Raw genomic sequence first — 115,074 nt, forward strand, 5'->3', positions numbered from 1 at the left:
GACCACAACGTCACCCCCTTCATGGTCATCCAAGCCGCCCTCGCGACACTGCTCACCCGCCTCGGCGCCGGCACCGACATCCCCATCGGCACGCCGATCGCCGGACGCACCGACGACGGGCTGACGTCTCTCATCGGGTTCTTCGTCAACACCCTCGTGCTCCGCACCACCACCCACGGCAACCCGACCTTCGCCCAACTCCTGCGTCGCGTCCGCGACACCAACCTCACCGCCTACGCCCACCAAGATTTGCCCTTCGAACGACTCGTCGAACACCTCAACCCCACCCGCAGCCTCGCCCACCACCCCCTCTTCCAGGTCGTCCTCAGCCTGACGACGAACGAGGTCCCAGCGGTGCCGCCACGGCTGCCGGGCGGCCTCACCATGAACCGGATCGACCCGGGCGGCGCGGTGGCCAAGACGGATCTGGGCTTCGCCCTCACCGAACGCCGAGGGCCGAACGGCGCTCCCCTCGGCCTGGCCGGTGTCCTGGACTACCGGACCGACCTGTTCGACCGGGAGACCCCACAATCCATCGTGGACCGGCTGGTTCGCGTGCTCGAGGCCGTCACCGCCGACCCGCGCCGGACGCTCGGCACTGTCTCCATCCTCGACGCCACCGAGCGCGACAGGCTCGTTGCCGAGTCCTGGCGGGCGACGCGGACGGCACCACCGGAGACACTGCACCGGTTGTTCGAGGAGCAGGTCGCCCTGCGCCCCGACGCGCCGGCCGTCACCGACGGGTTCAGCACGCTCGACTACGCCGCGCTCGACGAGCGGGCGGATCGGCTCGCGCGCCAGCTGGCCGCCCGGGGCGTCGGGCCGGGCAGCCTCGTCGGGGTGGCGCTGCCCCGCTCGATCGACCTGGTCGTCACGATTCTCGCCACGTCAAAGGCCGGGGCCGCCTACCTGCCGCTCGACCCGGAACAGCCGGTCGAGCGCCTCGCCGGAATCCTGGCCGACGCCCGGCCGGCCCTCGTCGTCACAAGCGTGGCGTACGCCGACGGGCTGCCGGACGACGGCCTTGACCGCCTGGTCGTCGACGCCGCCGAACCGCTCCCGGAGTCCGCCGGAGTCCCGCTGCCGAGCGTTGACGTGCGGGACGCGGCATATGTCATCTACACGTCCGGCACGACCGGCCGGCCCAAGGGTGTGGTCGTCACCCATGTCGGTCTCCGCGGCCTCGCCGCGATCCACCTTCGGCACTGCGGGGTACGCCCCGGTAGCCGGGTGCTGCACCACCTCTCCCCCAGCTTCGACGGCTCGATCTGGGAGATCACCATGGGCGTGCTCACCGGATCGTGCCTCGTGATCGCGCCGCCGGGGCTGATGCCCGGCCCGGACCTCTCCGCCTTCCTCGCCCGGCACCGCGTCACCCATGCGGCAGTGCCGCCGGCGATGCTGGCGCTGATGCCGACGGACGGCGTGCCCGCCGGCACCACAGTGGTGATCGCGGCCGAGGCGTGCCCGCCGGAGCTGGTCGAACAGTGGTCGCGGAATCGACTGCTGGTCAATTCGTACGGGCCGACCGAGGCCACGGTCTGTGCCACGATGAGCGATCCGCTCTCGGGGCGCGCCGTGCCGCCCATCGGTCGTCCGGTCGACGGTGTCGGCGTGCGGGTCCTGGACGCGTGGCTCTCCCCGGTACCGCCCGGTGTGGCCGGGGAGCTCTACGTCACCGGGGACGGGCTGGCGCGGGGTTACCACGAGCGGCGTGCGTTGACCGCCGAACGATTCGTCGCCGACCCGTACGGGCAGCCGGGCGACCGGATGTACCGGACGGGCGACCTCGCCCGCTGGAACCGCGACGGTCAGCTGGAGTACCTCGGTCGCACCGACCATCAGGTCAAGATCCGGGGGCAGCGTGTCGAGCTGGGCGAGCTCGAGAACGCGCTGACCCGGCATCGCGCTGTCGCGCAGTCGTGCGTCCTGCTACGGGTGGATCGTCCTGGCGACCAACGCCTCGTCGGCTACTACGTGGCCCGGGAGGGCGACGACGATCCCGGCCCGTCCGAACTGCGGCGGCACCTCGCCGGTCTGGTCCCCGGATACATGGTGCCGAGTGCCCTCGTCCGGCTCGACAGCCTGCCCCTCAACCGGAACGGCAAGATCGATCGTGGTGCGCTGCCCGAGCCCGTGCACGAGGCCGGCCTCGGCCGTGCCCCGCGGACCAGGACCGAGGAGGAGCTCTGCCAGCTCTACGGCGAACTCCTCGGCGTGCCGCGGGTCAGCATCGACGACAGTTTCTTCGACCTCGGTGGCCACTCTCTGCTCGCCACCCGGCTGACCGCCTCGATCCGGGCCACGCTCGGCCTGACCGCGTCGGTGCGCGACGTCTTCGCCGCGCCGACGATCGCCGAACTCGCCACCCGGCTTGGCGGCGCCGCGCCGGACGTCGAATCACCGTTGCTGACGCCGCTGCGGGCCCGTGGATCCCGACCGCCGTTGTTCTGCCTGCCGCCGGGCTCGGGCATGAGCTGGTGCTACTCCAGACTCGTCGGCCACCTCCCGGCCGACCTGCCGGTGTTCGGGTTGCAGGCGCGAGGGCTGCACGACGATCGGGCGCTGCCCGGGTCGGTCGAGGAGATGGCCGGCGAGTACGTGGAGGCGATCCGGTCGGCGGTGCAGCCCAGTGGGCCGTACCGACTCCTCGGTTGGTCGGCGGGTGGCGTCCTCGCGTTCGCGATGGCCACCCAGTTGCAGGCGCTGGGCGAGAAGGTGGACCTGCTGGTCTTCCTGGACGCCTATCCGCGTACGGCCAGTGACCGGGCCCAGCAGCAACCTCCCGTCCACGAGGTGTTCGCACAGAACCTCCGGGACGCCGGTTTCCCGATCGAGGCCGACGACCTGGCGGACGAGCGCTTCCCGGTGGCCCGCTACCGGGAGTTCCTGCGCAGCCAGGAGGACCCGATGGCGGAGCTGGACGACCGTACGTTGCTCGCGGCGAAGCGGATCTTCGCGAACAACGCGTCACTGCTGCGGGACTTCGTTCCCGGCCGATTCGACGGCGACGTGGTAGTGGTCTCCGCGCTGCGCGGCCGCAACGCCGCGGATGACCGGGCCGAGGCCTGGCGACCGCACGTCACCGGCCGCATCGAGGTCGTCGAGGTGGACACCGACCACCTCGGACTCATCGGGGCCGAGCAGGCCCTGAGGCGGATCGGAGGTGCCGTGGCCGACCGTCTCTGAACCCTTCGTACCACCGAGGCAGCACCGAACCGGAACCGAGAAAGAGGTAGCAGCGTGACCAACCCGTTCGAAGACCCCGAGGGCACCTACCACGTCCTGATCAACGACGAGGGCCAGTACTCGCTGTGGCCGTCGTTCGTCGAGGTCCCCGCCGGCTGGTCCGTCGCGCTCCGCGAGACGGACCGCCAGTCGTGCCTGGACCACATCGACGAGAACTGGACCGACATGCGTCCCAAGAGCCTGATCCGGGCGATGGAGGGCGCCACCGTTGACGGCGCGGGGCGCGAGGAGTAGCGGATGACCTTCGTCGCGGTCAACGGTGTCCGGCTCAGCTACAACGAGACCGGCACCGGCGAACCCGTGCTCCTGATCATGGGTAGCGGCGCGAGCGGCCGGGCGTGGCACCTGCACCAGGTGCCCGCCCTGGTCGCGGCCGGTTTCCGCGTGATCACCTTCGACAACCGAGGCATCCCGCCGAGCGAATCCGGCAACGGGCCGTTCACCATCCTCGACCTGGTCGAGGACACCGCCGGCCTGATCGAGGCGCTCCGGCTGGGCCCCTGCCGCGTCGTGGGCACCTCGATGGGCGCGCAGGTGGCGCAGGAGCTGGCGGTCGCCCGCCCCGACCTGGTCACCCATCTCGTCCTGATGGCGACGCGGGGTCGCACCGACAGGTTCCGGGCGGCCCTGCGCCGCGCCGAGGCCGAACTGTACGACTCGGAGGCGAAGGTGCCCGCGACGTACACCGCCATGGTCCAGGCCCTGCAGAACCTGTCGCCGGCGACCCAGGCCAACGATCAGGCGATGGCTGACTGGCTCGAGCTTTTCGAACTCACCGCGCCATCCGGGCCGGGGTACCGGGCGCAACTGGAGGCCGACGCCATTCCCGAACGGCTGGCCGCCTACCGGGCCATCACCGCGCCGTGCCGGGTCGTCGCCTTCGCCGACGACGTAATATCTCCGCCCCATCTGGGCCGCGAGGTGGCCGACGCGATTCCGGGAGCCGATTTCGTTCTCGTTCCGCGGTGCGGCCACTACGGATATCTCGAAGACCCGGAAAGGGTCAACGAAAGCATCATCGAGTTGATCAGCCGTTGAATCCAGGATGCGGCGCGGTCGACGTGCCGCCGCGAGGAGTGTAAATGTTCCGGGAAATGCTGAAGTCCAAAATTCATCGCGCCACGGTCACCCAGGCGGACCTGCACTACGTCGGTTCGATAACTCTCGACCGCACCCTCATGGAACTCGCGGACCTGCTCCCCGGCGAGAAGGTGGACGTGGTGAACATCGACAACGGGGCGCGATTCTCGACGTACGTCATCGAAGGGCCGGCGGACAGCGGAGTCGTGGGCATCAACGGCGCGGCGGCCCGGCTGGTGAGCCCGGGCGACCTGGTCATCGTGATCTCGTATCTGTCCGTCGCGAACGAGGACGCGGCGAAGGTGCAGCCGGCGATCGTCTTCGTCGACGAGGCGAACCGGGCGGTGCACACCGGCACCGATCCGGCCGCCGCACTGGCCGGATCGGGCCTACGACGCGGCGACGACATCGCTGCCGCCGGCCGGCGTTGAGTCGGGGCGACGCGATGGACTTCAGCCTGTTGTACTTCGCCAACCGTGAGGTCACCGACGCGCCGAAGGAGTACGACCTGCTGTTCGACGCGGCAGCCTTCGCCGACGTCAACGACTTCACAGCGGTCTGGCTGCCGGAGCGGCACTTCCACCCGTTCGGCGGCGCGTACCCCAATCCGGCGCTGGCCGCCGCGGCGCTGGCCCGGGTGACGGAGCGGCTCCGGTTGCGGGCCGGCAGCGTCGTCTTGCCGTTGCACGACCCGCTGACCGTCGTCGAGGACTGGTCGTTCGTCGACAACCTGTCGCGGGGGCGGGTCGATCTGGCGATCGCCACCGGCTGGAATGCGAACGACTTCGTCCTCCAGCCCGACCGCTACCCGGACCGGCGGCAGCACACGCTGGATGCCGTCGGTGTCCTGCGTGACCTGTGGGCGGGCAAGTCCACCACGCGCCGCAACGGCCTGGGCGCCGAGGTCGAGGTGACCACGTTCCCCAGGCCCGTGCAGGCGGATCCTGGTCTGTGGCTGACCTGTTCGTCCAATCCGTCCGGCTTCGTGGAGGCCGGCGAGCTGGGGATGAACGTGTTGACCGCGCTGCTCTTCCAGAGCGTCGACGACCTGCGCACCCGGGTGCTCACCTATCGGGAGGCACGCGAGCGCCACGGGCTGGACCCGGCGACCGGGCGGGTGACACTGATGGTGCACACGTTCGTCGGTCCTACCGACGAGGCGGTGCGGGAAGCGACCCGCGAGCCCTTCCTGCGATACCTGGAATCGTCTGTCGACCTGTGGAAGAACCACTGGACGGACCTCGCCGGCCGGCTCGGTGGGACGAAGCTGCTGGAGTACGCGTTCGAACGGTACTTCCGCACCTCGGCGCTCCTGGGCTCGGTGGAGAAGTGCACAGCGTTCGTACGTGACCTGGCCGGCGCCGGCGTCGACGAGGTGGCCTGTCTGATCGACTTCGGCGCACCGGCACAGGCCACGCTCGACGCGTTGCCGTACCTGAACCAGGTGCGGCTCGCTGTGCGGGGCGACGCCTGACGGCATCGACGTCCTCCTGCGGTCCCCTCGACGTGGCCGCGGGAGGCGACGTCGTCGATCTGCACGGACAGTGCGCTCAGGAGGGTTTCCAGGTCCTGCTGGTCGCCGGCCCGGATCCGGCGGTGGGTTCCACCGTCGGGTCCGGGCCGGACAGCAGCGCGGCGTCGTCGTAGCGACGCTGCATCCAGGACAGCGCCGCCAGCAATCCGTCGGAGGTCATCCGGCGGTCGACCGCGCCCGTCGCCGGCAGCGCCATCCGTCCCGTGGCGGTCCATCGCAGGAGACCGTCGGTGTCGACAACCGCGGCGCTGCGACCGGCATTGTCCTCGTGCAGGCAGTAGGGCACGTCGAGGGCGCCGGTGCGAAACGCCCGCACCAGCGCCTCGCCCACGTCGTCGTGCAGCGCCAGGACGCTCTCCACCAGCGCGGTGGTCTCCGCCAGGATCCCGGTGTCTGCCGGGACGGATGCCGGGACGGATGCCGCCGCCGCCGCGTGCCGATGGGCCCAGAGCAGGGAGTCCACGTTCTCTTCGATGGTCGGGATCCGGTACGCCTCGGCCGGCGTCTTCACGATGAGACGGTGTGCGCCCCCGAAGACCGCCAGTTGGGCACTGTCCGCGATGAGCCGCAGCGCCCCGGCGGTCGTGCTGGGAAAGACGCCCATGTACGTGTAGAGCACGATGTGCCAGTCGGCCGGGCCGAAGAACCGGTGGGCCAGCACGGCCAGTGCGCGAAGCGCCTCCAGATCCTGCAGCGGGTTCGTCTGCTGCGCGTAACTGAGCGAGATGGTGGGCACCCCCCGACTCCGGAAGAACAGGCCCTCCAGAAGCGAGACCGCCAGCAGGAGGCTGGGCGGACAGAGCTGGCCGAGCATGCAGCCACCGAAACTCTCCAGATGGCAGTGCACGCCGTCGGCGGAGCGCTCGGCGAGCAGGTCGCAGGTGCGACGCCAGGCGTCGACCGAGGCGGCCAGCGGCACCCGCCCGTACGGCAGGCAGTAGGAGACCGGGCCACCTTCGGTACTTGTCAGCCCGGCGTCGAGCGCGGTGGCCACGATGTCGTACGGCGCGGCCGAGCCGTGCCGCACCTGCACCGGCAGGCCCGCCGCGACCAGGTCGGCCGTCATCGCCGCGGTGGTCACGGCGCCGTGGGAGACGATCGGAAACCCGTTGATCCGCCGGCCCTCACGCAGGGCGGCCCGCGCCGCGTCGTGGTCGCCGACCCGCGTGTAGCTGTCGACGGTCAGCGTGCCCACGGTGGGGAGTGGCAGGCTAGCGACGGCCCGCAGACCGGCGCGCATGGTGGTCGTGTCCGAGAAGCCCATCCGGGGCTGCACGACCAGGCCGCCTCGCGCGCGCACCTCCCGAACCAACCGGGCGAGCGGGTTCTCCCGGTCGGGCGGAACCGTCATTCCGCCGCCGCGACGCGGTCCGACGACGCGTTCTGCGGCATCCGGCGCAGGAAGGTGAGGAACGGCGTGACGTCGCTGCCCTCGTACACTCCCTGGAACCCGGCGGCGAGCAGGCGGTCGCGTTCGGCGGGGGTGAGCCGGCCCTGCACGCCCAGCTTGCCGCCGATCACCGCCGGCAGTCGACGCAACGCCGGGTCCTCTCGCAGCGCCCGCACCATGCGTGCGCCGTCGCGGGCGCCATGGCCGTTGACGGTGCTCAGCACGACCGCGACGGGCCCATGACGGCGGCACTCCCGCCGCAGCAGGTCGTCAGGGACGCAGGGACCGAGGTTGACGACAGCGAAGCCGGCCTCTTCGAGCAGGAGTTGGAGGTACACGAGATTCCACGTGTGCGCGTCGGAGGAGACGCTGGACAACACGATGGTGCCGCGGTGCCGGCCCGGCGCGTCGACCTCCGGGCCGGACTCGGTGGGGATGACAGCTACCCGATGTGCGTGCACACACGTCCCCTCAACGGAGTCCGGCCACGGTGGGGCGATCGTCGGTCAGTACAGCGTGCTCGCCGGCTGGCGGCCCTCCTTGACCGCCTTCGCGTCAGCGAGCTGTTCCTCGGTGAGCGCCGGCGATCCGAACAGTCGCACCGCCTGGTAGTAGATCCAGGCGAGGCCGTTGCAGGCGTCGTGGGTGGCGCCCAGCGGGTAGGTGTCGCAGGCCCGTTGCAGGTCGGCGTAGAGCGCGCTGTCCAGGCGGGACTTGTTCGCGCTGAAGGTGCCGAGCGCCCGGTAGTTGCGGTAGCCGAAGTCGTGGCGGGCGCAGGAGGTCTGGAACGGGAAGCCGAGCGGGTTGTCCGGCGACGTCGTGCAGTAGTCAGTGGACCAGTCGAACGCGTAGGCGGCCCAGGCAGCCTTGTTGTTGTTGGCCGCGAGCCAGGCGTTGTAGCTGGTCACGCTGGTCTGGGTCCAGCTGGCCAGCACCGCTGGCTTGTCCGCGGGGGCGGCGTGCGCCGACGAGACCGGACCGACGACGACGGCGACCGCGGTGGCGGCGGCGAGCAGGAGAGAGCTGATTCTGGATCGCATGCCTGGCAGACCTCCGGACGGGGTTGCGGAGAGAGTGCGTGCCGGTGGGCTCGATGCGCTCGCTCCGCCCGGGTGGATGGTGCCAGCCTCGCCCGCCGGGCTATCGGCGACGTATCGGAATCATATCCATCGTCATTGATTCGCCGTCGATAGCCCGTCGATACTCGCGCTGGCTACGGTGGACGCCCCGACGAGAGGATCCTGATGTCTGTGCAGGACACCAGCGACGAGGCTCTGCTCGCGGTCGTCCGCGAGTTGGTGCCTGCCTTCTGCTCCAAGCAGACCATCCGCAGCCGCACGTCGTTCGTCCTCTGCGGCAGCGTGGACGGCACTGCGGCGGTGGCCAAGGTACGTCTGCCGGACTGGCGGCAGCACTGCCTGCGTGAGATCGAGGTCTATCGGCACTTCGCCGAGCGACCGGCACCGGTACGAACTCCGGCGCTGATCGCCGCGGACCCGGGCCGCGGGGTGTTGGTGGTGGAGCAGGTGCCGGCGAGCCCCCTGGACGGCGAGCGGCACCCGACCACGCCCCTCGCCGAGGACGACCTCACCGATCTGCTGGCGGCGCTGCGGCGCATCGCCACCTGGTCGCCGCCGGAGGGCACCGGCTGGTCGGTCGACTATCGGCCGTTGATCGCGCTGGCCCAGGAGCGGCAGATGCTCGACGATCACGACCGGGCCGCGATGGAACGCCTCGTCGAGCGGGCCGGGCCGGGTCGCGAGTTCGGCCACGGTGATCCGGCCCTGGCCAATGTGCTGCGGGCGGACGGCGAACTGTGGTTCATCGACTGGGCGTGCGCCGACGTGTTCCTGCCCGGTTTCGACCTGGCACAGCTGTGGGTGCTGCTCGGACGGGTCACCGGCGGCCGGGAGGCGATCGACCGGGTGATCGCGGCCGGTGGTACGGAACTCGCGCTCGGGTTCGTGGTGAACCTGACGCTGCTGATGGCGCGTGAGATCCGCGGGGTGAGTCGACGCGTCGATCGGTACCCGGACGACGCGGACGCCCGCGAGCGTCTCGTGTCACTACGCGGCGCGTGGAGCGGCGTCCTGGAGCGGATGCGCCAGGACGCCGCCTGAGCCGGACCGCACGGGGGGTGGACGGTCCGGCCGACTATGGCGCGGCGATGGCGCCCAGGACGTTGATCCGGGCGGCGCGCAGCGCGGGGAGGACCGCCGCGAACACACCGACGACGCCGGCTCCGGCGAAGTAGATCGCCATCTGCCCCCACGGCACGACGAGTTTGTTGATGCCCTGCTCCCCGAGGCCCTGCACGGCGGCGGCGCCGAGTCCGCCTCCGACGACAACACCGAGCAGTGCGCCGAAGAGCGAGATGATCACCGCTTCCACCATGATCATCTTGATCGTCTGTGTCCGGTTCAGGCCGACCGCCCGCAGCAGGCCGATCTCCCTCACCCGCTCGATGACCGACAGGGCGAGCGTGTTCACCACGCCCAGGATCGCGATGAAGATGGCGAGACCGAGCAACACCTGGATCATCAGCCGGATCTGGTCGAGCGAGTCGGTCTGCTGGTCGGCGAAGCTGGACAGGTCCACCACCGAGACCTCCGGATCGTCGGCGAGAAGCGCCTCGATCCGCGGCTTGACCTGATCGACAGGCACCTCGTCGGCGAGCTGCACGTACCCGAGAGAGATCGAAGGGCTGCTGAGATACTGCGCGGCGTCCGGTGGCAGGGCCATCCCACCGGGGAGGTCGGACTCCGGGTAGACGCCGGTGACCGTGTAGGTCCGCTGCTGCCCCTTGGCGAACTGGATGGCCACCGGGCTGCCCAGCGACAGCCCCATGTCGGTGGCGTGATCCTGGTCGATGACGATGTCGCCCGGCCCGAGCGTCCGCGGATCGCCCTGCACCGGGCGCAGGGAGAAGACCTCGGTCAGCGAACCCAGGTCGTTGACGACTGTCACGTACCGCTGATCGCCGTTGACGACTGCCTGGTCGCGGTAGACCGCGGCCGCCGCGCTCACTCCGGACAGCTTCGCCACCTCGTCGAACACCTCGGGACGTACGCCCGGCTGCTGCAGCCCGGTCTGTTCGCCACGCACCACCAGGTCGGCGCGCAGTGACCCGGATGCCAGGCCACGGATGCTCTCCGACGCCGAGCCGAGGACCACGCTGACCGCGGTGATCAGAGCAATGCCCACCATGAGCGCGGCCGATGTGATCGCGGTGCGGCGCGGGTTCCGGCCGGCGTTGAGCCGGCCCAACCTGCCGGGGATGCTGCCGACGAACGCCCGTCCGAGCAGGGCCACCGCGGGCCGGCTGAGCACTGGCGTGAGCAGCGAGACCCCGATGAACGAGGCGAGCACCCCGAAGAGCACGGCCACCATCGCGCCGGGCACCACGGCGGTGAGGCCCAGGACCAGCAGCACCGCACCGACACCGGTGATCACGGCGCCGACCGTCGCCAGCCGGGTGAGCGGCCGGTCCGGACCGGCGGAGTCCCGCATCGCGGCGATCGGCGGTACGCGGGAGGCGCGCAGCGCCGGCACGACCGCGGCGATCACCGTCACCACGACGCCGACTCCGAAGGCCGCGGCGACCGCCACCGGCGGCACACTCAACCCGGCCAGGGTGAGACCGCCGCTGTACCGGCTCACCAGATACGCGAGCCCGGCGCCGGCACCGACCCCGGCGGCCAGGCCCAGCACCGCGGCAATCAGACCGATGACAGTCGCCTCCCCCAGCACCGACAACATCACCTGCCGACGGCTGGCGCCGATCGAGCGCAGCAGAGCCATCTCCCGGGTGCGTTGGGCGGCGATGATCGAGAACGTGTTGAGGATCAGGAAGATGCCGACGAACAGCGCGACCGCGGCGAAGCCGAGCAGGATCTGACTGAAGAACGCCAACCCGTCGCGGAAGCCAGCGGCAGCTTCGTCGGCGAGCTCCGCGCCGGTCTTGGCCTCGTACCCGCCGCCGATCGCCTGACGCACCCGGTCCCGCAGCTCGGCCGGCTCGACCCCGTCCGCGGCCCGGACGTTCAGGCTGCTGAAGACGCCGGCGCTGCCGAGCATGAGGCGCTGCGCGACCGGCTCGGTGAAGGCGACGGACATGGTGCCACCGAGGGTGTCCCGATCGCCGCTGTAGCCGAAGACGCCGACCAACTTGAAGGAGCGGCGCGGCTCCAGGGTCAGCACGTCGATCGAGTCGCCCACCGCGAAGTCGCCGACGTCGGCGAGCGAGGCGTTGATGGCGACCTCGTCCGGCGCGCTGGGGCCTCGGCCCTCCCGCAACCGGATCAGCGCGCTCTCCCCGGTCCAGCTCTCGCCGACCCGCGGGGCCCCGACCGACGGGATGACCTTGCCGTCGCCACCGACGACCCGGACGCCGTCGACCGAGACGACGCCGGTCACCTGCGCGACGCCGGACACCGCCGCGACAGTGTCGATGAGCGACGCCGGCACGCTCGTCGGTGCTCCACCACCGTCGACCTCGGAGACCTCCACCTTCGCCGCGCCGGTCACGCCCACGTCGGTGTCCGAGTACACCGAGGAGAACATCGAGTCGAAGGAGCGGCCCAGCGTGTCGGTGAGAACCAGCGCTCCGGAGACGAAGGTGACCCCGAGGATGACCGCCATCGCAGACATGGCCAGCCGCAGCTTTCGGCTCAGCAGGCTCTTCAGGGTGGCCCGAAACATCAGTCGACTACCGCCGTCCGGTCGAGGTGTCATCGATGTGCGTCCCGGTGGGGTCCGGCGCGCCTCCAACCTATCCGCGCACCGCGAATCCCACGTCGACACTGCGGAGGATGTCGAACGTCCCGAAAGTGGGTCGCGGCATCAGGGGCAACCCTGACGCCGAAGCGACGGGCTCCGGCAGCACGGCCGGCGGCGGCGACACCGCTGGGGTGACGCCGGGCGGCGGGGTGGGGTCGCCGGGCTCGGCGGGACACGGCACCCGCGGGCGTACCGCCCGGCCGACGCGACCATGGCTCTCCCCGACGCAGTCCAGGGTGGACCGGCGCGCTGCCGCGCGCCCGACCGGTCCGGCCGTCCCGTGTCCGCGCCACCTGGGATGTCGGCCTCCCCCAGATGGTGTGCACAAACCCCCGCCATTCATCCGAGCGTCACGTGGGAGCAGGGCATATGCAAACTTCACGATGATTCAGGTGAACGTCCTGTGAACAGGATCGAAACGAAGGTCGAGTACGGCCGTCAATTTGGTGTATAGTCGCTCTGCCGGGGGGGCCGGACGTAGTCGCTGGCTTTTTTGCTTTTTCGCATCGCTCACATACTGATTTATACGCATGGCACTCGATGCCGCCCTGCGACCGTCCGGACTGCCTCCGCAACAACGGGGGAGGCACACATGCGGGGTTCACGCACGGGCATTTTGGACTTTCGAATGCTCTCGCCGCTCGAGGTCTATGCGGGTAGTAGACGCTTACCAATCGGTGGACCACGCCAACGGGCCATTCTGTCAATTCTACTCATTAACCGCAACCAGATCTCATCCGTCGAAGAGATCATCGACAAGGTGTGGCACGGCGCGCCACCGAGCACCGGGCGCACACAGGTCGCGATCTGCGTCGCCGCGCTGCGCAAGACCTTCCGGACGGCCGGCTGCGACGAAGACGTGATCGTCACCGTCGCGCCGGGCTACATGCTGTCCACCCGCGGCCACCGGGTGGACGCGGAGGACTTCCTCGAGCGGGTGGCGGAGGCGGAGTCCCTCGACCGGGAGGGCCAACCGGAGCGAGCCGCGCAGATCTTCGAGGGCGCGCTGCAACTGTGGCGCGGTACGCCACTCGGCGGCATCAACGTGCGGATGGTGGAGGACGCCGCCGTCCGGTTGATCGAGATGCAGATGAGCGCCGTCGAGAAGTACATGGCGCTACGCCTGCAACTGGGCGACTACCAGGCGCTCATCGGCGACCTCACCGCGCTGGTGCAGGCGCATCCCTTGCGCGACCGTCTCCGCAGCCTGTTGATGATGGCCCAGTACCGGGCCGGGCGACGTGCCGACGCGCTCGGGACGTATCACGACGGTCGGCGGCACTCGATCGAGGAACTCGGCCTCGACATGGTCGCACCGCTGCAGTCGCTGCACGAGGCGATCCTGCGCGAGGACGAGATCGCGCTCAACGATGCCGGCTGGTCGCCTCGACGGGCGGCGGCGGTCGTGCCGGCTCAGCTGCCGTCCAACGTGTTCGCGTTCTCCGGGCGACTCGACGAACTGCGGACGCTGAACAGGGTGCTCGACCAGCCGCCACGGGGCAACCATCCGGTACGCGTCAGCTTCATCACGGGCAGCCCGGGCATCGGAAAGACCAGCCTCGCCATCCACTGGGCCCACCAGCGAGCGGAGGAGTTTCCCGACGGCCACCTCTTCGCCGACCTGGGGGCGTATGGCTACGCGCGGGCGCCGGAGTCGCCCGAGTCGGTCCTGCGCCGCTTCCTCACCGCGCTGGGCCACCGCCCGGAGCAGATCCCCACCGGCCTCGCCGAAGCCACGGCGCTGTACCGCACCACCCTGGAGGGCCGCCGCGCCCTGATCGTCCTCGACGACGTGCACAGCTTCGGGCAGATCCGGCCGCTGCTGCCCGGCAACGGGCAGTGCCACGTGCTGGTCACCAGCCGCAACCAGCTCGAGGGCCTGCTGGACAACTACGACGCGCTCCGGCTGCAACTCGGCATCCTGCCGGTGAGCGCATCGACGGCCATCCTGCGGGATGTGGTCGGCCGGGAACGAATCACGTCGAATCCACAGGCCGCGCGGCGGCTCAGCGAACTCTGCGGCAACCTACCGATAGCGGTGCGGGTCGCCGCCGCCCGGCTCCTCGGCAAACCGCACTGGCGGGTCTCCGACCTGGTCGCCCGCCTGGAGGACCGGGACCGGCGGTTGGACGAGCTCAGCCACGGTGAGTACGACATCCGGCTGCGTTTCGAGACGAGCTGGCGGCAGTTGGATCCGCCGGTGGCGACCGCCTACAGCCGCCTGGCCCTGCTCGACGAGCCGCACTTCGACGCGTGGTGTGCGGCGAAGGCGACGGAACTGCGCGTGGTCGAGGCACAGGATCTACTGGAACGTCTCGTCGACCTGCAACTGCTCGACGTGGTGGGACGCGGCGAGGCTGGTCGGTTCGCGTACGGGTTCCAGGATCTCCTGCTGTTGTACGCCCGGGAGCGCGTGAACCGTGGGACCACCGTCGCGACCAGTTGCGCCTGAGCCCTCGCAACCGGGGGCGCTCCGGTACATCGCTTGCGTGATATGCGGTCGATAACCGTCCTGGCTAGCTTCGGGAGAGCATCGACCGCCGCTCGTCGGCGTCACCCGCGGTCGACCGTCGGCGCCGTCTTGTGGACGCCGACCGCCCTGGCCCCCGTGCTCATCAGTGAGGAGACCGCGCCGTGTCCATGTTGGTCGAGACCGATTCGATGGCGTCCGCGACAGCTGGCGAGGCGTTCCTCGCCGATGGGGAGGAGCGTCTGGTGATCGCGGAGGTCGCCGGCCGGCTGATGGCCTCCGGATCACAACAGATCGACGACCCCGAGTGGGTGGCGTTGGCCCGCGGCGCCTGGGAGGAGCTGCCGGACCGCCTGCGCGGCTCCATCCGCCGCTTCCGTCGCGACTCCGGGCCGTACGGCTCACTGCTCGTGAGCGGCCTGCCCGTCGGCGAGGAGGACCTGCCCCCCACCCCCACCATCGCCGGTTCCGTGCAGCGCACGGCCACGGTCCCGGCCTCGGTGCTGGCGATGGTCGCGTGCGGCCTCGGCGACCCGACCGCCTTCCGCGCGGAGAAGACGGGCGCCCTCGTCCAGGACGTCGTTCCGGTGCCCGGGATGGAGGCCTTTCAGGGCAACGCCGGCTCGGTCCGGTTGTCCTTCCACACCGAGAACGCCTTCCACGAGCACCGTCCGGACTTCGTGATGCTGCTCTGCCTGCGGGCGGACCCGGATCGGGTGGCCGGGTTGCGGCTGGCCTGCGTCCGCGCCTGTCTCCCCCGGTTGTCGGAGGCGGCCCGCGAGGCGCTGTTCAGCCAGTCGTTCGTCACCGCCGCGCCTCCCTCGTTCGGCGCTGGCGGCGCGAACACCACCCACGCCGTGCTGCGTGGGCCGGCCGGCGACCCGGACATGTGCGTCGACCTGGCGGCGACGTCGGCCACCACGGCGGCAGGTCGGCAGGCGCTGCTCGAACTGCAGCGGGTGTTCGAGGCGACCGCCCAGACGATCAGGTTGGTCCCGGGCGACCTGGCGATCGTCGACAACCGTGTGACGGTGCACGGCCGGGACGCGTTCACGCCCCGCTACGACGGCCGGGACCGGTGGTTGCAGCGCACCTTCGTGAGCGCCGATCTGCGCCGTTCACGCGACTTCCGGCCCGACGACAGCTACGTGCTGGACCGCTGAGTCACGGCTCGGCGCCACCCGGTCCGCCGCGACGAGCGCCGCGTACCAGCCGCCTCGGAGGAGCAGCTCGTCGTGGCCGCCGCTCTCGACGATCCGGCCCCGCTCCAGCACGACGATGCGGTCCGCGTGGCGCACTGTGGACAGCCGGTGGGCGACCATGATGGTCGTCCGCTCCGCGCTCAGGTGGTCGAGGGCAGCCTGCACCGCCTGTTCGGTCGCCGTGTCCAGGGCACTTGTCGCCTCGTCCAGGATCAGCACCGGCGCGTTGCGCAGCATGGTGCGGGCGATGGCGATGCGCTGCTTCTCGCCGCCGGAGAACCGGTATCCCCGCTCCCCCACCACCGTGTCGTAGCCGTCCGGAAGGGAGGCGATCAGGTCGTGGATTCGGGCCGCCCGCGCCGCCGCCACCAGGTCCTCGTCCGAGGCGTCCGGTCGGGAGAATCGCAGGTTCTCGGCGATCGAGGCGTTCAGGAGGTACGTCTCCTGCGACACGATGCCGACGATGCGTGCCAGCGACTCGAAGCTGAGGTCCCGGATGTCGACTCCGTCGATTGTCACCCGGCCCTGGTCGGGGTCGTAGAGGCGGGCCAGCAGGTAGGTCATTGTCGTCTTGCCGGAACCGGTCGCGCCGACGATCGCCAGCGTGCTTCCCGCCGGGACCTCCAGGGTGACGTCCTGCAGGATCGGCTCGCCGGGCTGGTACGCGAACGCGATGTTCTCGTACCGCACGGTCCCCTGGACCTGGCCGATCGTCACCGGATCCGCGCGCTCGACCACGTCGATCGGAAGGTCGAGGTACTCGAAGACGCGAGCGAAGAGGGCGAGCGACGTCTGGATCTGCACCCCGATCCGCATCAGCGCGTTGAGCGGACCGAACATCGCCGTCTGCAGCGTGGTGAACGCGATCAGGGTGCCCACGGAGATGCCGCTCCCGCCGCCGGTGAGCGCCAGCCCACCGACCAGGTAGGTGACGGCCGGCACGGCGGCGAACGCGATCGAGATCGTGGACTGCCGCCACCGGCCGGTCATCTCGACGCGCACCTCGAGCTCGACGAGGTGGTCGGAGGCGCGGGTGAACTGGTCCACCAGCGCGCCGGATCGACCCATGCCCCGACCCAGAAGGATCCCGCTGACCGACAGCGACTCCTGGACCTGGGAGTTCATCGCGGCGATCTGGCGCTGGCGGCGGGTGGCGATGCGGCGGCGTGCCGCACCGACCCGCCGACTGATGGCCACGGCGACCGGCACCAGGACGAACGACAGGAGCGCCAGCCGCCAGTCCATCGCGAGCATCGCCACGGCACTGGCCAGCACGACCGTCAGATTGGTGGCGAGCGCCGTGCCGGCGCTGGTGACGATCGCCTGCATGTCGCCGATGTCGCTGGCGATGCGCGACTGCACCTCCCCGGTCCGGGTGCGGGTGAAGAAGGCGAGCGACATGCGCTGCAGATGGCTGTAGACGGCGACCCGCAGGTCGCGCATGATGCGCTGCCCGATCAGGGTGGAGATCAGTGTCTGCACGACCCCGAGCAGCGCGAGAGCAGCCGCGCTGGCCAGCATCCCGAGCGCCAGCAGCGCCAGCAGGACCCGGTCACCGCTGGGGATGGCGTCGTCGATGATGCCCCGCAGGAGGAACGGCGCGGCCAACCCGACCAGGGCGGAGATGCCGATCAGGACAGCGAGCATGGCCAGCCGCGCCCGGTAGGGGCGGAACAGGCGCAGGAGGCGCCGCGGGTCGACGGGTGGGGCGTCGGCCGCCCGGTCCGGCACGAGAGACATCGCCACGCTCCTATCAGACAGAAGCTGAGTATGCCTCATTGTGTGTCTCATCAACAATAGGTCGGATCATGTTGGCCGTCGCTATGCTGACCCGATGGAGTCACTCCCCGGTGAACTCGCCGAACTGGTGCGTCAGCTGAGCAAACACATCCGCCGCAGTGCCCGCGACCGGCTGGCACCGCTGCGTCTGACACCGGAGCAGGGGCGTGCGCTGACCGTGCTGGCACACGCCGGACGCCCCCTGCGCATGGTCGAGCTGGCCGGTCACCTGCAGGTGGTGCCGCGCACGGTCACCGACCTGGTGGACCAACTGGAGGCCACCGGCCTGGTCATCCGTCGGGCGGACCCGGACAGTCGCCGGTCGGTGCTGGTCGCCATGACCGCTCGCGGAACGTCCACCATCGAGGAACTGGCAACGGCACGCCGACGGGCCGCCGAAGAACTCTTCGGCGGCCTCGGCGACGACGATCAGAAGCTGCTGCGGGAACTGCTCCGGGCCGCCCTGCCTACCGGCGCCGCGGTGGTACCCACGGTCAGGCCCGACCAGCTTGTCGACGGCGCATGACCGCCCAGGCGACCTCCATCAGCAGGCCGGCGACGACCGCGATCGCGGCACCGGCCAGTGGCGCCTCGGCGCCGATCAGCCGCAGTTGGAAGAACGTCTGCAGGAACGGCACCACCAACACCGTCACGAACGACAGACCCATGCCCAGCACCAGCAGGATCCGCCACCACGTATATGGGCGGGCGATGATGGCCAGCGCCCACAGCGCGACGAGGAACAGGGTCACTGTGGCGACCGAGGTCTCCGCGGGCAGGTCGTCCCCGTAGTACGACCGCGCGAACGCGTACGACGTGATCGTGGCGGTGGCCGCCAGGACCCCACCCGGGATCGCGAAGCGCAGCACCCGACCGACGAAATCCGGCCGGGCCCGCTCCGCGTTGGGCGCCAGTGCCAGTACGAACGCCGGGATGCCGATGGTGAGGGATCCGATCAGCGTCAGGTGCCGGGGCAGGAACGGGTACGGCACCTGCCAGATCACCACGATGATCGCGAGCAGCACCGAGTAGACCGTCTTGGTCAGGAAGAGGTTGGCGACCCGTTCGATGTTGCCGATCACCCGCCTCCCCTCGGCGACCACCGAGGGCAGCGTGGAGAAGTTGTTGTTCAGCAGCACGATCTGGGAGACGCCGCGCGCTGCGGCGCTGCCGGACCCCATGGAGATACCGACGTCGGCGTCCTTCAGCGCCAGCACGTCGTTGACGCCGTCGCCGGTCATGGCCACCGTGTGCCCGCGGGACTGTAGGGCGGCCACCATCGCCCGCTTCTGCTGCGGACCCACCCGACCGAAGACGGAGTGCGCCTCGACCGTGTCCGCCAGCGCCTCGGGATCGGTGGGCAGGTTGCGCGCGTCCACCGCCACGGCCGCGCCGGGCAGACCGACGCTGCGGGCCACCGCACCGACCGAGACGGCGTTGTCGCCCGAGATCACCTTCGCTCCGACGCCCTGGTCGGCGAAGTACCGCAGGGTGTCGGACGCCTCCGGACGGACCCGCTGCTCGAGCACGACGAGGGCGACTGGCGTGGTGGACGCCGGCACCGACGAGGGATCCGCCAGCGCCTCCGCCAGCGGACGCGAGAACTCGGCGAGCAGCAACACCCGCAGACCCTGTCGGCCGAACGCGTCCGCGTCCGCCAACGCCGGGTGCTCGGTGAGCAGCATCTCGGGTGCGCCCAGCAGCCAGGTCGCGGTTCGGCCGGAGGGTTCCACGAGCGTCGCGCCGCTCCACTTGCGCGCCGAGGAGAACCGCGCGGTCTGCTCGACACCCCAGTCCGGTAGACCGGGGTACCGGTCGGCGATGGCCTGCATGCTGGCATTCGGCCGCTCGTCGCTGGCGCCGAGGGCACCCAGCACCGCGTCCACCGGTACGCCGGGCACCAGCGACCGGACCTCCGCGACGTCCATCGTCGCCTCGGTGAGCGTGCCCGTCTTGTCCAGGCACACCACGTCGACCCGGGCCAGACCCTCGATGGCGGGCAGTTCCTGGACCAGGCACTGCCGCTGCCCCAGCCGGATCACCCCGATCGCGAAGGCGACCGAGGTCAGCAGGACCAGACCCTCGGGCACCATCGGTACGAGGCCGGCGACCATCCGGCGCGCCGCCTCGGGCAGGTCGTCGCGGTTGACGAGCAGCTGACTGATGATCAGCGCGATGCCGGCAGGAACGATCGCCCAGGTGACGAACCGCAGGATCCAGTTGATGCCGTTGCGCAGCTCGGAGTTGACAAGTGTGAAGCGCTTGGCCTCCTCGGTGAGCTGAGCCGCGTACGCGTCGCGGCCGACCCGGGTGGCGGTGCAGACGCCGCTGCCGGCCACCACGAAGCTGCCGGAGAGCACGTTGTCACCGACCGCCTTGACGACCGGGTCGGCCTCGCCGGTCAACAGCGACTCGTCGATCTCCAGCCCGTCGACGGCCACGAGCCGGCCGTCCACCACGACCTTGTCGCCGGGGCCCAACTCGATGACGTCGTCCAGCACGAGCTCCGACGACGCCAACTCGACAGTGTCACCACCGCGGCGCACCCGCGGGCGGGCGTCGCCGACGATCGCCAGGCGGTCGAGCGTGCGCTTCGCGCGCACCTCCTGGAGGATACCGATCAGGGTGTTCGCGACGATGACGCCGCCGAAGAGGCCGTCCTGGATCGGCCCCACCACCAGGATGATGGCGAACAGCACACCGATGATGGCGTTGATCCGGGTGAACAGGTTCGCCCGGACGATCTGCCAGACGCTGCGGCTGGTGCTGGACGGCAGGTCGTTGACCTGGCCGGCCGCCACCCGTTCGGCGACCTCGGCCACCGAGAGGCCCGACTGGGCGCGCTCCGCGGTGATCGGCGCGACGGCTGGCGTGGGGGGCGGGTCCGCCTCGTCCGCGACCGGGGTCCGCTCCACGGCACCGACCTTCTCCACGTTGCTGCTCCCCCCGATGATGAGCGAGGACGCGCCCGTACTGCGCGTCGCGCCGACGCTAGCCGGGAGCTGTGGGCAGCCGCCATGCACGAAAGACGCCAGTCAACCCTGACTTCTGTCGGGGTCGCCGGGTGCTTATCGGCCCGCCCCGGGCCGCTTGCCGATGGCGGACCAACCACGGAACAGCCCGGAGCGTCTACCCTTGGCGGCACCGTCAGACGTGTCGCCACGGGGGTTGATCAGCATGCCGGAAGACGAAGAGTGTCGATGACAGTCCGGGTGTTCGTGGTCGACGACCACCCGCTCTTCCGAGTCGGTGTACGGGCCGCACTCGAGGCGTTCGACCTCGACCTCGCGGGAGAGGCGGCGACCGGCGACGAGGCCGTCCGGTTGCTGCGGCAGCTCGACCCGGCCGTCGACGTGGTGCTGATGGACGCGCACCTGCCGGACGGGTCCGGCGTCACGGCCACGCGGATGATCACCTCCGAGGTGACGTTCCCCGAGGGCGCGCCCCGGGTCCTGATGATGTCCACCTCCGACCGGAACGAGTCCGTGGTCGCCGCGCTGCAGGCCGGTGCCCACGGCTACGTCGCCAAGAACACCAGCCTGGAGGAGCTGATCCGCGCGATCCTCACCGTCGCCGACGGCGGCGCCGTCTTCGGGCCGGCCATCGCCGGTCGACTCGGCAGCTACTTCACGGCGGTGCACCAGACGCCCGGCCAGGTGGCCTTCCCCGAGCTGACGAACCGCGAGTTGCAGATCCTCCGTCTGCTCGCCCGCGGCTACGAGAACCGCCGCATCGCCCGGGAGTTGGTGATCGCCGACAAGACGGTGCGCAACTACGTCTCGGCCCTCTTCACCAAGCTGCGGGTCAGCACGCGTGGCGAGGCCATGGTGCGGGCCCGCGACGCGGGTCTCGGCTGACGCCGGCACCGCGGGCCCGCCGGCGATCGGGCGACGTTCAGGCGCGCGCGGCGGTGCCAGGAAGCAGCGCTCCCAGCTCATGCTCGACGTCGTAGCGCCGGATCCAGTCGGCGTCCTCCCCGAGGTACGGCAGGATCTCACCGTCGGTCGTCGCCGTCGGCCGCATCCCCAACGAGCCGCCGCGTCGCGACTCCAACTGGACGCGGGCGGTGTGCGGTCGGCGGATCGCCTCGTAGCGCGCGAGAGCGGTGGCGATCCGGTCGGCGGTGACCGGCCGCCCGGCCGTTTCCTCGGCGAGGCAGTGCGCGACGGCCACCGCGTCCTCGATCGCCTGGCTGGGCTCCTGACCGTGGTACGGCAGCATCGGATGTGCGGCATCGCCGAGCAGGGTGACCCGTCCGCCGCCCCAACTGTCCAGCGGTTCCCGGTCGTGCAGTGCCCACCGCCGCGGCTGGCCCAGGGCATCGACGATCGCACCGACGTCGCGGTGCCACCCGGCGAACGTGTCGGTGATCTCGGGCAGGCCGCCCGTCGCGCTTCCCGATCCGACGTCGGTGTCCGGTACGACCGCCACGACGGTCAGCCGGCGTCCGCCGTCGATCGGGTAGCAGATCAGCCGTGCTGAGGGGCCGACCCAGACGAGGATCCGGTCCCTCGGCAGGTCGACACCGGCGACCAGCCCGCGGTAGGCGGCGTTGCCCGAGTTGACCGGGGGCGTCGGCGGGGACACCGTGCTCCGGACGACGGAGTGCACGCCGTCCGCGCCGACCAGGACGTCGGCGCGGGCGGTCGTCCCGTCGTCGAAGGTCAAGATCAGGACGTCCCCCTCGTCCCGGAGGTCGCACAGCCGGCGCCCGAGGTGGATGCTGCGCCGCGGCACCCGCCGGGCCAACGCGGCGTGCAGGGCGGCGCGGTGGATCGTGTAGTGCGGCGCACCGAACATGTCCTCCCACGCGGCACCCATCGGCTGCTGGGCGAGCGTCCGGCCGTCCCGGTGGTCGCGGGCCTCCAACGCCTCGGGCCGCACGGCCGTCGCGCGCAACGCGTCGGCCATGCCCCAGCGGTGCAGGATCCGACTGGCGTTGGGCCCCAGGTGCAGCCCGAGGCCAACCTCGCGGAGCTCGGCGGCCTGTTCGTAGATGTCGACAGCTATTCCGTGCCGGGACAGAGCGATGCCGGCCGCGAGACCGCCGATCCCGGCGCCGACGACGGCCACCCGGGGCTTCGATCGACTCACCGCCGTGCTCCTCCCCCGGTGGCCGCTCCGGCGGAAGCCGCCACCCGTGGTCCTGGATCGAACGTGGTCGCGGCCATCCGCCTCGACCGTAGGTGACCCGGTGTCCCGGGCACCCGGGACGCGGGTCCTGGCTCTGTCCCACCCGCCTGAACCAGGCGCCGGGAACCGGATCCGCGCTTCGCCGCGGGACGTACGAGCACCTCGCGGCGAGCCTGCTGGAGTGTCCTGGGCCGGCCCGTCGCCATCGCGGCGACGCCCCTACCCGGGAAGAACTGGCGTGGCAGTCGCCGGCAGGAGGGGCTGTCGATCGCCAGGTCGCACGTCCTACCGTTGGGCCCGTCGAGGCCGACGTACCGGGTGGACACCGGCGGGGGCGGTCGGAGCGACAAGAACACGAAGCTCCACCCCACGCTCGATGCCGTGGCTGTTGGGCCAGTCGAGCTGCACGTCCGGGTTGAGAAGCGCCACCTGGCCACTCCACCTCATGGTGTTCGGCGGCAGCAGACATGCCGACAGGTCCGTTCGGGTGTCGTCGGCGAACCGATCAAGTGCCTGCCGCCAGGAGGCTTCCGCCGCCGCGTCGGTGTCCATGACGACCAGGAGCTGATCCGTCCCCCGCCGAGCGTCGTGCCACCAGCGTCGAACCGTGCAGGCGGCGGCCGACCCGGTGCCTCCGCCGCCGCGACCACCGACGTGGGGTCGGTCCTTCGCGCGTCCGGTACGCGGGCGCCGTCCGCTGACCACCACCGCCGGTAGCTGGTCTCGCACACAGGCCAGGAGCCGGTCGTGCACGTCGCTGAACCCCCTGTGGTGGACGCCGTGGTCCGACGAGCGGGATTCCGCCTGCCCGACCAGGCGGAATCCGGACTCACGCAACAGTCGGGCGACCGTCCAGGCCGACGCACGATGGCGACGAGCGTTCAACTCCTCGGCGAGCGCCCTGGTGGAACGGGTCGTCCACTGCAACGGAGGCCGCGCCGCCCCGTGCGGCTCCATCAGATCGAGCAGCGCGGACAGCAGCGTCGGGTCGGTCTCCGTGAGCCTCTTGCGGCCGCCACCGGCACGCCGGACCCGGCCGGCCGCCCGACCGTCGGACGTTCGCAACTCCCGGATGCCCCTGGACACGGTGCTCGGGTGCACTCCCGCAGCCGCAGCGATCCGCCCGACCGCTCCCCGCCCCAGTGAGTCCGCCCGTGCGGCCAGCACCAGCCGTCGCTGCCTTTCGTCGAGATGGGGCTCCAGACGCCGGAACTCCCGAACGAATTCCTCGACGCGGTCAGTCGACAGATCGTCCATGGCGGAAGTATTACGGCGATGGCTATAAGCCTCCTATATCGGGCCGAAGGAGCAGCGACCTCATTCTCGTGCTCCGGGCACCCAGGAGAGCCAGCCACGCTCGGCGGCGCGCACCCCGGCCTGGAATCGGCTGCTCGCCCGCAGACGCTTCATCAGCTCGGCGACGGTCCGGCGGGCGGTCCGGACGGAGACGCCCAGCCTGCGCGCGATCACCTCGTCGGTGTACCCGGCGGCGAGCAGCTCGGTGACCGCGACCTCCTGCCGGGTCCGCCGTTCGTCGGTGGCAACGACAGGCTCGCAGAACGGATGCGCCTGCTGCCAGATGCCGTCGAACAGCGCGCACAGGGCGGCGACGGGACCGGGGCTGTCCAGAACGAACGAGCCCTCCTGCGGTCGCGCTTGATCGGCGTCAATGATCGCCACGCGCTTGTCGAAGATCGTCATGCTTGGCGGCAGGAAGGGAGCGGTGCGTGCCTGCGCGGCGGACGAGACCAACCGGCTCACTGCCGGCGCAGCCGCCTGGTCTTTGCGCACGCTGTCCAGGAAGACGTACCGAACGCTGATCTCGGGCGACAGGACCGCGGTGTCCAGGGTTTCCAGTAGTCGGCCCTCGGGCCTGGGAGTGAGGTCGGGGACGAGCACCGCCACGTTGCGCTCGCAGTCCCGCGACAGTCGTTCACTGTAGGCGTAGACAGCGTCCCTGCTCACCATCGCCCGGACACCGACCTGCTCACCGAGGGCGTGGCGGTCACGATACTTGACCAGCAGGTCGTTGACTGCGGCACGGGCGGCAGCCACCGCTCTCCGCCTTTCCAACAATTCCGCCTCACGCCTGTCGAGAAGCATTCCGAGACTAAGTTCCGGGTGAACTATCCGGTGCCTTCGGTGAGCTTCGAGAGAGGGCCGGACGAGCGACAGTTGATACAGTTCGTCGAGTGCACGATGAATTCGTTGCACCGTCCACGCCAGCTCGTCGGCCAACTGGGACGTGGTTAGTTCCGGATCCGACAGTAGTTTCCGGTAAACGGAATCGGCATCCGTACTCACGCCAAGACCAAGCAAGAGCATGCTTCCCCCATGAGTCCTCGGTCGCATGTACCGAGATCATTCTTCGCTACTCGTGGCGACGTTTCAAGATTGATATACTTCGCAAATCGTTAATGTCCCGTATATCATCTGTTAACACCCATGACCAAAATGGCGCCCATCGCCGGCGCGTCGACTGCCGCCCGAGTCGCCCTATTCACACCAATCCGGCCACATACGAGTAACCGGACGGCAACCCACTGCCACTGCAGGTTCCTGACAGCGGTGGAGGTCGGTCACCCAGCGGGATGTCCCCCAGAATCAGGTGCGTTCGCCATTCCATACGACGTCACGAGGGGGCCCACATTGGAGTTCACACTTCTGGGGCCGGTCGAATCCCGACTGGACCATGCAACCACAATCGCGCTTCCCGGGACGAAGATGAGCACGGTCCTTGCCGCACTCCTATTAGCGGAAGGAGGCGTGGTCCCCGATGAGAAAATTGCCGACCTGTTGTGGAGGTGGTGGCCACCGGACACCAGGACCGCGCAGATATATACGCACATCTCACGTCTGCGGAAAGTCTTCGGGAAGCGGATCGAAATCGTGCGCCATCCGCACGGATACGCCCTTCCACAGGGCGATTGGACAGTGGATCTTCTCCGCTTCAGACAGCTGAACGACAGGGGCCTGGCCGCTCTGGAGAACGAGCGACATGCCGAGGCTGTGAGCCAGTTCCGGGCAGCACTGAGCCTCTGGCGTGGCGAGGCTCTGTCGAACACGACGACCTTCATGCGGGAGCTTGAGGCACCCCGACTCGCGGAATACCGGGTGGCCACCACGGAGAACTACGCAGAGGCCGCCCTGGCACTCGGCGACCACCGCCAGCTCGTGCCCGAGTTGCTCGATCTGGTTGCCCGCTTTCCCATGTACGAAAGACTCCGGGCGCAGCTCATGACCGCTCTGCACCGCAGCGGCCGGCCCGGCGATGCCGTGCAGGTGTATCAGGAGGGCCAACGCATCCTCGCGGAGGAGCTCGGGGTCGATCCTGGCCTGCTGCTGGGACGAACATACCGGGCTCTACTCAACGGTGAATTGGATTCCGACGTCGTCGTCCTGCCGGACTTCCTGCGGGCGAGGCCCAAGCGGCGCGCCGTTGGCAGGGAAGCGGGACGCGCGGCCGAATCAGCTGACGTGCGCTGAAGGATCCGGCCGCGCCACCACCGCCTCGTCAGCTCGCGTCGGACGGTTCCGCCATCGCCACCGCGATACGGCGCGGCCCGGTATACGACTCCCGCGCATGCGCGGTAAGCATGTTGTCGACGATCAGCACGTCGTCGTACCGCCAGTCGAATCGGGTGGCCGCTGCCCGATAGGTCGTCCTCAGGTGGTCCAACACGTCCGACGGGATGCGACCGCCGTCGCCGTAGTACGTGTTCGTCGGCAGATCCTCCTCGGCGAAGAGTTCCCGCATGCCGTCCTGAATCTCCGGTGGGAGCGAGGTGATGTGGAAGAAGGTCGCGTGGTTGAACCAGACCCACTCGTCGGTGACCGGGTGCCGGCGTGCGACGGCCCGCACCGCTCGGGTGCGAAGGCCACCGTCGGGCCGCCACTGCCACTCCAGACCGTGGGAGTCGCAGTACCTCTCGACGTCACGACGATCGTCGGTACCGAACGTCGCGGGCCAGGCGACGCCGAATCGCTCCTGGAAGTTGCGGACCAACTGCCACCCGCGGCGCTCGAACTCCTGCCGTACCGACAGGTCCAGGTTTCGGTACACCTCCCGCACGTCGGCCAGGGGCGTCGCTCCCTGGGTGCGCGGCGGCTGCATGCAGTGGAAGAACAGGAGGCGCGGCCAGGAAACCTGGTAGGAACTCTCGTTGTGCAGCAGAATCTCCTGGTCGGCCGGATAGTCCGTGGAGGTGTAGACCTCGCCCTGGATCGTGCTGCGGGGTGACGACCGTTCCAGGTACGTCAAAGGCGCCGAGCCGGAGAAGGCCCGAACCGCACCATCGAGACCAGCCGCTCCCCCGACCCGGAATCCGCGCAGCAACAGCGCCCCGCCGTCGTGCAACTCCTCACGTAGGGCCGCGCGGTGCTCGCTCAGGTACGTCTGGACGTCGATATCGTTGCTGGGGGCTTCGTGAACGATCGCCAAGGACGTTGCGGTGCTGTCTGCCATCTCGGTGCGACTCCTGTCGTCCAACGCTTCAGTGGATCTCGGGCATCGTGATGAGTCGAGCCTGGGCTTCGACTGTCGTCGCGGAGAACAGTCCACGCAGGGCGAACCGCTCTCCCGTGGCGGCTCGCAGTCGGCTCGCCAACCTGGTCAGTTGCAACGAGTTACCGCCGAGATCGAAGAAATCGTCGAAGGCGCCCACCTTGTCGACCTCGAACAGGGCAGCCCAGGTGTCGGCGACCAGTTGCTCGGCGGCATCGCGCGGCGCGACGAAGCCGGCGCCGGACCGGGGCCGCTCGGGGACGGCCACCAGAGCCGCTCTGTCGATCTTGCCGCTGGGCAGGAGCGGAAACGCGTCCATCATCCGGAAGTGGGACGGCAGGTGGCTCTCCGGAAGCCGCTCCCGTAGGAACGCCCGCAACTCGTCGACGGAGACCGACCCGTCGACGACGACACTCGCCACGAGTCGCTTCTCCGTGGCACTGGGATCGGCGACGGTAACGACTGCGCCGGTGACCGCCCGGTGCTCGGACAACACCGCCTCGATCTCACCCGGCTCCAACCTGACCCCATTGACCTTGAGCTGGTGGTCCAATCGACCCAGATACTCCAGGGTCAGGTCATTGCGCCACCGCGCCGAGTCGCCGGTGCGGTAGAGACGGGAGCCAGGCGGGCCGTACGGATCGGGGACGAAGCGGTCTGCCGTCAGCTCCGGTTGACCCAGATACCCGCGTGCGACACCCACTCCGCCCAGGTGCAGCTCTCCGGGAACTCCGACCGGGACCGGCAGACCGCCCGGGTCGAGAACCAGCGCCCTCATCCCGGGCAATGGCGTGCCGATCGGGACCTGCCCGCGATCCAGGTCCGGGCCGACGACGTGCGCGGTGGCGTTGATGGTGCACTCGGTCGGCCCGTACTCGTTCCACACGGTGACGGGTCGGCCGATGCGGGCGCGCACCTGCGCCACCAGCTCGCCGGACAACACCTCACCCCCGGACAACAACACCCGCAGAGCCGTGCAGCCCGCCCATGCCTCCTCGGGTTCCTCGACGAGCAGTCGGAGCACCGACGGCACCACCTGGAGCACTGTCACGCCATGCTGGGCCACCGACCGCAGTACGGCCCGGGGGTCATGCTCGGCGCCCGCCGGTGCCAACACCACGGTGCCGCCAGCGACCAGGGGCGCGACGATCTCCCATACCGCAGCGTCGAAGCCGGCCGACGTACGGTGCAGGACGCGCTCGCCCAAACCGACGCCGACGGCGGAAATGATCCAGTCGACCAGATTCGCGACACCGGCATGGGTCACGCCTACGGGTTTGGGCAGCCCGCTGGAGCCGGAGGTGAAGATCGCATAGGCCAGGTTCTCCGGCGCTCCGCCGACAATCGTCCGCCCGGCTTCTGCCGCCGGACCGTCGTCCTCGACGACGCGCAGCACGCGGATCCCGCGTTGCCGGGCGGACGGCGCCAGGCTCGGCCCGGCGAACATCAGGGTTGCCCCCGCCTCGGCGGCCAACGAGAGGATTCGTGCCGGCGGGTTGTCGAGGCTGATCGGCAGGAAGGCGGCGCCTGCCTTCCAGGAGGCCAGCACCGCCACCACGAGCGCCACCTCGCGCGGGCAGCAGACGGCGACCACGGAGTCGAGACCCGCACCGGCCGCCCGGAGCAGGTCTGCGGTGCGGTCGACGGCCCGGCTCAGTTGGGCGTAGGTGACGTGACGGTCGCCGTCGATGATGGCCGTGGCGTCCGGTGTGCGGTGGACCTGAGCCGCGAAGCGCGAGACGAGCGACGTGGCCGACGCGTCACCGACGCCGGACACCTCGGCGAGCCCCGGATCGCGGCGCAGGCTCGACGGCTGCAGGTCGGTCCAGATACGGCCGATCTCGGTAAGGCACTCCGGGCGGGTGCCACGGTGTCCGGCGACGCGCCAACCGGCGGGCGGATCCCCCTCACCCGGCCACACCGAGTACTGGTCCTCCTCGTTCCGGACTACTGTGCAGATGCGGTCGTCGAAAGGCTCGCCGGCCATGCATGCTCCCATCGGCGGATCGGTGACCGGTTCCCGGTCAGCGGGTAGGACATCGTCGGTTGCGAACCGGGGGGCGCTACGAGTGCCGGGCAGCCGGATCACCAGATCCGAGCGCGAGCACGAACGCGAGGTCGCCCGTTCGCACCAGGGGAATCCGGGAGATCGGCACGTCCGGCGGAGTCAGCGAGGCCTCGATGATCCGCAGGTAGACTTCGGCGAGCCGTTCGACGGTGGTCGATTCGAACAGGTCCGCGTCGTAGCTGAACGACGTGGAGAAGACGTCCCCGCTCTGTTGCGTCTCCACCATCAGGTCCAGCTGCCCCTCCTGCTGAGGCACCGGGATGAGCTCCAGATCGAGCCCCAGGTGTCGGATCCGCCCGTCGGAGAGGCCGGGCACCGGCAGACGGTCGGCGACCGCAAAAGAGGAGATCACCGTCATCGCCTGTCGGCTGTCCACCAGGTCGGTGGGGAAGGCGGAGTGGGCGAGCCCCTCCACCATCTGCCGGTACGTCGCCCCGGCCACCGAGCGGAACGTGGGGTCGGTCCCCAGCTTCGCCCGTACCGGAAGGACGTTGACGTAGTAGCCGACATTGCGCCGAGCGTGGAGCGTCGACCGGGTGCTGACGGAGGATCCGATGAGGAACTCGGGCCCCGCGCCACAGCGGTGCAGCGCGACCTGCAACGCCGCGAACATCCAGGCGGACACCGTGACGTTCGCCTCGGCGGCGGCTGCGACCATTCGTTCGCCGACGTGCCCGGGGAAGGTGACCCGGTGGCTGCCTCCCCGCAGGGAACGCCTGGTCGGACGGGGCCGGTCGGTCAGCAACTGTGCCGCGCCGGCCGTGGCGTAGACGTCCTCCCAGTGCTTGCGGGCCATCTCACCTCGCGCCGACCCGACGAGGTCGCGTTCCTGTCGCACCTCGTCGTCCCACCGGACGGGCGTGCCGACCGGCACCTCCCGGTCCGAGACTGCCGCCGCGTACCGGCTCAGCAGCTCGTGCAGGATCAGCCACTGTGAGGTGGCGTCGGTGACGATGTGGTGCGCGGAGACCACCAGCACGGCGTCGTCTGCGCGTCTGCGCAGCAGCACCAGCCGGAACGCCGCGTCGACCGTGATGTCGAACGGTCGCAGTCCCAGCTCCGCGGCCATGCTGGCCAGCTCGGCGTCGTCGGCGTCCGGCAGCTCCCGGGTGTCCAGGGCGGCACCGCGCACGCCGTCGAGTCGCCGTTCCGGCCGGCCGCTCGCCGTCGCCGGGAAGCGCGACCGCAGGAGTTCGTGGCGTCCGACAAGACTCGTGAGCGCCCCCTGGATCAGGTCCGTCCGCAGCGGTGTACGGACCCGCACACCGAGGACGAGGTTGTATGCCCGGCTCCCCGGATCCAGCTGGTGGGCCAACCACAAGGCTTCCTGCCCCGCGGACATCAGCATCCTTCACTCATCTCTGCGGCTTCTCACCGCACCCGAACGGCGCTGTCGATGTCGTCTTCGGCCGTGGTCGGAGAATTCCGCGAATCCGGCGCTGCTGCCACCCTCACAGCATCTTCTATAGAATTCCTATACGACGCCCGCTCCGGCGCCTCGGGGCACGAAACGAGCTGATCGTGCGTCCGGACGCATCATCGATGCGTTTACTTATTTGCTTCCAGTCGCCCGCGGGGCAACACCCACAGTGACGCCGATCGAGGCCAGGATCGATCCCGGACGGCGCGATATCGCGGTGGGTCACTGCCTGGTGGAAATGCGGGAAAACAAATCGTTGCCGGGCATGTCGCCGCCGTGCTACCTACTTGGGACGTACAAGATTCCCAGTGTCGTGAAAGCGGATCCCCGCCGCCGCCCCGGACAACCCCGTCTCGGCGTGCCGCTGCGATTCGATGACCAACGCGGCGGATTGTCCAGTCTCATTCGGATGGTGAGTGGTTCACGCCATACGAGCCGCCGGCGTGGCCTCATGATCGAACGAACACCGAGGGAGGAAGTCGGAAGCCGTGGAAACAATCGACAACGACACCACTGCGAGGCGACCCCGCGCGGCCGCTGGTGGGCCGCAGCCGGTCACGTCTCCGACGAGGGCCGAGGTGCGTGGCGCCTTCGGACACCTGCGCACCGAGATCGACAACCGCATGTTCGCAGCGAAACTCCTGGTGTGGATCCTCTTCACGGTGGTGGGCGCCGTCCTGGCGCTGCGCGCCGGCGCGATACCTCGGTTGACCGGAGTGATCGTGCTCGGGTGCATGTTCGCCCATGCCGCCGAGCTGCAGCACCAGACGTTGCACAGCCTCGGGTTTCGTAACCGGCGGGCCAACCTGGTCGCCGGCGTCGTGCTCGGAGTGCCGATGCTCATCTCCTTCTCGGCATACCGGGCGACGCACATGCGGCATCATCGTGATCTCGGAACACCCGCCAACCGGGAGTTCTTCGACTACGGCGACCAGTACGGCGCGGGTGGGCAGCGGTCCCGGTCGCGCGTGGCGTGGGACTGGACGATCCGTTTCTCCATGCTGCACCACTACGGCTTGTTCATACAGAACTGCCTGACGGCCCTGCGCCGGTTGGACTACGACGGCGAGACGGCGACCGTCGCACGCCGGATCAGGCGGGACCACTACCTCATGATGGCGCTGCTGACGCTGGCCGTCGCGGTGTCCGTCTGGTCGGGGACCGCCTATGTCGTCTGGCTGTGGCTACTGCCACTGCTGCTGGTCGCCGGACCGGTCCACGCCCTGGTCGAGCTTCCCGAGCACTTCCGGTGCGAGACCCTCAACCAGGACGTGTTCGCCAATACCCGCACCATCCGCTCCAACCGGCTGATGATGTGGTTCACCAACGGCAACAACTTCCATGTCGAGCATCACCTGATGCCGAACCTGCCGATCGAGCAGCTGCCCGACCTCCACGTGGAGATCCGCGACAGCCTCCGCAACTTCCATCCCGGCTACGTGGACTTCTTCCGGAAGCTGGTACGGCGATGACGCGACCGTCCGCTCCGGTCGTGAGCTACCGCATCGCCCGCTCGGCGACCGACCGCGCCGCCGTGCTCCGACTCCGCGACGCGGTCTACGTCCGGGACCAGGGACGTCTCCTGGACGTGCGCGACACGGCCGACACGTTCGATCGCTTCGACGCCGCGGCCTCGTACATCCTGGCCTTCGCCGAGACCAATCCGATCGGCGCCGTCAAGGTCGTAGCGGACCTGCACGGTGGGCTGCCCTGTGAGGACATGCAGGACCTCCGGAGCCTGCGGCTGCCGGGCAACCGGCTCGTCGAGTTCGGCCATCTCATGACACTTCCGGAGGTCCGCAGCCGTTCGGTCGGCATGGGGCTCATGCGAGAAGCCCTGCGGCATGCCGTCACGCAATTTTCCGCCACGCACATCGTCGGGGATTTCTTCGCGGACGAGAAAGCCGGCGGGCTGCGTGACTTCTACTCGACCATCGGCTTCACGCCGGTCGGCGGATGCTACGCCGACCACCGTTTCGCCGGAAACCCACTCAGCATCGTCGGCGTGCTCGACATCCGTGCGGCGGTACGACGCACGATGGCCGACACCGAGCAGAAGAACCGATTACTCCAGTACTTCTTCGGTGATTACCACACGTACACCGCAGCATCCTGACGGCCATCATCAGCGAGGGAATATCATGACGCGTACCCGCCGTCAGTCGTTGGCCGAGGCCAAAGCGGCACACAACCACCCAGCGTATTCTCGGATGTCCTTCGTCATGGGTTGCGGTATTCAAGGACCCGGCGTCGGGAGTCACGTGGAGGACGAGAACGGCGAGCGTTATCTCGCCCTTTTCGACCAGTACGGTAACCAGTCCTTCGGCTACTCGCACGAGCGCATCATCGGCGCGATCGAGGAACAGCTGGCCAGCCGCAGGTTGAACAGCACCAAGATCATGTTCGAGGTGGAGCAGATCCGACTGAGCAGCAGACTCTCCGAGTTGACGGGAGGCCGGCTTCCCTACGCCTACCTGGCGAACGGCGGCGGGGAGAGCATCGACAACGCCCTGAAACTGGCGCGCGCGAGCACCGGTCGACCGGGTTTCGTCACCGCGATCGACTGCTTTCACGGCAAGACTCTCGCCGCCCTGAGCGCCTCCGGGCGCGCCGAGCACGCACGCCTGTTCAGTCCGTTCCTGGAGCACTTCCGCCAGGTGCCGTTCAACGACATCGCCGCGATGGAGGCAGCCCTGGACGGCGACATCGCGGCGGTGCTGCTCGAACCGGTGCTCGCGGAGGGCGGCGTCATAGTGCCCGACCCGGACTATCTCGCGGCCGTGCGGCGGCTGTGCACCGAAGCCGGTGCCCTGCTGATCCTGGACGAGATGCAGACGGCCTTCGGGCGATGCGGCACCTTCTTCGCCTTCGAGCACTTCGGCATCGCGCCCGATCTCGTCTGCATCGGTAAGGCGTTCGGAGGCGGCGTGCTGCCTCTGTCCGCCGTGCTGGGCACGGCCGAGGTCTGGGAGACGTTACGGGCGTTGCCGTCGACGTTCGGTTCCAGCCTCGGCGGCAACCCCTTGTCCTGCCGAGTCGGTCTGGAAGCGATCGAACTCGCCCGTGACTCGCAGTTCCAGGACGACGTGAGTGCCAAGGGAGAAATCATCGCGGAGCGGCTGGACGCCCTGGCGGCTCGCTTCCCCGAGCTCATCGCCGCCCACCGCGGCATCGGAATGATGCACGGTCTCGAATTCCACGACGAGTCGCTCGGCGGCATGGTCCTGAGTCTGCTGCTGCGCGAGCGCGTCACCTCGACGTACTCGCTGTACAACAACCGGGTCCTGCGGGTGCAGCCCCCGATGGTGATCTCGCGGACGGACCTGCTGCGCGGGCTCGACGTGCTTGAGCGGGTGCTGTCCCAAGTGGACCGTCGCCGCCGGGACTTCCCGCTGAACACCGTGCCGTCCTCGCCGGTCGCGGCCTCCCGCGTGGTGGCGCTTCCGCCCGCGGCGCTACGCGACCTGCTGCACCGCAGACCGCGCCTGTTGGATCCGTTCGCGGTGCGGCCGGACGACGAGACCGACGCGAACCGCCAGGAGGATTTCGTCGGCACCCTCGGCACCGACCCCGTCGTCTGGACCGACGAGATCGAGCGGCCGACGGACGGCATCGTCGTCCGGGCGGTGCCGGACTGGCTGTGGCACCGGCTGGACCGGGCGGTACGGGTCAGCGCGGTGCCGGGCGACGACGGCAGGTGCCGGGTCGACGTGCGGATCGACTGGGACACCGGCTCGCTGTCCTACGAGCCGATGCTGGCGGGCCACCTCGGTCCGTTCGTCACCGACCGGTTGACCGCCCTGCTCGATCATCTCGGCGAACTCGCCGCTGCCGCGGTGCAGCAGCGCCCGCCCTCGACAGTAGGGAGCTGACATGAAACTCACTGAGCTCGCCGACCGGTACCGCCGAAACACGACAGCCCGTCTCGTCGAGATCGACATGACGGGAACCGCTCGCAGCATCACCTACGCCGAGCTGGGCACAGCCGTCGACGAACGGATCAGCGACCTGCGCACCGCTGGCATCGGCGCCGGCTCGACCGTCGGCCTCCGGCTGGCCAACGGCATCGACTGGGTGATCTGGGATCTGGCCCTGTTGGAGGTGGGTGCCGTCCTCAAGGCCTTTCCCCACGACAGAACCATCGAGGACGTCGACGCCTTTCTCACCCGGCACGGCCTGGCACTGTTTGTCGACGGGGAGCGGACCCACCGGCCCGCCGTGGCGGTGCGGGCCGCGCAACCGGACGCAGACCTGCACAGCCTGGTCTACTCCTCCGGCACCTCCGGCCTGCTCAAGGGCCTGCGGGTCAGCCGCCGTGGCACCGAGTACGTCATCGACCGCTTCATCGAGAGCTTCTCCATCACCAGCGCCGACCGCCACGTCATCTTCCTGCCGCTTGCCAACTACCAGCAGAGGCTCTCGGTCTACTGCTGCCTCTGGACCGGGGCCGACCTCGTGCTCAGCCCGTACGAGCAGATCTTCACGGCGCTGCGGACCGAGTCGCCGACGTTCCTGATCGCACCGCCGGTCTTCTACGACGCCGCGCTGCAACTACACCGCCGGGCCGGCACCGGCGAGTCCCTGGCTGCCTTCTTCGGCGACCACATCCGCTTCATGATCACCGGCATGGCACCGATCCGGCGAATCACACTGGACGGTTTCTGGTCTGCCGGGATGCAACTGCTGGAAGCGTATGGCATGACCGAGAGCGGCATGATCGCGTGGAACACTCCCGACGCTCACCGGCTGGGCACCGTGGGTCGGCTCATCGACGCCGACGCGGTCACCTTCATGCCGGACGGCGAGTTGGTGATAAACCGGCCCACGCCGTTGAGCACCGGCTACTTCGACGTGGACGAGTCGGTCGCTGCCGAAACGTACCGGCCGGACGGAACGATCGCCACGGGCGACTTCGGGCGACTCGAAGACGGCTTCCTCACCCTCGTCGGCCGCAAGAAGGACATCATCACGTTGGGCAACGGCCGCAAGCTGCATCCGGCGACCATCGAGGCACGGTTCGCCGAGGTGGCCGGCATCGCCGAACTCGTGGTGGTGCAGACGGCCGGGCAGCGGGTGGGCGCCATCGTCACGCCGATGACGACCGACGATGACGCCAGAACCGCCGTGCGCGCCGCCATCAGCAGCACGAACGAAGGCCTGCCCAGCGACGAACGGATCGTGTCGCTGGTATTCCGTGACAGCCCACTGACCGGCGACCCCCGGTTCATGACAGCGAACCTGAAGATCAGCCGGGCCGCGGCCAGCGAGTACCTCGCCGAACAGTCCACGGCGCACCGGGGATCTGAGTCGAATGATCATTGATTCCCACGTCACCCTCGCCAGCGATCTGGTCATTCCACGGGAGTTCCTGCTGGCACAGGCGGCGAACGCCCATCACCGGCTCGCCGCGCACGGTGCCGATGTCTCCGCAACCGCCATCGCCGACCGCCTGCTGGCCATGCACCAGGACCACGATGGGGACCTCCTGGTCGCCGAGATGGACGCGGCGAACGTCGACTACGCCTTCCTGGTCGCCGCCGACTTCTCCCACGTCTCCACGCAGGCCCTGCCCCCCGTACAACTGGCTCAACTGCACCAGCGCATCACGCAGCGGCATCCGGGCCGGTTCGGGTACTTCTGGGGAGTCGATCCCCGGGCGGGCTCGGGAGGGCCGGAAGCCTTCGAGCACGGGATACACGAGTACGGGGCGGCGGGCATGAAAATCTATCCGCTGGCGGGCTACTCACCGAGCGACCGACGGCTCTATCCGTACTACGAGGTGTGCGCGGAGTACGGCCTGCCCGTGCTGACCCACACCGGACCCGGCTGGGCGCCGCTCGACTTCACCTACGGTCCCCCGCTGCTCGTCGACGACGCGGCACGCGACTTTCCGTCAGTCGACTTCATCCTCGGCCACGGCGGGGTGACCCACGTGGAGGAGGCGTCGTACCTCTGCGCCCACCGGCCCAACGTTCATCTGGACATCAGTCAGTTTCCGTCCATGTTGAGCGCGCAGGGCTGGGCGACCCCGCTCAACCTGCTGTTCCACAGCGGCATCAACCACAAGATTCTCTTCGGCACGTGTTGGCCGTCATTCCGCATGTCGACATCCCTCGCGGAGGTCCTGAAGGCCTTCACGACGGGCGAGGTCTTCGAGGGCGTGAAGCTGGCGGACCGAAGAATGATCATGTCAGGCAACATCCGCAGGCTCACGGGCGACTCCGCCCGGACACCGACCGTTGGAGGACAGCGATGACCGTCGAGGCGAACCCACTGCACGACGACCTGATCGCCTGGGTCCGGGAATGGAACGAGGGCGACGACACGGTGGAGTTCGACGTCGACACGCCGTTGCTGGCCAACGGGGTCCTGGACTCCATGGGACTGGTCGCCTTCATCAGCCACCTGGAGAAGCGGACGTCCACCCGGTTCGACTACGGCACCTTCGTGCCGGGGCCCTCGTCGACCATCCGTACCCTGCTGCGGCACTGTCTCAGGTGAGGATCCTCGACGGGCACTGCCACGTCGCCTCCACCCATTTCATCCCACTCACCTTCCTCGCGGACGTCGCGGCCGGAATGCACCGCAGACTCGCCAGCCGCACCACTCCCCCGCCGCTGGACGAGTTGGTCGCCTCCTACGTCGACCAGCACCAGGACCACCAGGCCGACGAACTCGTCTCGGAGATGGACGCGGCAGGCGTCGACCGGGCGGTCCTGCTGATCCCTGACTTCGGCCTGGTGATGCCGGAACAACCGAGCATGATGGACATGGCCCGGCGGCATCACGCGATCCGACTGCGCCATCCCGGTCGGTTCTGGGTCTACCTGGGAGCGGACCCACGCCGCGGTGAAGCCGGGGTCCGGGATGTCGAGACGGCCGTCGAGAGGTACGGCTTCGACGGCGTCAAACTGTATCCGCCGTGCGGATACTCGCCCTCCGACCAGGCGCTCTATCCGCTGTACGAGGTCTGCCGGCAGCGTCGCCTACCGGTCTTCGTCCACATCGGCCCGACCGCCCAGCGACTGGCCTTCACGCCAGCACATCCCCTTCTGGTCGACCAGGCAGCACGGGACTTCCCGGATGTGCAGTTCGTGCTCGGCCACGGCGGCGTCACCCACCTCGACGTCACGAGCTACCTGGCGGCGCATCGCCCGAACGTGTATCTCGACACCGGTGGCTTTGCCGGCGCCCGCGCCCCGGAGGGCTGGCCCACCCAGCTGAACCGGCTCTTCCGGATGGGCCTGAACCACAAAATCATCTTCGGCACCGACTGGCCGCTCAATCGCATGTCGGGTGGTCTGCGGAGGCTCGTCACGGAACTGGTCGACGGCGAACACGCCTTCGACTCGGTGCCGCGCGGCGACCGAGAGTTGATCCTCGGCGGGAACCTGCTGCGGGTGCTGCCGCCACACGCTCATGACGTCGGTGTGCGGACGGTTGCCGAGGTGACCCGATCGTGACCGCACCGGCACCGCCGATACTCCCCCTGCGCATCGACGGCGAGGGCGCCGCGCTCGTCTGCGTCCCGCCGATCTCCGGATCACCGTACGCCTACCCGCCCCTGGCCCGACACGTCCAGGGACGGCCGATGGTGGCGCTGGAGGCGCCCGGTTTCGATGACGACTCCGACCCGGTCGACTCCCTTCCCGCGTTGTCCACGGCTTTCATCCGTGCCGTGCGCACGGGCTGGCCCGCGGACCGTTACGTGCTACTCGGATGGTCGATGGGTGGGGCCGTCGCGTTCGACATGGCACATCGTCTACGGGCCGCAGAGGTGCGGATCCCCATGCTGATCCTGGTCGACGCCATCGCGCCGGGCCGGGTCCGGCATCCGACGGGCCGGGCCAGGGTGCGGCAGTTCGTCTCCGATCTCCTGGAGGGAGTCGGAATGCCGCTGTCCGGGATTGACGCCGCTCTGGCTGCCGTACCCGACGGCGTCGATGCCACCGGCACCCTCACAACCCTCATGGAATACGGTATCTTTCCCGAAGGTTTCGACGAGGCAACGCTGCTCGGTCGCTATCGAGTCTTTGATGCCCATGTCACGGCACTGAGTCGACACCGTGCCACAAGTGGTTACGACGGTCCGGTGTCAGTCCTGAGAGCGCGGGACTCCGATCCCGAGCTGATGTCGTGGGAGGGCCTCGCCACCGACGTCCGGGAGGAAGTCATTCCCGGCGACCACTATTCGATATGGAAGGGCGACGGGCTGGTGGCGTTGAGTCGCACGGTCCAGCGCGCCCTGGCGAACACCTGATTGCCCCGAAGGGAACGACCGACGGATGTCGTTTGATGTCGGACGCCGCGTGAGCGTCCTGCTGGCCATCGCCCTCTCCGCCTTCATCTTCAACACCACGGAGAACCTGCCAATCGGCCTGCTCAATCTGATGTCGTCCGACCTGGGCGTGTCCCTGCCGGCGGCCGGTTTCCTGGTCACCGGATACGGTCTGGCCGTCGCCGTCGTGTCGCTGCCGATGGCGCAGCTCACCCGGCACATGCCCCGCCGTTTCGTGCTCTCCGGCGTCCTGGTCGTGCTGGCCGTGGCGACCATCGGCTCCGTGCTGACCACCTCGTACGGCGTGCTGTTGGGCGCTCGCATCGTGGTAGCCGTGGCACAGGCCGTTTTCTGGGCCGTCATGGGTTCGGTAGCGGTCGGACTGTTCTCGCCGGAGATCCGCGGCCGGGTCCTCGCCGTGACATCCGTGTGCGGCTCGTTGGCCACCCTGCTCGGCGTTCCCGCCGGCACCTGGCTGGGTCAACACACCCGGTGGCAACTGCCCTTCATCATTCTCAGCGTCATCGCGCTCACCATCGCCGCTCTCATCGCCGCGCTGCTGCCGACCACCCGACCGGAGGAGAGCCACGCCGCGTTCGGCTCGGCCCCGGACCGCCGGCACTTCCTCGTCGTGCTGCTCACCACGGCGGTGGCGATGACCGGTCTGTACACCGGCTTCACCTACATCGGCGAGTTCATCACCGAGGTCGCCGGCTTCCCGGACAGCATGGTGGGTCCACTGCTGTTCGTCTACGGCGGCGCGGGAATCATCGGCGTCGCGGTGCTGGGCCACCTGCTCGACCGACACCCGCGCAACTCCCTGGTGCTCGCGGTTTCCGTGCAGACAGCCGCCATGCTGCTGCTGTTCCAGTACGCGGACAATCAGCCCGTGGTCATCGCCGCCCTCGCTCTGCTCGGGTGTTCCGCCGCACCCATCTTCACGGCCACCCAGGCACGCATCCTGCACGTGAGTCCCGGCCGTACGGAGATCGGGTTCGCCGCGAACTCCGCCGCCTTCAACGTCGGCGTCGCGGCTGGCGCATTCGCCGGCGGTGCCGCGCTGTCGGCATTCGGGGTCCGCGGTGCGTTCCTCGTCGGCGGACTGCTGACCCTCGCCACGGTGGCCCTCCTGCTGGGCGAGCCGTTGCTGAAGGTGGAACGGCGCGCGCCGGACATCCGTCATGTCGTAGCGCGCCACGCGAACGCAAACGCAGACGATGCGCGCTGACATTGCGCAACCGTCGTCGCCCGCGCATGTCGGCGCCATCGAGCGCTCGGTCCGCCGCATCCGGAGGCCAGAGCGTTGCGCCAGGTAGGCCGCAGGCGCGGACGTCGACAGGCGCGGTGTCTGGCTGCCGTGCGGCAGGGGTGTCGGCTGGCTCAGCGCTTGCAGGTCCTCAGGCCGTGCGAAAATCCCGTGTCGATCTGCCCCGGCGATGGCTAGCGTGCGCAGATGAGCATCATCCCGATGGCCGGACTACGGCTGCGGTTCTTCACCGATCCGGGCGAGTTCCTGGCCGCAGCGGGTGACTACCTGGCCGCCGATCCGGTCGTCAGCACGGTCGTGACCACCGTCGCGAACCGGCTGTTGTCCCAGCGGACCGAGGGGATCTCGCAGCCCGACCGCAACTGGTGGCTGGTGGTCAGCGACGACTTCGGCGCCGTGGTCGGTGCCGGGATGCGCTCGGCACCGTATGCCCCCTACCCGCCGTTCCTGCTGCCCATGCCCGATGAGGCGGCCGTTGCGTTGGCCCAGGCACTGCACGAGCGCGAGGAGGAGGTACTCGCGGTCAATGGGGCCCTGCCTGCCGTTGAACTGTGCGCCGCCGAGCTGGCCCGGCTCGGCGGGGGTCGAGTCCAGGTCGCCCAGCACACACGGCTGCACGAACTTGGCGAGCTGGCATGGCCGCCCCCTGCGCCTGGCGGCTTGGTGGTCGCGACTCAGGACGACGTGGACCTGGTCACGGAGTGGTTCGCCGCGTTCATGGGCGACGCCGACGAACAGGCGGGCCGCCCACGCGGTACCAGTGCGCACGAACTGCCCGACCGCGCGGAGATGCTGCGCCGGCTCCAGGACGGACGGCTGTGGTTCTGGGTCGACGAGACCGGGGAGCCGGTGCACCTCACCGGCGCCAACCCACCGTCGTACGGGGTGGCCCGCGTGGGCCCGGTGTACACGCCGCTGTCCCAGCGCGGGCGTGGTTGGGCCAGCAACGCGGTCGCCGAGGTCTCCCGACAGATCCAGGCCGAGGGTGCGCGGGTCTGCCTGTACACCGACCAGGCCAACCCGACCTCGAACAAGATCTACGCCGCCCTCGGCTACCGGCCGGTCGTCGACATGGCCAACCTGGTCATCGTCCGCTGACGCCCATCGGACGAAGCCACTCGGGACGCCGGCGTAGGTATCGCCGCCGCTGATATCCGCCGAGACGGGTGCCCGAGATGGCCGGGGCGGGCGCGGCCGATGACGCTTGGCGCCACTCTCGGGGCTCACGCAGGTCCAGCTGCGCTTCGGACGTGCTAGCCGACGGTGGCCTCACGCTGGATCTGCTCGAACTGGGCGGCCATCGCGGCGGCCAGGGCCTGCGCGGCGGACAGCGGGCGAATCATGACCGTGAGCTCATCGATCAGGCCCCTCTCGTCCAGGTGCAGGACGTCGCAACCTTCGACGGCGACGTCGCCTATCCGCGCCTCGAATACCAGCGCGTGATCGCGATCGCCGTCACCGCTCAGCTCACGGACGTACCGGAAGTCCTCGAACACGCGCAGCACGCCGCGCAGGATCGCCGCGGTGATTGCCTTGCCCGGATACGGCTGGAACGCCACCGGGCTGCGAAAAACCACATCGTCGGCCAGGGCCGCCGTGATGGCGTCCGAATCGCGTGCTTCAACCGCCGCGCGAAAGTCGATCACCACGCCAGCGTACGGGGTTTCCCTGGCCGCCGGTCGCCCCGTACTCGTCGCCGGGGAGAATTCGCTCCATGGCGAACACCGACGCACGACGGCGCTGGCGAGGGCAGCAGTCTGCGGAACTGCGGGGACGGCTTCATTCGGATGTCGCCCAGGGTGACCTCGAGGGATTCGCGTTGGTGCGTCCGGACGGATCCCGGACGGCTGAGGTCGTCAACGTGCAATGGATGGACAACCACCCGGCAGGTCCCGACACCCGAAACCTGCGCCAGGATCAGGGACCCGCGACCGCGTCAACCCCACAGTCGGTGGCCAGCGCGTCGCGGCAGATCTGCGCACGGACCTCTGCGACCGCGTCGGCAAGGGCGTCCACTCCATCGCTGATGGAGCGTTCGGTGAGGGTGGCGTAGCCGAAGATCAGCCCGCCGGGTGCGGCGGGGCTCAGTCGGTACCGGGAGACGCCTTGCACGACCAGTCCGCGTCGGGCGGCGGCGGCCACGACCGGGGCCTCGTCGAGGTCGGGCGGGAGCCAGGTTACGACGTGTTGGCCCGCCGCGACACCGACCGGTTCCAGTTCGGGCAGCCGTACGCGCAGCGCGGCCAGGAGTGCGTCGCGGCGGCGGCGGTAGACCGGGCGCATGCGCCGCAGGTGCCTGTCGAACTCGCCGCGGGTGAGGAAGTCGGCGAAGGTGAGTTGGTCGATGACGGGAGAGCCGCGGTCGGCCCGTACCTTGGCCGCCGTGATGTCGTCGACCAGGTGTGACGGCGCGAGCAACCACCCGAGGCGCAGCCCTGGCGCCAGGGTCTTGCTCGCTGTGCCGCAGTAGACGACGGTGTCGGGTGCCAGCCCCTGCATGGCGCCGACGGGCGAGCGATCGTAGCGGTACTCCGCGTCGTAGTCGTCCTCGATCACCACAGCGCCGCGACGCTGCGCCCAGCCGATGACCCGGGCCCGCGCGGTGGCCGACAGGACCCCGCCGGTGGGCCACTGGTGCGAGGGCGTCAGCACGACGGCGTCCGCGTCGGTCTGCTCCAGTTTCTCGACGAGAATGCCGTCCGGCCCGACCGGGATGCCGATCACGTCCAGGCCGGCGGCGGCCGCGACGGGGCGGGCGTCGTCGTCGGCGGATGGGTCCTCGACGGCCAGCCGGCGGACGCCGCGCGCCGCGAGCACCTGGAGGATCAGCGCGACGCCCTGGCCGTAGCCACTGCAGATCACGACGTTCTCCGGGCGGGCCGATGCGCCGCGGACCCGGTTGAGGTAGTCGGACAAAGCTGCGTGCAGTTCGGGTACGCCACGCCCGTCGAGGTAGGCGAAGCGTTCGTTCGGTGTGGTGGTGAGGACCGTGCGCACCGAGCGCAGCCAGGCGGCCCGGGGGAATGACGACGCGTCGGTGCGGCCGTACCCGAAATCGATCCGGGCCGCCGGCCGGTCCCCGCCGCGCCGACCCGCCGACGGCGGAACCGGTTCGACCGCCACCTGGGTGTAGCCGCCCGCCCGACTGGTGAGGTAGCCCTCGGCGACGAGTTGCTGGTAGGCCTCGACCACGACGCCGCGGGAGATTCCCAGATCGGCTGCGATGGTGCGGGTGGGCGGCAGGGACGTCCCGAGCCGCAATCGGCCGGCCCGGATGCTGCCCCGGATCGAGGCGGCGATCTGCCGGTGCAGTGGTTCGGCCGCGGACCGGTCGACATTGATGAGCAGGTCCGTCGCGGTGCTCGAATTGGTCCTGGGTTGGCCCATGAGATCGGACCTTACCCGGTGTACCGATTTCCGTCAGGCTCAGACGCATGACGACAACGACCAGTCCCCGCTTCGACGGCCGCGTCCTCACCACGGGTAATCCGGGTTACGACGCGGCCCGCACCGTCTGGAACGCCATGATTGACCGGCGCCCGCGGATGATCGTGCAGGCCGCGAGCGTCACCGACGTGGTGGCCGCGGTGCGCCTGGCCCGCGAACTCGACCTGGAGATCGGCGTACGCTGCGGCGGGCACAACGTGGCCGGCCTCGCCGTCCCCGCGAACGGCCTGATGATCGATCTGACCCCGTTGAACGGCGTTCGGATCGACCCGATCCGGCGGCGCGCCCGGGTCCAGGGCGGCGCGCTGCTCGGCGCACTCGACCGGGCGTCGCAGCCATACGGCCTCGCCACGACCGCGGGAAACGTCTCGCACACCGGGGTCGGCGGCCTGACCCTCGGCGGCGGCATGGGTTGGCTCGCCCGCCAACACGGCTTGGCCTGCGACAACGTCGTCTCCTACACGATGGTCACCGCGGACGGGGAGGTGGTGACCGCGAGCCGCACCGAGAACCCCGACCTCTACTGGGGCCTGCGCGGCGGGGGCGGCAACTTCGGCATCGTCACCGACTTCGACTTCCAACTGCACCACACCGGAACGCGGACCCTGGTCGCCGAGTTCGACTTCCGCGCCGAGGACGCCGTGCCGGTGCTCGAAGGCTGGCGGGACCTCAACGCCGTCGCGCCGCGGCAGGCGACCTTCACCGCCGACGTCCACAGCACGACCAGGGGGCCTATCGCCACCGTCGGCTTCGTCTGGGTCGGCGACCCGGCACAGGGTCGCCGGCTGCTGCCGGCGATGCGCGCGCTCGGGCGACCGCTCGCCGAGCGGGTCACCACCCCGTCGTACCTCGAACTGCAGCAACGCGACGACACCGTCGGCGGCCACGCCTACCGCCGGTACTCCAGTGCGCACTACCTGCGGCAGTTCCCCACCGCCGCGATCGAGGCGTTCCTGCTGCGCGGCGCGTCGGACCTGCAGGCCGACGCCTACCTGCCCGGCGTCGGCCTGCAGGCGCACGGTGGCGCGATCGCGGACGTCGCGGATGCCGACGCGGCGTTCAGTCACCGCGGCACCGCGTTCGAGTTCGGCGCCGGCTCCCGCTGGACCGAGCCATCCGAAGATGACATTCGGATGGCAGCGGCTCGCAGTGCCGGAGCCGCGCTCGACCCGTACGCCAACGGCGTCTACGTCAACTCGCTCGCCGCCGACGAGGGGCAACGCGGGGTACGCCGCGCATACCCGGCCGCCAAGCTCGCCAGGCTCACCGCACTCAAGACGATCTGGGACCCGCACAACGCGTTCCACCTCAACCACAACATCCGGCCCCACAGCCGGTAGCGCAGCCGGCTGCTCCTGCCCAACCCGGTCAGGGCGGGCTGCGACCCGGCCTGTCCGGTTGGCGCTGCGCTACCGCCCGTCCGCCCGCGGCACGGGAGCGGGGGCCGGTCCACCGGCAACGCCGGCGGACCGGCTTCAGCGGATGTCGGTGCTGGTCCAGCGTGGGGAAGCGTTGGTGACCGGGACGGTGTCACCGACCAGCGTGGTCACCGCCTGGGTGTCCCGCTGCACGCTGGTGCCGACCCAGAGTTCGACGTCGCCGGGCTCCACGACGCGGGTGAACGTGCGGTCGGAGAAGGCCAGCCGGGTGGTGGGGACCGTCAGCTCGACCGTGACGGACCGGCCCGGTTCCAGGTGGACTCGCCGGTAGCCGAGCAGCTGCGCCACCGGCCGGGTCACCGAGGCCACCAGGTCGCGACCATAGAGCTGGACGACGTCGTCGCCAGCGACCGCGCCGGTGTTCGTCACCCGCACCGTCACGACCAGCGCACCGTCGCTGGGCACCGTGATGGGCACTGTGAGATCGCTGTGCGTGAACGTCGTGTAGGACAGGCCGTGGCCGAACGGCGCCACCGGCGTCGCCGGCAGGTTGGTCACCTCGTTGCCCTGACCAAGGGTGGGGTGCAGGTAGGAGTACGGCTGCGCGCCGGCCGGCCCGGGCAAGGTGACCGGCAGCCTGCCTGACGGGTTGACCCGCCCGGAGAGCACCCCCGCGATCGCCCCGGCGCCCTCCTCGCCCGGGAAGAACGCCTGCACCACCGCCGCGCAGCCGGAAAGCGCCCAACCGACCGTGTACGGCCGGCCGGTGACCAGCACGAGGACGACGGGTGTGCCGGTTGCCATCACCGCCTCGACCAGTTCGCGCTGGACGCCGGGCAGCTCCAGGTCGTCCCGGTCGCAGCCTTCTCCGACAGTGCCGCGTCCGAAGAGGCCGGCGTGGTCGCCGACGACCAGGACGGCGACATCCGCGGCGGCAGCCGTGTCGACAGCCTCGTCGAAGCCGGATCGGTCGTCGGTGTCCACGTCGCAGCCGCGCGCCCAGCTGACGAGATCGCCGCCGAACTCGACCCGCATGGCGTCGAGCACGGTCGGCACCTCGATACCGGCCTCCACGCCGGGATGTTGGACGAGGACGTGGTTGAGGAACGAGTAGCACCCGAAGAGCGCACCCTGCCGATCGGCGTTCGGGCCGATCAGGGCGACCCGTCGCCCTGCCGGCAGCGGCAGCGCGTCCCGGTTGGCGACAAGTACGATCGATTCCTCGGCGAGCCGACGGGCGATCGACCGGTGCTCGGGCGAGTCGAGGTCGACCGCCTGGGGCGGCTCGTCGGTGAAGGTCGCGTCGAGCAGACCAAGGTCCTGCTTCTGGCGCAGCACCCGCAGCACCGCACGGTCGACGAGCGCCTCGTCGAGCTTGCCCGCCCGCACCGACGCCGGCAGGGTCAGATAGGCGTCGCCGGTCGGCAGTTCCACGTCGACACCGGCGATCAGCGCCTGTCCGGCCGCCTCCGCGTGATCGGCCGCCACGTGATGCAGCAGGTTCAGGAACGCGACCCCGTAGTAGTCGGCCACGACCGTGCCGTCGAAGCCCCACTGGTCCCGCAGGACGCCGGTCAGCATCGTCGGGTCGGCGGCGACGGGCACCCCGTCGATCTCGCTGTACGAGTGCATGACACTGCGTGCCTCGCCGTCGATGATCGCCATCTCGAACGGGAGGAGCAGCACGTCGGCCAGTTCCCGACGGCCGACGTGCACCGGTCCGAAGTTGCGCCCGGCGCGCGAGGCGGAGTAGCCGGCGAAGTGCTTGAGGGTGGCGTGCACCCCCTGCGACTGCAGGCCGCGCACATACGACGTACCGATGGTGCCGACCAGGTACGGGTCTTCGGAGATGCACTCGTCCACCCGACCCCACCGGGGGTCACGGATCACGTCGAGCACCGGGGAGAGCCCCTGGTGTATGCCGAGGGCCCGCATCGAGGCGCCGATCGCCGCGGCCATCTCGGTGACCAGTTCGGGGTCGAACGCGGCGCCCCAGGCCAGCGGCGTGGGAAAGGTGGCCGCCTTCCACGCCGACAGCCCGGTGAGGCACTCCTCGTGGACGATCGCGGGGATGCCGAGCCGGGTCCCCGTTACCAGATCTCGCTGGAACTTCCACAGCCAGGACGCGCGGGCCGCCGCGTCCAGGGGGCGGGTGCCGTAGGCGCGGGTGAGGTGACCGAGCCCGTGCCGGGAGAAGTCCTCGAGCTTGACGGCGTCGCCGAACTCCCCCTGCAGCGGTGCGACCGCCTCGCCGTCCTCCTTCTCCCAGAAGCCGACGAGTTGGGCGATCTTCTCCTCGATCGTCATTCGGCCGAGCAGGTCGCGGAGGCGTGCTTCGCTGTCGTGCCCGTCCGGCCGGCCGTGGTCCTGACCGTTCGGAGCCGGCGCCGGCCCGTCCACGAGCGTGTGGACCTCAGTCATGCTGTGCCTTTCTTTGGTCGTGCCCCGTACCGCTGCCGCTCAGCCCTTGACCGCACCCTGCAGGCCACCGACGATCTGCTTCTCCGCGAGCGTGAAGAAGAGCAGTGCCGGCAGCATCGCCAGCGAGGTGAAGGCGAGGACGCCTGCCGTGTCGGTGGTGTACTGGCTGGAGAAGTTCTGCACGCCCAACGGCAGGGTGTGCAGGTTGACGTCGCTGAGGACGAGCAGCGGCAGCAGGAACGAGTTCCAACTCGCCACGAACGCCAGGACGCCAACGGTGACGAGCGCGGGCCGCGACAGCGGCATCGCGACGCGCCAGAGGAAACCGAGCCGACTCGCGCCGTCGATGGCGGCGGCGTCCTCCAACTCCCTGGGGATGGCCGACAGGAAGGGACGCAGGATCACGATCGTCAGTGGTAGTGAGAAGGCGACCTGCGGGAGGATCACCGCGTAGTAGGAGTTGATCAGGTTGAGGTCCCGCAGCATGAGGTAGAGCGGCAGGATCGCCGCCCCGGCCGGGAACAGCAGGCCGAGCGTGAAGAAGGTATAGAGCCCCTCCCGCCCACGGAAGGAGTAGCGGGCGAGCACGAACGCGGCGGCCAGCCCGAGCACGACGACGGCGAGCGTGGTGCCGAGGGCGATGACCGCGCTGTTGAACGCCTGGTGCCAGAAGTTGCTCTGGGTGAGCACCCTGGCGTAGTTGTCGAAGACGAACGGGTCGGGCAGGCCGGCCGGGTCCGCGACGATCTGCGGGGTGGTGCGGAAACCGCCGATGACCACGTAGATGACCGGGGCGATCGACACGGCCGCGACCGCGAGCGCGAGCGCGTAGGTGAGCGGCGTGCCCCAGGAAACCTGACGACGCCCGGTGGACGGGGAGTGAACGGAGTTTACGGCCATCGTCACTTCGTCCTTCCGGTGATGGCACCCTCGATGTCGCGACGGAGAAGGAACCGCTGGAACAGCAGCGCCGCCACGAAGGAAATGGCGAACAGGATCACCGCCACAGCGTTGCCGTAGCCCCACAACCGGGCGAAGAACCCGTTGTCCACCATGTACGTCGCCATGGTGGCCGATGCGCCGAGCGACCGCACCGCGGGCACCGAGGTCACCCAGATCATGTCGAAGATCTGCAGTGAGCCGATCATGGACAGGAACATCCAGATCCGGATCGTGGGGCCGAGCAGCGGGATCGTGACGTGCCGTTGGATCTGCCACCAGCTCGCGCCGTCGATGGCAGCCGCCTCGGTCAGCTCGTCGGGCACATTGGACAGCCCGGCGAGTAGCAGGATGATGGCGAAGCCGACGTACTTCCAGGTGAGGACGGCCAGCAGGGTCCAGATGACCAGGTCGAGGTCCGCGAGCCAGGGGCGCACCAGACCGCCCAGTCCCAGCGACCGCAGGAGCGCGTCGACAGTGCCATCGCCAGTGAGGAGCAGCTTCCACATGATGCCGACGGTGACCTCGGCGAGCACGTACGGCACGAACACCAGCAGGCGGAACACGGAGCGCCCACGGAAGCGACGGTTGAGCAGCAGGGCGATGCCCAGGGCGACCGGGCCCTGGATCAGCAGCGACCCGAACACGATGATGGCGTTGTTGCGCAACGCGTCGAGGAAGATCGGATCCTGGAAGGCGAGGGTGTAGTTCCTCAGGCCGACGAACTCGGTGGGAGGGCCGACCCCGCGCCACCGGAACAGGCTGTAGTAGACCGCGAAGCCCATCGGCACCAGCACGAACATCACGTAGATGACGACGGCCGGCGTGGTGAGCCCGATGATCTCGTACCACTTGCGGCGGGTCTCGGCTCGGCGGGCGGACACGCGCCCGGCCTCGTGGTGGCCCGCCGGCGACGCGGAAGCGCCGCCGGCGGGCATACGGATCTGGTTGGCGGAGGTCACTTGCTTGCGGCCGCCTTCATTGCCGAGACGACCTTCTCAGGCGCCCCGTTGCCGGCGAAGATGGCGACGATCGCGTCGTTCATCGCGTTGCCGACGGTGCTGCCGTAAGCCGTGTCCAGCCAGAGCTGGACGTAGCTCGCTCCGGAGGTTGCCTCCAGGATGGACTTCAGCGCGGGGTCCTTCACGCCGGCCTCCGCACCCTTGGCAACAGGCAGGCCGGTGCCGGTCTCGGCGTAGCCCTTCTGCACCTCGGGGCTCACGATGTACTTGAGGAACTCGACGCACTCTGCCGGGGCGCTCTTGGAGCAGGAGAACCCGTCGCCACCGCCGAGGGCCGCCTTCGGGTCACCCGGGGCACCGGAGATCGCCGGCACCGGGAACCAGCCGAGGAACGTCGCGAGCTTCGCCTTGTCCGTGGCGACGGTGTCCAGCGTGCCGCGGTTCCAGTCACCCATCAGCTCCATCGCGGCCTTGCCGTTGGCGAGCATGCCGTTGGCGCTGGTCGGGTCGTTCTGGCCCGGCGTGGCGATGAAGTTGGGCTGGAACGGCTTGGTGTCGATGAAGCTCTTCAGGTCCTGGCCGGCCTTCACGAAGCACGGATCGTCGAAGTTCTTGTCCTTGGACGCCTTCTTCAGGGTGTCGACCGAGCAGGCGCGCAGCGCGAGGTTGTACCACCAGTGCGCGGCCGGCCACTTGTCACCGGCGCCCACGGCGATCGGAACGACGTTGATCGCCTTGAGCTTGGTGACCGCGGCGTTGAGCTCCTCGAAGGTGGTCGGCGGAGCCGCGATGCCCGCCCTGGCGAACATGTCCTTGTTGTACCAGATGCCCTCGATGCCCATCCGGAACGGCAGGCCGTACTGCTTGCCGTTCACCTGCCAGATCTCCGCGGCGCTGCCGATGTTGGCAACCTCGGTCTTGACCTGGTCGGTGATCTCCTTGAGGTAGTCGGCTTCCACCTGCTCGCTCATCTCGCCGCCGCCCCAGGCCTGGAAGACGTCCGGCGGGTCACTGCTCAGCAGCGCGGCGGGGAGCCGGGTGCGCTGGAGCTGGTTGGTCTCGATCGCCTCGATCTCGATCTTGACGGTGGGGTGGAGCGCGGAGAAGTCCTTGGCGACCTTCTCCCAGTAGGTCTTGCCGGGCCCGTCCTGTGAGGCGTTGTGCCACCAACTCAGGGTCACCGGGTCCTTGTACAGCTCGTTCTGGGGAGTCGCCTCTTCGCCGCCGCCGTTGCACCCGGCGACAACGAGAACACTTGTCATTAGCAGTGCCAAGACGGCACCCGCACGACGCTTCGTTGCCATCGATATCTCCTCGACTAGTCAGTCGCGGTACTCAGCCTGCGGCGAAGTTTTACAGTCACGTAACTTGATGTCAATCGGTATCGATAACGTTTTCGAACCGCTCGTGACGGACCCCGGTGCCGGCCCTATCATCAACGCGTGGTGTTCCAGCAACGCGTCAAAATGTCGGATGTCGCACGAGCCGCCGGAGTCTCGGTCGCAACTGTATCGAAGGTTGTAAATGGCCGGTACGGCGTGGCCCAGGCAACCGTGGAGCGCGTCCAGCAGGTCATCCACGAGCTCGGCTACGAGGCGAGCCTGGGAGCGCAGAGCCTGCGCAGCCACCGTACCAACGTGCTCGGCATCCTGGTCGCCGAGTTCGAGCCGTTCTCGACCGAGCTACTCAAGGGGGCGTCCCAGGAGGTCGCGGGCAGCGGATACCAGCTGCTGGCCTACTGCAGCGGCGACGGCGAGGGCGCCGCCGTGGGGTGGGAGCGGCGCTCGCTCGCCCGCCTCTCCGGCACCCTCATCGACGGTGCCGTGATCGTCACCCCAACCGTGGTCGAGACCGAGCACAGCTTCCACGTCGTGGCCGTCGACCCACACACCGGGCCATCCGACCTGCCCACCGTCGACTCGGACAACTTCGCCGGCGCCGTGCTGGCGACCAACTATCTGCTGTCCCTCGGGCACCGGCGGATCGGGCACATCAGTGGACGCGCCGACCTGAAGTCGGCGCGGCTGCGCGAGGCCGGTTTCCGCAGGGCGATGGCCGACGCGGCCGTGCCGGTGGACGAGCAGCTCGTCCGGGTCGGCGGGTTCCGGATCGAGAGCGCCGCCAGCACAGCCGCCGAGCTGCTAGCCCTCCCCGACCGGCCGAGTGCCATCTTCGCTGGTAACGACCTCTCCGCCATATCCACGATGGACGTCGCCCGCGGCATGGGCCTCTCGGTGCCCGACAACCTGTCGGTGATCGGCTTCGACAACGTGCCGGAGTCGGCGCTTGTCGATCCGCCGCTGACGACCATCATGCAGCCGCTGAAGCAGATGGGCGCCGAGGCACTGCGCCTGCTCATCGACCTGATCGACGGCGTCGAACGCGACACCCACATCCGGCTCCCCACCGAGCTTGTCATCCGTTCGTCCTGCCGCCCAAACCACTGATCCCCCGCCCGGGCAACTACACGGTCCGCGACGCCGCCCCGCTCTGCCGAGCCGCCCCCACCAGGACCAGCGGCACGCCAAGCGGAAGGCGGCGGCCGCCGCGCACCACCGCTACCGCGATCCGCGACCTGCGCGCGTTCGCCGTCCGCAATCACTTGGCCTTGGCGAGTTGGGCCTCTCCGTTGCCAAAGGACCAGTTCTCCGCGCCGGTCTCGACCACCGAAATCAGCACGTCCTCCGGACGCACGCCCGGATCGCGGCCGAGCCGCTCAACGATCGCGCGATACATCGCCATCTTGGCCTCGGAGGACTTGCCCGAGGTCCAGAAGATCTGGATCTGCACCAGATCAGCTGACCGCTGAATACCGAGAAAGTCACCGTGGGCGAAAGCGCTCTCGTCGTGCTCCGTGATGGCCATGAAGCGGTCGCCATCCTTGATCTGGACGGTCTCCCGCATCGCCTCGTAGATTTGGTCGAGGAGCGCCTTCTTGTATGTTTCGGGCTTACCCTCGCGGATCGCGATACGCGTGATGGGCATTGCTCTCCCTCCTTTTGTCTCTACTACCCCAGGAAGTCCAGGAGTTGGCGGGTGGTCTCGTCGGGGGCTTCCTCCGGGATGAAGTGTCCGACGGGGATCGGCTCGCCGCGGACGTCGTCGGCCCATTCCCGCCAGATGGCGAGCGGGTCGTCGTAGAGCTTCGCGACCTGACCACGTTGGCTCCAGAGAAACAGCACCGGGCAGGTGATCTTTCGGTTGCCGCGGTCCGCCTCGTCCTGCTGGTAGTCCAGGGTCGCGGCCGCGCGGAACTCCTCGCAGATCGCGTGCGCCGTGGCGGGGTCGCCGAACTGCTTGACGTACGCCGCCCGCACCTCGGGCGGGAAGGCGTCCTTCACCTCGGGCCAGGTGTCGAGCATGTAGTCGACGAGCACGGCGGGCGCCGCGCCGATGAACTGCTCGGGCACCGGCGCCGGTGCGGCCAGGAAGGACCAGACCCAGTAGGAGAGGCTGAACGCCTTGTCGGCGCGGTTGTAGACGTCCCCGATCGGCACGACGTCCATGACGGCCAGCCGGGTGACGGCGTCCGGTGCGTCAAGCGCGAGACGGTACGCGCAGCGGGCCCCCCGATCGTGGCCGACGAGGCGGAACTGCTGGTAACCCAGGCTCCGCATCACCTCGATCTGATCGCGGGCGATGGCTCGCATGCCGTACGGCTCGTGATCCGGGGTGCTCGGCGGTTTCCCGCTGTCGCCCCACCCCCGCAGGTCGGTGGCGACGACAGTGAAGTGTTCGGCGAGCCGGGGCGCGACCTGGTGCCACATGAGATGCGTCTCGGGGATGCCGTGCAGAAGCAGAACGGGCGGCCCACTGCCGCCACGGCGTCCGTGGATCGGCGCGCCGGACGTGGCGATGTCGAACTCTTCGAACCCGTCAAACATGCCTGCACCTTCCCGAAGAAGACAAGCCGTTCCGCCCGAAGGGATCGACCGTTATGCGACTCGACGCACTCGCCGAATAACATGCCTGGCGAGAGGCCGCGACCGGGGTCGGACGCTGCGATCTACCCGAACTTGAGCGCCGGAAACACGCCCCCGAATCGTCGCGTCAGTCGAGGCGGTGTGACCGTCTCGCCCGGCGGGCAGCCGGCTACCAAGCCGACCAGGAGAGTGGCGATTGCGTGGTCGAGAGCGTCGGCGAAGGGGCTGCGCAGAAATTGCAGACTCGCGTCAGCACGGTAGGCGACAGCCACCGCCGGGGCGGAATTGGTATAGGGCCAGAATGCGGCGGTGATCAAGTGATCAGACTGGCCGCTCGTGCCGACCGCTGATCACCGAGTTCGGGAATCAGGCTACGGACAAGCTCGGCCAGGCTGGTGAGGTTGGCGCGAGCCCCGCTTGATTCGTGCGGCGACGGCGATGGAGAAGTTGTGCTCCAGCATGTTGCCCGAACGCAGCCGGTGAACGCGTTGGGACTCTCCCGGCCACGAACCCGACCCCGAGCAATGCGGCTGCCGCCCGAGGGGTCAGTCCTCGTCGCCCTTCTTCTTGTCGCGGTTCATGGCCAGGTCGAGCGCGAGGACGCTGCCGATGATGAGCAGCGGGTCGACGCCGGCAGTGACCTGCACGGCGTAGGTGTCTCGGATCGTCAGCCACCGCTTGGAGACCGCGGCCACCTCGGTGCCGTCGCGTTCGATCACGTACTCGTGGTCGAGCAGGTCACCCTTCATCTGCAGGTCGTCGGGCCCCGGCACGTCGATGGTGAACTTGTCGCGGAACGGCGTGAGCAGATTCTTGCGGACCTCTGCGGCCTTCTCGCCACCGATCCGGATCTCATAGGTGGGACGCAGCGCTACCAGGTGCCGGTGCAGCGTGGCGACCTCATGGCCGGAGGCGTCCTCGATGACGACTTTGTTGCGGACGCTGAGCACCTTGCCGTCGACGTGGAAGAGCTTGGTGCCGTGCTCGTCGAGCACGTCGAAGTCGTCGCCGATCGAGAAGAACCGCTCCCTGATGACAAACATGAGTCGATTCTCCCCCACCGCGCAGGGAAGTGCCGGCCGGGCACGGCCGGCACTTACCACCGTCCGCACCGACTCGAGAAGCGCTTCCACGCTGTCCGGGTGGGCCCGCCCGTCCGCGAGCAGCGCGGTCACGGCCCGGACTGCCGGCGCGGTCGCCGTCTCCGGGAAACCCTGGTGCAGCAGCGCGATCTCGAGGTGATCCAGTGCGGCCTCGCCCAGTCAACCGTCATCACCACGGTCCAAGTCCGCCCGCAAGGACCTTCCTCCCGCCGGATGCCCACGTTGTCGGCAGAGCCGGATGTCTGGCGCGTGCCCGCTGACACGGGCCAGCTTGTCCTACCGCTGTGCTCTATTCCCGTCATGCATCTCGTCGTCTGCGGCGCACTCGTGAAGAACGGCGGGTCCTGCTGGTGGACCGCAGCCCGCCCCACCCCGCACTGGGCCGCGGACGCAGCGAAGGGCGCTCGCCATCCGCTGCGGCTGCCCGCCATCTCGATGTGCTGTTGAGCGGTATACCTCAGAGGTATGAATATGACTCAGAGGTATACCGCTCACTACCGCATCCGCCCCCACGAAGGTGACCGACGGTCACCACCGGCCGCCGGCCACAGCCCGAGCCAGGGTTAGGAATTACTCGTCCAAGGGTTCACATTGTGGCGAAGCCCTCGTCACGGTCGGGCGACCTGCATGCCGGCAGTGGCGAGGACGCCGTCCACGTAGGCGTCTGGCACATCAGAGACTGGGTCGGCTCTCCCACCAACCGTGCACTTGAGGAGCGCGACGACATCGGATGGGTCGGGATCAGCGATCTGGACGGCCTTCCCCTCGTGTTTGGCGCCCTGCCGGCATTGCTTCGCACCCCGGGGGACCTGTCCGGCTCGAACACGTCCACTGCCACACACCCGGATGCGCCCCGGCTCGCCGGAACACCAGCCGGTCCACGTCGCTCAAATCGTCGTATGTGGACTGGAAGATAGAACTGGCCGTCCGGGAAATGCTCGCGGATCCCATGGGCGTACGACAGGGCCAGCGCCGACTTTCCCGTGCCCCCCGCCGCGGAGATGACGACGACCTGCGCTCCCGCCCCGACCAGTTCCTCGACAGCAGCCAGCTCCGCCTCGCGGCCGACGAGTCGGGGCGCGACCGGAAGTTCACTCGGCGGAGTCGGGTCGTCCGCCAGGCGGGAGAACGGGTGACGCCGAAGGCTGGCTGGCCTGTCCCAGCCGGTGCTGCCACAGGGCGAGACCAACCCCGGTGAGGGTCAGGACGGCGACCGTGGGCCAGGCCAACCATCCGTACGCCGCGACCGGCTCGGGCAGTTCACCGCCGGTCGCGACGTTGACCACAACAGCCAGCACGACCGAGAGCAGACTCGACACTGTCACCAGCAGCAGAGCCACGAGCCGGCCAGGATCGCCGTCTCCCCCGGTGACACGACGCGGGCCACCGCCCTCTGACGCCACTCAACCGACAGCCACCCTCGCCGCGTCGAGGAATACCAGGCGGTTCACTTCGAGATAGTCCCGGACGCTTTCCCCGTCCGGCAGCCCCTCCCAGACGACGAGATTGAGATCGAGGAAGTAGGCCCGCGCCGCCTCGTGCACCGCGAGTGGGAACGTCAGCCGGATCAGCCGCTCGGCGACCCAGACCCGGTTCATCACGGCCTGCGTCTCGACGAGCCAATCGTCGCCGACCGTCCAGCTCGTCGGGCGGTTGAACGCGCACCGCTCAGCCTCAGCCGTCACCTCGATGAACCTCTCAAGCTGGGCGAGCTGTTCCGCGCGGCGGCTCTCCGCCAGAGCGAGACCCCGTCGCCGTTCCTCGGCCCGCTCCGCCGAGCGCTGGGTCTGATGCTGCACCCCGAAGGACAGGGTGCCGCCGAGGACCACGCCACCCAGCGAAACCATCGACACCCAGAGATCGCTCGGCATGCGGCCATGATGCCAGTCCCGCTCCACGCGGAAGTTCCCATGCCAGGCAGCCATCCGCTCGGCGGTCAGGCAGATGAACGAGCCGGCCGGACGCGCCGATGGCATCTCGGCCTCAGGCAGGCCGCTGCACGGTGTCGCCGCTGCGGAGGCGGTCCAGCTCGGCGAGGTACATCGCCTGCATGAGGTCATAGTGCCGGACCAGCAGCATGACCTCGTCGCCGCTGTAACCCTCGATGAGCCGCTCCGCCCGCTCGGCGAACCGCTCGTACGGTCGCTTCAACTCGGCGATCCGCTCCGGCCGCAGGGTGACGATCACCCGCCGCCGGTCCGCCGGGTCGCGCGTGGCCGTCACGTAGCCCGCCTCCTGGAGCCGGCGGAGCATGCTGGTCACCGCCCCGGTGGTGAGGTTGGTCCGCTCGGCGACCTGCCCCGCGGTGGCGGATCCGACGTCCGTCAGGTAGTCCAGGCACTCCAGGTCGGTCACGGTGAGGCCCAGCCGCTCCGCGATGGCGTACCGGAAAACCATGGACAGCCGCGACATCTCCCGCCCGGCGCGCATGAGGTCGGCGAGCGCGGACGCGCGGGCAGGTTCGTGGGACACGCCCGCAATCATGCCTCCGGTACGGTGACCCTGTGCAGCCGAGGTAACACTCGGGTCAGCACCCAGTGCGGTGCGGTCGCGCCTCCGGTGAGGCGGCGCATCAGCCCGGCGGCGGTGTCGACGGCGCGGAAGGCGTAGGGCACCATCTCGTCCTGGTAGCCGGCGATCGCCTCCTCCACCGGCGCGCCGCTCGCCCGGGCCTCGACCAGCCGGTGGCCGAGCAGTGCGGCGTCTCGCAGCGCGGTGTTGCCGCCGTGAGCGCCGAACGGCGGCATGACGTGCACGGCGTCGCCCATCATCGTCGCCCGGGGCAGCGCCCACCGGCGCGGGCGTCGGCCGGTGGCGAAGAGGTTGAGCACCGTGGCATCCAGCTCGGCCGTGCCGACCAGTCGCCGGATGAGCGGGTGGAAGTCCCCACTCATCCGGGTGGCCAATTTCCACAGCGCCAGCAGGTCCCCGCGGGCACCGATGGGCACCTCCTCCTGCCGGAGCAGCAGTCCCCACATGACGTAGTCGTCGCCGGTTGGCGCATAGCTGCCCGGAGCCAGGCGCGCGAACGCCTCCGGCGGGCTCTCGCCGAACCGCATGGAGGTGAAGAAGAAGGCGCGGCCCGGTCGGTCGGCGATGGCCAGGACCCCGCTGGTACGCAGTGCGTCCGGGATCACGCTCTCGCCATTCCGCCGCAGGGGCGACCGGCCGTAGATGCCCGCCATCGCGGTGTTCGCCGGGTCCGCGTCCGGCATGAGCTGGGCGCGCAGCGCCGAGCCGACGCCGTCCGCGCCCACGACGACGGTTGCCGCGGCGGCCCCGCCGTCGGAGAACCGCAGCCGCAGACTTGCCGGGCCACCGCTGTCCACCGCGACGGCGTCCTTGCCGTAGTGGATGCGTCCGTCCAGCCCGGACTGCAGGATCGACCGCAGGGTCAGGCGGTCGACCTGGCGGGTCGCGTGCGGCTCGTCCTTGAAGGTGATGGTGAACGCGTCCCGCAGCCGGCTGTCGGTGAAGCGTAGGTTCCCGCCGGGCTCGTCACCGGTGGTCAGCGCCAGGTTGTACAGCTGGCGGGGCAGGCTCTCGCGCAGAGCCTCCAGCCCGTACCGGTCGAGGATGATCCGGTAGCCCTGCCGCCGGACGAAGGGACTCGGGTCCCGCTCGTAGACGTGCACGTCGATGCCGGCGCGCATCAGGTACTGGGCGAGGCAGAGGCCGGAGAGGCCGGCGCCGGCGATTGCCACCGAGAAGTCCGTCGATATGCCCATGTCGATTATCTTAATGACTAAGATGATTTGAGCAAGGCCGCCGACGTGGCACACCCGCGTTCCGCGTCCTGCCGCTCGCCGCCGCGAGGCCACGGCCGACGTGGATGCGATCGTCGGGCCCGGCGCGGAACTCGCCACCGAGAGGGGCCATGGCCAGGCCCGACGCATCGCCAGATGCCTAGATCTGTTGATCCATGAACAGGTATTGCACGCGCGCGTCGCTCAGCATGCCCTGGTAGACGGTGACGTCGTCAACCTGCCCGTTGAGCCATTCGGCCGGCCCTTCCGGAGTCGTCGACCGGCCGACCAGCAGGGAGCCCGTTGCCTGCCAGGGCTGCCAGGCCTCGCGGAGTCCAACGGTCGTGGCGAGCGCTCCGTCCACGTAGAGCCGCGCCTGTCGGCGCCCGACGTCGAGGATGGCCACGAGCTGGTGCCAACCGTCGACGGCAGTCGCGGGCGTGGTCGCGGAGGTGGTGGCATCGGCGACGTCGGCGACGTCGAACCTCCACTGGCCGCCATTGTCCGGCTCGTACGCCAGCCGGAAGGCACTGCGGTCCGCGTCTTCCTGCGAGACGACCGTCTGCGCGCCCTCTGCCGTATCAAGCCGCACCCAGGTGGACACCGTGAACGATTGATCCGAACGGAGGACTGGTCCGTCCTCCCACACCGGGTTTCCCTCGTGGGCCACGTTGGTCTGGCTGCGGGCGTACTCCCAGGTCTCCTCGCCGTAGTGCGGATCCGACGGGTCGTCGATCCAGTGGGTATGGTCGAGTGCGAGGGTGCTGCTCCCCCGACGTCCGTCGAACACGACGTCGGCACCCCGGCTCAGGGTGAGCTGGCGTCCGAAGGCGGTCGAGTCCGGTGCTGAGCACAGGGTCGGGTCGAGGCTGTTGTCCTCGTAGCACACGACAGCGCCATCGAAGTTCCAATCACCGACCCGCCGTGGATCCAGCAGGCCCGACTCATTGAAACCCCCGGACGCGGGATCGGAGGCCAGCCAGCCGGTGAAGTCCTGGCCCACCAACACCCGGTCGTACACCTGGACAGCTGTCACGTTGCCCTGCCACCAGGTGTCGTCACCGCGACCTAACCGGACCGGCCCGGACGGGTCGTTGACCGCGGCCACACTGGTCGCGGTCGCCTCGGCAATCCCGTTCACCAAGAGGGTGACGGTCCGTGCGGTCGCGTCGTGCACGACCGCCAGGTGCGTCCAGAGTCCGATCTGAGGGGCCGAGTTCGATCGAGCGACGGACCCCCTCGCGCCCTTGCCGGTCGTTGACGGCATCTGGACCTGCCACCGGTTGCTGCGCCTGTCGTAGCCAACCGAGAGAGAGGCCCGGCCGGCACCGGCCTTGCTAGCGAAAACCCTGCTGACGGACGTGTCGGTGAGCCGCACCCAGGCTGCGAGAGAGAAGGTGCCGGCCGTGTTCAGAGCCGAAGGTGACGCCGACAGGTACGACGAGGTCCCGTTGAAGGCCACTGCCTGGCCACCGACCATCCGGGCGTCGTCCTGCCAGCTGATGTCAGAGCCGACCAACGGGGTGTCACCGCCCACGGCAGGCTGCTGGTCGGACAGCCCTGCGGCCTGGCTGATCCCTGGAAACGCCTCCAGTCCCCAGATCGCCGTCGGACCTGGGTGCCGGTCGAGGACGGTGACGGGACGTGGCTTCGCACTCGCCGTGGTGGCACCGGCAAGGGGTAGTGACACGGCGACGAAGGCCACGGTCAGGCGCAGCGCCGCCTTACGGGCAGAACCCCGGGCCGGACGAATGGAAAGAGTGTTTTTGATCATCGAACCTTTCCCATGATGAACGACAGGCGGGACCGGCGAGGGGACTCTCACACCCAGGACGCCTGATCGCCCGGACAGTGTCACAACACGATCCCGGTCCCGCTACCCCGAACCTCCTAGCGGGAGGCTGAACTGCCCGGGTACGCCTGACGGGCGCTGTCCGGTCGAGGCGCGGCAAGCGCGTCTCGTCTCGCCGGTTGTCGGCGTGAGGTCATGTCGAGCTTGCGAAAAATCTTGCGTAGGTGATAGTCCGAGCGGGCCAAGGCACACGCCGTTCAGATCAACGCCCCCCACCTGTCGATGGTCACCGACCCGGGAGCGGTCACCGATCAGATCGCAGCAGCCGCCAAGGCGACCGACTGACACGACAACCGGCCGTGGTATCGCTCACCGCGATGCCACGGCCGCCCCTTGGGTAAGCCCGTGTCTGTTCGAGGAATTCGGGATGGCTGGTGGTGATCCGCCGGTCACCGTGGCCGCGTTGGCAGGTTCGCCACACGCGGCCACGGTTGTCGCCGTTGTCGGAAGCCCGGTCAGGCAGTCGTCCGGGCCGCCTCCAGAATGACCTCGGTCACCTCACCGGGATGCGAGATCAGGCCCAGGTGACCGGCGTCGATCCGGGTGATGTCGGCCCCCGCCCGCTCCATCATCTCCTGCTGGCTGGCCGGCGGGATGACCCGGTCCTCGGTACCGATCACGGCCCACACCGGGATCGTCTTCCACGCCGGCTCGGTGGCCGGCTCCGCCAGCGCGTTCGTGGCCAGGGCGACCTGCGACACGGCGAGCACCTCCGCCTGCCGCCGAGGCAGACCGTTGGCGAAGCCGTTGATGAAGACCTTCGGCAGGACGTACGCGTCGACAGCACCTGCCGGAGCACCGGGGAACGGCACGAGCTTGAAGACACTCGTGGGGTCGGTCAGGGCCGGCTCGAGCACCGAGCCGGAGCCGGCGGTGAGCTGTTCCACCGTCTCCCCCTTCTCGGGGGCGAAGGCGTCGACGAACACGAGCGCCTTGACGTTCTGGTTGCCGGTCGCGGCGTCGCTTGCCACGAATCCGCCGTACGAGTGTGCCGCAAGCACGATGGGACCCTCGATGGTGGACAGGAAGTCCTTCAGGTAGCCGCTGTCGATCGACGGCCCCCGGTTGGGTTGTGGAGCAACCTGCACGTCGAAGCCGCGTGCCTGGAGTCTGCGGACCTCCCCACTCCAACTCGAGCCGTCGGCCCAGGCGCCGTGCACCAGGACGATCGTTGGTCTGCCGTCCTGCCCCCGGTCGGGGGTTGGATGCACACCGCCGTCCGCGAACACGCGTGAGGTGCCTGAGCCGAGAACTGTCACCAGCGTCGCCGCGGCGAGCGCCGCGCCGATGATCTTCGGCCGACGTGGCGAGATTCCGAGCATGTCTCTTCTCCCTCGTTGGTGAGTGATTCCGAACGGGGGCAGGTGTGCGAGGCTGCCCGGGCGACCCAGCCGAAGCCGCAACCGGTCGGGAGCACCCGCCGAGCGGCGCACGGACCGATGGCGGCCGGCCCTGGTGCCGCGATGACTGCGTGATCGCCCATCCCTCACCGTACGGACGGTCTGCGGAGATCTCCGACATAAGAGAAGAATCGCTCATGTTTCACCCAGATGAACGACGTACCTCCGGCTCGCCACCCGCGGGCACGAAGAAGCTGGCGGTTGCGCCCCAGCCCGGGACCACTCGGCGTGCACCTACGCAGAGATCCAATCAGCATCATCACGGCGATGAGCGGAACCAGTGCTGTGCCGTGCGGGCATCGCAACGATCACCAGGCGTGTCCGTTGGTCGACGACCATGTTCAGGCGGGGAGGATCGCTACTCCTCCCCGCATCGGCGATGGCATGGTTGCTGCGGCGTAGGGATCCGGCTCGCCAAGCTCTGGTCGCCACTTGTTGACCGACACCAGCCCTGGCTCGACAAGTTCAAACTCGCCGAAGAGCGTGGCCAGTTGAGCGTCCGATCGCATGACGATTTCAGCAGCAGCCTTGGTGCGGTAGACCTCTGCGACCGAGGAGACGCTCGACTCGTCGTACTCGTCGGTCACCGCCGTGCCCGGGTGGGAGATGACCAAGGCGCTGCCGGGTACGAGCCGGTCGCGGATCGGCGCTACGACACTCTCGATCGCCTCGTGTGGAACTAGTTGCAGGACGGAGCAGTAGAGCAGCGCCGTAGGTTGGTTCACATCGATCACGGTGGCGAGGTCGCCGCTGGTCAGGGCATCGAGGATCAGTTGGGGCCGGGTGAGGTCCGCCTCGATTGCCCGGCACGTGGGGTTGCCCGTGAGGATGTGGTTGGAGGCGACAACCGCCACCGGATCAATGTCGACGTAGAGAACCCGGATCGCCGGGTCGATCGCCTGAGCAATCTCGTGCACGTTGCCCTGGGTGGGAATGCCGGAGCCCAGATCAAGAAACTGCTGAATGCCAGCCTCGGCCAGTGTGTACACGGCCCGTGCCAGGAACAGTCGATTCGACCGGGCGATGTCCGCCGCGTCGGGAAAGGCCCGCAGGAGTTGTCGAGCGGCCTCGCGGTCGGCCTCGAAGTTGTGCACTCCGCCGAGGAGGAAGTCGTACATGCGGCTGAAGGTGGCCCGACCGCCCTCGAAACTCTGCACGCTCATCTGCTGATCGCTCATCGCCTCTGCCTCCGGATCTGCTTGAGCACGGGCCGCGGACCGGCCGCAGCGATCAGTGACCGCGGTCCCGGCCGAGGAAGCACGACAGCAGTTGCCGGAACTCGTGCGGGTGCTCGATCGCGGGCACGTGCCCGCATCGGCCGAACACGTGCAGGCGGACATCGGCCAGGTGTTCGAGCAGGGGCTGGGCCGCCGTCGCGAGCGGGGTGACCCGGTCCTCGGCGCCGTGCACGAGCAGCACTGGCACGCGGATCGCTGCCAGCGCCTGGGGCGAGAGGGTGAGGTCGTCGACCCATCGTGCCCTGGGCGGAGGGAACAACGACGCGAACGCGGCCGCCCCCGCTCGCATCGCGGTCGCACGGGCATCGACTGCCGCATCGGTCACGAGCGCCTGGTCGAGGATGAGGCGACTCAGCATGTCTCGTGCTCCGAGCGGGCCGGCGGGGGCGGCCCAGATCGCGTCGAGTTCGGCGGACAGCGGCGCCCCGGGGGCGCCCATCGTCGAGACCGCCACGACACGGGTGACCTGCTGGGGGTGCGCGGCCGCCAACGCCAGCGCCACGGCACCGCCCATGGAGTGACCCACAACGGCGTAGTGCTCGATACCGAGAGCATCCATCAGGCCCGCGGCCTGCTCCGTCCAGAGCCGGAGCCCACCCCTGGAGCCCGCCGGGATCGGTGTACGGCCGAACCCCGCCTGGTCAGGAGCTACCAGGTGCCAGGACGTGCCCAGCGCCTGCGCCGTCGTTGCCCAGGCGCCGGACCCGGTCGTACCGGGTCCGGAACCGTGCAGCATCAGCACCGCGGGCCCGGTGCCGCTCTCCAGGAGGTGGACGGGAGAGCCGTCGACTGTGACGGTCCGAAGTGCGGTCACCGGGGCAGGCCAGGTGTGCTCATGCCGATGCGGGGCTTACCGACTTCGAGAAGACCTCCATCATCGCCCGGCCGAACTGCGGCATGTCGGGCCACCCCCGGCAGGAGACGAGGTTGCCGTCAACGACGTCGGGAGCGTCGATGACCGTCGCGCCCGCGTTCTCCATGTCACCGGTGATGGGAGGGAAGCACGCCGTCTTTCGACCCTTCAGGAGCCCGTACACCGCTGGTACCTGCGCGCCGTGGCACACCAGCGCGATGGGGAGGTTGCGCGCGAAGAAGTGCTCGGTGATGCGCCTGACGTCGGCGTCGACCCGGATCCACTCGGGCGCACGTCCCCCGGGGATGATGAGGGCGTCGTAGCGCTCGACGTCGACGTCGGCCCAGGGCACGTCGACCGGCAGCTTTCGGCCGTCCTTCTCCACGTAGGCGTCGGAGTTGGGGTCGAACTCGTGGATGACCAGTTGCACGTCACGCATCGTCCGTGACGAGACGTCGACGTCCCAGCCGCCCTCCTGCACGCGATAGTAGGGATACATGGTGTCGAGTTCCTCGGCGGCGTCGCCGGTCAGGAGCAGCGCTCTGGGCACCTGCTTCTCCTCGCATCTGGTGGCGGGTGAGGTGGATCCAATCGGATCCGATCCGATCCGATCGAGTTAGCATTCCTCGGCCCAACCCGCCCGTCAAGCCTCCACCGCCATTCCGTCCGCGTCCTCGACCTCGTCGAACAATCGTCGAAAACGCTCGCCGGACCGCAGGATGTGCCGGCGCATCGCGTAGGCGGCGGCGTCGGGGTCACGCGCGGCGATCGCTGCCACCACTTCCTCGTGCTCGGCCATGGCCAGGTGAGTGACCTGGGTGTCGTGGTGCAGCCGGAAGAGGTGCACGTGGCTGTGCAGGCGAGCAAGCGCCTCACGGATGACCTGGTTCTCCGCGCTCAGCGCGACGAGATCGTGAAAAGCCGCGTCGCGTAGCCCGAAGGCGCCATAGGCCGTCAGCCCGTTGCCCCCCTCCAGCTCCGCCATTTCCTCCAGCATTCGTCGCAGACCGGCCACCTGCTCCGTGGATGCGCGTTCGGCGGATCTGCGCGCCGCCGCCGGCTCGAGGAGCAGGCGGACCTCGAGCATGTCCTCGAACCGGTGCCTGGTGATCTGGGGGGGAATGCGGTAGCCGGCATGGGGAACGCGCACGACCAGACCCTCGGCCTCCATGCGGTTCAGCGCGTCTCGGATCGGCGTCTGCGAGACCCCCAACTCTCGCGCCAGGACGTCGATGGTGACGCGGGAGCCAGGCTCGATCCGCAGCGACATCAGCTGTCCGAGCAGCCTGTCGTACACCTCGTCGGCAAGCCGGCCGCGAGATCTTCCCGGCGGCATTCCGCCCGTCACGGCCCTACGGCCCCGCGCGATCATCACTTCGTCGTCCATCGTGACCTGAGGTCCTCTCTTGCGTCTTCGCGAACCTGTTGACACCAGTCACAACGCTGCGGCATGCTGACGCCCCCAACTGGATCGTATAGGAAAAGTGGCGGATGATCTTCATTCTCCACCAGCGCGGAACCGCCCGCCGTCGCCACGTCGATCACCTGGAGGACGTCTCGGCGGCATGAAGACCCAGTACGTCGCGGCGTACTCGTGACGCCGGCCCGCGGGTCGGCGGGTCGGCCCCCACGACAGCCCGGCGGCACGCCTGAACAACCCAGCAACTGCTCGGCGAAGCACATAGCGAGGCTCTAGAAGTCCCCATCCAGAAAGCAGGCGAGAAGATGCGGCATCCAAAGCGAACAGGACGAATGTCCGTTCCGGGGCGGAAGGTACGGCTGGCGACGGCGGCCATGCTGCTGGTGGCCACGACCGTAACGGCTTGCGGCGATGGCAAGGACGACAGTGAGAAGGCGAGCGCCCCCAAGGCACCGGCGACCATACCGGAGCTCACCAAGGACCCGCTGACCCTCAGCTTCATCTGGTTCGACTGGCCCCCCGCCCAGGCACTGGAAGCCTTTGCGAACGCGGAGTACAAGAAAGAGCGGCCGAACGCGACCGTCAAGGTCAACACCGTGCCGAACGCGAACTGGCACGACGCGATGTTCACCCAGTTCGCCGCGCGCAAGACCGACTTCGACATCGCGATCCTGGACTCGCAACACATCGGCGAGGCCGTGACGAACGGCAACATCCTCGACCTCACCGACTTCGTCAAGTCGAACATCGACGTCAAGGCCTACAACCCGTACCTCCTGGCGGCCTACGGCCAGTACCCCCAGGCGGAGACCGGCAAGCGTGACGAGAACGCCAGCCTGTACGGACTGCCGCTGCTCGGCGACACCTGGACGATGATCTACCGCAAGGACCTGATCGGCGACAAGCCACCGCAGACCTGGGACCAGATGATCTCAGTGGCCGAGAAGTGCCAGACGGAACACCCCGGCGTCAGCGGGCTGGCTTTCCACCAGGCCAACGGCTCCGACGCCGCGGCCGTCACCTACAACACGGTAAACGGCGTCTACGGCGGCAACCTCTGGGACGCCAAGACGCGCAAGATCGAGGGTGTCCTCAACGACGCTGCGGGCCAGGAGGCGATGGACATCCTGGTCAACAAGATGAAGCCGCTGACCGCCAAGGGCTCCGGCAACTGGTTCATCGACGAGGTGAACGCGTCGGTCGCCCAGGGCAAGGCATGCATCGCGTTCAACTGGATCGCCGCGAGCGGCGGCCTGCTTGACCCGAAGCAGTCGACGCTCGGCACCACGCGGGAGCAGATTCTCGACAAGCTGGGTTTTGCCACCCTGCCGAGCCAGAAGACGAACCTGGTCCCTCTCGGCGGTATGGGGATGCACGTGTCGGCCTACTCCTCGAAGGCAAACCAGGCGGAGGCCCTGAACTTCATGAAGTGGTTCGAGCGGGCTGATGTCCAGAAGAAGTGGGCCGCGGCCGGTGGCGTGCCATCGCGTACGGACGCCCTGGAGTCGCCCGAGTTCCTCAATGCCGGGCCGTTCAACCAGGTGTACACCGACTCGGTTCCGCGGATGCGGGACATGTGGAACGTGCCCGAGTACGCGCGCCTCGTCGACATTGAGAACACCAACGTGAACGCGGCTCTCAACGGCGCGAAGAAGCCGAAGGATGCGCTCGACGACATCGCCAAGGAGCAGCAGGGCGTGCTCGATTCCAGCAGCCGCAAGGGCGGCGGCGGACTGTGAGTGACCCCCTCACTCTGACGACCGAACACCCCGGGCAGGTGGCGTCCGCGACGCCACCTGCACCGGGTCGGTCCCGCCGGCTGAGCGACCGGGCGCTCGCCGTGGCCTTCATCTCCCCCGCGCTGCTGCTGTTGCTCGCCATGTCGGTGTTCCCGTTGCTGTGGTCGTTGTACCTGTCCTTCACCGACTACTCGGCCACCCGCGGGGGGCCCGCCCATTTCATCTGGTTCGGGAACTACACCGCCATCCTGACTTCGGCGCAGGTCCACACCAGGGCCTTGACGACGTTGATCTACGTGGTCGGCGCGGTCGGCCTACAGACCGTGCTCGGTTTCGGCATCGCCTACCTGATCTCACGGCGCACGCACGGGCGTGGGCTGCTGACCACTGTGTTCCTGGTTCCGATGATGCTGTCGCCGGTCGTGGTCGGGCTGTTCTGGCGATTCATGCTCGACGCGCAGTTCGGCGTGGTCAACAGCATGCTCGGCTCGCTCGGCATCGGGCAGGTGGAGTGGCTCACCCGGCAGCGAACGGCACTGGTTTCCCTGATCGTGGTCGACACCTGGCAGTGGACGCCGTTCATCATGCTCATCGCACTTGCGGGCCTTACCGCGGTTCCCAAGTACCTCTACGAGGCCGCCTCGATCGACCGGGCGTCCGAGTGGTTCCGGTTCCGCACCATCACTCTTCCGCTGGTGTGGCCGCTGCTCCTCATTGCCGTGCTGTTCAGGGCCATCGAGGCATTCCGGCTGTTCGACCTCGTCTACATCCTCACCAACGGGGGTCCGGGTGTCTCCACCGAGACGTTGTCGTTCCACATCTACAAGGTCGCGTTCCTGGGCTTCAACACCGGAACCGCCTCGGCGTACGGGATCCTCATGGTCCTCGTCGTCATCGTCCTCACGCAGCTCTACCTGCGCTACCTGAACAAGCTCAAGGAGGACTGATGGCCCTCTCCGTCGATGAGGCCGTGTCCCCGGGTCCTACCCGGGACCACACGCCCGCCACGCGCCGCCTGGGCGGTGGCCGGGGCCGCTCCGTGCTGGAGGTCGCGCTGCTGACCGCGCTGGCCGTCGTGATGCTCTTTCCGGTGCTGTGGATGATCGAGACGTCCATCAAGGAGAACCGGGACGTCTACGCCATCCCGGCCAAGTTCTTCGACTTCAAGGTCACTCTGGACCATTACCGGGACGTGTTCGTCGCCCCCGGCGACGGTCGCACGGCCGTATCGGTCTCCTTCCTCAACTCCATCGTGGTCGCCGGGGCCTCCACGTTGCTGGCCACCGTGCTGGGGGTCCCGGCGGCCTGGGCCTACTCACGCTTCGCGGTGAAGGCCAAGAAGGACCAACTGTTCTTCATCCTGTCCACCCGCTTCATGCCGCCCGTGGTGGTAGTGATCCCGATCTTCCTCATGTACCGCCAGGTCGGACTCATCGACAACAAGCTCGGCCTGATCCTCATCTACACCGCGTTCAACGTCCCGTTCACGATCTGGATGATGAAGGGGTTCGTCGACGAGGTGCCCGCGGAGTACGAGGATGCCGCAATGCTCGACGGCTACACCCGTCTGCAGGCGTTCTGGAAATTCACCCTTCCCCTGCTCGTGCCCGGGATCGCCGCGACGGCGGTCTTCGCACTCATCTTCTCGTGGAACGAGTTCGTGTTCGCCACCTTCCTTACCTCCAGCGACAGCGTCCGGACGGCCCCACCCGCCATCGCCGGCCTCATCGGCGGCACCACTACGGACTGGGGTCTCGTGGCCGCCGCCTCAGTGGTGTTCGCCCTACCCGTGCTCGTCTTCGCGTACCTGGTGCGCAGGCACCTCGTCGCCGGTGTGACGCTCGGGGCGGTGCGACGCTGATGGCGGGCATCGAGGTGACCGCCCTGCACAAGCGGTACCCGGACGGGACGGTCGCGGTTGAGCACGTGGACCTGTCCATCGGCGACGGCGAGCTGTTCGTGATGCTCGGCCCTTCGGGTTGCGGCAAGACGACCACGCTGCGGGCCATAGCCGGCCTGGAGAGGCAGACGACGGGCGACATCCGCATCGGCGACACGCTGGTCAACGACCTGCCGCCCGCCGAACGCGACATCGCCATGGTGTTCCAGTTCTACGCTCTCTACCCGCATCTGAAGACCCGCGACAACCTGGCGTTCCCCCTGCGGGCCGAGGGACTGCCCAAGCCGGAGGTGCACGAGCGGGTGAACGAGGCCGCCCGGCTGATGCGGCTCGGTCCGCTCCTGGACCGGCGACCGCGCCAGCTGTCCGGCGGGGAGCAGCAGCGCGTCGCGCTCGCTCGCGCCCTGGTGCGACGACCGCGCGCATTCCTCATGGACGAACCTCTCACCAATCTGGACGCGGAGCTGAGGGCCGACATGCGCACGGAGATCAAGCACCTCCAGGGGGAGCTGGGGGCGACGATGGTCTACGTCACCCACGACCAGGTCGAGGCGATGTCGCTCGGTCACCGAATCGCCATCCTCAACAAGGGCCGCGTGGAGCAGATCGGCACGCCGCTGGAGGTCTACGACCGTCCGGCGAGTCTCTTCTGCGCCGCGTTCATCGGCTCCCCGCCGATGAACCTGATCGAGGTGGAGGTGGCCGACGGGCAGCTGCGCGGTCAGGGCGGACTGGCCCTCACGCCACCGCCCGGTTTGCCGCGCGACCGTCGCCTGGTCGCAGGCGTCCGGCCGGAGGCGCTGGAAGTCACAGCGCCAGGGGCGGAACGTTCGGTCCCGGCCCGCGTGGTCTCGGCCGAGTGGCTGGGCGACGAGATCATCTACGTGGTCGACCACAGCGGCCAGCGCGACGTACGGGTTCGGATGCCACCGACTGTCCGTTTCGCCGTCGACGCACCGGTCGGGCTGCGGCACACCGGCGGGACCCCGGCGGTCTACGACGTGAGCACGGAAGAGCTGGTGGCCTGATGGGAACCGTGGCAGTGCAGGGGCTGTGCAAGTCCTTCGGCAAGGTCCAGGCCCTGGACGGGGTGACGCTGGACGTGCCGGACGGCGCGTTCTTCGTCGTGCTCGGGCCCTCCGGGGCAGGCAAGACGACGACCCTGCGAGCGATCGCCGGCCTTGACAAGCTTGACGCCGGGTCGGTGCAGCTGGACGGGAGGGACGCGACCGGTGACGCCCCGGCCGCACGCGACCTGGCCATGGTCTTCCAGAGCTACGCCCTCTACCCGCGACACACGGTGTTCGAGAACATCGCTTCGCCGCTGCGGGCACGCCGCTGTTCTTCGAGCGAGATCACCGCAGCCGTCGAGCAGATGGCGAGCCTGCTGCACATCGAACGTCTGCTGCAGCGTCGTCCCGCGCAGTTGTCGGGCGGTGAGATGCAGCGTGTCGCCCTGGCCCGGGCGCTGGTCCGTCGCCCCCGCGCGTTCCTCATGGACGAGCCGCTGACGAACCTCGACCTCAAGCTTCGCGTCGAGATGCGCACCGAGCTCACCCGCATCCACCGGAGCCTCGGAGCAACCTTCGTCTACGTGACAAACGACCAGGTCGAGGCCCTGTCCATGGCCGACCAGGTCGCGGTCCTCAAGGAGGGGAAGGTGCAACAGGTCGGAACGCCGACCGAGGTGTACGAGCGTCCAGCCAACCAGTGGGTCGCCGGATTCGTCGGGAGCCCGCCGATCAGCCTGCTCGCCTGCCACGCCGAGGGAGATCGTCTGGTCGGTGCGGAGGGCTGGACGCTGCCGCGGCCCCGCTGGACCACGGCTGAGGACGGTCGTGCGCTGCTGCTGGGCCTGCGCGCGGAGGACCTGTCCGTCGAGCAGCGTGGGAACGCGTCGTTGTCGGGGGAGCTCTACGGGCTTGAGCCGCTCGGTGACCGAACGGTGGTCGACGTCCGAGTGGGGACCGAGATCCTCAAGGTCAAGGCACGACCCACCGTCACCGGTACGCCGGGCGAGCGGCTGCATGTCACTGTCGACCTGGACCGTGCGCACCTGTTCGATGCGGGCACCGGGCTGTCGCTGTCCAAGGCTGGGCGGTAACCGCGCCGGGCGGCGACGGCACCATGCGCCCACACGTGGCGATCGAGCCTCGGCGGACCGTCACCAGTGCGCACGGCCTGACGACGCTGAGACGACAGTGGCCCGAGAAGGCGATCGGTGGCGCGGGGCGTCGCCCTGCAGACAGGGCCACTGCCACAGTCGACCCGCTCGGCAACCTCGCCCCCGACGGGGGCGGGTGACCCGTCCGTCCACGCGCACAGCGCGATCGCCGAGGCATGCCGGACATCACCAAGAAGATCACAGGAGGTGACGCAATGAGTGACCCGATGAACGCCCTGGCTCCCGAGCACCGGCGGCTCCGGATCGGCGACGCCTGGCGCGACGCCGCAAGCGGAGCCACCTTCGCCGTCGAGGACCCGGCCACCGGCAAGACCATCGCCGAGGTGGCAGACGCCGACGTCGTTGACGGGCTCGCCGCTCTGGACGTGGCGAGCAAGGCGATGGCGGAGTGGGCGGCGACCCCGCCGCGGAAGCGGTCAGAGTTGTTGACCGCGACGTACCGGGCACTGACCGAGCGATCCGAAGAGGTCGCCCGGCTGATAACGCTGGAGATGGGCAAGCCGCTCGCCGAGGCTCGGGCAGAGGTGGCCTACGGCGCCGAGTTCTTCCGTTGGTTCGCCGAGGAGGCGGTGCGCGTCGAGGGGCGCTACAGCACCGCTCCCACAGGTGGATATCGCATCCTCACCGTGCCGAAGCCGGTCGGACCGTGCGTCTTCGTGACGCCCTGGAACTTTCCGTTGGCAATGGGTGCCCGCAAGATCGCTCCTGCGCTGGCCGCGGGCTGCACGACGATCACCAAGCCAGCAGCACTGACGCCACTCACCATGCTGTTCCTGGCCCGCATCATGGAGGAGGTCGGCGTTCCTCCGGGCGTCGTCAACGTGGTGACCACCAAGCGTGCCGGCACTGTGGTCTCCGCACTGCTAGCCGACAGTCGGACCCGCAAGCTTTCGTTCACCGGGTCGACCGAGGTCGGGCGCGTGCTGCTACGACAGGCTGCGGACAACGTGCTGCGTACCTCCATGGAACTGGGCGGCAACGCGGCCTTGATCGTGTGTGCCGACGCTGACCTGGACGTCGCGCTCGACGGTGCCATGGTGGCCAAGATGCGCAACATCGGGGAGTCCTGCATCGCGGCCAACCGGATCTACGTCGAGGAGTCGGTACGCGAGGAGTTCACGGCGCGCTTCGTCGAGCGGATGGGCGCGCTCTCGGTGGGCCATGGTCTCGACGACGGCGTGGACGTCGGGGCGTTGATCGACGAGGCCTCGGTCACCAAGATCGACGAGCTCGTCGCCGACGCTGTCGATCGCGGCGCCCGGGTCCTGGTGGGCGGCGAGCGTCCGGATGGGCCGGGCCACTTCTACCCGCCTACGGTCCTCGTCGACGTGCCCAACGATGCGCGGATGCTGGAGACGGAGATCTTCGGCCCGGTCGCGCCGATCATCTCGTTCACGTCCGACGACGAGGTGATGGCGAAGGCCAACGACACCGAGTACGGCCTGGTCGCGTACATCTTCACAAGTGACCTCCAGCGGGCGCTCCGGTTCACCGAGGGACTGGATACGGGGATGCTCGGCATCAACCGTGGCCTGATATCGGACCCGTCAGCTCCGTTCGGAGGCGTGAAGCAGTCCGGGATCGGCAAGGAGGGGTCGCACGAGGGCATCCTCGAGTACCTCGACCTCACCTACGCGGCGATCGACCTACCGTGAGCGGCCTGCTCCTCCGGGCGCCCGCCGAGGATCACCGCGCCCTGTGCACACCTGACCTGACCGGCCTCCACCCCGAGGACGGGCCCTGGGGCATGGCCGCCACGAACCCGCTGGCACCCGGAACGTCCGCCCAGCAGACCGCCGCCGACGATCCGGAGAGGCACTGACATGCTTGAGACCGTCCGCGGACCACGCCAGCTGATAGTGGGCGAAGGGGTCGCGCAGAACATCCCACGAGTGGTGGCCGAGAGTGGCTCGCGGGTCCTCATCGTGACCGACAAGGTTCTTCTGGGACAGCCGGGCGTGGCCGAGATCGTGGCCGCCGTGCGGGAGAAGGTCGAGGTCGTCAAGGTCTTCTCCGACGCGACTCCGGACGTGCCACTCGCCGATGTCGCCCTGGCCGTCTCGGCCGCCGCCGAGGTGGACGCCAACGTGATCCTCGCCATCGGGGGTGGCACGGTGATCGACCTCGCCAAAATCGTCGGCGTCATCCGACGCCACGGTGGGACGCCGCGCGACTACTACGGCGAGTCGAAGGTGCCGGGGCCGACGATTCCTCTCGTCGCGGTCCCGACGACGTCAGGCACCGGCTCCGAGCTCACACCCGTCTCGGTGTTGACCGACCCGGACCGCGAGCTGAAGGTGGGGGTCTCCAGCGTCCACATCGTGCCCGACTTCGCCATCGTCGACCCCGAACTCACCTACACCTGCCCGGCGACCGTCACCGCCCACTCCGGCATCGACGCGTTCTGCCACGCGGTGGAGAGCTACACGGCACGACCCCGGGCCCACGGACCGCGCGACCCGGTGGAGCAGGTCTTCCTCGGCCGCAACCCGATCACCGACCACTACGCGCTACTGGCCGCGGAGCGGATCGCCCGTAGCTTGCGTCGGGCTGTCAGGGACGGAGGCGACACGGACGCGCGCGCGGACATGTCCTATGGGTCCATGCTCGCCGGGCTCGCATTTTCCCACGCGGGCAACGCGGCTCCGCATGCTCTCCAGTACCCCATCGGCGCAGCCACGCACACGCCGCACGGCCTGGGCGTCGGGCTGCTACTGCCCTACGCGCTGGACGCGGCCAGGGATGCCATCAGCGACCGGTTGGCCATCCTCGCCGGGGTGTGCGGGCTCGACGTGACCGACGCCTCGGATGCCGAGGCCACCGAAACGTTCCTCACCTGGCTCGACGGGCTCCTCGCCGACATCGGCATCCCACCCACCCTGGCGGACATCGGCGTGGCACGCGCCGACCTCCCGCGCTTCGCGGAGATGGCAAGTGGCGTCACCCGCCTGATCCAGAACCATCCGGGCCCGACCGACACCGCCAGCCTGACCGCGATCCTCGAAGCGGCCTGGACCGGGGACCGGACCTGACACGTCCCGGACCAAGTGGTCGATGAGGTCGTCGACCTGCTCGTTGGTCCGCGCGACGATCATCAGCGGGGTCGCCGGTGGCGGCGAGTTCGGCGGCCGCGCGGACCACGAGGGTGGGCTTGCGGCGCCCGCGGCTGGGAGTCGACCACCACGCCGTAGTGCGAGCCGCAGCGCAGGTCGGCCGCACGGCGGTGACAACCGGTCTCCGTCTCGATGGCGGGCGTGACCTCCGTGCCGAGCATCGCCCCACCCTCCGGTGCGCCGCACATGGGTACCTCCCGTCGATCCCCATGCGACGGTGAGGGCGACACACCGACCACCGCGCCGTCGACGCCCGTCGGCGACCTGCTCGTCGGCTGCCCCCAGGACATCGTCAATTGACGGCCGCCGGCCCCCACCTGCCCGAGCGACAACCTCGATCGCGCAGCTGCCGTACCCGATTCATCAGGATTACATCCCCGACACACCGGTTGCCGCCCTGCACGAGATAACCCTTATGGGCTGCGGTGAACGCCCACCTCGAAGCTCCACCACGCCGACCGGCACCGATGTCTGAAGGAATCGGACATCGCGTCCTGGCCACCAAAATAAACACGCCCGATGGCACCCGGACGGGGTTGACGGCCCGGGTCAGATGAGCCAAGATTTCTTCTGTCGAAGGCAACGACGAAACCGTCCTGAAATAGCTCGCCATCCATGAGTTGGTTAATCGCCTCTGGTGGACGCGGCCCAACGATTGTGTCGCATGCGGTGCCGCACACTCGGTCGACAACCCGAGCTGACCTGGCACTGAACCGACGACGGCGTCGGCCTGAAGACCTCCACCAGTCGGTCCCGCTCGATCCTGTTGCTTCTCGTTGCCTTTGCGACGGCCTTAGATCCACTCGCCACAGGTCTCGATTCCGCATGCGCAGAATCGGGTCCGCCGGTATGGCGTGCGCCGGGGCCATTTACGGGGAAGGAGCGTCCAGGTTGGACAACTCCAACGGGGAAGAAATACTGTTGACGCAGGAGCACACGGCCGAGCGGACCAAAGGCTGGCAGCGCTCCGCATTCGACGATCTCAGTTTCCGGCTCAACGATCCCGAGTTTCCCTGCATTTTCTCGCGGAACGCATTCAGGAAAGGGATCGTCAATTTCATCTTCGTCGACAGCGCCGACGAGAAGGGCGTCAGACGCCTTGCCGAAGGGCTCAGGCGCTATGTCGACCGCGCCGTCCGCTGGGACGGCCGCCTCGACACCGCGAGCCCCCTGGTGGTGGCGTTCGCGGCGGATGCGGTGCAGGCGCGGACCGTCGAGGGCTACCACGCCTTCGGCTGGCGGATCCTCAACGACCTCCACAACCTCGACCCCGCCCCCTGGCCTGACGAGGTGGCGACGGAACCCGACTCACCCGAGTGGTCGATGTGTTTCAACGGCATGCCCCTCTTCTGCAACATGAGCAGCCCGGCACACCGGAAACGGCGCAGCCGCAATCTCGGCGCCCACTTCGCCATCGTCATCAATCCACGTGCGCGGTTCGACGTCTTTGCCGGTGACACGCCCAGCGGCCACAAGGTACGCGCCAACATCCGCGACCGCATCGACCGCTACGACGGCACTCCCCACTCGCCACACCTGAGTTCCTACGGCAGCGGTGCGCTCGAGTGGCTTCAGTACAGCCTCGCCGAGGCTGCCGACGAGCGGGCAGATCGGTGCCCATTCGCGTCGGGCCAGCACGACACCGCCTCGCTCTCCGGCGGTCACGACCATGATCCGACCAGGAAGGATGCTTCTTGATGATCGATCTCATCGTCTCCCAGGGACGGGTGGCGGACCGAGCAGCGCGGATGATCGAGGGCGCTGCTCGTACCGCGCAGGCTCTGGCGGAGCGCTACGGCCTCTCCGCGCAGTACATCGGGACACCCACCCCAGCGGTGAACGACGACTGGACTCAGAGCCTGCCCCAGGCCCGCCAGACGCTGGACGCGATGGCGAAAGCGGTCACCACGAGCCTTGACGGGGGGAACCTTCCGGTTCTGCTGAACAACACGTGCTCCGTCAGTCTCGCCACGCTGCCGGTCGTCGCCCGGCGGTTCCCTGACGCCGTCGTGCTCTACATCGATGCGCACGGCGACTTCAACACTCCGGACACGACCGGAAGCGGCTATCTCGGCGGCATGGTGTTGTCTGGCGCATGTGGCCTGTGGGACAGCGGTCACGGCGCCGGGCTGAAGCCCGAACAGGCGATCCTGGTCGGTACCCGCGACGTCGACCCGGGCGAGCGAAAGCTCATCGACACCGCTGGAGTGCGCGTCCTCCCCCCGAGCGAGACGACGGCGGAGAACGTCCTGGCCGCCATCGGTGACGCACGGGTGTGGGTGCACATCGACTGGGATGTCATGGACCCGGGTGCGGTCCCTGCGGACTACACCGTGGCCGATGGCCTGCTGCCCGCGCAGATCCGGGCGATCTTCGACGCCATCCCGAGGGAACGCCTGATCGGCGTCGAGCTGGCCGAGTTCAACGCTCCGGCGGACGAGGAGCAGATCGAGCAGGCCCTCGCCGTGATCCTGGACATGGTCTCCCCCGCGTTCGCCGCGGCCTGACGTCGAAGGACGGTTCGCGCAATGCCCCTCTATGACAGCATCCTCGACACGATCGGCCGCACCCCGATCGTCCGGCTCCACCGGATGGCCCCGGCGCACACCGAGGTCTATGTGAAGGTCGAATCGTTCAACCCCGGTGGATCGGTCAAAGACCGCCTCGCCCTGGGCGTGGTCCTGAACGCCGAGGCCAAGGGATTGCTCAAGCCCGGCGACACGATCGTGGAGTGCACCTCGGGCAACGTCGGCATCGCCTTCGCGATGGTGGCTGCCGCCCGCGGCTACCGGTTCGTGGCGGTAATGGGCGACACCTACTCCAGAGAGCGGCGCAAGCTCATCCGCGCGTACGGCGGGAAGGTGATCCTCTTCCCCGGCGCGCTCGGCAGCAGCGGCGGCAACCAGATCGCCGACGAACTGGCCGAGAAGCATGGCTGGTTCCGGGCCCGGCAGTTCGACAACCCGGCCAACCCGGCGTACCACCGAGAGACCACCGCTGCCGAGATCCTCGGCGACTTCGCGGGCAAGCGTCTGGACTACTTCGTCACGGGCTTCGGCACCACCGGCACGCTGACCGGCGTCGGCCAGATGCTGAAGCTGGCGCGCCCCGACGTACGCGTCGTCGTTCTGGAGCCCGAGAACGCCGCCGTCCTCGCCGGCAAGGAATGGAACGTGCACCAGATCCAGGGTCTGGCCCCCAACTTCGTGCCCAGCGTCCTCGATCAGACCGTCATCGACGAGCTCGTGACGATGGAAGAGATAGTGGCGCGCGACACCGCACGCCGCCTCGCCGCCGAGGAGGGCATCTTCGCCGGCATATCGGCCGGCGCGACCCTGGCCACGGCGCTGCGGACCGCCGAGACGGCGCCGGAGGGTTCGGTGCTGCTCGCGATGCTTCCCGACACCGGTGAGCGCTATCTGTCCACCTTCTTGTTCGACGGCATGAACGAGGAGTCGGATGACGAGTGGCTCGCCGCCCAGGGCGCCGGCCTCGGCAGCGCCTGATCGGGACCGCGGATGAGGGAGTTCATTCCGCCGGCCACACGCTTCGTCACACTGCCCGACGGCTTCACCATGAAGCGCGGCGGAGTGCTCGACGGAGCGCGGGTCGCGTACGAGGCCGTGGGGCGCTTGAACGAGGCGCGCGACAACGTCGTGCTGGTCCTCACCGGTATGTCCCCTGACGCGCACGTCGTCGCGCACGACGAAGACCCCACTCCCGGCTGGTGGGAGCACATGGTGGGGCCGGGCCGGCCGATCGACACAGACAGGTGGTACGTGATCTGCGTGAACGCCCTGGGCAGCTGCAAGGGTTCCACCGGGCCGGCCTCGGTCGACCCCGCCACCGGCGAGCCCTACGGGATGACGTTCCCGCAGTTGTCCATGGAGGACATCGCCGACGCGGCCGCGGTTCTGGTCCGCGCGCTGGAGTTCGACACTCTCGCCTGCGTCGTTGGGGCGTCCATGGGCGGGATGAGCGCGCTCTCCCTCCTGGTTCGCCACCCCGGTCTGGCACGCAACCTCATCAACATCTCCGGGGCGGTGCACGCACTGCCCTACGCTATCGCCGTCCGCTCACTGCAGCGCGAGGCGATTCGGTCCGACCCCCAGTGGTCGCACGGGTGCTATCGCGATGACGTCCTGCACTACCCGCGGTCCGGGATGCGCCTCGCGCGCAAGCTCGGCATGATGACCTACCGCTCGGCCCGGGAGTGGGATCAGCGCTTCGGCCGTGCCCGGCTCACCGGGGAACGCCGGACGGAGAACCACCCCTTCGACCCTGAGTTCCGAGTCGAGGGCTATCTCCAGGCACACGCGGACCGCTTCGCACACCGTTTCGATCCCAACAGCTACCTCTACCTCAGCAGGTGCATCGACCTGTTCGATCTCGGCGAGTCGTGCGGTGGCACCCCGGACGCGGCGCTGGCGCGGCTGAGCCTGGACGCGGCGCTGGTGATCGGGGTGGAGACCGACACGCTGTTCCCGCTGCACCAACAACGCCAGATCGCAGACGGTCTCCGCAAGGGCGGAACGGAGGTGCAGTTCAAGGCGCTGGAGTCGGACGAGGGGCATGACGCTTTCCTGGTGGATGTCGCCCACTTCGGCCCACCGATCGCCAAGTTCCTGTCACTGATCTGGTAGCGAGGAGTAAGCCTTGTCCCTGATCCCCTCGAAGGTGGCGCTCGTCACCGGCGCCAACCGCGGCATTGGCCGTGAGATCGCTCGGCAGCTCGCGGAGAACGGCGTACACACCCTGGTCGCCGGCCGCCGCCGGGAGGCGGTGACGGAAGCCACGGCGAGCCTGCGCAGCATGGGCCTCGACGTCGCGCCGCTCGTCCTGGACGTCACCGCGCCGGACACCATCGCCGCGGCCGCCGACGACGTCGGCGGGAAGTACGGCCGGCTGGACATCCTGGTCAACAACGCGGGCATCCGCGTCGAGGAGTACGGCAAGCGGCCCTCCGAACAGCCCATGGAGCAGTGGCGCCAGACGTTCGACACCAACCTGTTCGGTGTCGTCGAGGTCACTGCGGCTTTCCTGCCTCTCATCCGCCGATCCACGGCGGGCCGCATTGTCAACGTTTCCAGTCTGTTGGGGTCGCTGACCAAACAGAGCGACCCGACCTCATACGTTTACAGCGACGCCTTCAAGTCGCTGCCCGCCTACAGCGCCTCGAAGAGCGCGGTGAACTCCTGGACGGTGCACCTGGCGTACGAGCTGCGCGACACGCCGATCAAGGTCAACTCGGTGCATCCGGGCTACACCAAGACGGACCTCAACGACGGCGCGGGCGACCTGGCGGTCGCCGTCGGCGCGAAGACGAGCGTCGACATGGCCCTGCTCGGCGCCGACGGGCCGACCGGCGGTTATTTCCACCTCGGCGAATCGCTCCCATGGTGAAGGGGTTCCGACAATGAGCAGACTCGCTCTGGTCACCGATCAGGCCAGCCTTCCGATCGACTACGACATGGCGTTGCTGCTTGATGCTTGCCGTGCCGCCGGAATCGTCGCCGAGGTGTGTGACTGGGAGGATCAGACCGTCGACTGGTCGGGGTTCGACGCGGCGCTGCTGCGATCCCCGTGGTCATACGTGGACCGCCTGCCGGCCTTCCTCGCCTGGTGTGAGCGCGTAGCGGCGGTGACGGATCTCCACAACCCGCTGCCGGTGGTGCGGTGGAGCCTCGACAAGCTGTACATGGCGGATCTCGCCGCCCGCGGCGTGCCGGTGGTACCGAGCACGTTCGTCCGGCCGGGTAGTGGCCCGCCGGCGGCGGTACGGCAGTTCCTTGACGGTCATCCCGAGGCCGCGGAGTTCGTCGTCAAGCCCACAGTGGGTGCCTACTCGAAGGACGTCAAGCGTTTCTCCCGTTCCCACGCGGCCACCGCTGCCGCCCACGTCGCACGGCTGCACTCCGAGGGCCTGGTCGCGCTGCTCCAGCCGTACCTCGAATCGGTCGACCGCGACGGTGAGACGGACCTGATCTATTTCGGCGGCGTCTACAGCCATGCCATCCGCAAAAGCCCGATGCTCATGCCGGACGGCACGGTCAACGTCCCCACTTTCGAGAGCCGCACGCCCCGGAGGGCCGAGGAGGACGAACGCGCCGTGGCCTCGGCGGCGCTGGCGGCGGCCGGCGCGCAGGTCGGGCTGGACCGTCCGCTGGTCTACGCCCGGGTGGATGTGATCCGCGGCTACGACGGCGCGCCTATCGTGTTGGAACTGGAGTTGTGCGAGCCGTCGCTGAACCTGCCGTTCACCGACCACGGGCCGACGCGCTTCGCGGAGGCCATCGCCGGTCGGCTGGGGATCAGCGCTCGATAAGCAACGGTGCGAGCCGGCGGATGGCGTCGTCGACGTCGGAGGCGGACGGCGCCGCGACATAGCTGAGCCGGACATGACGGAGGCTGTTGCCGGTGGCGGAGAAGTTTGTGCCGGGTGTGATGGCGACACCCTTGGCGAGAGCGGCGGGGACCAGTTGATGCTCGTCGAGGTGCGCCGGAAGCGACACCCACAGGTGGTAACTGCCGCGGGGACGCCGGGCGAGAGCGTGGTCGCCGAAGGCCGCCAGAACGGCCTCGGTGGCCACCTCGCGACGGTGCGCCAGGGCGACGCTGAGCGCTTTGAGGGCTCGCCTCCAGCCGGGGGCGGTCACCACCTCAAGCGCGGTCAGCTGCAGCGGAGCGGGCACGAACAGCATGTCGATGACGTGGGCGGATCGCAGTCGGGCCAGGACGGGGCCTCGGGCGGCAATCGCTGCGACGCGCAGGTTCGGCGAGGTCACCTTGGTCAGCGATCTGATGTGGACGACGGTGCCGTCCGGGTCGTCGGCGACCATCGGCGGCGGCGCGGTGGAGGCGTCGGCATGCGCCATGTGCCGGGCGAAGTCATCCTCGATGACGAAGGCGGCGTGGCGGCGCGCGATGGCTCGGATCTCCTGCTGTCGGGCCATCGAGAGGCTCGCCCCGGTGGGGTTCTGGAACAGCGGCTGGACGATGATGACCCGCGCACGGGTACGAGCGAGGGCCCGGTCGAGATGATCCGAGTGCAGACCGTCGGCGTCCATGGGGACCGGAACCGTCCGCAGGCCCGCGGCATGGGCGGCCGCAATGGCGCCCGGGTAGGTCGGCGACTCCAGGACGACCGGATCTCCCGGCTGAGCGAGCGCGCGCAACGCGACGGCCAGCGCACTCTGCCCCGCCGCGCACACCAGGATGTCATGACGGCCGAGGCCGCCGCCGATGTCGGCGGCGAACCAGTCCCGCAGCTCGGGCAGCCCACCGGCAGGCGGGCGGTCCCACGCCTCCGTGCGTCGGGCCGCGCGCGACATCGCCGTGGCCAGGGTGCCCAGCGGCTGTAGCCCGGGATGGAGGTAACCGCCGTTGAGGTCGACGATGTCCGGCCCGGACGTCGACAGCGTCTGCAGCAGCGCGGGCGCCTGGAAGTCACGCAGGACACCGATCGAGGCTCCTTCCGCCCCGACGGGGTCAAGGGCCGCCTCCTGCCAGGACGTGTCCCCGGTGCGGGCTACCGGGCGGGCCGCCGTGCGGTACGTCCCGGCGCCGGGGCGGGGTGCGATGAGTCCGCGTTGGGCGAGCAGCGCCAGCGCCGCGGAGACGGTGGTGCCGCTCGCGGCGAAGCGCCGCACCAGTTCGCGGTGGGTCGCGATGCGGGTGCCCTCCGGGAGTAGCGCTATTTCCTGGGCGATGGACTCCGCCAAACTACGGGAACTGCTACTGTTCGACATGAGTACGGAGAATAGCGCTATCACCGTGGTCCGGATATCACCACTCGCGAGCGGGACGACTTTCGCCGCGCTCGGCGTGCTGAGCTTCTCGTTCAGCTTCCCGGCGACCCACTGGGCGCTCGACGGATTCGGGCCGTGGAGTGCCACGGGGGTTCGCGGTGTCCTCGCCGCGGTCATCGCGCTCACCGCTCTCCTCGCCACCCGCGCGCCCTTGCCGGCCGCCGGCGACTGGCCGGCCCTCGCCGTGGTGGCCGCCGGCTGCGTGATCGGCTTTCCGCTGCTCACCACGTTCGCTCTACAGACCTCGACCACCGCCCACTCGGCCGTTGTCATCGGGGCGCTACCCATGGCCACCGCGACGATCTCCGCGCTGCGCACCGGACACCGCCCGTCGAAGCTGTTCTGGGCGGCGGCTTCGATCGGAGCGGCCACGGTCATCGCGTTCACCATCTCGCAGAACAACGGCCGGCCCACGATCGCCGACCTCTACCTGTTCGGCGCGCTGCTGGTCTGCGCCGCCGGCTACGCGGAAGGCGGGCGACTCTCCGCGCACATGCCCGGCTGGCAGGTCATCGCGTGGGGCGTCGTCCTCGCGGCACCGGTCAGCCTCGCCGTGTGCGCGGTCGCGCTTCCGCAGGAGCCGGTGCGCCTGACGGCCGAGGCCATCGGCGGTATGGCGTACCTCGCGGCCATCTCGCAGTTCGGCGGGTTCGTGGTCTGGTATCGCGGCATGGGCCTCATCGGGGTAGCGCGAGCGAGCCAGCTCCAACTCGCCCAGCCGCTGCTGACCCTGGTGTGGGCGGTCCTCCTGCTGGGCGAGCACCTCAGCGCCATGGTGCCGCTGACCGCGGCCGTCGTCCTCTGCTGCATCGCCGTCACGCAACGGGCCAAGACGGCATGACTTCGCTCAAGCAGACCAGATCGGAACTCGTCCACCATCTCGTACCGGATGGGCTGTGGGAGCTGTTCCGGCAGATAGTGCCGGTCACTGTCGTACACCGGCCGCAGGGTGGCGGTCGGCGCCGCGCGGACGACCGGCAGGTGCTGGCAGCGATCGTGTACGTCGCCCGCACCGGCCGCACGTGGCGGCAGATCCCCGAGAGCTTCGGGGTGTCCTGGCCGACCGTCTATCGGCGGTTCGCGGAATGGCGTCAGGCCCAGGTGTGGACCCGCCTGCTGCAGTTGGTCGCGGAGCGCCACCACGAGAACGACGAGCTGCGGGTGATCGGGGCGTTGTATTCGCGAGCGGCACGGGACGGACGTTGATGCTCGGCTCGGCCGATCAGCTGGTCGACAGCCTGGACAATCCGCTGATGACGGCCCACGATAGACCGATGCCGCTCCAGGAGGGTTTTCGGGGGCAGCGATTGGCTTCGGTGCCCCGCCCAATCGTCGCCGAGGCGCTGCGGCGCCCGATCACCGGGCGGCTTCTCGTCACCGACGCCGGGTACTACCCGGATGCCGCTGACCACCGGATGCTACGCCCTCGGGGCACACCCGAGGTGGTCCTGATCGTGTGTGCCTCGGGCCTGGGCTGGGCGCGGGTCGGGTCGGGCATGCATCGGATCGGGGCATGGCAGGCGCTGGTCATCCCCCGCGGCGTCCCCCACGAGTACGGTGCCGACGAGCGCGATCCCTGGACGATCTGGTGGGCGCATCTGATGGGCTCCGACGTGTCGAAGCTCGTGGACTGCATGGAGGCCACGATTGAACGACCCGTTGTGCCGGTGCGGGCTATCGGTCGGGCGGTGACGCTGCTGGACGAGATCGTCACCTGTGTCGAGCGCGACCAGTCACCCATCCGCCTGCTGGGCGCGGCGGGGACCGCGTGGAAGCTGCTGACGCAAATCAGCGTCGACAGGCTGCTTCCGGAACCGGGCGACCCGCTGCAGCGTGCCATGAGCTACTTGGCCGAGCGGCTCGACGGCAACGTGAAGGTGCCCGAGCTGGCGCGGCTGGTGGGGGTGTCGCCGTCGCATCTGAGCACCCTGTTCCGCCGAGCGACCGGCGGCGGGGTGTTGGCTCACCACACCGCGCTGCGGATGGCGAGGGCGCGGCAGCTGCTCGACACGACGGGTGCGACGGTCACCGAGATCGCGTCGGAGATCGGCTTCGACGACGCCTTCTACTTCTCGCGGGTCTTTCGGAAGCACCATGGGATGAGCCCGAGCGGCTTCCGCCGCCGCCACGCGGGCTACGACATTGCCGATGCTGCCTTCGAGGGGTGACCGCACACGTTCGGTGGGATCGAGGGGTCGGGGTTCGTCCGGATACCGGCGTGGCATCCGGACGAAACCGCAACGCCGGCCGTCGCCTGGCTCCGGCGTGGCCCGACCACGGTTCAACCCTTCAAGCCGCTGCTCGCAATGCCGGAGAAGAACTGCCGCTGCAGCACCAGGAAGAGGAGGCTTCGTAGAGATCCTGCGGGATCGACTGGAGGCCAGCTCCGAGGATGATGAGGTTGATGCCAAGGCTCATCCAGATGCCGACGACGCCGACCGCGTAGATCGTGAGGTTCGCGTCGGCGACCCAGTACTGCCCGGGGACGCCGACCAGGGAGAGGACGTGGTTCAGCAGGCGCTGCCAAGTGTCTGGGTGTCCAGCCGGTAGCAGAGCCAGCTGTGGAAGCGGCCGGCGTCAGAGCCGACCTCGGTCGCGGTTCGCTGGTTGATCAGGAGGTATGGATCCGCGGTGCCTGGCCAGCGGCGGCGCCGGTGACCAGGTCCACCCACCTCCACGGGATCGACCCCGCATCATGTGCTACGGTAACCGAGTTGCAGTTTTGATTTCCGTAGACGTTTCCTGGCGCCTGATGGGGCATCTGAAACCCATCCAGGCGCCTTCTCGTTTTTCGTGTCGTTTCGACGCGGGTGATCAACGCGGCGGCGTAAGGGTCCGCACAGTGCGGTCTCTAACAGCCTGCGAAGGAGCAGACATGACTACAGGCACCGTGAAGTGGTTCAACGCCGACAAGGGCTTCGGCTTCATCAGCCCGGACGACGGCGGCGCCGACGTCTTCGCCCACTTCTCCGCGATCTCGGCGAGCGGCTTCCGCAGCCTCGACGAAAATCAGAAGGTGGAGTTCGACATCACCCAGGGCCAGAAGGGCCCGCAGGCGGAGAACATCCGCCCGCTCTGATCCACACTGTGCGAACGGCGGCCCGACTGACTCAGCGGGCCGCCGTTCGGCGTTTCATGCGCTCACCACGGCACCTCGAAAATCGTCTGATCAGCAGAAGTCCGGCCATCTCGGTGTAGCGAGCGGGTGGCGCAAGCAAGCGCCGCAGCACCGACCCCGCCTATGGCGAAATGAATCGGCTACTCACCCCCGCGGTTGTCCAACCAGACAGCTCGGCGGACCGAGGCGATGTGAACCCGAAACTGCCCCAAGCCCTCGGATACCTGGTCGACGGCGTCGTCGGGCATCCGGCCACTGTCGACTGACTGTCAGTTGTTCCACTCCTTCGCCAGCAGCTCGTAGGAGCCGACGCGATCGGTGTGAGCGTGGGTGATCGTGGTGACCAGCAGCTCGTCCGCGCAGGTGACGTCGCGCAGCGTACGCAGCCGCTCGGCGACCGTCGCGGCTGATCCGACGAACTGGGTGTCCACCCGGTCGGCGACGAGCTGCCGGTCCTCGTCAGTCCAGGGCAGCGCCTCCACCTGCTCCGGGCTCGGGAACGGGATCGCACCCCCGCCACTGCGGATGCTGCGCACCCAGGGCCCGTACGGTGCGGCCAGCCGGAGTGCGTCGTCGTCGGTCGCGCCCACCACCACGTCGGCGGAGACCACCACGTACGGCTCGGTGAGCGCGGTCGTGGGTCGGAACGCGGCGCGGTAGGCCGCCACCGCGTCGAGCACGGAGGAGGGGCTGACGTGGTAGTTGGCGGCGAAGGGCAGACCCAGGGCGCCGGCCAGTTGCGCGCTCTCTCCCCCGCTGCTGCCCAGCAGCCACACCTGAAGATCGGTGCCCTCCCCCGGCACCGCGTGCGCATCCAAACCGTCGGCGTCGGTGTAGTCGCCGCGCAGCAGTGCCAACACGTCGGCGACCTGTTCGGCGAAGGGCGGTGGCTGGGCACCCGGTTGGTGCAGCAGTGCGCTGCTCAGGGCGAAACGCGGTGAGGCGAGCACCTGGGCGTACGAGAACGGCGGCGGAATGAGCAGTCCGTCGACCACCAGGGGCTCGACCGGTGGTGGGGCGGGCGCGGCGATCTCCCGGGCGGCTTCGACGCGCCGCTGACCGGATCGACCGAGCCCGAGGTCGATACGGCCGGGGTGCAGCGCGGCGAGGGTGCCGAACTCCTCGACGACCGACAGGGCGGTGCGGTGACCGACCTGGACGGCCCCGGAGCCGACGCGGATCACGCTGGTGGCCGCAGCGATCTGCCCGATGAGCACGGCGGGCGCGGAACTGGCGACGCCGGCGGCGAGGTGATGCTCGGCCAGCCAGTAACGGTGGTAACCGGACTGCTCAGCCCGACGGGCCAGGTCGACGGTGTTGCGTAGGGCTTCGGTGACGGTGCCGCCGGCGGGCACCGGAGAGAGGTCGAGGATGGACAGGGGCGTGGAGGGCATGGTGGTCCCCGTTTCTGGTCAGGCCGTGGCGGCTGGGGTCACCGGCGGATGGAAGGGACGGCTGGGAATCTCCCGGCGCAGCACCGGCGCCACCTCGGCCTGGAACAACTCCAGGCTCTCCCGGTGCTGCTTGTCGGTCAGCCCGTCGTGGTCGGCCTGGAGGTGGATGACCTCGTGGCCGAACTGTTCGTGGTAACGCAGCACCTTGTCCACCAACTGCTGCGGGCTGCCGACCAGGATCGAGCTGCGATCGATGGCGTCCTCCAGGGTGTCGAAGACCGTCGGCACGCCGAGCCGCCGGAACGCGGCCACCCGGGCATCGAAGATCGGCCGGTACCGCTCGATCGCCTCCTGCGAGGTGCGGGCCACGTGGAAGCCAGCGGTGCCGGCACCGACGAGGGCGTCGGCCGGGTCGTGCCCGTGGTGCACCCACCGTTCCCGGTAGTGGCGGATGAGTTCGGCGTACGGCTCGATGGGGTTGGTGACGTTCGCGGAGAAGATCGGGTCGCCGTACTGGGCGGCGAGGTCGACGGATTCTCTGCTGGTGGCGCTGCCGTGCCAGACCCGAATGGGCTGCTGAAGCGGGCGCGGCCAGGTCTCGGCCTCGGTCAACGACGGCCGGTACGTCCCGGACCAGGTGACCTTCTCCTCCCGCCAGAGCCGGCGGAACAGCTCGTAGCCCTCCCGGTTGCGGTCCCACTGGTCGGCGGCGGTGACGTGGAACAGTTGCGCCTGCGCGGTGCCGTTGCCCTTGCCGATGATCAGTTCAAGTCGGCCGCCGGAGAGATGGTCGAGGGTGGCGTAGTCCTCGTAGGCGCGGACGGGGTCGAGCAGGCTGAGCGTCGTGACGGCGGTGAAGAGCCGGATGGTGGAGGTGCGGGCCGCGATGTGGCTCAGCACCACCGGCGGCGACGACGAGATGAACGGGCGCTCGTGCCGTTCACCGACGCCGTATCCGTCGAAGCCGAGTTCCTCCGCGAGAACGGCCGTGTCGACCACCTCCCGGAACCGCTCGGTGGTGCTGCGTTGCTGGCCGGTGACGGGGTCGGGCAGGTGAGTGATCAGAGTTATCAGCAGGAACTTCATGCCGGGACCGTCACTTTCGGCGGTGTGGTCAGGGACGGGCGCACCGCCAGTGCGAAGCAGCGCGAGTACGGCAGGACGTCGTACGGGGGGAAGACGGGGATCGGCTCGTAGCCGGCCCGCTCGTACCGGCGGATCGCGTCGGGTTGGCGGTCACCGGTCTGTAGGACGATCCGTGCCGCGCCGAGCTGGCCGGCGGCCTCCCAGACCGCGTCGAGGAGGATCTCGGCGACGCCGCACCCCCGGTACGCGGGCAGCACGTACATGCGTTTGAGCTCCAGGTCCGGGCCGTGCCAGCGCAGCGCGGCGTGCCCGACCGGGGTGGCGTCGGCGGTGTACGCCACGCCCGTCCAGGCGACCGAGGTCGGCGCGAGCGCCCGAGCTGGCGGCAGGTGGATCGGGTCGGTGGGGCGGTCGGCGTACCGCTGGCGCAGTTCGGTGGTCATCGCCGAGCGCAGGGCGGAGGCGTCCGGGTCGTCCCACCGGCGACGGCACACCGTTGCCACCGCTGTCACACCGCACCGACCGGGGTGACCGGGCGGGCGGAGCCGAGGCCCAGGTGGTCGCGCAGGGTGGTGCCCGTGTACTCGGTGCGGAAGACGCCGCGTTCCTGGAGCAGCGGAACGACCCGGTCGACGAAGTCGTCGAGCCCGCCCGGGGTCAGGTGCGGCACCAGGATGAACCCGTCGGCGGCGTCCGACTGCACGAAGTGGTTCATCCGTTCGGCGACCTGCTGCGCGGTGCCGACGAAGGACTGCCGGCCGGTGACCTCGATGATCAGGTCGCGGATGCCGAGCCCCTTCTCCTCGGCCAGGGCCCGCCACTGCCGGGCGGTGTCGACCGGGTCGGGATACATGCCGGCCCGGCCTCGGCTGATCGCGTCGGCGGAGACGTCCGGATCCTGGGCGGGCAGCGGGCCGTCGGGGTCGTACCCGGACAGGTCCCGGTTCCAGAGTTGTTCCAGCAGCAGGATCGCGGTCTGCGGGCTGACCTGCTGGCGGCGGATGTGGTGGGCGCGTTCCTGGGCCTCGGCGTCGGTGTCCCCGAGCACGAATGTGACACCGGGGATGATCTTCAAGTCGTCGGGGTGACGGCCGTGTCGGGCCAGCCGGGACTTCACGTCCCGGTAGAACTCCTGACCGGCGTCGAGCGTGCCGTGCCGGGAGAAGATCGCGTCGGCGCTGGACACCGCGAACTCACGCCCGTCGGGAGAGTCGCCCGCCTGGAGGATCACCGGGTGCACCTGAGGGCTGCGGGGCACGGTGAAGTGCCCGGCGATGTCGAACTGCTCGCCGTGGTGGGTGAAGCCGCCGGGGTCGGCCACGGCGACGTACCGTCCGCCGTCCCGGTCGCCCACGATCGCCTCTGCCGGCCACGACTCCCACAGCTCCCGGGCGGTACGCACGAACTCGGCCGCCCGGTCGTAGCGCAGCGAGCGGTCGAGGTAGCCGCCGCGGCGGAAGTTTTCCCCGGTGAACGTGTCGGAGGTGGTGACGACGTTCCAGGCGGCCCGCCCGCCGGAGAGGTGGTCCAGGCTGGCCAACTGCCGGGCCAGTTCATACGGCTCGCGGAAGGTGGTGTTCAGTGTGCCGGCCAGCCCCAGGTGGGTGGTGACCGCGGCGAGCCCGGCGAGCACGGTCAACGTGTCCGGTCGGCCGACCACGTCCAGGTCGTGGATGCGGCCCCGCTGCTCACGCAGGCGCAGGCCCTCGGCGAGGAAGATGAAGTCGAACTTGCCGCGCTCGGCGGTACGGGCCAGGTGGACGAAGGAGGCGAAGTCGATCTGGCTGCCCGAGGCCGGGTCACTCCACACCGTGGTGTTGTTCACGCCGGGAAAGTGCGCGGCCAGGATGATCTGCTTGGGCATGATGCTCTCCTCAGCTCAGGCGGTCGCCGCGACGGCGTAGCGGCTGGCCGGTCGGGGCAGGCCGAGCAGGTCCCGCAACGTCCCGCCGGGATAACCGGCGCGGAACAGGCCCCGATCCCGTAGCGCGGGCACCAGTGCCCGGGTGATCGCGGTCAGGTCGTCGGGGAGCACGGCGGGTCGCAGCCGGAAACCGTCCACCCCGGCGCGGCGCCACGCGGCGAGCAGGTCGGCCAGCTGCGCCGGGGTGCCGGTGAAGATGGACGCGTCGGACGTGAACCGCTCGCCGTGCAGCTCGTCGAGGCGGGTCCTGCGGTGCCGGGCCAACGTCGGTGTCTCGTCGAGCAGCACGACCAGGTCGGCGAGGACGCGCAACGGCGGATCGGTCCGACCCACTGTCTCCTCGGCCGCCCGCACCTCGGACACGATCGCGGCGGCGTGTTCGGGATCGGTCGGGGTGACGAACACGACGTCGGCGTGCCGGGCGGCGAACGCGTACGGCACCGACGAGTGGGCCAGCGCGGCGACCACCGGCTGCCCCTGCGGGGACCGGGGCACGATGGTGGGGCCCTTGACGGAGAACCACAGTCCCGTGAAGTCGATGTAGTGCAGCCGCTCCCGGTCGACGAAACGGCCGGTCGGCACGTCCCGGATCACGGCGTCGTCCTGCCAGCTGTCCCAGAGCCGACGTACCACCTCCACCGCGTCACCGGCCTCGGCGAAGAGGTCTTCGACGACCTGCACGGCTTCCGGTTCGTCGAGCCGAGCCAGGTCCAGCGGCGGGATCTCGCGGCGGCCGAAGTGACCGGCCTCGGCCTGTCGTGCGGAGACCCGGGGCCGCCAACCGGCCCGCCCGCCGCTGATGTGGTCGAGCGTGGCTATCGCCGTGGAAAGGTGGAACGGCTCGGTGTGGGTGGTGCTGGTGGTCGGGATCAGCCCGATGTGCCGGGTCAACGGGGCGATCCGGGCGACGATCTGCACCGCGTCGAGGCGTCCCCGGACCTGGTCGGTGCGACCGTCGGGGCCATCGGCCCGGGAGGACTGGAGGTCGAGGCTGTCCTCGATGGTGAGCAGGTCCAACGCGCCGTGTTCGGCCTCGCCGGCGAGGGCGTTCCAGTAGCGGGCGGTCAGGGGCGCGGTCGCGTCGGCGTGCGACAGTCGCCAGGCGGCGGGATGCCAGCCGAGGCCGTCGAGGGCCACGGCCAGGTGCAGACTCGTCTCGGTCATGGGTGTTCCTCCAACGGTCGGCCGGCGGTGACCAGCGTGGGCAGCGCGTCCAGCAGGGACCGCGTGTAGTCGTGTCGGGGGTAGGTGAAGACGTCGCCGACCGGACCCTGCTCGACCACCGCACCGTCGTGCATGACCAGCACCCGGTCGCTGAGGTGGTGCACCACCCCCAGGTCGTGGGAGATGAAGAGCAGGGCGGTGCCGTCGGTGGCGCGCAGATCGGCCAGCAGGTCGAGAACCTGGGCCTGAACGGAGACGTCGAGGGCGGAGACCGGTTCGTCACAGATGATCAGGGCCGGTCGGGGGGCGATCGCGCGGGCGATGGCGACCCGCTGCCGCTGCCCGCCGGAGAGCTGCCGGGGATGCCTGTCGAACAGGTCGACCCCGAGCCCGACGCGGCGCAGCAGGTCGACGACGAGATCGCGCCGTTCCGAGCGGCCGACGTCGCGGTCGAGGTTCTCCGCGATGACCCGCCCCACGGGGTAGCGCGGGTCGAAGGAGCCCAGCGGGTCCTGGGAGATCATCTGCAACCTGCGCCGCAACGGGCGGCGGGCCCGCTCCGGAGCCCCGGCCCACGGCGTCCCCTCGAAGGTGGCGGTGCCCGCGTCGACGTCGAGCAGACCGGCGACGATCCGGGCCAGGGTGCTCTTGCCGGACCCGGACTCCCCCACCAGGCCGAGCGTCTCGCCCCGCGCGATGGAGAAGGAGACGTCCCGGACAACGGTGTGGTCGCCGTACCTCTTGGTCAGCCCGGCCGCGTCGAGCACGGTGTCGTCGGCGCGGATCGCGGGCCGGGCCGGCAGCGTCGCCCGTGCGTCCCCGGCCCGCGCTGCCTGGTCGAGCCGGCGGCCCCGCGACGTCGCCGACGGCACCGCCGCCAGCAACTGCCGGGTGTACGGATGGGTCGGGGCCCGCAGCAGCCGGTTGGTGGGGCCATGCTCGACGATCCGACCGTCCCGCATCACCAGGACCCGGTCGGCGATCTGGGCGACGACCGCCAGGTCGTGGCTGATCAGCAGCAGACTCACCCCGGCGGCCCGACGTTCGGTGAGCAGCCCCAGGATCTGCGCCTGCACTGTGACGTCCAGCGCGGTGGTCGGCTCGTCGGCGATGAGCAGCGCCGGTTCCCCGGCGATCGCCGAGGCGATCAGGGCCCGCTGCCGCAGCCCGCCGGAGAGCTGGTGCGGATACTGCCGGGCCCGGCGTTCCGGCTCCGGTAGGTGGACCAGGTCGAGCAGGTGACTGACCCGGCCGGCCCGTTCCCGGCGCCCGACGATGCCGTGGGTGGTGAGCACCTCGCCGACCTCGGCGCCCACCGTACGCAGTGGGTCGAGGGAGACCAGCGCGTCCTGGAGGACCAACCCGGCGAGCCGACCTCGGACCCGGCGCCAGTCCCGTGGCCGGTAACCGCGCACATCCTGGTCGGCCAGCTCGAGCCGCCTGGCGCGGACCTGCGCACCCGGGCCGGCGAGACCGACCAGCGTACGAGCCGTGACGCTCTTGCCGGAGCCGGACTCCCCGACGATGGCCACACACTCGCCGCGCTCGACGGTGAAGCTGATTCCACGCACCGCTGTCACCCGGCCGGTCGAGGTGTCGAAGTCGACGTGCAGGTCCTCGACCGCGAGCAGGGGGGCCATCAGTGGCTCCGCCCGTCGAAGCGGGCCTGCCAGCGCCGGCCGACGACGGTCAGGGAGACCACTGTGGCGGTGACCGCCAGGCCGGGCAGGATGCTGATCCACCAGGCCACCTGGAGGTAGTTGCGCCCCTCGGAGAGCATCGCGCCCCACTCCGGCGACGGCGGCTGTGGGCCCATGCCGAGGAAGCTGAGCCCGGCGGCGGCGAGGATCGCCTCACCGAGCCCGATCACCGCGAGCACCGGCACCGGGCCGACCACGTTGGGAAGCACGTGCCGCAGCACCAGTCGGGGCCGGGACTGGCCGAAGGTGACAGCCTGTTCGACATAGCCGGAGCGGCGGACGACAAGCGTCTGACCACGGACCACGCGGGCGTAATGCGGCAGGGTGGCGATGCCGATGGCGACGATCAGGCTGGCGCTGCCGGGGCCGGCGATGGTGATGAACAGCAGGGCCAGCAGGAGCATGGGGAATGCCGACAGCGCGTCGAACGTGCGGCTCAGCGCCTCGTCGGCGACCCGATGCGTAAGGCCGGCGAGCAGGCCGAGCAGCAGGCCACCGGCCACCGCGAGCGCGGTGGCGGCGACACCGATGGTGAGCGAGTGAGCGGCGCCGTGCACCACCCGCGTCCAGACGTCGCGGCCGAGGTGGTCGGTGCCGAACCAGTGCGCCGCGTCGGGCGGACTGAGCACGCCGAGCGGGTCGGCCGCGAGCGGGTCGCCGGGGGCGAGCGCCGCCGGCCAGGCCGCGGCGACCACCAGCAGGATCAGGTACGCCCCGGCGGCGAGCAGACCGGGTCGCGGTCGGGACCGCCGGCGTACGACCGGGCCGGCCGGGTCGGCGCGGGTCAGTGCGGTGGCGTCGGTGAGCGGGGTGCCCAGGGTGACGGTCATCGGGGTCAGCTCCTTCGCAGACGCGGGTCGACCAGCAGGTACGCCAGGTCGGCAGTGGTGTTGACCACGACGTAGACGGCAGCCGAGAGGGTGACCACGGCCAGCACCACCGGCATGTCCCGGGTGGTGACCGCGGTGAGGGTGACCTGACCGAGGCCGGGGCGGCCGAAGACCTGCTCGACGATCACGGCGCCGCCGAGCAGGATGCCGAAGAGCCAGCCGGCCAGGGTGACGGCCGGCAGGAGGGCGTGCCGCAACGCGTGGCGCACCACCACCGTTCGTTCCCGTACACCTCGGGCGCGGGCGGTGAGCACGAAGGGCTCGTCGAGGGCTTTGTCGATGCCGTCGCGCAGCACCTGGGCCAGCAGTCCGGCGATGGGCAGCGCGAGGGTGACGGCGGGGAGCACCAACGCGGCGATCCCGCGGTCGCCGGAGACCGGGAAGAGCCCGACGCGGAACGACAGCACGCTGAGCAGCAGGAGTCCGATCAGGAACGGCGGGGTGGAGACCAGCAGCAGTTCGGTGCCGGAGCTGACCCGGCGCAGCCACGGTCGCCGGTCCCCGGCGGTGGCCACCGCGATGAGCAGGGCGAGCAGCAGCCCGAGCCCGGCGGCGGTGACCGCGAGGGTGAGGGTGGGGGCGAGTTGTTCGCCGATCACCTCGGCGACCGGGCGTTGCAGCAGGTAGGAGCGACCGAGGTCGCCGCCGCCGAGCCTTTGCAGGTAGTCGAGGTACTGCACGAGGGCCGGCCGGTTCAGACCCCACTCGGTGATGATCTGGGCGCGGATCTGCGGGGTGTCCGCACCGTCGCCGATGATGTTGTCCACGGTGTCGCCGGGGGCGGCCAGCAGCGCCAGGTAGGCGGCGGTGGCCGCGACCCAGAGGACGACCAGGCCGGCACCGAGCCGGCGGGCCACGGCGCGTACGGGTGGGCGGCTCATGTCACTTCCCGATCCACAGGTCGTAGGCGCTGGCGGGAACGCCGGCGGTGGGCTCGAAACGGACCCCGCCGACGCCGGTGCTGGCGGCGATCTGGTCGGCCGGGGCGTAGAGCGGCAGCGCCAGGGCCTGCTCGGTGACGACCTGCTGTTGCACGTCGGCGTAGATGCCGGCGCGCTTCGTCGGGTCGGCGGCGGCCTGACCGGCTTCCAGGAGCTTGTCGATGCGGGGGTCGTTGACCTGGGTACGGTTGATGCCGCCCTTCGAGTGCAGCAGCAGGTTCAGCGCGGCACCGGCGTCGGTGTCGGCGCGGGAGTTGTCGAAGACCTCGTATTCGTTGCGCTGGAACGCCTCCGTGGCGGTGCCCTGGTCGACCAGCGACACCTTGAGGTCGATGCCGGCGCTCTGCTTGACGGCGGCCTGCACGGCCTGGGCGAGGACGTCGCGACGGTCCCGGACGAAGGGTGCGGACTGCACGAGCCGTACGGTGAGCCGCCTGCCGTCCTTCACCCGGTAGCCGTCGCCGTCCCGGGTGGCCCAGCCGGCCTGGTCGAGGAGGGTGTTGGCCTTGGTGGCATCGCCGCTGTAGCCGCCCTCGAGGCGCTTGTCGTAGAGCGGGCTGGACGGGCTGATCACACTCCAGGCGCGGGTGGCGGTGTCGCGGTAGACCGACCTGAGCACGGTGTCGACGTCGACGGCCTCCCGGAACGCCTGCCGGACCCGCAGGTCGTCGAAGGGCTGGTGGGAGGTGTTGAGGTAGTAGGAGTACGCGGAGCCGGAGTTGAGCTCGCGGGTCAGGCGCAGCGCCCGGTTGCCGGTGACCAGCGGCTGGTCGGTGGCGGGCACTCCCTCGATGAGCTGCACCTGGTTCGATGTGAGGGCCCCGACGCGGACCGCCGACTCCTTGAGGAACCGGTAGGTGATCCCGTCGAGGTGGGCCGGGCCGGTGTGCGTCGCAGTGGGCGGCGCCCAGTCGTAGCCGGGGTTGCGCCGATAGCGCAGTTCCTGACCGGGGACGTAGCGGTCCAGCACGAACGGCCCGGTGCCGACCACGTCAGTGCCACCGGCCTTGAGGTTCTTCGCCTGCCGCAGCGACGTCGGGGAGACCTGCGCGCCCTGCGGGGAGGCGAGGAAGTCGAGGATCAGCACGTCCGGGGCGGTGAGGACGAGTCGTACGGTGCGCGGGTCGACGGCCTCGACGGCCTTGAGGTTGCGCAGTTGGACGGCGGCGACGCCCGGGGCGTACCCGGGTTCCCGGAGCTTGTCGATGTTGGCCTTGACGGCCGCCGCGTCGAAGGGCGTGCCGTCGGTGAAGGTGACCCGCTCGCGCAGCGTCAGGGTGTAGGACAGCCCGTCCGGCGTGACCTGCCAGCCGGTCGCCAGCCAGGGCACCAGCTTGCCCTGCTGGTCGTAGGTGAGCAGGGACTCGAAGGTGTTCCAGACCAGCAGGCGGGCCTTGGCCTGGGCGTACTGGTGCGGGTTGAGGGTGATCGGCTCGGTCTCCACGGCCCAGGTGAGGGTGCCGCCGGAGCGGGGCAGGCCGGCCGCCTCGGCGGCCGGGGTGGCGCCGGTGGAGCAGCCGGCAACGACGGCGAGCAGTGGGACGAGCGCGGCGGCGGCCAGGGTACGCAGACGGTACGCGGGCATGGTGAGATCTCCTGTCCAGGCAGGCGGAAAGCGGGTGTGCCGACACCCGGCCCCTGCGCGTGGGCGTGGACCGGTGACGGTGTCGGTGCTGTGGCGGCGCGGCGGTGCGCCTCACCTCGGCGGGCCGGTGCGGCGGGCCAGGTTACGGGCGTGGGTGCCGGGTCAGGCCAGACAGGAACTCGACCACACCCGACCGAAGTCGATGTGGCCGCGGATCGTCAGCCGCAGCTTGCTGGACATGAGCTGAGTCCACCTTCCGAACGGCGGTGGTGTCAACGAATCAGTTGCCGGATGTCGGCTATCGCACGCGGGGACGTCGATGCGTTGACGGATAACCTATTAGACCTATAGGGTTTGACGGGATTGCGCCCCGGCTGGTGGACCAGCCCGGGCAGGTCAGAGTCAGTCCAGGTCGAGCAGGATCTTCCCCGCGACGCGGCGTTGCCGCAGCGCGTCGGTCGCCTCCCCGAGACGCTGCCACGAGCCGCGCCAACCGATCGGCGCCCGGAGCACGCCCCGCGCCACGAGATCCACCAGGAGCGCGAGGTCCGGGCCTGGGGCGGTGGCATCGCCGAAGGACCGCAGCGTGCGTGCCGCGCCCGGAGCGAAGGTGGAGTTCACCGGAAAGACGGCCGGCTCACCGGACGCCCAGCCGATGCTGTGCAGCACCCCACCAGGGGCCAGCGCACCCCAGGCAGCCACCAGATGCGCCCCACCGACGGTTTCCAGCACCACGTCGACCGGATCGACGATGCCATCGAGACCGACGACCACCTCGTCGGCGCCGAGATCGGCCAGCCCGGCACCACGAGCCGGGGAGCCCACCACCGCCACCACGTACGCACCACCGTGCCGGGCGAGTTGGACGGCGACCCGACCCACTCCCCCGGACGCGCCCGTCACCAGCACCCGGCGGCCGAGCAGCGGACCTGACGCCCGCAGTGTGCGCAGAGCGGTGAGGCCAACCAGGGGCAGTGCGGCCACCTCGCCCAGGTCGACAGCGGCGGGCACCACCGCCACACTGTCCACGTCGAACACCGCCAGGCGGGCCCAGGCGCCCGCCCCGAAGGCGACCACCCGGTCACCCGCACGCGGGCCGGACCCGTCGGCGGCAGCGCGCACCACGTGACCTGCGGCGTCGTACCCGAGCACCGTCCCGGCCGGCCAGACGCCGAGGTGGCGGATCTCGCCGGCGTTGACGGCGGCGTGCCGCACCTCGACGAGGATCTGCCCAGGGCCGGGGACGGGGTCGGGCTCGTCGGTCATCCGGAACCCCTCGGGCGTGTCCGGAGCGGCGACGATCGCGCGCATGGCATCCTCCTCATCGCGGACCGGGCGTGCGACCGTGCGGTCAGGCGGCGGAACGGCGGGTCGCGCCGGTCTGGTCAGCGGCCAACCCGGCGTAGTGGCCTCGGTGGTACAGCAGGGGCAAGCCGACGTCGGCGTGCCGAAGCACCTCCGGCTCGGCCAGCACCACGGCGTGATCGCCGACGGTCACCCGGTCGACGACCCGGCAGAGCAGCCAGGCGAGGGTGTCGTCGAGAATCGGCACGCCCTGCGGGCCGATCCGCCAGCGGGTCGGGGCGGCGAAGCGGTCGATGCCGCTCGTCGCGAAGGTCCGGGCCAACTCCTGCTGGTGGTGGGCCAGCAGATGGACGGCCACGTGGCGGGCCCGAGCGACAGTTGGCCAGCTCGACGAAGCGAGGTTCAGGCAGAACGAGACGATCGGCGGCGTCAGTGACACCGAGGTGAACGAGGTGGCCGTGAAGCCGACCGCCGGCGCGCCGGCAGCGGTGACCACCGTGACGGTGCTGGCCTGATGACGGAGCAACGTCCGCAGCGCGTCGCTGCCGGCATCGATCGGGGCGTCGGTGGACTGGGGCATGTCGATCCTCCCGAGTGGTTGGTTCGGAGGGGGTGACGACCGGTGGGTGCAAACACCCGCAGCGCAACGATCCGGTCGACTACCCGTGATTCGGTGGTCGTACCGTCTCGGGGCCGTGCCAGGGATCCACGGGGCCGCGTGGGCGGTCGCCGCGCAGGGTGATGCGGTGCACCACGCGCCGCGCGGTGCCGTAGTCGCGGTTGGCGTAGTGGGCGGTGCTGCGGTTGTCCCACATCGCCACGTCGCCGGGCCGCCACCGGTGTCGCACCAGGTGCTCCGGCTTGGTGAGGTGGGCGTAGAGCAGGTCCAGGATCGCGCGACTCTCGGCCTCCGACACGCCCACGATGTGCGAGGTGAAGCCGGGGTTGACGAAGATGCCTCGGCGGCCGGTCTCCGGATGGACACGTACGACGGGGTGCTCCACCGGGTCCAGCCGGGTGACCACCTCCCCCTCCCACACGCTGCCCCGGCCACCACGGCGCTGCGCGAGGTAGTAGCCGAACTCCCGGTTCCCGTCGTGCACGGCGACCAGTTGGTCCACCAGCCGCCGCACCGGTTCGGCGAGCGAGTCGTACGCGAGTTGGCTGTCCGCCCAGGTCGTGTCTCCGCCGCTGGGCGGCAGCGTCACCGCACGCAGGATCGAGCCGAGGGGCGGACGGGCGACGAAGGTGACATCGGTGTGCCACACATCGGCGAAGCCGTTGTCCGCGCTGTCCAGCGCGTACACCTCGGGATGTTCCGCGTCGACTCCACCGACGACCGGATGGGAGGCGGTCAGCTCGCCGAGCCGCCGACCGAGGCGTACCTGGCCGTCGTCGTCGAGGCGCTGATCGGCGAAGAACAGCACCTTGCGGTCCACCAACGCGGCCCGCACCGCCGCGAGGTCCGTGTCGCTCGCGCGGTGCAGGTCCAGATCACGCACCTCGGCGCCGAAGTGCGGCCCGAGCGGGTCCACTGTCAGGTTCACGAGAGTGTCGGTCATTGCGATGCCCTTTCGAATCAGGCGGCGGCGGCACGCACGGCGTGGCCGATCGTGGCGCGTAGGGCCGCGTACTCGGGTGAGCCGCGCAACTCGTCGGGTTCGACGCCGGCGCGCGGAAGGTCGACGTCCACGTCGAGGGCCACCCGCCCGGGCCGCCGGGTCAGGACGATCACCCGGCTACCGAGGAAGACCGCCTCGTCCACGCTGTGCGTGACGAACACACACGTACGGCCGGTTTCGGCACTGACCCGGCGCAGGTCCTCCTGCAATCTCTCCCGGGTCAGCGCGTCGAGGGCGGCGAACGGCTCGTCGAGCAACAGCAGGGGATTGTCCACGGCCAGCGCCCGAGCGATGGCCACCCGCTGCTGCTGGCCGCCGGAGAGCTGCCAGGTGCGGCGGTGCGCGACGTGCGGCAGGCCGACCCGGTCCAGCAGGGCGGACACCCTGCGGGTTCGCTCGGGCAGTGGCACACCCGCGTAGCGCAGCGCGAGCCCGACATTGCCGCCGACCGTCTTCCACGGCAGCAGCCGTGGTTGCTGAAAGACCAGACCGGCATTACGGCCCGGCACCGGCGGCAGGCCGGCCGCGGTCACCGTGCCGGTCGTGGGCTGCTCGAAACCGGCGACCAGCCGCAGCAGTGTCGTCTTGCCACAGCCCGAGGCACCCACGAGAACCAGGAAGGTGCCCGGTGGTACGCGGACGTCGACCGGGCCGAGGGCGGTGACCGCCGCCGACCCGCTCCCGTACGTGTGAGTGACGTCGCGGACCTCGACCGCGGCGTCAGGGCTGGAGGACATTCGGCAGACCCTTGGTGTAGATCGCGGCCTCGAACACCGACCGGTCCGGAATCGCGTCGATCTTCTTCTGCGCCTTGAGGAAGACCGCTGCGTTGTACAGGTTCTCGGCCAGCCCACCGACCTTCTCGGGCGAGCCCAGCCACTCGGGGCTGGCCAGGTCGGCGGGCTTGAGGAACACGCCCTGACTCAACTGGTGCTGAGCCGCGGCGGTGTCCAGGTTCAACTCACGACCCACAGCGGTCGCCGCGGCGGTCGGGTCGCTCGCGATGAGATCGAGGGCCTTGGCCTGCGCCTTACGCCACGCGTCGACGGCCTCGGGGTGCGCGTCGGCGAACGCGCTGGAGACGACGCCGAGGTCCAGGGTGGGCTTGCCGGCGGTGGCCAACTCTCGGCTCGTGACGAGCACCTTTCCGGTCTTTTTCAGGTCGTCGAGGGAGGGCAACCACGAGTACGCCGCGTCGAGGTCACCGCGGGTCCAGGCGGCGAGGATGTCCTGCGGCTCCAGGTCGACCAGGGTCACCTCACTCTCCTTGACACCGGCCCGCTCCAGGGCGGCGAGCAGGCTGAAATGCGCTGTCGACGCGAACGGCGTGCCGATCTTCTTGCCCCGCAGGTCGGTGATCGTGGTGATGGTGGCGCCGTCGCGGGCGACCAGCGCCTCGTTGTCCCCGGCGACGTCGAGGACGAAGGCCACCTTGTAGGGCAGACTCAGCGGCGCCGACAGACCGCGCGCGACCGGGCTGGAGCCGATCGCGGCGAAGTCCACGCTGCCCGCTGCGAACGCGGTGTTGATGCTCGCGCCGGAGTCGAACTTGGTCCAGGTGATCGTGTAGTCCGGCAGCGCCTTCTCCAGCAACTGCTGGTTCTTCACGATCAGATCGCCGCTCGGGAACGCCTGGTAGGCGAGCCGGATGCTCTTGCGCTGCGGGTCGCCACCGCCACTGGCGGCACCGTCGCCGCACCCCGAGAGCGGGACGGCGGCAAGGAGCACGGCGGTCGTGAGGAGCGTTCTGACACATGGTCGACGCATGGGTGACCCTTCTGCAGGAGGTGGGGTGAACGCGGGTCAGCTTCGACCGCGCCAGGGAACGAGTCGGTCCTCCGCGGTACGCAGCAGCGCGTCGATCAGGAGACCGGAGAGACCGATCGCGAACAGGCCGAGCACCACCACGTCGGTCTGCGAATACCGTTGCGCGTCGCGGACCATCCCCCCGATGCCCGGTACGCCGTTGATGGTCTCGGCCGCGACCACTGACGAATAGGCGATGCCCACGGCGAGCCGGATGCCGGTGAAGATCTCCGGAAGCGCGTGCGGCAGCACCACGTCGCGGGTGACCGCCCAGCGGCCACCGCCCAACGCGCGGGCCGCTTCGACGAGAGTGGCCGGTGCGGCCTTGACGGCGGACGCGGTGGCGACCGCGACCGGGGGCAGCGCGGCGATGGACAGCAGCCACAGCTTCGGGGTCTCGTCGATGCCGAACCAGATGATGAACAGACTGAAGTACGCCAGGGGCGGCAGCGCGCGGACGAAGGTGACGACCGGTTCGGTGGCCACCCGCACCCAGCTGACGGTGCCCATCACCAGGCCGAGCACCAACCCGGCGGCCACGCCCACCACCGAACCGATGAGGATGCGGCGCAGGCTCACACCGAGGTGTTCGATCAGCAGGTGACCGCTGTAGCCCCGGACACCGTCATGGGTGGTCGAAGTCTGCACCAGGCGGTCCCACACGGCACCCGGTGACGGGATGAACGTCGGGTTGTCCGTCAGAATCGCGAGTGCCTGCCAGACCAGCAGCAGGACCACGAGGGAGGCGGCACGCAGCACGACACGTCGCCGCCAGCCAGCCCCGCTTCGTGGACGGGGGCGGGCCGTCGGTGGTGGGGCCGCGGCATCGGCGCCGACGGTCTGTACTGCAGGGGCAGTGGTCATAGTCCCTCCCGATCACCATCGCCTACTTTTCCTACAGCTTTAGTTGGTTATACACAAGGGCTGCCCACGGCGTGGAACACGGTTCGGCGAGGACGGCCGTGGTGACCGCCCGCAAGTTGTCCCCACTCAGCTCACACAGCGAGGTTGGCAAGGCCGAAGTTGCCGATGGTGACCGACGTCAGGGCTGTGCGGTCCTCGGCGACGCTCGCTCATCGTCGTGGTCGGACGAGTCCTGCGTCGTAGGCGAGGACGATGGCCGCGGCTCGGTCACGAGTGCCGAGTTTGTTGAAGAGGGAGCTGACGTGGGTCTTGATCGTGGTTTCCGCCAGGAACAGCTGTTCGGCAATTTCCCGGTTGCAGGCCCCGCGCGCCATCAGGCGGAGGACGTCGAGTTCGCGGTCGGTGAGTGCGTCGAGCCGCTTCCTGTGCAGGGTCCTCGACCGTGCCGACTGCCGGTAGGAGTCGAGGATCGGCCCGAGGAGGGTTCCGTCGATCCAGGTGCCACCCGAGGCGACCGTGCGGACCGCCTCGATGAGGTTCTCGGGGGTGGCGGACTTCAGTTCGAATCCTGCCGCGCCGGCGTCGACCGCTGACCAGAGCACCTCTTCGTCGCCGAAGGTGGTGAGGATGCAGACCGGCGGTCCGTCGGCGGCCCGTAGCCGGCGGGTCGCCTCGACTCCGTCCACTATGGGCATCTGCACGTCCATGCAGACGAGGTCGGGAGTGCACTCGGAGACGGTGTGGACGACGCCGCCGCCGTCTCCGCATTCTCCGACGACCTGGATGTCGGGCTGGCTGCGCAGGATCAGGCCGAGGCCGGCGCGGACCATCGGCTGGTCGTCGACCAGGAGTACGCGGATCACGCGGACGCTCCGGCGAGGCGGCGGGGCAGTTGTGCCCGGACCACCCAGTGTTCCCGGTCTGTCCGGGCCTGGAAGGTGCCGTCGATGGCGGCCACGCGGTGTTCGAGCCCGGCCAGTCCCATGCCGCTGCCCGCACGCGAGTGAGTCGGACCGAGCGGGCTCTCGACCCGTACGTCGACTCGTTCGCGGTCCACGCCGATCCGGATCGTCGCCTCCGGGGAGTGTGCGTGTTTGGCGACGTTGGTGAGGGCTTCCCGGAGCACGTCGTGCAGGACGATGCGGGGTGCCGCCGACACGTCCTCGATATCTCCGGTGACGTCGAGGTCGATGCGCATCCCGGCGTCGCGGTACCTGCCCAGCAGGTGTTCGAGTTCGCCGGGTTGCAGTGATGCGAGCGAGTGGGAACCCTGGCGCATGAGCATCAGTGCCTGGCGCAGTTCGTCCATGCCCTTGCGGCCCACGACCTCTGCCTGCGCCAGCGCCTCCGCGGCCTCCGCGACCTGGTCGGGTGTGGAGGTGAGGATCATTCGCGCTCCGGAGAGGTGGAGCAGGACGACGCTGAAGCTGTGTCCGACGAGGTCGTGCAGGTCCCGGGCGATGCGTTGCCGGTCCTCGGCCACGGCGGTGTCGGCCAGCCTGGTGCGGGTACGTTCCAACTCGTCGATCAGCGCGAACTGCCGGCGGACGACGTGGCCGAAGCCCCATCCGATCAGCAGGCCGCCGAACCAGAGCCATGCGCCGAGACCCCGGTGCCAGTTGTTGGTCTCGAGTAGCCAGATCAGGAACGGCGACAGCAGGCAGAGGATCATCACGACGGTGTCGAGCCGTCGTGGGCGGCTGGCCGCGACGACCGCCAGGGCGGTGACGACCACGAGGTAGGCGCTCTGGGTGACGACCGCCGCGTCGCCGACGAGGGTCGGGATCGTGACCCACGACAGCAGCAGCCAGCCCGGCATCGACCGCCAGAACGCCCGCACGATCAGCGCCGGAAGCATCAGCAGCGCGAGGATCCAGCCCCAGTCCGACGTGTAGTGGAGGCTGAGCACCCCCAGGCCGGTGCCGAGGACGGCCGCCCCGATCACGAACTCGTCGCGGTCACGTAGCAGTGCGGGCATGCCAGGAATATAGGTCAGTACCGCCGCCGTCGGCTCCGACCACGGTGCCTGGGCTCTCCTACCAGGGTACGAGCGGACCGCCGATCTCCCGTTCTGGGGAGGGGTGGGTAACGGCACCGCGCTCCGAGGACATCGGGGCCTGCCGGCCCCAGACTTCATCGGCAGGCGTCCGGACCGACCGGGCCTTGGAGGAGGTCGTCATGTTCACTGTGCTCGGGAGGCTGGTCGTCCGACGTGCCCGGCTGACCCTGTTCGGTTCGCTTGTCGTGTTCGCCCTGACCGTGATCCTCGGCGGTGGGGTCTTCGGCAGCCTGTCGACGGGTGGCTTCGAGGATCCGAGTTCGGATTCGGCGCGGGCGAGCAAGCTCCTCGAAGACGAGTTCGGTGCCGGCACGCCCAACACCCTGCTCGTCGTCACGGCGAACGGTGGTGACGTCGACGCCCCGGACGCGGCAGCCGCCGGCCAGGCCCTCACCACCGAACTCGCCACCGTAGAGGGCGTCGACGAGGTGACGTCGTACTGGAAAGTCGGCTCACCGCCGTCCCTACGCGCCGCAGACGGCTCGTCGGCGTTGGTCCTCGCCCGCGCCGGCGGCGAGGACGCGGCCATCGACGCGACGGTCCAACGGGTACGGGAACGGCTCGAAGGAGACCGGGGTGCGCTCACCGTCGAGATCGGCGGCGCCGCGGCCATCGGCGAGGCTCTCGGCCACGGTCTGGAGCAGGACCTGGTACTCGCCGAGATGATCGCGATCCCGCTGACGCTGCTCCTGCTCCTGCTGGTCTTCCGTGGCGTCGTCGCGGCTCTGCTGCCGATCGTCGTCGGCGGCGCGGCGACCTTCGGCGCGTTCTTCGTGCTGTGGGGGATCACTCAGTTCACCGACGTCTCGGTCTTCTCAACCAACCTCGTCATGGCGCTGGGTCTCGGTCTAGCCATCGACTATTCCCTGCTCATGGTCTCCCGCTTCCGTGAGGAACTGGACGCCGGGCACGGAGTCGGCCTCGCCACGATCCGTACCGTCGAGTCCGCCGGACGGACGGTCGTGTTCTCCGGGGTGACCGTGGCCGTGGCGCTGCTGGCGCTCGCCGCCTTCCCGCTCTACTTCCTACGCTCGTTCGCCTATGCCGGTGTCGGTGTCGTACTGGTCGCCGTACTCGCCGCAGTGGTCACCCTTCCCGCGCTGCTGATGGTGTTGGGTCACCGGGTCAACGCGTGGCGGCTGCCGGGTATGCGGCGGGGCGGGCAGAGCGGGTCGCGCCGGTGGGCGGCGGTCGCCGAACGGGTGCTGCGCCGGCCCGGCCTGGTCACCGGCGCGGTGATCGCGCTGCTGGTGCTGCTCAGCCTCCCCATCCTCAACACCCAGTTCGGCAATCCCGACGCCCGCGTACTTCAGGCCGACGTTGCCGCGCGGCAGGCGACCGAGAAGGCGCAGCGCGACTTCGGCTTCGCCGCCGAGGCGCTCCCGGTTGTGATCAGGGGTTCGGCCACCCCGGCCGACGTCGAGGCGTACGTTGTGGCCGCGTCCCGGGTCGAGCACGTCGCCGAGGTCGTCACCGCCCAGGGCACCTGGGCCGACGGGCAGCGGGTCAGCGGTCCCACCCCGGACTCGGGACGGTATGTCGCGGACGCAGGCCAGTGGTTCGAAGTCGTGCCTTCGGTGCTGCCGAGCTCGACGCAAGCCGAGGACGTCGTGCACGGCCTGCGTAACCTCGACCCACCCTTCGAGGCTCTCGTCGCTGGCAGCGCCGCCCAACTCGTCGACATGAAAGCGGCGATCTCCTCCGTCGCTCCGTGGGCCGCGCTCTGGATCGCCGTGGCGACGTTCGCCCTGCTGTTCCTGATGTTCGGCAGCTTCCTCGTACCGCTGAAGGCGATCGTCCTCAACACCCTCAACCTGACGGCCATGCTCGGCCTCATGGTCTGGATCTTCCAGGACGGCAACCTCTCCGGCCCCCTGGCATTCACTGCGACGGGTCTCACCGACACCGCGATGCCGCTGCTGATGTTCGCGGTCGCCTTCGGCCTGTCGATGGACTACGAAGTCTTCCTACTCGCCCGGATGAAGGAGGAGTACGACCGCACCGGCGACAACCACGCCTCGATCGTTACCGGACTCGCCAAGACCGGACGGATCGTCACCGCCGCGGCGCTGGTGCTCTCCATCACCTTCTTCGCCTTCGCCACCAGCGGCATCACCTTCATGAAGATGTTCGGCCTCGGCCTGGGCATCGCCGTGCTGATCGACGCCTTCATCGTCCGAGCGACACTGGTCCCGGCACTGATGAAACTCGCCGGGGCGGCGAATTGGTGGGCACCGCCGTGGGCCCGACGTCTGCACGCACGGGTGGGACTGGACGAGACCGGTGGAACCCTGTCCACCGAACTGCCCGACGCACCGGCGGCCCGCGAGGAACCCGCCCGCCTCCCGGAACACATCTCCTGACCCGCCCGCCTGCCGACAGCCAAACAGCATAGGGAGCCCCGGAATGCAGTCGTACGACGTCACCGCCGAATCGACGGCGCCGCCAGACGCAGTGTGGACATTACTGTTGGATCCGAGGAGCTGGCCCGCATGGTCGCGCATCGACGCGTTGGAATCCGGCCAGTCGCGCGACCTGTCACCCAATGGGCGAGACGACGTCGGCGCGACCCGCGCCTTCCGCACCGGGCACGTCGTCACCACGGAACGGATCACCGCCCTACAGCCCGGACACCGGTTCGCGTACGAGGGTGTGGAGAACCCACAGATGGCCAACTACCAGGCCGTTGTCGAACTGCACGAACTCCCCGGCGGCGGAACACGAATTCGTTGGCACGGCACGTTCCTGGCTCGGCGAGGGACACGGCGGGTCTTCCAGTGGTACCTCCGCCGTTTCATGCAGGCCATGGCGACCGGGCTCGCGGAGCACGCCGCTGGCCTGGACACACGTCCGCTCGAGTACCTCGAAGGTTGACAACGCGGAGAGGTGATCACATGCAACATTCGGTCGAGGCAATCAGCGCCATCCCGGCCCGGATGGACGAGGTCGGGAGCGGGCAGACTGCTCGCACGCTTCCGCGCCGATTTCAAGCAGGGCCGCTCCTCCTCGGCTGGGGCGTGGACGCGGGTGCAGGGCGTGACGCAGGACCCGCCCCGCACCGTGGCAAGGTCGGTCGCGTCCGCGTTCACCACGTCGACCGCCGGGTGCAGCGCGGCCAGCCGCTCATGGATCGACTTCAACTGCGATGTGCCGCCCGCGTCCTCCGAGGCGCTGCTGAATGGCTGCGGTGACGGCACCCGTTCCGGGCCCGTCCGGCCTCGGCCTGGGCCACTTCGAAGGCCGCTCCTTCATCGGCTGGTACCGCCACGTCACCCTCGTCACCGCCGCGCACCTGTTCATCATCGAACTGCGCCTGGACCCAAAAGCGGCTGCGCCGGCCTGACCCTCTACACAGTCATCCGCGAGCTGCAACGACTCCCCGCGACCTGGACCGGCGCCTGCCTCACCTGCCACCAACCCGTAAAACCGTTACACCGCAACAGACGCCACAGAACCTAACAAAGCACTACTAGCCGGGGTCGGCGCAGAGTTGAGAGGTCAAGGCGGTGCATGCCCACTCTTCCCACGTGTCCGGTGACCAGTCGCGGTCGCGGACGAAGATCAGGTAGAGCTGCGGGCTGAGCAGGCCGAACAGCAGGTCCGCCGCCATCTCGATGGAGATGCCGGGACGGGTGTCGGGCTTGCCGGCCAGGGCTTCGGCCGCTGCGTACTGCACTGTGTAACGCGGGTCGGAGCCGTTCGGCCACTGTGCGGCGATCTCAGGGTCGGTGGCTGCGGCAGCCGCGATCAGCGGGATGATCGGGGCGACCCGGCCCAGGATGTCACGGGTGCCGTGGACGTGCGCGCGCAATTGCCCGGCTGCGGTGGGCTCGGCGCACGCGGCGCGAAACCACTCACGATCCATGGTGGCGACCGGCTCGGTGTCCCCGGCGATGGACGTGTCGACGACGTCCTTGAACAGCGTGCGCTTGTTGCGGAAAACGAAGTAGACCGTCTGGACGGCCACTCCCGCCCGGTCCGCGACCTCCTGCAGGCTCGTCGCCCCGTAACCCTGCGCGACGAACAGGTCGCGAGCCGCCTCGACGACCTTTTCACGGGTGCGGCGTGAGCGCTCGGCTCGCTTGTCCGGCCGCTTGACCTTGTCCATATTGCGAGCCTACCTTTAGAGTATGTCACTAGAGTTTAGCTCTAAGTTCTTGGAGGAGACGATGGACCAGCCCAACGCCACTCAGAAGCCGGAACCGGACCTGACCTCAACGCGGCGAGACCCGGAAGAGGAGTCCGTCCACCGCGCACTGGAGGGCTACTACCGCACCGGCAAGCCACCATGGGACACCGGCGTGACGCCGCCCGAGCTGGTCGACCTGGTAGAGGGGCACGGCGCGCTGCCGCCCGGCCGCGCCCTCGAACTCGGCTGCGGCACGGGAACCAACGCCACCTACCTCGCACGGCACGGCTGGGAGGTGGCGGCCGTCGACCTGATCGACCGCGCCGTCGACCAGGCCAGGGAGAAGGCCGCGGCGGCGGGAGTGGCGGTACGGGTGCTGCACGGAGACGCCACCCGCCTCGACGAGCTGGACGTGCCGGGCCCCTTCGACCTGTTCTTCGACCTGAGCTGCTACTGCGGGGTCCCACTGCACCGCCGCGACGCCTACGCCGCCGGGCTCACCCACCGCGCCGCTCCCGGAGCACGGTTGCTGATGTTCGGGTACGGCCCCGAACCGCTCGGCAATCCAATCCCGGAGGTCACGTCGTGGGCGGCGGGCGTCACAGCCGACGAACTCCGCGCCAGGTTCCCCGGCTGGGAACTGATCGACGTCACACCGGGCACCAACTCGGTGCCGACCTTCTGGTTCACGCTGCGCCGCGACGCCTAGCCTGCAACGACCACCCGCGGACGGGCACCCTGCCCTGGTGGGGTTAGCCCGCGCTTGTGGCCCGGGCGCGCCGCTCGCACAGCCAGACCAGCACCACCATGGCGATGTTGACGGCGCCGAGGATCAGCAGGGACGCGTCACCGGAGTCGGTGGACCTGTCGATCGCGAAGGGCTCGCCGCCCGCCATTACCGAGTTGACGGTCGTGAACAGGACGTTGTTGGCGACGTGGAAAGCGACCGGTGCCTCGATGCCGCGGCTGATGATGGCCATCAGGCCAGTGCTGATGCCGATCACTGTGTAGTAACCGAACAGCCAGGGGTCGGCCGACCCGTGGACCACGGCGAAGCCCAGGCCGGAGACGACGAGCCCGACGAGTAGGGCGGGGCGAACCGCCCGCACCCAGGACGCGGCGGCGGGCAGCACGGCACTTCGGAACATCAACTCCTCGCCGGCGGCCTGCATCGGGGTGCTCAGCACGATGATCACCAACATGCCGATCGTCGTGCCGGTGACACCGAAGGTGGTCCAGCCCGGGGCGTCGGGCGCGACCAGCGCCACGACACCGATCCCAGCGCCCACCAGCAGCGCCGCGCCGATCAGGTAGTACGTAGGCGGCGGGCGTCGAGAGCTCGGGGTGAGCTGACCAGGCTCCGCCATGGCACCTTGGCGATCCACACCAGGAGCAGGATCGCCAGGGCGCCCGCCGCGCCGATGCTGAGGTTGACGGCCAGGAACTTCAACGGCGTGAGGGTGGCTGACATCGCTGCCGGGTGCGGTACGCACGCCGCAACCGGCAGCGGGCCCGATCGGCCGACGGATGGTGACGGTCCGTGGAACCCGGGTCGCCTCGGGGAGTCCACCCACCGCGCCGATGGGCCGGTGGGCCTGCGCAGGCGTCTGCCGCTCACTTCCTGGAATTGGGCGGGTGCGGCCGTTCGGGCGGTTTTCCCCGGGCATGGATGGCGTCGAAAGCGGCGATGCCGGCGAGGACGACGACGGCAGTGACGGCCACTGCCAGCGGCGGCAACAGGATCATGAACGGCGAGGCGCCGGCGAGCGCCAGAGCGCCGATGATCCGAGAGCGGGACACCCGGGCGAACACGGCATATTCCACCAGGGCTCGCCCGATCAGGAACAGCATCGGTCCGCCGAGGACAACGAGAATCCATGCCGCGTTGGTGTGCCCGAACGGGTGTTCGATCACGATTTCGTATCCGACGGCGACGGCGACGATGCCAGCCACCATGAGTACATGCGCGAGGAAAGCCTCCCGGATGAGGTGCGCGGGCTCGGCGGCGGCTCTGATCGCTTCGGGCAACAGCTGGCCCGCCTTGAAGACGTAGACGCGAAACAGCAGCACGGTCGTGATGAATGCGACCGCGAAGGCGGCCGCGGCTCCACCGTGCTGGAAAGATGTGTCGCTGTAGGCCGAGCCCGTCGTCAGAATCAGCTCGCCAAGAGCGATGATGAAGAATTGTCGGTAGCGCTCAGACAGGTACTCGGCCAGGACAGGCCACTGCTGTTGGGTGGGGCGGGACCACGGCGTGGGATAGAACAGCAGCAGTGCCGCGCCGTCGATGGAAATCGCGAGCGTCCACAACAGCCCTCGGGCCAGATCCGCCACGATCGCGCCAGCGATCCACGGCACGGCCGACAACGTGAACCAGAAGAACACCCCAGCCGCCCGGCGCTGAGCGTCGTGGCCGCGCAGTATCGGCACGATGACCAGCCCACGAACGATATGGACCGCGACGTACGCGCCGGCGAAGGCCAGACTTCTGTCACCGAAGGCGTGCGGCACCGCGACTGCCATCACGAGCGCGCCGAGCATGGCCGTGTAGACCAGCAACTGCAGCTGCGGCGTCTGTGGGTCGTAGAGGTCGGTCACCCACGCCGTGACGAACCACAGCACCATGAAGGCCAACAGCAACAACAGCGTCTCGCCGGCCTCGATGAGGACGATCCGCCGCTCGGTGAGCTCCTCGACCAGCCGCTGTGAGACCCGATTGAGAGCAAAGACGAACACCAGGTCGAAGAAGAGTTCCAGAAGGCTCGGCCGCTGCGGTTGCCCCGGCTTTCGAAGCAGCGCTGCTGCCCTTGTCGACATGGCGGCCCATTTCTGCCGGCTTCGCCTATCTGGGTATTGGTATCACGCCGGACAGGTCGTCGAGTCGATACCCGAAGAATGCCGGCGGGCCACGCACCTTCCGGTACGCGTCGCCGTCCCCATTCCTCCGTTGGGTAGGTCCGCCACCGCGCCATCGGCTCAAATCGGCGCACTACGCCCGCGAACATGACTGGCTGTGGGAAACGATCGCCCCAGACTCCTGCTCGCCAGGTGTGATGGCGGCGATTCCGTGCCGGGAGACGGGGCCGGGCCAACCCACGGCACGGGGTTGTTTCTCACTTCGAGGGGTACGCCCGGTGCGCCACGCGGGCGCCGTCGGATCAGCCGAGCGGGTCGGTGTGAGCCGCGTACACGCCGGGGGCCGGTACCGGATGGATCAGCGAGACGGGGGCGGGCGCGCTGGGGCTGACGGCGTCGTGGAGCTGCGGGTGCACGGGGTGTCCGCCATCGGGCCGGATGACCTGCTGGATCGGCCGCACGCGAAGCAGGTGGCAGGTGACCACCGGGGCGGCTTCTACCGACCTCGGCCGGGAAACCACGAGGGCGGCGAGGCGAACGGGGTGACGCTGGAGGCCTACCGCTGGAACAATCTGCCCGCTGGCAACGCGGTGCGAACGCTGTCGATGGTGATCCTGTTGCCCTTCATGCTGATCAACCTCGCCATCTGGATGCGTCCGGCCGGAGCCGCTACCGACCCGGTGATCAAGGCTTTGTGCCGGTTGTTGGCACTCACCCTGACCGGGATGTACGTGCTGAGCATGGTGGGGATCGCGCTGGATGTGATTGCGTGGAGGTGCATGTCCTCGCCAGACTGCCTGGCCGGACGCAGTTGGCTCTCCTGGCTCGGGGGACGTCCCGCCGGACTGCGCCTGGCGGTGCTCGCGCTTGCGCCGGCTGCGGCCATCAGCCTGGTGTGGGGGCTCAGTGCTCGCCCGGCACTCCCGTTCGACGTCTCCGGCGCGGCCAACCAGCCCTCTCCGGCGCACCGGCTCACCGCCGTCGGCCGGTGGGACAATGAGCCACTGGTCGGTCGACTGCGCTCGATTCACGTTGCGGCGGCGTTTGCCACGCTGGACCTCAGCCTGCTCGGCGCCCGGGCCGCACAAGGTTTGTCGATCGGCACCGTCGCGCTGGCGGCAGGTGCCGGACTATTGCTGATCACGTGTGCGGTTCTGCTCTGCATTCCACCCCTGACCGCGCCCACGGAAGGGCGGCTCGACCGGTTGGTCAGCGTGCTGCGCACGATCGCCCTCGGCCTGACCGTGGTGGTCTGGGTCCACGTTCTGACCAGTTCGGCCTCCTGGCCGGAGAGGAACGGACTGCCCGGCTACAACCTGGCAGTCGTCGGGCTGTTCATCGGTCAGGCGGTGCTGCTGGCTGCCCTGGGAGCGGTGCTGTTCTGGCACCGGGATCGGCAGTCGGATGTCGCGCCCTCGCTCGGGTTCGGCGCGCTGGCGGCCTCCGTGGCCGCGATCAGTCTGGCGCTCACGTTCTCCGCTGAACTTGCCTATCGGGTGTCCGACGTCCTGAACAGGGGCGCGCCGACCGCGGAGGCGCTGATTACCAGCCCTCCGCGTGCCTGCATCTGGGCGATTCTCGGCTTCTCGCTGGCGGTGCTGGTGACGCTGGCCGTCGCCGGCGTGGTGTCGCTGGCGTCACGACCGGGACGGATCCGTGCCGCGGCGGCCATCGTTGCTCGTGACTTCCCAGACGCGCCGGCCGATGCCACGCCGCGGCTGCGGCAGGTGCGCAGAGCCATCGCCCGTGCCCGGTTCACCGAACGGCTGGTGCCGCTCGCGGTGCTCTACGCCTGCCTTGCCGGAATCGGCATAGCAGCGGTTGCGCTCGGTCTGCTGCCGACGCCTCCCGGCGAACTGGTCCAGCGCTACCTCGGGCTGCCAGCCAGCTTCGTCAACTTCAGCATCGGTGTCGGCAGCTATCTGATCGCCGCCATCATCGTCGGCCTGATCGTCGGTGGAATCTTCGCCTACCGCACCCCTGGCTATCGCCGGTACGTCGGCGTGCTGTGGGACCTGGGCACCTTCTGGCCCAGAGCCGCGCACCCGTTCGCGCCACCGTGTTATGCCGAACGCGCCGTTCCCGAACTAACCTGCCGGATCACCCACCTCGTCGACTCCGGCAACACTGTGGTGCTCACCGGACACAGCCACGGCTCCGTCCTGCTCGCCGCGACAGTGCTCCAACTGCCACCACGGGTCACCGACCGGATCGCCCTGCTCACCCACGGCTCGCCCCTTCGACGGCTGTACGCCCGGCTCTTTCCCGCCTACGTCAGCGACGACGTGATCCACGAGATCGCCGACCGGGTCGACTGGCGGTGGGTGAACCTGTGGCGGGACACCGACCCCATCGGCGGCCGGGCTTTCCCGCCGCAACGACCCGACGAGACACCCACCGCAGTCGTTCATGAGGCACCGGTGGACCGACGGCTACGCGACCCGTCTGGCGTCATAGCTCCGGCCGGCGACATATTTCCGCCCCCGATCAAAGGTCACACTCCCTGCGAGTCCGACGAGGCGTTCAATGAGGCGGCGCGCGAGCTTGCCGACCGCCTCGGCGCCAACGATCAGCCGTAACTCGACGGCGGCCATCCAGAGCCCGACCGGGTAAGCCCTCAATTGCGCGTGCTGTGGTCAGTCAGCGGGCTCAGTGGGTGAACTGGTGCCCGGAGTAGGCAGGTCTGTGACGCTGGGACCTGGAATGTCGCGGTCGATGCTTGCGGCGATCGACAGGGGTAGCAGGCGCGTCCTCCACCCACGAAGAGTTCGCGGCCGGAGGGCGGGCCGCCGCGTACCGGCCGTCTGTGCCAGCGCGGCATCCAGGGCAGCGCCATCCGACTCGGACCCCCAGTTCGTCGAGGTCTCGAACCAGCCGTACCCCGATGTCCTGAGACTGCCGCACGGCCACGGTCGCGGCGGCCGCCGCCGGCTGGCGGATCGCTTCCGGGGAAATCCCCCGCGAACGGCCCCTGCACGCGTGGGTGTCCAATCACCGTCGCGAGTCGGCGGGACAGCCTCGCCGGCTGACCCGGCCCGGGGCGCCGCTACTTGTCAGGTTCGCGACGGCGCTCTTCGATTGTCGAGATGTGCTGCTCGGCCCACGCCCGGACGGCTGCCAGCGGGGTGTCCAGGGAGAGACCCAGGCTGGTGAGCGCGTAATGGACGCGCGGCGGCACGCTCGCCTCGACCCGGCGGGTGACCAGGCCGTCGCGGCACAGGCTCTGCAGCGTCTGCGACAACATCTTGTTCGACACCCCGGGAGCGCGGCGGCGTAGCTCCGCGAACCCGAGCTCCGCCGGATGGTTCTCCGCCAGCACCTTGATCAACATCGACGTCCATTTGTCGCCGATCCGGTCGAGCAGCTGCCGGGTCGGGCAGGCCGGGCTGAAGAGATCCCCGGTTACCCCGGCCTCACCAGGTGGCGCACAAGTGCCGTCTTGCCGATTCATCCGGCATCTCCCATGTTAAGTAGGTAACCAATGGTAACCAGCAGGAGGCACCCATGGAGTTGCGCAGGATCCGGACGAACGGCACCGAGTTCAACGTCGCCCTGGACGGCGCGGGCCCACCGGTGCTGCTGATGCACGGCTGGCCGCACACCTGGCAGGTCTGGCGCGAGGTACTGCCGTTGCTGGGTGGGCGACGCCGCGTCATCGCACCAGACCTGCGAGGGCTCGGCGACAGCGCTCGCGCGGCAGACGGCTTCGACGCGCTAACCGGCGCCGGCGACATGCTCAGCCTGCTCGACGCGCTGGGGGTCGAACAGGCCGAGGTCGTGGCCTTGGACGCGGGCGTACCCGCAGCCTTCCTGCTCGGCACCCTGCACCCTGCCCGGGTGCCCCGCCTGGTGCTGATGGAGGGGACGCTGCCGGGCCTGCCTGGTGGCTTCCCGGCACCACCGTGGTGGTTCGGCTTCCACTCCGCCCCTGGGCTCGCCGAGACGGTGCTCGAAGGCCACGAGGCCGAATACCTCGACTGGTTCCTCGCGGCCGGCACCTTCGAACGTCGGGGGGTGCCCCAGGAGATCCGAGACGCGTTCGTCAGCGCGTACACCGGTCGTGAGGCGCTGCGCTGCGGCTTCGGCTACTACCGCGCCGCCGAGCAGAACGCGGCAGCGATCTCCGCGGCCGGCCGGCTGACCACGCCCACCCTCGCCGTCGGCGGCAACACCGTCGGCGACCTGCTCTACCGGCAGCTCACCCCCATCGCCGATGACCTGACCGGTGAGCTGATTCCCCACAGCGGTCATCTCGTGCCACTGGACCGCCCGGACGCCGTCGCGCGGTTGCTCCGTATCGACTCCGCCACAGGCCCTGACCGAGCAGCAGCATCCGGGTGAGTGGTTCGGCGGTCACGCACCACAGCTCGACCCGCGGACCAACCCCCGACAAGCCGGCGACCAGGGGCATCCGCCGGATCACCCGATGACTGCGCCACGAGCGGGAACCCGGTTCCGCTCCCGCTCGTGGCCACCACCGACAGGGTCAGTCAGTTCCCGGCGCTTATGGGGCCTGACAGCGTTCCGGGCGCTGTCATCCGCCGTCCGCGGCCAGCCGGTAGCCCATCCCCCGTTCCGTTTGGAGGGCCCGCCGGACGAAGGGGTGGTCGATCTTGCGGCGCAGGTGGCCGACGTGCACCTCGACGATGTTGGGGTCCCTGTCGAAGCGGGCGTCCCGGACGTTGTCGACGATCTGGCGCCGCCCGGCCACTCCGGGTCGCACGGCCTTTCATCCTACCTTTGCTGCGGCTTTTGTCGGGATTGATGGAATCTCAGGCTTCGGTACAAGATAGATGAGTTCAAATCCTTGACTCAGTGCCCATGTTGCCGGTTAATCACATCTACGTGTCGGCCGTGTTCACCCTCAGGGGTGACCGACGACGCTGGCGGGCCGTCGAATCGATTCGACTACCGCCAGCAGTGAAGCCTTGACCCGGAGTCGTAAGGCTGCCGGGTGAGTCACAGGAGGTAACCGTGCATCGTACGAACGTCCGCTGGGGTGGCCGATTGTCGGCGTGGGCCAGAGGGCTGGCCGCGACCGTGGCGCTCT

At 69.3% G+C, this 115,074-nt stretch carries 101 protein-coding genes and 1 pseudogene; 48 read left to right on the forward strand and 54 right to left on the reverse strand.

What is annotated here, in order from left to right; genetic code table 11:
• The 5 genes from ABZU25_RS17295 to ABZU25_RS17315 form a co-directional block, all read left to right on the forward strand.
• On the forward strand, positions 1 to 3,189 hold a 3,189-nt coding region (locus ABZU25_RS17295), incomplete at its 5' end, for an amino acid adenylation domain-containing protein (protein ID WP_355030329.1).
• 54 nt (positions 3,190 to 3,243) lie between these two features.
• On the forward strand, positions 3,244 to 3,483 hold the full coding sequence (locus tag ABZU25_RS17300) for an MbtH family protein (protein WP_355030330.1): 240 nt from the start codon (positions 3,244 to 3,246) through the stop codon (positions 3,481 to 3,483).
• A 3-nt stretch (positions 3,484 to 3,486) separates the two neighbouring features.
• On the forward strand, positions 3,487 to 4,287 hold the full coding sequence (locus tag ABZU25_RS17305; RefSeq protein ID WP_355030331.1) for an alpha/beta hydrolase: 801 nt from the start codon (positions 3,487 to 3,489) through the stop codon (positions 4,285 to 4,287).
• Between the two features lie 44 nt (positions 4,288 to 4,331).
• Positions 4,332 to 4,760, forward strand: a complete 429-nt coding sequence (panD, locus tag ABZU25_RS17310) for an aspartate 1-decarboxylase (RefSeq protein WP_355030332.1) — start codon at positions 4,332 to 4,334, stop codon at positions 4,758 to 4,760.
• A gap of 14 nt (positions 4,761 to 4,774) precedes the next feature.
• Positions 4,775 to 5,803: a MupA/Atu3671 family FMN-dependent luciferase-like monooxygenase gene (locus tag ABZU25_RS17315; RefSeq protein WP_355030333.1), complete on the forward strand. Its 1,029-nt coding sequence runs from the start codon at positions 4,775 to 4,777 to the stop codon at positions 5,801 to 5,803.
• 76 nt (positions 5,804 to 5,879) lie between these two features.
• Here the strand turns inward: ABZU25_RS17315 and ABZU25_RS17320 are convergent, their stop codons facing one another.
• The 3 genes from ABZU25_RS17320 to ABZU25_RS17330 are packed head-to-tail and all read right to left on the reverse strand — an operon-like array spanning position 5,880 to position 8,293.
• On the reverse strand, positions 5,880 to 7,214 hold the full coding sequence (locus tag ABZU25_RS17320; protein WP_355030334.1) for a methylaspartate mutase: 1,335 nt from the start codon (positions 7,212 to 7,214) through the stop codon (positions 5,880 to 5,882).
• The gene (locus ABZU25_RS17325) at positions 7,211 to 7,714 is read right to left on the reverse strand and encodes a cobalamin-dependent protein (RefSeq protein ID WP_355030335.1); all 504 of its coding nucleotides are present in this window, start codon (positions 7,712 to 7,714) and stop codon (positions 7,211 to 7,213) included. Before ABZU25_RS17325 ends, ABZU25_RS17320 begins: the two co-directional genes overlap by 4 nt.
• Before the next feature lie 45 nt (positions 7,715 to 7,759).
• Complete coding sequence (locus ABZU25_RS17330) at positions 7,760 to 8,293, reverse strand: phospholipase (RefSeq protein WP_355030336.1); 534 nt, start codon at positions 8,291 to 8,293, stop codon at positions 7,760 to 7,762.
• Between the two features lie 204 nt (positions 8,294 to 8,497).
• On the opposite strand from ABZU25_RS17330, the gene ABZU25_RS17335 reads away from it, so the two are divergent.
• Complete coding sequence (locus tag ABZU25_RS17335) at positions 8,498 to 9,373, forward strand: phosphotransferase (protein ID WP_355030337.1); 876 nt, start codon at positions 8,498 to 8,500, stop codon at positions 9,371 to 9,373.
• A gap of 34 nt (positions 9,374 to 9,407) precedes the next feature.
• Here the strand turns inward: ABZU25_RS17335 and ABZU25_RS17340 are convergent, their stop codons facing one another.
• Complete coding sequence (locus ABZU25_RS17340) at positions 9,408 to 11,954, reverse strand: FtsX-like permease family protein (protein ID WP_355030426.1); 2,547 nt, start codon at positions 11,952 to 11,954, stop codon at positions 9,408 to 9,410.
• Between the two features lie 706 nt (positions 11,955 to 12,660).
• Between ABZU25_RS17340 and ABZU25_RS17345 the strand changes: the two genes are divergently transcribed.
• Together ABZU25_RS17345 and ABZU25_RS17350 are read left to right on the forward strand one after the other, a co-directional pair.
• Positions 12,661 to 14,484 (forward strand): BTAD domain-containing putative transcriptional regulator, encoded by a 1,824-nt coding sequence (locus ABZU25_RS17345; RefSeq protein ID WP_355030338.1) that lies wholly within the window; start codon positions 12,661 to 12,663, stop codon positions 14,482 to 14,484.
• Positions 14,485 to 14,672: 188 nt separating this feature from the next.
• Positions 14,673 to 15,665 (forward strand): TauD/TfdA family dioxygenase, encoded by a 993-nt coding sequence (locus tag ABZU25_RS17350; protein WP_355030427.1) that lies wholly within the window; start codon positions 14,673 to 14,675, stop codon positions 15,663 to 15,665.
• On the opposite strand, the gene ABZU25_RS17355 is transcribed toward ABZU25_RS17350, so the two are convergent.
• On the reverse strand, positions 15,621 to 17,444 hold the full coding sequence (locus ABZU25_RS17355) for an ABC transporter ATP-binding protein (RefSeq protein WP_355030339.1): 1,824 nt from the start codon (positions 17,442 to 17,444) through the stop codon (positions 15,621 to 15,623). The genes ABZU25_RS17350 and ABZU25_RS17355 overlap by 45 nt on opposite strands.
• A 94-nt stretch (positions 17,445 to 17,538) precedes the next feature.
• Between ABZU25_RS17355 and ABZU25_RS17360 the strand changes: the two genes are divergently transcribed.
• Positions 17,539 to 18,009, forward strand: coding sequence for a MarR family transcriptional regulator (locus ABZU25_RS17360; RefSeq protein WP_355030340.1), 471 nt, complete (start codon positions 17,539 to 17,541; stop codon positions 18,007 to 18,009).
• Here the strand turns inward: ABZU25_RS17360 and ABZU25_RS17365 are convergent.
• Positions 17,978 to 20,416, reverse strand: a complete 2,439-nt coding sequence (locus ABZU25_RS17365) for an HAD-IC family P-type ATPase (protein WP_355030341.1) — start codon at positions 20,414 to 20,416, stop codon at positions 17,978 to 17,980. The genes ABZU25_RS17360 and ABZU25_RS17365 overlap by 32 nt on opposite strands.
• Before the next feature lie 267 nt (positions 20,417 to 20,683).
• Between ABZU25_RS17365 and ABZU25_RS17370 the strand changes: the two genes are divergently transcribed.
• Positions 20,684 to 21,340 carry a response regulator transcription factor gene (locus ABZU25_RS17370; RefSeq protein ID WP_355030342.1) on the forward strand — a complete coding sequence of 219 codons (657 nt, stop codon included), beginning with the start codon at positions 20,684 to 20,686 and terminating at the stop codon, positions 21,338 to 21,340.
• A gap of 37 nt (positions 21,341 to 21,377) precedes the next feature.
• On the opposite strand, the gene ABZU25_RS17375 is transcribed toward ABZU25_RS17370, so the two are convergent.
• The 3 genes from ABZU25_RS17375 to ABZU25_RS17385 form a co-directional block, all read right to left on the reverse strand.
• Positions 21,378 to 22,577 carry an FAD-dependent monooxygenase gene (locus ABZU25_RS17375; protein ID WP_355030343.1) on the reverse strand — a complete coding sequence of 400 codons (1,200 nt, stop codon included), beginning with the start codon at positions 22,575 to 22,577 and terminating at the stop codon, positions 21,378 to 21,380.
• A gap of 324 nt (positions 22,578 to 22,901) precedes the next feature.
• Entirely contained in the window at positions 22,902 to 23,873 is a 972-nt protein-coding gene (locus ABZU25_RS17380; protein WP_355030344.1) for a hypothetical protein, read from the reverse strand.
• 60 nt (positions 23,874 to 23,933) lie between these two features.
• Positions 23,934 to 24,671, reverse strand: a complete 738-nt coding sequence (locus ABZU25_RS17385) for a helix-turn-helix transcriptional regulator (RefSeq protein ID WP_355030345.1) — start codon at positions 24,669 to 24,671, stop codon at positions 23,934 to 23,936.
• 594 nt (positions 24,672 to 25,265) lie between these two features.
• Between ABZU25_RS17385 and ABZU25_RS17390 the strand changes: the two genes are divergently transcribed.
• Complete coding sequence (locus tag ABZU25_RS17390) at positions 25,266 to 26,102, forward strand: AfsR/SARP family transcriptional regulator (RefSeq protein ID WP_355030346.1); 837 nt, start codon at positions 25,266 to 25,268, stop codon at positions 26,100 to 26,102.
• 28 nt (positions 26,103 to 26,130) lie between these two features.
• On the opposite strand, the gene ABZU25_RS17395 is transcribed toward ABZU25_RS17390, so the two are convergent.
• The 3 genes from ABZU25_RS17395 to ABZU25_RS17405 all read right to left on the reverse strand — a co-directional run bounded on the left by ABZU25_RS17395 (position 26,131) and on the right by ABZU25_RS17405 (position 30,530).
• Positions 26,131 to 27,081 carry a TauD/TfdA family dioxygenase gene (locus ABZU25_RS17395; RefSeq protein ID WP_355030347.1) on the reverse strand — a complete coding sequence of 317 codons (951 nt, stop codon included), beginning with the start codon at positions 27,079 to 27,081 and terminating at the stop codon, positions 26,131 to 26,133.
• Positions 27,082 to 27,109: 28 nt separating this feature from the next.
• Entirely contained in the window at positions 27,110 to 29,107 is a 1,998-nt protein-coding gene (locus ABZU25_RS17400) for an amino acid adenylation domain-containing protein (protein ID WP_355030348.1), read from the reverse strand.
• Between the two features lie 76 nt (positions 29,108 to 29,183).
• A complete protein-coding gene (locus ABZU25_RS17405) occupies positions 29,184 to 30,530 on the reverse strand; it encodes a condensation domain-containing protein (protein ID WP_355030349.1) in 1,347 nt (448 codons plus the stop codon).
• A 656-nt stretch (positions 30,531 to 31,186) separates the two neighbouring features.
• On the opposite strand from ABZU25_RS17405, the gene ABZU25_RS17410 reads away from it, so the two are divergent.
• The 10 genes from ABZU25_RS17410 to ABZU25_RS17455 all read left to right on the forward strand — a co-directional run bounded on the left by ABZU25_RS17410 (position 31,187) and on the right by ABZU25_RS17455 (position 41,251).
• Entirely contained in the window at positions 31,187 to 32,080 is an 894-nt protein-coding gene (locus ABZU25_RS17410) for a fatty acid desaturase (RefSeq protein ID WP_355030350.1), read from the forward strand.
• A 20-nt stretch (positions 32,081 to 32,100) separates the two neighbouring features.
• Positions 32,101 to 32,724, forward strand: coding sequence for a hypothetical protein (locus tag ABZU25_RS17415; RefSeq protein ID WP_355030351.1), 624 nt, complete (start codon positions 32,101 to 32,103; stop codon positions 32,722 to 32,724).
• A 145-nt stretch (positions 32,725 to 32,869) separates the two neighbouring features.
• On the forward strand, positions 32,870 to 34,480 hold the full coding sequence (locus tag ABZU25_RS17420; protein WP_355030352.1) for an aminotransferase class III-fold pyridoxal phosphate-dependent enzyme: 1,611 nt from the start codon (positions 32,870 to 32,872) through the stop codon (positions 34,478 to 34,480).
• 1 nt (position 34,481) lies between these two features.
• The gene (locus ABZU25_RS17425) at positions 34,482 to 35,930 is read left to right on the forward strand and encodes an AMP-binding protein (protein WP_355030353.1); all 1,449 of its coding nucleotides are present in this window, start codon (positions 34,482 to 34,484) and stop codon (positions 35,928 to 35,930) included.
• On the forward strand, positions 35,920 to 36,864 hold the full coding sequence (locus tag ABZU25_RS17430; RefSeq protein ID WP_355030354.1) for an amidohydrolase family protein: 945 nt from the start codon (positions 35,920 to 35,922) through the stop codon (positions 36,862 to 36,864). Before ABZU25_RS17425 ends, ABZU25_RS17430 begins: the two co-directional genes overlap by 11 nt.
• Positions 36,861 to 37,109 (forward strand): hypothetical protein, encoded by a 249-nt coding sequence (locus ABZU25_RS17435; RefSeq protein ID WP_355030355.1) that lies wholly within the window; start codon positions 36,861 to 36,863, stop codon positions 37,107 to 37,109. The genes ABZU25_RS17430 and ABZU25_RS17435 overlap by 4 nt, the downstream gene beginning before the upstream one ends.
• Positions 37,106 to 38,071, forward strand: a complete 966-nt coding sequence (locus tag ABZU25_RS17440; RefSeq protein ID WP_355030356.1) for an amidohydrolase family protein — start codon at positions 37,106 to 37,108, stop codon at positions 38,069 to 38,071. The genes ABZU25_RS17435 and ABZU25_RS17440 overlap by 4 nt, the downstream gene beginning before the upstream one ends.
• Positions 38,068 to 38,868 carry an alpha/beta fold hydrolase gene (locus ABZU25_RS17445; protein WP_355030357.1) on the forward strand — a complete coding sequence of 267 codons (801 nt, stop codon included), beginning with the start codon at positions 38,068 to 38,070 and terminating at the stop codon, positions 38,866 to 38,868. Before ABZU25_RS17440 ends, ABZU25_RS17445 begins: the two co-directional genes overlap by 4 nt.
• Before the next feature lie 49 nt (positions 38,869 to 38,917).
• Positions 38,918 to 40,114, forward strand: coding sequence for an MFS transporter (locus ABZU25_RS17450; protein ID WP_355030358.1), 1,197 nt, complete (start codon positions 38,918 to 38,920; stop codon positions 40,112 to 40,114).
• Positions 40,115 to 40,339: 225 nt separating this feature from the next.
• Positions 40,340 to 41,251, forward strand: coding sequence for a GNAT family N-acetyltransferase (locus ABZU25_RS17455; protein ID WP_355030359.1), 912 nt, complete (start codon positions 40,340 to 40,342; stop codon positions 41,249 to 41,251).
• A gap of 155 nt (positions 41,252 to 41,406) precedes the next feature.
• Here the strand turns inward: ABZU25_RS17455 and ABZU25_RS17460 are convergent, their stop codons facing one another.
• Positions 41,407 to 41,799, reverse strand: a complete 393-nt coding sequence (locus ABZU25_RS17460) for a nuclear transport factor 2 family protein (RefSeq protein ID WP_355030360.1) — start codon at positions 41,797 to 41,799, stop codon at positions 41,407 to 41,409.
• A gap of 271 nt (positions 41,800 to 42,070) precedes the next feature.
• Entirely contained in the window at positions 42,071 to 43,540 is a 1,470-nt protein-coding gene (locus ABZU25_RS17465; RefSeq protein WP_355030361.1) for a PLP-dependent aminotransferase family protein, read from the reverse strand.
• Between the two features lie 47 nt (positions 43,541 to 43,587).
• Here ABZU25_RS17465 and ABZU25_RS17470 point away from each other — a divergent pair, with 47 nt between their 5' ends.
• Entirely contained in the window at positions 43,588 to 44,940 is a 1,353-nt protein-coding gene (locus tag ABZU25_RS17470) for an FAD-binding oxidoreductase (RefSeq protein WP_355030362.1), read from the forward strand.
• Positions 44,941 to 45,075: 135 nt separating this feature from the next.
• Here the strand turns inward: ABZU25_RS17470 and ABZU25_RS17475 are convergent, their stop codons facing one another.
• The 4 genes from ABZU25_RS17475 to ABZU25_RS17490 all read right to left on the reverse strand — a co-directional run bounded on the left by ABZU25_RS17475 (position 45,076) and on the right by ABZU25_RS17490 (position 50,605).
• Positions 45,076 to 47,400 (reverse strand): glycoside hydrolase family 3 N-terminal domain-containing protein, encoded by a 2,325-nt coding sequence (locus tag ABZU25_RS17475; protein ID WP_355030363.1) that lies wholly within the window; start codon positions 47,398 to 47,400, stop codon positions 45,076 to 45,078.
• A 39-nt stretch (positions 47,401 to 47,439) separates the two neighbouring features.
• Positions 47,440 to 48,306: a carbohydrate ABC transporter permease gene (locus ABZU25_RS17480; protein ID WP_355030364.1), complete on the reverse strand. Its 867-nt coding sequence runs from the start codon at positions 48,304 to 48,306 to the stop codon at positions 47,440 to 47,442.
• Positions 48,303 to 49,223 carry a sugar ABC transporter permease gene (locus ABZU25_RS17485; RefSeq protein ID WP_355030365.1) on the reverse strand — a complete coding sequence of 307 codons (921 nt, stop codon included), beginning with the start codon at positions 49,221 to 49,223 and terminating at the stop codon, positions 48,303 to 48,305. Before ABZU25_RS17485 ends, ABZU25_RS17480 begins: the two co-directional genes overlap by 4 nt.
• Before the next feature lie 74 nt (positions 49,224 to 49,297).
• Positions 49,298 to 50,605 carry an extracellular solute-binding protein gene (locus tag ABZU25_RS17490; RefSeq protein ID WP_355030366.1) on the reverse strand — a complete coding sequence of 436 codons (1,308 nt, stop codon included), beginning with the start codon at positions 50,603 to 50,605 and terminating at the stop codon, positions 49,298 to 49,300.
• A 138-nt stretch (positions 50,606 to 50,743) separates the two neighbouring features.
• On the opposite strand from ABZU25_RS17490, the gene ABZU25_RS17495 reads away from it, so the two are divergent.
• Positions 50,744 to 51,748, forward strand: a complete 1,005-nt coding sequence (locus ABZU25_RS17495; protein ID WP_355030367.1) for a LacI family DNA-binding transcriptional regulator — start codon at positions 50,744 to 50,746, stop codon at positions 51,746 to 51,748.
• A 151-nt stretch (positions 51,749 to 51,899) separates the two neighbouring features.
• On the opposite strand, the gene ABZU25_RS17500 is transcribed toward ABZU25_RS17495, so the two are convergent.
• From ABZU25_RS17500 to ABZU25_RS17510, 3 genes are all read right to left on the reverse strand, one after another.
• Positions 51,900 to 52,286: a tautomerase family protein gene (locus ABZU25_RS17500; protein WP_355030368.1), complete on the reverse strand. Its 387-nt coding sequence runs from the start codon at positions 52,284 to 52,286 to the stop codon at positions 51,900 to 51,902.
• 23 nt (positions 52,287 to 52,309) lie between these two features.
• Positions 52,310 to 53,185 (reverse strand): alpha/beta hydrolase, encoded by an 876-nt coding sequence (locus tag ABZU25_RS17505; protein WP_355030369.1) that lies wholly within the window; start codon positions 53,183 to 53,185, stop codon positions 52,310 to 52,312.
• 584 nt (positions 53,186 to 53,769) lie between these two features.
• Positions 53,770 to 54,336: an LURP-one-related family protein gene (locus ABZU25_RS17510; protein ID WP_355030428.1), complete on the reverse strand. Its 567-nt coding sequence runs from the start codon at positions 54,334 to 54,336 to the stop codon at positions 53,770 to 53,772.
• A 105-nt stretch (positions 54,337 to 54,441) separates the two neighbouring features.
• Between ABZU25_RS17510 and ABZU25_RS17515 the strand changes: the two genes are divergently transcribed.
• On the forward strand, positions 54,442 to 54,774 hold the full coding sequence (locus tag ABZU25_RS17515) for a hypothetical protein (RefSeq protein ID WP_355030370.1): 333 nt from the start codon (positions 54,442 to 54,444) through the stop codon (positions 54,772 to 54,774).
• Between the two features lie 644 nt (positions 54,775 to 55,418).
• Here ABZU25_RS17515 and ABZU25_RS17520 read toward each other — a convergent pair.
• The 10 genes from ABZU25_RS17520 to ABZU25_RS17565 form a co-directional block, all read right to left on the reverse strand.
• Positions 55,419 to 55,667, reverse strand: a complete 249-nt coding sequence (locus tag ABZU25_RS17520; protein WP_355030371.1) for a hypothetical protein — start codon at positions 55,665 to 55,667, stop codon at positions 55,419 to 55,421.
• Between the two features lie 63 nt (positions 55,668 to 55,730).
• Positions 55,731 to 56,198 (reverse strand): hypothetical protein, encoded by a 468-nt coding sequence (locus tag ABZU25_RS17525; protein ID WP_355030372.1) that lies wholly within the window; start codon positions 56,196 to 56,198, stop codon positions 55,731 to 55,733.
• Positions 56,199 to 56,310: 112 nt separating this feature from the next.
• On the reverse strand, positions 56,311 to 56,799 hold the full coding sequence (locus tag ABZU25_RS17530; protein WP_355030373.1) for a MarR family transcriptional regulator: 489 nt from the start codon (positions 56,797 to 56,799) through the stop codon (positions 56,311 to 56,313).
• Positions 56,800 to 56,807: 8 nt separating this feature from the next.
• Positions 56,808 to 58,055 carry an NAD(P)/FAD-dependent oxidoreductase gene (locus tag ABZU25_RS17535; protein ID WP_355030374.1) on the reverse strand — a complete coding sequence of 416 codons (1,248 nt, stop codon included), beginning with the start codon at positions 58,053 to 58,055 and terminating at the stop codon, positions 56,808 to 56,810.
• A 178-nt stretch (positions 58,056 to 58,233) separates the two neighbouring features.
• Positions 58,234 to 59,847 (reverse strand): LamG domain-containing protein, encoded by a 1,614-nt coding sequence (locus ABZU25_RS17540; RefSeq protein WP_355030375.1) that lies wholly within the window; start codon positions 59,845 to 59,847, stop codon positions 58,234 to 58,236.
• A gap of 533 nt (positions 59,848 to 60,380) precedes the next feature.
• Positions 60,381 to 61,247, reverse strand: coding sequence for an alpha/beta hydrolase (locus ABZU25_RS17545; RefSeq protein ID WP_355030376.1), 867 nt, complete (start codon positions 61,245 to 61,247; stop codon positions 60,381 to 60,383).
• Between the two features lie 419 nt (positions 61,248 to 61,666).
• A complete protein-coding gene (locus ABZU25_RS17550; RefSeq protein WP_355030377.1) occupies positions 61,667 to 62,443 on the reverse strand; it encodes an SAM-dependent methyltransferase in 777 nt (258 codons plus the stop codon).
• 112 nt (positions 62,444 to 62,555) lie between these two features.
• Positions 62,556 to 63,377 (reverse strand): alpha/beta hydrolase, encoded by an 822-nt coding sequence (locus tag ABZU25_RS17555; RefSeq protein ID WP_355030378.1) that lies wholly within the window; start codon positions 63,375 to 63,377, stop codon positions 62,556 to 62,558.
• A 19-nt stretch (positions 63,378 to 63,396) separates the two neighbouring features.
• Positions 63,397 to 63,966: a DJ-1/PfpI family protein gene (locus ABZU25_RS17560; RefSeq protein ID WP_355030379.1), complete on the reverse strand. Its 570-nt coding sequence runs from the start codon at positions 63,964 to 63,966 to the stop codon at positions 63,397 to 63,399.
• A 93-nt stretch (positions 63,967 to 64,059) separates the two neighbouring features.
• Positions 64,060 to 64,803, reverse strand: a complete 744-nt coding sequence (locus ABZU25_RS17565) for a GntR family transcriptional regulator (RefSeq protein WP_355030380.1) — start codon at positions 64,801 to 64,803, stop codon at positions 64,060 to 64,062.
• A 407-nt stretch (positions 64,804 to 65,210) separates the two neighbouring features.
• Here ABZU25_RS17565 and ABZU25_RS17570 point away from each other — a divergent pair, with 407 nt between their 5' ends.
• The 14 genes from ABZU25_RS17570 (at position 65,211) to ABZU25_RS17635 (ending at position 80,098) form a co-directional block, all read left to right on the forward strand.
• Positions 65,211 to 66,575, forward strand: coding sequence for an extracellular solute-binding protein (locus ABZU25_RS17570; protein WP_355030381.1), 1,365 nt, complete (start codon positions 65,211 to 65,213; stop codon positions 66,573 to 66,575).
• The gene (locus tag ABZU25_RS17575; RefSeq protein ID WP_355030382.1) at positions 66,572 to 67,522 is read left to right on the forward strand and encodes a sugar ABC transporter permease; all 951 of its coding nucleotides are present in this window, start codon (positions 66,572 to 66,574) and stop codon (positions 67,520 to 67,522) included. Before ABZU25_RS17570 ends, ABZU25_RS17575 begins: the two co-directional genes overlap by 4 nt.
• On the forward strand, positions 67,522 to 68,436 hold the full coding sequence (locus tag ABZU25_RS17580) for a carbohydrate ABC transporter permease (RefSeq protein ID WP_355030383.1): 915 nt from the start codon (positions 67,522 to 67,524) through the stop codon (positions 68,434 to 68,436). The genes ABZU25_RS17575 and ABZU25_RS17580 overlap by 1 nt, the downstream gene beginning before the upstream one ends.
• Entirely contained in the window at positions 68,436 to 69,503 is a 1,068-nt protein-coding gene (locus ABZU25_RS17585) for an ATP-binding cassette domain-containing protein (protein ID WP_355030384.1), read from the forward strand. The genes ABZU25_RS17580 and ABZU25_RS17585 overlap by 1 nt, the downstream gene beginning before the upstream one ends.
• The gene (locus ABZU25_RS17590; protein ID WP_355030385.1) at positions 69,503 to 70,579 is read left to right on the forward strand and encodes an ABC transporter ATP-binding protein; all 1,077 of its coding nucleotides are present in this window, start codon (positions 69,503 to 69,505) and stop codon (positions 70,577 to 70,579) included. The genes ABZU25_RS17585 and ABZU25_RS17590 overlap by 1 nt, the downstream gene beginning before the upstream one ends.
• 275 nt (positions 70,580 to 70,854) lie before the next feature.
• Positions 70,855 to 72,315: an NAD-dependent succinate-semialdehyde dehydrogenase gene (locus tag ABZU25_RS17595; RefSeq protein ID WP_355030386.1), complete on the forward strand. Its 1,461-nt coding sequence runs from the start codon at positions 70,855 to 70,857 to the stop codon at positions 72,313 to 72,315.
• Entirely contained in the window at positions 72,312 to 72,482 is a 171-nt protein-coding gene (locus ABZU25_RS17600) for a hypothetical protein (RefSeq protein ID WP_355030387.1), read from the forward strand. Before ABZU25_RS17595 ends, ABZU25_RS17600 begins: the two co-directional genes overlap by 4 nt.
• 1 nt (position 72,483) lies before the next feature.
• Positions 72,484 to 73,692, forward strand: coding sequence for an iron-containing alcohol dehydrogenase (locus tag ABZU25_RS17605; RefSeq protein ID WP_355030388.1), 1,209 nt, complete (start codon positions 72,484 to 72,486; stop codon positions 73,690 to 73,692).
• A 972-nt stretch (positions 73,693 to 74,664) separates the two neighbouring features.
• Positions 74,665 to 75,471 carry a YqcI/YcgG family protein gene (locus ABZU25_RS17610; RefSeq protein ID WP_355030389.1) on the forward strand — a complete coding sequence of 269 codons (807 nt, stop codon included), beginning with the start codon at positions 74,665 to 74,667 and terminating at the stop codon, positions 75,469 to 75,471.
• The gene (locus ABZU25_RS17615) at positions 75,471 to 76,280 is read left to right on the forward strand and encodes an arginase family protein (protein WP_355030390.1); all 810 of its coding nucleotides are present in this window, start codon (positions 75,471 to 75,473) and stop codon (positions 76,278 to 76,280) included. The genes ABZU25_RS17610 and ABZU25_RS17615 overlap by 1 nt, the downstream gene beginning before the upstream one ends.
• Positions 76,281 to 76,301: 21 nt before the next feature.
• A complete protein-coding gene (cysK, locus tag ABZU25_RS17620; RefSeq protein WP_355030391.1) occupies positions 76,302 to 77,279 on the forward strand; it encodes a cysteine synthase A in 978 nt (325 codons plus the stop codon).
• A 12-nt stretch (positions 77,280 to 77,291) separates the two neighbouring features.
• Positions 77,292 to 78,416, forward strand: coding sequence for a homoserine O-acetyltransferase (locus ABZU25_RS17625; protein ID WP_355030392.1), 1,125 nt, complete (start codon positions 77,292 to 77,294; stop codon positions 78,414 to 78,416).
• 13 nt (positions 78,417 to 78,429) lie between these two features.
• Positions 78,430 to 79,176, forward strand: coding sequence for an SDR family oxidoreductase (locus ABZU25_RS17630; protein WP_355030393.1), 747 nt, complete (start codon positions 78,430 to 78,432; stop codon positions 79,174 to 79,176).
• A gap of 13 nt (positions 79,177 to 79,189) precedes the next feature.
• Entirely contained in the window at positions 79,190 to 80,098 is a 909-nt protein-coding gene (locus ABZU25_RS17635; protein WP_355030394.1) for a hypothetical protein, read from the forward strand.
• On the opposite strand, the gene ABZU25_RS17640 is transcribed toward ABZU25_RS17635, so the two are convergent.
• Complete coding sequence (locus ABZU25_RS17640; RefSeq protein WP_355030395.1) at positions 80,085 to 81,521, reverse strand: PLP-dependent aminotransferase family protein; 1,437 nt, start codon at positions 81,519 to 81,521, stop codon at positions 80,085 to 80,087. The two genes, ABZU25_RS17635 and ABZU25_RS17640, sit on opposite strands and share 14 nt — an antisense overlap.
• Here ABZU25_RS17640 and ABZU25_RS17645 point away from each other — a divergent pair.
• The 4 genes from ABZU25_RS17645 to ABZU25_RS17660 all read left to right on the forward strand — a co-directional run bounded on the left by ABZU25_RS17645 (position 81,520) and on the right by ABZU25_RS17660 (position 84,660).
• Positions 81,520 to 82,422, forward strand: a complete 903-nt coding sequence (locus ABZU25_RS17645; protein WP_355030396.1) for a DMT family transporter — start codon at positions 81,520 to 81,522, stop codon at positions 82,420 to 82,422. The genes ABZU25_RS17640 and ABZU25_RS17645 overlap by 2 nt on opposite strands.
• On the forward strand, positions 82,419 to 82,787 hold the full coding sequence (locus ABZU25_RS17650; protein ID WP_355030397.1) for a transposase: 369 nt from the start codon (positions 82,419 to 82,421) through the stop codon (positions 82,785 to 82,787). The genes ABZU25_RS17645 and ABZU25_RS17650 overlap by 4 nt, the downstream gene beginning before the upstream one ends.
• A complete protein-coding gene (locus tag ABZU25_RS17655) occupies positions 82,787 to 83,749 on the forward strand; it encodes an AraC family transcriptional regulator (RefSeq protein WP_355030398.1) in 963 nt (320 codons plus the stop codon). Before ABZU25_RS17650 ends, ABZU25_RS17655 begins: the two co-directional genes overlap by 1 nt.
• Positions 83,750 to 84,456: 707 nt before the next feature.
• Entirely contained in the window at positions 84,457 to 84,660 is a 204-nt protein-coding gene (locus ABZU25_RS17660) for a cold-shock protein (protein ID WP_013283833.1), read from the forward strand.
• A 308-nt stretch (positions 84,661 to 84,968) separates the two neighbouring features.
• Here the strand turns inward: ABZU25_RS17660 and ABZU25_RS17665 are convergent, their stop codons facing one another.
• From ABZU25_RS17665 to ABZU25_RS17745, 17 genes are all read right to left on the reverse strand, one after another.
• Complete coding sequence (locus tag ABZU25_RS17665; RefSeq protein ID WP_355030399.1) at positions 84,969 to 86,093, reverse strand: LLM class flavin-dependent oxidoreductase; 1,125 nt, start codon at positions 86,091 to 86,093, stop codon at positions 84,969 to 84,971.
• A gap of 18 nt (positions 86,094 to 86,111) precedes the next feature.
• Positions 86,112 to 87,179, reverse strand: coding sequence for an LLM class flavin-dependent oxidoreductase (locus ABZU25_RS17670; protein WP_355030400.1), 1,068 nt, complete (start codon positions 87,177 to 87,179; stop codon positions 86,112 to 86,114).
• On the reverse strand, positions 87,176 to 87,682 hold the full coding sequence (locus ABZU25_RS17675; protein ID WP_355030401.1) for a GNAT family N-acetyltransferase: 507 nt from the start codon (positions 87,680 to 87,682) through the stop codon (positions 87,176 to 87,178). The genes ABZU25_RS17670 and ABZU25_RS17675 overlap by 4 nt, the downstream gene beginning before the upstream one ends.
• Positions 87,683 to 87,687: 5 nt before the next feature.
• Positions 87,688 to 89,043: an NtaA/DmoA family FMN-dependent monooxygenase gene (locus tag ABZU25_RS17680; protein WP_355030402.1), complete on the reverse strand. Its 1,356-nt coding sequence runs from the start codon at positions 89,041 to 89,043 to the stop codon at positions 87,688 to 87,690.
• A 15-nt stretch (positions 89,044 to 89,058) separates the two neighbouring features.
• Complete coding sequence (locus tag ABZU25_RS17685) at positions 89,059 to 90,267, reverse strand: LLM class flavin-dependent oxidoreductase (protein ID WP_355030403.1); 1,209 nt, start codon at positions 90,265 to 90,267, stop codon at positions 89,059 to 89,061.
• Positions 90,264 to 91,907: an ABC transporter ATP-binding protein gene (locus tag ABZU25_RS17690; RefSeq protein ID WP_355030404.1), complete on the reverse strand. Its 1,644-nt coding sequence runs from the start codon at positions 91,905 to 91,907 to the stop codon at positions 90,264 to 90,266. The genes ABZU25_RS17685 and ABZU25_RS17690 overlap by 4 nt, the downstream gene beginning before the upstream one ends.
• Positions 91,907 to 92,797 carry an ABC transporter permease gene (locus tag ABZU25_RS17695; protein ID WP_355030405.1) on the reverse strand — a complete coding sequence of 297 codons (891 nt, stop codon included), beginning with the start codon at positions 92,795 to 92,797 and terminating at the stop codon, positions 91,907 to 91,909. The genes ABZU25_RS17690 and ABZU25_RS17695 overlap by 1 nt, the downstream gene beginning before the upstream one ends.
• Positions 92,798 to 92,802: 5 nt before the next feature.
• The gene (locus ABZU25_RS17700; RefSeq protein ID WP_355030406.1) at positions 92,803 to 93,738 is read right to left on the reverse strand and encodes an ABC transporter permease; all 936 of its coding nucleotides are present in this window, start codon (positions 93,736 to 93,738) and stop codon (positions 92,803 to 92,805) included.
• 1 nt (position 93,739) lies between these two features.
• Positions 93,740 to 95,383 carry an ABC transporter substrate-binding protein gene (locus ABZU25_RS17705; RefSeq protein ID WP_355030407.1) on the reverse strand — a complete coding sequence of 548 codons (1,644 nt, stop codon included), beginning with the start codon at positions 95,381 to 95,383 and terminating at the stop codon, positions 93,740 to 93,742.
• 402 nt (positions 95,384 to 95,785) lie between these two features.
• The gene (locus ABZU25_RS17710; RefSeq protein WP_355030408.1) at positions 95,786 to 96,694 is read right to left on the reverse strand and encodes a zinc-binding dehydrogenase; all 909 of its coding nucleotides are present in this window, start codon (positions 96,692 to 96,694) and stop codon (positions 95,786 to 95,788) included.
• A gap of 40 nt (positions 96,695 to 96,734) precedes the next feature.
• The gene (locus ABZU25_RS17715) at positions 96,735 to 97,268 is read right to left on the reverse strand and encodes a flavin reductase family protein (protein WP_355030409.1); all 534 of its coding nucleotides are present in this window, start codon (positions 97,266 to 97,268) and stop codon (positions 96,735 to 96,737) included.
• Positions 97,269 to 97,347: 79 nt separating this feature from the next.
• On the reverse strand, positions 97,348 to 98,250 hold the full coding sequence (locus ABZU25_RS17720; RefSeq protein ID WP_355030410.1) for a TauD/TfdA family dioxygenase: 903 nt from the start codon (positions 98,248 to 98,250) through the stop codon (positions 97,348 to 97,350).
• Between the two features lie 17 nt (positions 98,251 to 98,267).
• Positions 98,268 to 99,047: an ABC transporter ATP-binding protein gene (locus ABZU25_RS17725; RefSeq protein ID WP_355030411.1), complete on the reverse strand. Its 780-nt coding sequence runs from the start codon at positions 99,045 to 99,047 to the stop codon at positions 98,268 to 98,270.
• Positions 99,031 to 100,077 carry an ABC transporter substrate-binding protein gene (locus ABZU25_RS17730; protein WP_355030412.1) on the reverse strand — a complete coding sequence of 349 codons (1,047 nt, stop codon included), beginning with the start codon at positions 100,075 to 100,077 and terminating at the stop codon, positions 99,031 to 99,033. The genes ABZU25_RS17725 and ABZU25_RS17730 overlap by 17 nt, the downstream gene beginning before the upstream one ends.
• A gap of 36 nt (positions 100,078 to 100,113) precedes the next feature.
• Positions 100,114 to 100,980: an ABC transporter permease gene (locus tag ABZU25_RS17735; protein WP_355030413.1), complete on the reverse strand. Its 867-nt coding sequence runs from the start codon at positions 100,978 to 100,980 to the stop codon at positions 100,114 to 100,116.
• A 209-nt stretch (positions 100,981 to 101,189) separates the two neighbouring features.
• Positions 101,190 to 101,843: a response regulator transcription factor gene (locus ABZU25_RS17740; protein WP_355030414.1), complete on the reverse strand. Its 654-nt coding sequence runs from the start codon at positions 101,841 to 101,843 to the stop codon at positions 101,190 to 101,192.
• Positions 101,840 to 102,958, reverse strand: a complete 1,119-nt coding sequence (locus ABZU25_RS17745; RefSeq protein WP_355030415.1) for a histidine kinase — start codon at positions 102,956 to 102,958, stop codon at positions 101,840 to 101,842. The genes ABZU25_RS17740 and ABZU25_RS17745 overlap by 4 nt, the downstream gene beginning before the upstream one ends.
• A 200-nt stretch (positions 102,959 to 103,158) precedes the next feature.
• Between ABZU25_RS17745 and ABZU25_RS17750 the strand changes: the two genes are divergently transcribed.
• The 3 genes and pseudogenes from ABZU25_RS17750 to ABZU25_RS17760 form a co-directional block, all read left to right on the forward strand.
• Positions 103,159 to 105,402: an MMPL family transporter gene (locus tag ABZU25_RS17750; RefSeq protein WP_355030416.1), complete on the forward strand. Its 2,244-nt coding sequence runs from the start codon at positions 103,159 to 103,161 to the stop codon at positions 105,400 to 105,402.
• 43 nt (positions 105,403 to 105,445) lie between these two features.
• On the forward strand, positions 105,446 to 105,913 hold the full coding sequence (locus ABZU25_RS17755; RefSeq protein WP_355030417.1) for an SRPBCC family protein: 468 nt from the start codon (positions 105,446 to 105,448) through the stop codon (positions 105,911 to 105,913).
• A 340-nt stretch (positions 105,914 to 106,253) separates the two neighbouring features.
• Positions 106,254 to 106,382, forward strand: a pseudogene (locus ABZU25_RS17760) (IS701 family transposase); the annotation flags it as partial.
• Between the two features lie 126 nt (positions 106,383 to 106,508).
• Here the strand turns inward: ABZU25_RS17760 and ABZU25_RS17765 are convergent.
• Entirely contained in the window at positions 106,509 to 107,147 is a 639-nt protein-coding gene (locus tag ABZU25_RS17765; RefSeq protein ID WP_355030418.1) for a helix-turn-helix domain-containing protein, read from the reverse strand.
• Positions 107,148 to 107,208: 61 nt separating this feature from the next.
• Between ABZU25_RS17765 and ABZU25_RS17770 the strand changes: the two genes are divergently transcribed.
• Complete coding sequence (locus ABZU25_RS17770; protein ID WP_355030419.1) at positions 107,209 to 107,877, forward strand: class I SAM-dependent methyltransferase; 669 nt, start codon at positions 107,209 to 107,211, stop codon at positions 107,875 to 107,877.
• Between the two features lie 43 nt (positions 107,878 to 107,920).
• Here ABZU25_RS17770 and ABZU25_RS17775 read toward each other — a convergent pair whose 3' ends face one another.
• Together ABZU25_RS17775 and ABZU25_RS17780 are read right to left on the reverse strand one after the other, a co-directional pair.
• On the reverse strand, positions 107,921 to 108,535 hold the full coding sequence (locus ABZU25_RS17775) for a CPBP family intramembrane glutamic endopeptidase (RefSeq protein ID WP_355030420.1): 615 nt from the start codon (positions 108,533 to 108,535) through the stop codon (positions 107,921 to 107,923).
• Between the two features lie 247 nt (positions 108,536 to 108,782).
• Positions 108,783 to 109,985: a low temperature requirement protein A gene (locus ABZU25_RS17780; protein ID WP_355030421.1), complete on the reverse strand. Its 1,203-nt coding sequence runs from the start codon at positions 109,983 to 109,985 to the stop codon at positions 108,783 to 108,785.
• Between the two features lie 449 nt (positions 109,986 to 110,434).
• On the opposite strand from ABZU25_RS17780, the gene ABZU25_RS17785 reads away from it, so the two are divergent.
• On the forward strand, positions 110,435 to 112,603 hold the full coding sequence (locus ABZU25_RS17785) for a hypothetical protein (protein WP_355030422.1): 2,169 nt from the start codon (positions 110,435 to 110,437) through the stop codon (positions 112,601 to 112,603).
• Between the two features lie 467 nt (positions 112,604 to 113,070).
• Here ABZU25_RS17785 and ABZU25_RS17790 read toward each other — a convergent pair whose 3' ends face one another.
• A complete protein-coding gene (locus ABZU25_RS17790; RefSeq protein WP_355030423.1) occupies positions 113,071 to 113,475 on the reverse strand; it encodes a helix-turn-helix domain-containing protein in 405 nt (134 codons plus the stop codon).
• 53 nt (positions 113,476 to 113,528) lie between these two features.
• Between ABZU25_RS17790 and ABZU25_RS17795 the strand changes: the two genes are divergently transcribed.
• Positions 113,529 to 114,365: an alpha/beta hydrolase gene (locus tag ABZU25_RS17795; RefSeq protein ID WP_355030424.1), complete on the forward strand. Its 837-nt coding sequence runs from the start codon at positions 113,529 to 113,531 to the stop codon at positions 114,363 to 114,365.
• 193 nt (positions 114,366 to 114,558) lie between these two features.
• Here ABZU25_RS17795 and ABZU25_RS17800 read toward each other — a convergent pair whose 3' ends face one another.
• Positions 114,559 to 114,747, reverse strand: a complete 189-nt coding sequence (locus ABZU25_RS17800; protein WP_355030425.1) for a helix-turn-helix domain-containing protein — start codon at positions 114,745 to 114,747, stop codon at positions 114,559 to 114,561.
• Positions 114,748 to 115,074 lie beyond the last annotated feature (327 nt).

The organism is Micromonospora sp. NPDC005215 (genome assembly GCF_040607915.1).
GTDB lineage: Bacteria > Actinomycetota > Actinomycetes > Mycobacteriales > Micromonosporaceae > Micromonospora.

Excerpts from the sequence above, each read along its gene's own strand:
- ABZU25_RS17595 (WP_355030386.1), top strand. The coding sequence starts at position 70,855 with ATGAGTGACCCGATGAACGCCCTGGCTCCCGAGCACCGGCGGCTCCGG.
- ABZU25_RS17695 (WP_355030405.1), bottom strand. The coding sequence starts at position 92,797 with ATGACCGTCACCCTGGGCACCCCGCTCACCGACGCCACCGCACTGACC.
- ABZU25_RS17565 (WP_355030380.1), bottom strand. The coding sequence starts at position 64,803 with ATGGACGACGAAGTGATGATCGCGCGGGGCCGTAGGGCCGTGACGGGC.
- ABZU25_RS17505 (WP_355030369.1), bottom strand. The coding sequence starts at position 53,185 with ATGTTTGACGGGTTCGAAGAGTTCGACATCGCCACGTCCGGCGCGCCG.
- ABZU25_RS17645 (WP_355030396.1), top strand. The coding sequence starts at position 81,520 with ATGAGTACGGAGAATAGCGCTATCACCGTGGTCCGGATATCACCACTC.
- ABZU25_RS17765 (WP_355030418.1), bottom strand. The coding sequence starts at position 107,147 with ATGGACAAGGTCAAGCGGCCGGACAAGCGAGCCGAGCGCTCACGCCGC.
- ABZU25_RS17660 (WP_013283833.1), top strand. The coding sequence starts at position 84,457 with ATGACTACAGGCACCGTGAAGTGGTTCAACGCCGACAAGGGCTTCGGC.
- ABZU25_RS17700 (WP_355030406.1), bottom strand. The coding sequence starts at position 93,738 with ATGAGCCGCCCACCCGTACGCGCCGTGGCCCGCCGGCTCGGTGCCGGC.
- ABZU25_RS17430 (WP_355030354.1), top strand. The coding sequence starts at position 35,920 with ATGATCATTGATTCCCACGTCACCCTCGCCAGCGATCTGGTCATTCCA.
- ABZU25_RS17725 (WP_355030411.1), bottom strand. The coding sequence starts at position 99,047 with ATGTCCTCCAGCCCTGACGCCGCGGTCGAGGTCCGCGACGTCACTCAC.
- ABZU25_RS17625 (WP_355030392.1), top strand. The coding sequence starts at position 77,292 with ATGAGGGAGTTCATTCCGCCGGCCACACGCTTCGTCACACTGCCCGAC.
- ABZU25_RS17770 (WP_355030419.1), top strand. The coding sequence starts at position 107,209 with ATGGACCAGCCCAACGCCACTCAGAAGCCGGAACCGGACCTGACCTCA.
- panD (WP_355030332.1), top strand. The coding sequence starts at position 4,332 with ATGTTCCGGGAAATGCTGAAGTCCAAAATTCATCGCGCCACGGTCACC.
- ABZU25_RS17350 (WP_355030427.1), top strand. The coding sequence starts at position 14,673 with ATGTTGGTCGAGACCGATTCGATGGCGTCCGCGACAGCTGGCGAGGCG.
- ABZU25_RS17400 (WP_355030348.1), bottom strand. The coding sequence starts at position 29,107 with ATGGCCGGCGAGCCTTTCGACGACCGCATCTGCACAGTAGTCCGGAAC.
- ABZU25_RS17790 (WP_355030423.1), bottom strand. The coding sequence starts at position 113,475 with ATGAATCGGCAAGACGGCACTTGTGCGCCACCTGGTGAGGCCGGGGTA.
- ABZU25_RS17470 (WP_355030362.1), top strand. The coding sequence starts at position 43,588 with ATGACGACAACGACCAGTCCCCGCTTCGACGGCCGCGTCCTCACCACG.
- ABZU25_RS17670 (WP_355030400.1), bottom strand. The coding sequence starts at position 87,179 with ATGAAGTTCCTGCTGATAACTCTGATCACTCACCTGCCCGACCCCGTC.
- ABZU25_RS17750 (WP_355030416.1), top strand. The coding sequence starts at position 103,159 with ATGTTCACTGTGCTCGGGAGGCTGGTCGTCCGACGTGCCCGGCTGACC.
- ABZU25_RS17425 (WP_355030353.1), top strand. The coding sequence starts at position 34,482 with ATGAAACTCACTGAGCTCGCCGACCGGTACCGCCGAAACACGACAGCC.
- ABZU25_RS17360 (WP_355030340.1), top strand. The coding sequence starts at position 17,539 with ATGGAGTCACTCCCCGGTGAACTCGCCGAACTGGTGCGTCAGCTGAGC.
- ABZU25_RS17535 (WP_355030374.1), bottom strand. The coding sequence starts at position 58,055 with ATGGGCATATCGACGGACTTCTCGGTGGCAATCGCCGGCGCCGGCCTC.
- ABZU25_RS17475 (WP_355030363.1), bottom strand. The coding sequence starts at position 47,400 with ATGACTGAGGTCCACACGCTCGTGGACGGGCCGGCGCCGGCTCCGAAC.
- ABZU25_RS17580 (WP_355030383.1), top strand. The coding sequence starts at position 67,522 with ATGGCCCTCTCCGTCGATGAGGCCGTGTCCCCGGGTCCTACCCGGGAC.
- ABZU25_RS17380 (WP_355030344.1), bottom strand. The coding sequence starts at position 23,873 with ATGGACGATCTGTCGACTGACCGCGTCGAGGAATTCGTTCGGGAGTTC.
- ABZU25_RS17320 (WP_355030334.1), bottom strand. The coding sequence starts at position 7,214 with ATGACGGTTCCGCCCGACCGGGAGAACCCGCTCGCCCGGTTGGTTCGG.
- ABZU25_RS17550 (WP_355030377.1), bottom strand. The coding sequence starts at position 62,443 with ATGTACGACTTCCTCCTCGGCGGAGTGCACAACTTCGAGGCCGACCGC.
- ABZU25_RS17340 (WP_355030426.1), bottom strand. The coding sequence starts at position 11,954 with ATGTTTCGGGCCACCCTGAAGAGCCTGCTGAGCCGAAAGCTGCGGCTG.
- ABZU25_RS17525 (WP_355030372.1), bottom strand. The coding sequence starts at position 56,198 with ATGCCGAGCGATCTCTGGGTGTCGATGGTTTCGCTGGGTGGCGTGGTC.
- ABZU25_RS17655 (WP_355030398.1), top strand. The coding sequence starts at position 82,787 with ATGCTCGGCTCGGCCGATCAGCTGGTCGACAGCCTGGACAATCCGCTG.
- ABZU25_RS17590 (WP_355030385.1), top strand. The coding sequence starts at position 69,503 with ATGGGAACCGTGGCAGTGCAGGGGCTGTGCAAGTCCTTCGGCAAGGTC.
- ABZU25_RS17780 (WP_355030421.1), bottom strand. The coding sequence starts at position 109,985 with ATGTCGACAAGGGCAGCAGCGCTGCTTCGAAAGCCGGGGCAACCGCAG.
- ABZU25_RS17585 (WP_355030384.1), top strand. The coding sequence starts at position 68,436 with ATGGCGGGCATCGAGGTGACCGCCCTGCACAAGCGGTACCCGGACGGG.
- ABZU25_RS17355 (WP_355030339.1), bottom strand. The coding sequence starts at position 17,444 with ATGTCTCTCGTGCCGGACCGGGCGGCCGACGCCCCACCCGTCGACCCG.
- ABZU25_RS17330 (WP_355030336.1), bottom strand. The coding sequence starts at position 8,293 with ATGCGATCCAGAATCAGCTCTCTCCTGCTCGCCGCCGCCACCGCGGTC.
- ABZU25_RS17490 (WP_355030366.1), bottom strand. The coding sequence starts at position 50,605 with ATGGCAACGAAGCGTCGTGCGGGTGCCGTCTTGGCACTGCTAATGACA.
- ABZU25_RS17615 (WP_355030390.1), top strand. The coding sequence starts at position 75,471 with ATGATCGATCTCATCGTCTCCCAGGGACGGGTGGCGGACCGAGCAGCG.
- ABZU25_RS17755 (WP_355030417.1), top strand. The coding sequence starts at position 105,446 with ATGCAGTCGTACGACGTCACCGCCGAATCGACGGCGCCGCCAGACGCA.
- ABZU25_RS17775 (WP_355030420.1), bottom strand. The coding sequence starts at position 108,535 with ATGGCGGAGCCTGGTCAGCTCACCCCGAGCTCTCGACGCCCGCCGCCT.
- ABZU25_RS17605 (WP_355030388.1), top strand. The coding sequence starts at position 72,484 with ATGCTTGAGACCGTCCGCGGACCACGCCAGCTGATAGTGGGCGAAGGG.
- ABZU25_RS17455 (WP_355030359.1), top strand. The coding sequence starts at position 40,340 with ATGAGCATCATCCCGATGGCCGGACTACGGCTGCGGTTCTTCACCGAT.
- ABZU25_RS17650 (WP_355030397.1), top strand. The coding sequence starts at position 82,419 with ATGACTTCGCTCAAGCAGACCAGATCGGAACTCGTCCACCATCTCGTA.
- ABZU25_RS17680 (WP_355030402.1), bottom strand. The coding sequence starts at position 89,043 with ATGCCCAAGCAGATCATCCTGGCCGCGCACTTTCCCGGCGTGAACAAC.
- ABZU25_RS17730 (WP_355030412.1), bottom strand. The coding sequence starts at position 100,077 with ATGCGTCGACCATGTGTCAGAACGCTCCTCACGACCGCCGTGCTCCTT.
- ABZU25_RS17540 (WP_355030375.1), bottom strand. The coding sequence starts at position 59,847 with ATGATCAAAAACACTCTTTCCATTCGTCCGGCCCGGGGTTCTGCCCGT.
- ABZU25_RS17745 (WP_355030415.1), bottom strand. The coding sequence starts at position 102,958 with ATGCCCGCACTGCTACGTGACCGCGACGAGTTCGTGATCGGGGCGGCC.
- ABZU25_RS17720 (WP_355030410.1), bottom strand. The coding sequence starts at position 98,250 with ATGACCGACACTCTCGTGAACCTGACAGTGGACCCGCTCGGGCCGCAC.
- ABZU25_RS17500 (WP_355030368.1), bottom strand. The coding sequence starts at position 52,286 with ATGCCCATCACGCGTATCGCGATCCGCGAGGGTAAGCCCGAAACATAC.
- ABZU25_RS17395 (WP_355030347.1), bottom strand. The coding sequence starts at position 27,081 with ATGGCAGACAGCACCGCAACGTCCTTGGCGATCGTTCACGAAGCCCCC.
- ABZU25_RS17545 (WP_355030376.1), bottom strand. The coding sequence starts at position 61,247 with ATGCTCGGAATCTCGCCACGTCGGCCGAAGATCATCGGCGCGGCGCTC.
- ABZU25_RS17640 (WP_355030395.1), bottom strand. The coding sequence starts at position 81,521 with ATGTCGAACAGTAGCAGTTCCCGTAGTTTGGCGGAGTCCATCGCCCAG.
- ABZU25_RS17405 (WP_355030349.1), bottom strand. The coding sequence starts at position 30,530 with ATGTCCGCGGGGCAGGAAGCCTTGTGGTTGGCCCACCAGCTGGATCCG.
- ABZU25_RS17435 (WP_355030355.1), top strand. The coding sequence starts at position 36,861 with ATGACCGTCGAGGCGAACCCACTGCACGACGACCTGATCGCCTGGGTC.
- ABZU25_RS17570 (WP_355030381.1), top strand. The coding sequence starts at position 65,211 with ATGCTGCTGGTGGCCACGACCGTAACGGCTTGCGGCGATGGCAAGGAC.
- ABZU25_RS17715 (WP_355030409.1), bottom strand. The coding sequence starts at position 97,268 with ATGCCCCAGTCCACCGACGCCCCGATCGATGCCGGCAGCGACGCGCTG.
- ABZU25_RS17465 (WP_355030361.1), bottom strand. The coding sequence starts at position 43,540 with ATGGGCCAACCCAGGACCAATTCGAGCACCGCGACGGACCTGCTCATC.
- ABZU25_RS17315 (WP_355030333.1), top strand. The coding sequence starts at position 4,775 with ATGGACTTCAGCCTGTTGTACTTCGCCAACCGTGAGGTCACCGACGCG.
- ABZU25_RS17345 (WP_355030338.1), top strand. The coding sequence starts at position 12,661 with ATGCTCTCGCCGCTCGAGGTCTATGCGGGTAGTAGACGCTTACCAATC.
- ABZU25_RS17685 (WP_355030403.1), bottom strand. The coding sequence starts at position 90,267 with ATGACCGAGACGAGTCTGCACCTGGCCGTGGCCCTCGACGGCCTCGGC.
- ABZU25_RS17735 (WP_355030413.1), bottom strand. The coding sequence starts at position 100,980 with ATGACCACTGCCCCTGCAGTACAGACCGTCGGCGCCGATGCCGCGGCC.
- ABZU25_RS17370 (WP_355030342.1), top strand. The coding sequence starts at position 20,684 with ATGACAGTCCGGGTGTTCGTGGTCGACGACCACCCGCTCTTCCGAGTC.
- ABZU25_RS17335 (WP_355030337.1), top strand. The coding sequence starts at position 8,498 with ATGTCTGTGCAGGACACCAGCGACGAGGCTCTGCTCGCGGTCGTCCGC.
- ABZU25_RS17705 (WP_355030407.1), bottom strand. The coding sequence starts at position 95,383 with ATGCCCGCGTACCGTCTGCGTACCCTGGCCGCCGCCGCGCTCGTCCCA.
- ABZU25_RS17635 (WP_355030394.1), top strand. The coding sequence starts at position 79,190 with ATGAGCAGACTCGCTCTGGTCACCGATCAGGCCAGCCTTCCGATCGAC.
- ABZU25_RS17795 (WP_355030424.1), top strand. The coding sequence starts at position 113,529 with ATGGAGTTGCGCAGGATCCGGACGAACGGCACCGAGTTCAACGTCGCC.
- cysK (WP_355030391.1), top strand. The coding sequence starts at position 76,302 with ATGCCCCTCTATGACAGCATCCTCGACACGATCGGCCGCACCCCGATC.
- ABZU25_RS17710 (WP_355030408.1), bottom strand. The coding sequence starts at position 96,694 with ATGCGCGCGATCGTCGCCGCTCCGGACACGCCCGAGGGGTTCCGGATG.
- ABZU25_RS17305 (WP_355030331.1), top strand. The coding sequence starts at position 3,487 with ATGACCTTCGTCGCGGTCAACGGTGTCCGGCTCAGCTACAACGAGACC.
- ABZU25_RS17690 (WP_355030404.1), bottom strand. The coding sequence starts at position 91,907 with ATGGCCCCCCTGCTCGCGGTCGAGGACCTGCACGTCGACTTCGACACC.
- ABZU25_RS17665 (WP_355030399.1), bottom strand. The coding sequence starts at position 86,093 with ATGCCCTCCACGCCCCTGTCCATCCTCGACCTCTCTCCGGTGCCCGCC.